The 113,533-nt window shown below is 72.8% G+C and carries 102 protein-coding genes, 4 tRNA genes and 2 pseudogenes (2 of these 108 running past the window's edge); 50 read left to right on the top strand and 58 right to left on the bottom strand.

Annotated features, from left to right (window positions below; translation table 11 throughout):
* Both ABEB06_RS19825 and pknB read left to right on the top strand, forming a co-directional pair.
* On the top strand, positions 1-431 hold the 3' end of the coding sequence (locus ABEB06_RS19825) for a peptidoglycan D,D-transpeptidase FtsI family protein (protein ID WP_345698201.1). The gene continues 1,027 nt to the left of window position 1, outside the view; the window shows 431 of its 1,458 coding nt (coding positions 1,028-1,458); the start codon falls outside the window, past its left edge; its stop codon occupies positions 429-431.
* Positions 432-641: 210 nt separating this feature from the next.
* Entirely contained in the window at positions 642-2,699 is a 2,058-nt protein-coding gene (gene pknB, locus ABEB06_RS19820) for a Stk1 family PASTA domain-containing Ser/Thr kinase (protein ID WP_345698200.1), read from the top strand.
* 71 nt (positions 2,700-2,770) lie between these two features.
* On the opposite strand, the gene ABEB06_RS19815 is transcribed toward pknB, so the two are convergent.
* The 5 genes from ABEB06_RS19815 to ABEB06_RS19795 all read right to left on the bottom strand — a co-directional run bounded on the left by ABEB06_RS19815 (position 2,771) and on the right by ABEB06_RS19795 (position 6,254).
* Positions 2,771-3,508, bottom strand: a complete 738-nt coding sequence (locus ABEB06_RS19815) for a class E sortase (protein WP_345698199.1) — start codon at positions 3,506-3,508, stop codon at positions 2,771-2,773.
* Between the two features lie 33 nt (positions 3,509-3,541).
* Positions 3,542-4,495, bottom strand: a complete 954-nt coding sequence (locus tag ABEB06_RS19810) for a class E sortase (protein ID WP_345698198.1) — start codon at positions 4,493-4,495, stop codon at positions 3,542-3,544.
* A gap of 3 nt (positions 4,496-4,498) precedes the next feature.
* Positions 4,499-5,164, bottom strand: a complete 666-nt coding sequence (locus ABEB06_RS19805) for an aminodeoxychorismate/anthranilate synthase component II (RefSeq protein WP_345698197.1) — start codon at positions 5,162-5,164, stop codon at positions 4,499-4,501.
* Positions 5,165-5,234: 70 nt separating this feature from the next.
* Entirely contained in the window at positions 5,235-5,405 is a 171-nt protein-coding gene (locus tag ABEB06_RS19800; protein ID WP_345698196.1) for a hypothetical protein, read from the bottom strand.
* 75 nt (positions 5,406-5,480) lie between these two features.
* On the bottom strand, positions 5,481-6,254 hold the full coding sequence (locus ABEB06_RS19795) for a DUF881 domain-containing protein (RefSeq protein WP_425559655.1): 774 nt from the start codon (positions 6,252-6,254) through the stop codon (positions 5,481-5,483).
* A 150-nt stretch (positions 6,255-6,404) separates the two neighbouring features.
* On the opposite strand from ABEB06_RS19795, the gene crgA reads away from it, so the two are divergent.
* Both crgA and ABEB06_RS19785 read left to right on the top strand, forming a co-directional pair.
* A complete protein-coding gene (gene crgA / locus ABEB06_RS19790; protein WP_345698195.1) occupies positions 6,405-6,659 on the top strand; it encodes a cell division protein CrgA in 255 nt (84 codons plus the stop codon).
* A gap of 508 nt (positions 6,660-7,167) precedes the next feature.
* Positions 7,168-8,112, top strand: a complete 945-nt coding sequence (locus ABEB06_RS19785) for a DUF5324 family protein (protein ID WP_345701910.1) — start codon at positions 7,168-7,170, stop codon at positions 8,110-8,112.
* Between the two features lie 79 nt (positions 8,113-8,191).
* Here the strand turns inward: ABEB06_RS19785 and ABEB06_RS19780 are convergent.
* The 14 genes from ABEB06_RS19780 to dnaA form a co-directional block, all read right to left on the bottom strand.
* Positions 8,192-8,264 (bottom strand) — tRNA-Ala (locus tag ABEB06_RS19780).
* 111 nt (positions 8,265-8,375) lie between these two features.
* Positions 8,376-8,504 carry a DLW-39 family protein gene (locus tag ABEB06_RS19775; RefSeq protein WP_253802799.1) on the bottom strand — a complete coding sequence of 43 codons (129 nt, stop codon included), beginning with the start codon at positions 8,502-8,504 and terminating at the stop codon, positions 8,376-8,378.
* A gap of 101 nt (positions 8,505-8,605) precedes the next feature.
* Positions 8,606-8,962, bottom strand: a complete 357-nt coding sequence (locus tag ABEB06_RS19770; RefSeq protein WP_345698194.1) for a DUF6191 domain-containing protein — start codon at positions 8,960-8,962, stop codon at positions 8,606-8,608.
* Between the two features lie 124 nt (positions 8,963-9,086).
* Positions 9,087-9,785 carry a hypothetical protein gene (locus tag ABEB06_RS19765; RefSeq protein ID WP_345698193.1) on the bottom strand — a complete coding sequence of 233 codons (699 nt, stop codon included), beginning with the start codon at positions 9,783-9,785 and terminating at the stop codon, positions 9,087-9,089.
* 249 nt (positions 9,786-10,034) lie between these two features.
* Positions 10,035-10,108, bottom strand: a tRNA-Ile gene (locus ABEB06_RS19760).
* Positions 10,109-10,124: 16 nt separating this feature from the next.
* Positions 10,125-11,498: a class I SAM-dependent methyltransferase gene (locus ABEB06_RS19755; protein ID WP_345698192.1), complete on the bottom strand. Its 1,374-nt coding sequence runs from the start codon at positions 11,496-11,498 to the stop codon at positions 10,125-10,127.
* Between the two features lie 414 nt (positions 11,499-11,912).
* Positions 11,913-12,587, bottom strand: a complete 675-nt coding sequence (locus tag ABEB06_RS19750) for a DUF3566 domain-containing protein (protein ID WP_345698191.1) — start codon at positions 12,585-12,587, stop codon at positions 11,913-11,915.
* 248 nt (positions 12,588-12,835) lie between these two features.
* Entirely contained in the window at positions 12,836-15,370 is a 2,535-nt protein-coding gene (gene gyrA / locus ABEB06_RS19745; protein WP_345701909.1) for a DNA gyrase subunit A, read from the bottom strand.
* Positions 15,371-15,474: 104 nt separating this feature from the next.
* Positions 15,475-17,475, bottom strand: a complete 2,001-nt coding sequence (gene gyrB / locus ABEB06_RS19740; RefSeq protein WP_345698190.1) for a DNA topoisomerase (ATP-hydrolyzing) subunit B — start codon at positions 17,473-17,475, stop codon at positions 15,475-15,477.
* Between the two features lie 285 nt (positions 17,476-17,760).
* The gene (locus tag ABEB06_RS19735; RefSeq protein WP_345698189.1) at positions 17,761-18,273 is read right to left on the bottom strand and encodes a DciA family protein; all 513 of its coding nucleotides are present in this window, start codon (positions 18,271-18,273) and stop codon (positions 17,761-17,763) included.
* 62 nt (positions 18,274-18,335) lie between these two features.
* Positions 18,336-19,469 carry a DNA replication/repair protein RecF gene (gene recF, locus ABEB06_RS19730; protein WP_345698188.1) on the bottom strand — a complete coding sequence of 378 codons (1,134 nt, stop codon included), beginning with the start codon at positions 19,467-19,469 and terminating at the stop codon, positions 18,336-18,338.
* Between the two features lie 31 nt (positions 19,470-19,500).
* Positions 19,501-20,376, bottom strand: coding sequence for a phosphogluconate dehydrogenase (NAD(+)-dependent, decarboxylating) (gene gnd, locus ABEB06_RS19725; RefSeq protein ID WP_345698187.1), 876 nt, complete (start codon positions 20,374-20,376; stop codon positions 19,501-19,503).
* A 176-nt stretch (positions 20,377-20,552) separates the two neighbouring features.
* Positions 20,553-21,683, bottom strand: a complete 1,131-nt coding sequence (gene dnaN, locus ABEB06_RS19720) for a DNA polymerase III subunit beta (protein ID WP_345698186.1) — start codon at positions 21,681-21,683, stop codon at positions 20,553-20,555.
* A gap of 979 nt (positions 21,684-22,662) precedes the next feature.
* Positions 22,663-24,495 carry a chromosomal replication initiator protein DnaA gene (gene dnaA / locus ABEB06_RS19715; RefSeq protein ID WP_345698185.1) on the bottom strand — a complete coding sequence of 611 codons (1,833 nt, stop codon included), beginning with the start codon at positions 24,493-24,495 and terminating at the stop codon, positions 22,663-22,665.
* Positions 24,496-24,878: 383 nt separating this feature from the next.
* Between dnaA and rpmH the strand changes: the two genes are divergently transcribed.
* The 9 genes from rpmH to ABEB06_RS19670 all read left to right on the top strand — a co-directional run bounded on the left by rpmH (position 24,879) and on the right by ABEB06_RS19670 (position 31,372).
* Entirely contained in the window at positions 24,879-25,016 is a 138-nt protein-coding gene (rpmH, locus tag ABEB06_RS19710) for a 50S ribosomal protein L34 (protein ID WP_253802779.1), read from the top strand.
* A 19-nt stretch (positions 25,017-25,035) separates the two neighbouring features.
* Positions 25,036-25,464 (top strand): ribonuclease P protein component, encoded by a 429-nt coding sequence (rnpA, locus tag ABEB06_RS19705; RefSeq protein WP_345698184.1) that lies wholly within the window; start codon positions 25,036-25,038, stop codon positions 25,462-25,464.
* Positions 25,461-25,775 carry a membrane protein insertion efficiency factor YidD gene (gene yidD, locus ABEB06_RS19700; RefSeq protein ID WP_345698183.1) on the top strand — a complete coding sequence of 105 codons (315 nt, stop codon included), beginning with the start codon at positions 25,461-25,463 and terminating at the stop codon, positions 25,773-25,775. The genes rnpA and yidD overlap by 4 nt, the downstream gene beginning before the upstream one ends.
* A gap of 3 nt (positions 25,776-25,778) precedes the next feature.
* A complete protein-coding gene (yidC, locus tag ABEB06_RS19695) occupies positions 25,779-26,930 on the top strand; it encodes a membrane protein insertase YidC (protein ID WP_345698182.1) in 1,152 nt (383 codons plus the stop codon).
* Positions 26,931-26,994: 64 nt separating this feature from the next.
* Positions 26,995-27,513: a Jag family protein gene (locus ABEB06_RS19690; protein WP_345698181.1), complete on the top strand. Its 519-nt coding sequence runs from the start codon at positions 26,995-26,997 to the stop codon at positions 27,511-27,513.
* Between the two features lie 132 nt (positions 27,514-27,645).
* Positions 27,646-28,434: a 16S rRNA (guanine(527)-N(7))-methyltransferase RsmG gene (gene rsmG / locus ABEB06_RS19685; RefSeq protein WP_345698180.1), complete on the top strand. Its 789-nt coding sequence runs from the start codon at positions 27,646-27,648 to the stop codon at positions 28,432-28,434.
* Between the two features lie 147 nt (positions 28,435-28,581).
* Positions 28,582-29,562: a ParA family protein gene (locus ABEB06_RS19680; RefSeq protein WP_345698179.1), complete on the top strand. Its 981-nt coding sequence runs from the start codon at positions 28,582-28,584 to the stop codon at positions 29,560-29,562.
* The gene (locus ABEB06_RS19675; protein ID WP_345698178.1) at positions 29,559-30,653 is read left to right on the top strand and encodes a ParB/RepB/Spo0J family partition protein; all 1,095 of its coding nucleotides are present in this window, start codon (positions 29,559-29,561) and stop codon (positions 30,651-30,653) included. Before ABEB06_RS19680 ends, ABEB06_RS19675 begins: the two co-directional genes overlap by 4 nt.
* Before the next feature lie 101 nt (positions 30,654-30,754).
* A complete protein-coding gene (locus tag ABEB06_RS19670) occupies positions 30,755-31,372 on the top strand; it encodes a GNAT family N-acetyltransferase (RefSeq protein ID WP_345698177.1) in 618 nt (205 codons plus the stop codon).
* 87 nt (positions 31,373-31,459) lie between these two features.
* Here ABEB06_RS19670 and trxA read toward each other — a convergent pair whose 3' ends face one another.
* From trxA to ABEB06_RS19635, 7 genes are all read right to left on the bottom strand, one after another.
* Positions 31,460-31,786 carry a thioredoxin gene (gene trxA / locus ABEB06_RS19665; protein ID WP_345698176.1) on the bottom strand — a complete coding sequence of 109 codons (327 nt, stop codon included), beginning with the start codon at positions 31,784-31,786 and terminating at the stop codon, positions 31,460-31,462.
* Positions 31,787-31,879: 93 nt separating this feature from the next.
* The gene (trxB, locus tag ABEB06_RS19660; protein WP_345698175.1) at positions 31,880-32,845 is read right to left on the bottom strand and encodes a thioredoxin-disulfide reductase; all 966 of its coding nucleotides are present in this window, start codon (positions 32,843-32,845) and stop codon (positions 31,880-31,882) included.
* Positions 32,846-33,042: 197 nt separating this feature from the next.
* Positions 33,043-33,948, bottom strand: coding sequence for a zf-HC2 domain-containing protein (locus ABEB06_RS19655; protein WP_345698174.1), 906 nt, complete (start codon positions 33,946-33,948; stop codon positions 33,043-33,045).
* Positions 33,945-34,661, bottom strand: a complete 717-nt coding sequence (gene sigM, locus ABEB06_RS19650) for an RNA polymerase sigma factor SigM (RefSeq protein WP_345698173.1) — start codon at positions 34,659-34,661, stop codon at positions 33,945-33,947. Before sigM ends, ABEB06_RS19655 begins: the two co-directional genes overlap by 4 nt.
* 175 nt (positions 34,662-34,836) lie before the next feature.
* Positions 34,837-36,858: a protein kinase family protein gene (locus tag ABEB06_RS19645; protein ID WP_345698172.1), complete on the bottom strand. Its 2,022-nt coding sequence runs from the start codon at positions 36,856-36,858 to the stop codon at positions 34,837-34,839.
* A gap of 145 nt (positions 36,859-37,003) precedes the next feature.
* Positions 37,004-39,241, bottom strand: a complete 2,238-nt coding sequence (gene murJ, locus ABEB06_RS19640) for a murein biosynthesis integral membrane protein MurJ (RefSeq protein ID WP_345698171.1) — start codon at positions 39,239-39,241, stop codon at positions 37,004-37,006.
* Between the two features lie 47 nt (positions 39,242-39,288).
* On the bottom strand, positions 39,289-41,580 hold the full coding sequence (locus ABEB06_RS19635; protein ID WP_345698170.1) for a DUF6049 family protein: 2,292 nt from the start codon (positions 41,578-41,580) through the stop codon (positions 39,289-39,291).
* Positions 41,581-41,912: 332 nt separating this feature from the next.
* Here ABEB06_RS19635 and ABEB06_RS19630 point away from each other — a divergent pair, with 332 nt between their 5' ends.
* Positions 41,913-43,334 (top strand): CCA tRNA nucleotidyltransferase, encoded by a 1,422-nt coding sequence (locus tag ABEB06_RS19630; protein ID WP_345701908.1) that lies wholly within the window; start codon positions 41,913-41,915, stop codon positions 43,332-43,334.
* A gap of 63 nt (positions 43,335-43,397) precedes the next feature.
* Here ABEB06_RS19630 and ABEB06_RS19625 read toward each other — a convergent pair whose 3' ends face one another.
* The 4 genes from ABEB06_RS19625 to ABEB06_RS19610 form a co-directional block, all read right to left on the bottom strand.
* A complete protein-coding gene (locus ABEB06_RS19625) occupies positions 43,398-44,279 on the bottom strand; it encodes an LppU/SCO3897 family protein (RefSeq protein WP_345698169.1) in 882 nt (293 codons plus the stop codon).
* A 116-nt stretch (positions 44,280-44,395) separates the two neighbouring features.
* Positions 44,396-45,688 (bottom strand): MFS transporter, encoded by a 1,293-nt coding sequence (locus tag ABEB06_RS19620; protein ID WP_345698168.1) that lies wholly within the window; start codon positions 45,686-45,688, stop codon positions 44,396-44,398.
* Between the two features lie 113 nt (positions 45,689-45,801).
* Positions 45,802-46,884, bottom strand: coding sequence for an inositol-3-phosphate synthase (locus tag ABEB06_RS19615; RefSeq protein WP_345698167.1), 1,083 nt, complete (start codon positions 46,882-46,884; stop codon positions 45,802-45,804).
* A 129-nt stretch (positions 46,885-47,013) separates the two neighbouring features.
* The gene (locus ABEB06_RS19610; RefSeq protein WP_345698166.1) at positions 47,014-47,634 is read right to left on the bottom strand and encodes a PadR family transcriptional regulator; all 621 of its coding nucleotides are present in this window, start codon (positions 47,632-47,634) and stop codon (positions 47,014-47,016) included.
* Between the two features lie 271 nt (positions 47,635-47,905).
* On the opposite strand from ABEB06_RS19610, the gene ABEB06_RS19605 reads away from it, so the two are divergent.
* Together ABEB06_RS19605 and ABEB06_RS19600 are read left to right on the top strand one after the other, a co-directional pair.
* Entirely contained in the window at positions 47,906-50,506 is a 2,601-nt protein-coding gene (locus tag ABEB06_RS19605; RefSeq protein ID WP_345698165.1) for a transglycosylase domain-containing protein, read from the top strand.
* Between the two features lie 140 nt (positions 50,507-50,646).
* Positions 50,647-52,200 carry a glycosyltransferase family 87 protein gene (locus ABEB06_RS19600; RefSeq protein ID WP_345698164.1) on the top strand — a complete coding sequence of 518 codons (1,554 nt, stop codon included), beginning with the start codon at positions 50,647-50,649 and terminating at the stop codon, positions 52,198-52,200.
* 15 nt (positions 52,201-52,215) lie between these two features.
* Here the strand turns inward: ABEB06_RS19600 and ABEB06_RS19595 are convergent, their stop codons facing one another.
* From ABEB06_RS19595 to ABEB06_RS19585, 3 genes are all read right to left on the bottom strand, one after another.
* On the bottom strand, positions 52,216-53,253 hold the full coding sequence (locus ABEB06_RS19595) for an alanine racemase (RefSeq protein ID WP_345698163.1): 1,038 nt from the start codon (positions 53,251-53,253) through the stop codon (positions 52,216-52,218).
* 37 nt (positions 53,254-53,290) lie between these two features.
* Positions 53,291-54,409, bottom strand: coding sequence for a lipid II:glycine glycyltransferase FemX (locus tag ABEB06_RS19590; RefSeq protein WP_345698162.1), 1,119 nt, complete (start codon positions 54,407-54,409; stop codon positions 53,291-53,293).
* 184 nt (positions 54,410-54,593) lie between these two features.
* Positions 54,594-54,890, bottom strand: coding sequence for a hypothetical protein (locus ABEB06_RS19585; protein ID WP_345698161.1), 297 nt, complete (start codon positions 54,888-54,890; stop codon positions 54,594-54,596).
* Between the two features lie 230 nt (positions 54,891-55,120).
* On the opposite strand from ABEB06_RS19585, the gene rpsF reads away from it, so the two are divergent.
* The 4 genes from rpsF to rplI all read left to right on the top strand — a co-directional run bounded on the left by rpsF (position 55,121) and on the right by rplI (position 56,868).
* Positions 55,121-55,411, top strand: coding sequence for a 30S ribosomal protein S6 (rpsF, locus tag ABEB06_RS19580; protein WP_345698160.1), 291 nt, complete (start codon positions 55,121-55,123; stop codon positions 55,409-55,411).
* A 106-nt stretch (positions 55,412-55,517) separates the two neighbouring features.
* Positions 55,518-56,105 carry a single-stranded DNA-binding protein gene (locus ABEB06_RS19575; protein WP_345698159.1) on the top strand — a complete coding sequence of 196 codons (588 nt, stop codon included), beginning with the start codon at positions 55,518-55,520 and terminating at the stop codon, positions 56,103-56,105.
* A gap of 62 nt (positions 56,106-56,167) precedes the next feature.
* Positions 56,168-56,404 carry a 30S ribosomal protein S18 gene (rpsR, locus tag ABEB06_RS19570; RefSeq protein WP_030270170.1) on the top strand — a complete coding sequence of 79 codons (237 nt, stop codon included), beginning with the start codon at positions 56,168-56,170 and terminating at the stop codon, positions 56,402-56,404.
* Between the two features lie 17 nt (positions 56,405-56,421).
* Positions 56,422-56,868: a 50S ribosomal protein L9 gene (gene rplI, locus ABEB06_RS19565; protein ID WP_345698158.1), complete on the top strand. Its 447-nt coding sequence runs from the start codon at positions 56,422-56,424 to the stop codon at positions 56,866-56,868.
* Between the two features lie 109 nt (positions 56,869-56,977).
* On the opposite strand, the gene ABEB06_RS19560 is transcribed toward rplI, so the two are convergent.
* Positions 56,978-58,333, bottom strand: coding sequence for an MATE family efflux transporter (locus ABEB06_RS19560; RefSeq protein ID WP_345698157.1), 1,356 nt, complete (start codon positions 58,331-58,333; stop codon positions 56,978-56,980).
* A 563-nt stretch (positions 58,334-58,896) separates the two neighbouring features.
* Between ABEB06_RS19560 and dnaB the strand changes: the two genes are divergently transcribed.
* Positions 58,897-60,381 (top strand): replicative DNA helicase, encoded by a 1,485-nt coding sequence (dnaB, locus tag ABEB06_RS19555; RefSeq protein ID WP_425559786.1) that lies wholly within the window; start codon positions 58,897-58,899, stop codon positions 60,379-60,381.
* Between the two features lie 18 nt (positions 60,382-60,399).
* On the opposite strand, the gene ABEB06_RS19550 is transcribed toward dnaB, so the two are convergent.
* Positions 60,400-60,966, bottom strand: coding sequence for a dihydrofolate reductase family protein (locus tag ABEB06_RS19550; RefSeq protein WP_345698155.1), 567 nt, complete (start codon positions 60,964-60,966; stop codon positions 60,400-60,402).
* Positions 60,967-61,065: 99 nt separating this feature from the next.
* Positions 61,066-61,815: an SDR family NAD(P)-dependent oxidoreductase gene (locus ABEB06_RS19545; protein WP_345698154.1), complete on the bottom strand. Its 750-nt coding sequence runs from the start codon at positions 61,813-61,815 to the stop codon at positions 61,066-61,068.
* Positions 61,816-61,868: 53 nt separating this feature from the next.
* Between ABEB06_RS19545 and ABEB06_RS19540 the strand changes: the two genes are divergently transcribed.
* A complete protein-coding gene (locus ABEB06_RS19540) occupies positions 61,869-62,399 on the top strand; it encodes a MarR family winged helix-turn-helix transcriptional regulator (protein ID WP_345698153.1) in 531 nt (176 codons plus the stop codon).
* Positions 62,400-62,439: 40 nt separating this feature from the next.
* Here the strand turns inward: ABEB06_RS19540 and manA are convergent, their stop codons facing one another.
* On the bottom strand, positions 62,440-63,633 hold the full coding sequence (gene manA / locus ABEB06_RS19535; RefSeq protein ID WP_345698152.1) for a mannose-6-phosphate isomerase, class I: 1,194 nt from the start codon (positions 63,631-63,633) through the stop codon (positions 62,440-62,442).
* A 193-nt stretch (positions 63,634-63,826) separates the two neighbouring features.
* Between manA and ABEB06_RS19530 the strand changes: the two genes are divergently transcribed.
* From ABEB06_RS19530 to ABEB06_RS19520, 4 genes and pseudogenes are all read left to right on the top strand, one after another.
* Positions 63,827-64,762, top strand: coding sequence for an MBL fold metallo-hydrolase (locus ABEB06_RS19530; RefSeq protein ID WP_345698151.1), 936 nt, complete (start codon positions 63,827-63,829; stop codon positions 64,760-64,762).
* 30 nt (positions 64,763-64,792) lie between these two features.
* The gene (gene mobA, locus ABEB06_RS39385; RefSeq protein WP_425559654.1) at positions 64,793-65,407 is read left to right on the top strand and encodes a molybdenum cofactor guanylyltransferase; all 615 of its coding nucleotides are present in this window, start codon (positions 64,793-64,795) and stop codon (positions 65,405-65,407) included.
* A gap of 122 nt (positions 65,408-65,529) precedes the next feature.
* Positions 65,530-65,859: pseudogene (locus tag ABEB06_RS39380) on the top strand (DUF6457 domain-containing protein); the annotation flags it as partial.
* Positions 65,856-67,310 carry a molybdopterin molybdotransferase MoeA gene (locus ABEB06_RS19520; RefSeq protein ID WP_345698150.1) on the top strand — a complete coding sequence of 485 codons (1,455 nt, stop codon included), beginning with the start codon at positions 65,856-65,858 and terminating at the stop codon, positions 67,308-67,310. The pseudogene ABEB06_RS39380 and the gene ABEB06_RS19520, both read left to right, overlap by 4 nt.
* 75 nt (positions 67,311-67,385) lie before the next feature.
* Here ABEB06_RS19520 and ABEB06_RS19515 read toward each other — a convergent pair whose 3' ends face one another.
* Positions 67,386-68,414, bottom strand: a complete 1,029-nt coding sequence (locus ABEB06_RS19515; RefSeq protein WP_345698149.1) for a potassium channel family protein — start codon at positions 68,412-68,414, stop codon at positions 67,386-67,388.
* Between the two features lie 115 nt (positions 68,415-68,529).
* On the opposite strand from ABEB06_RS19515, the gene ABEB06_RS19510 reads away from it, so the two are divergent.
* From ABEB06_RS19510 to ABEB06_RS19485, 6 genes are all read left to right on the top strand, one after another.
* Positions 68,530-69,507 carry an NAD(P)H-quinone oxidoreductase gene (locus ABEB06_RS19510; protein WP_345698148.1) on the top strand — a complete coding sequence of 326 codons (978 nt, stop codon included), beginning with the start codon at positions 68,530-68,532 and terminating at the stop codon, positions 69,505-69,507.
* 476 nt (positions 69,508-69,983) lie between these two features.
* Positions 69,984-70,469, top strand: a complete 486-nt coding sequence (locus ABEB06_RS19505; protein ID WP_345698147.1) for a GNAT family N-acetyltransferase — start codon at positions 69,984-69,986, stop codon at positions 70,467-70,469.
* A gap of 150 nt (positions 70,470-70,619) precedes the next feature.
* Positions 70,620-71,483, top strand: a complete 864-nt coding sequence (locus tag ABEB06_RS19500; RefSeq protein ID WP_345698146.1) for a hypothetical protein — start codon at positions 70,620-70,622, stop codon at positions 71,481-71,483.
* A gap of 131 nt (positions 71,484-71,614) precedes the next feature.
* Positions 71,615-72,205: a bacterial proteasome activator family protein gene (locus tag ABEB06_RS19495; protein WP_345698145.1), complete on the top strand. Its 591-nt coding sequence runs from the start codon at positions 71,615-71,617 to the stop codon at positions 72,203-72,205.
* 121 nt (positions 72,206-72,326) lie between these two features.
* Positions 72,327-73,757 carry a protein kinase domain-containing protein gene (locus ABEB06_RS19490; RefSeq protein WP_345698144.1) on the top strand — a complete coding sequence of 477 codons (1,431 nt, stop codon included), beginning with the start codon at positions 72,327-72,329 and terminating at the stop codon, positions 73,755-73,757.
* A 333-nt stretch (positions 73,758-74,090) separates the two neighbouring features.
* Positions 74,091-75,554 carry a protein kinase domain-containing protein gene (locus ABEB06_RS19485; protein ID WP_425559785.1) on the top strand — a complete coding sequence of 488 codons (1,464 nt, stop codon included), beginning with the start codon at positions 74,091-74,093 and terminating at the stop codon, positions 75,552-75,554.
* Between the two features lie 52 nt (positions 75,555-75,606).
* Here ABEB06_RS19485 and ABEB06_RS19480 read toward each other — a convergent pair whose 3' ends face one another.
* A complete protein-coding gene (locus ABEB06_RS19480) occupies positions 75,607-76,695 on the bottom strand; it encodes a phosphotransferase enzyme family protein (RefSeq protein ID WP_345698142.1) in 1,089 nt (362 codons plus the stop codon).
* A 56-nt stretch (positions 76,696-76,751) separates the two neighbouring features.
* A complete protein-coding gene (locus tag ABEB06_RS19475; protein WP_345698141.1) occupies positions 76,752-77,411 on the bottom strand; it encodes a response regulator in 660 nt (219 codons plus the stop codon).
* A 315-nt stretch (positions 77,412-77,726) separates the two neighbouring features.
* On the opposite strand from ABEB06_RS19475, the gene pdhA reads away from it, so the two are divergent.
* The 3 genes from pdhA to ABEB06_RS19460 are packed head-to-tail and all read left to right on the top strand — an operon-like array spanning position 77,727 to position 81,300.
* Positions 77,727-78,875 carry a pyruvate dehydrogenase (acetyl-transferring) E1 component subunit alpha gene (pdhA, locus tag ABEB06_RS19470; RefSeq protein WP_345698140.1) on the top strand — a complete coding sequence of 383 codons (1,149 nt, stop codon included), beginning with the start codon at positions 77,727-77,729 and terminating at the stop codon, positions 78,873-78,875.
* Complete coding sequence (locus tag ABEB06_RS19465; RefSeq protein WP_425559653.1) at positions 78,875-79,849, top strand: alpha-ketoacid dehydrogenase subunit beta; 975 nt, start codon at positions 78,875-78,877, stop codon at positions 79,847-79,849. The genes pdhA and ABEB06_RS19465 overlap by 1 nt, the downstream gene beginning before the upstream one ends.
* 14 nt (positions 79,850-79,863) lie before the next feature.
* The gene (locus ABEB06_RS19460) at positions 79,864-81,300 is read left to right on the top strand and encodes a dihydrolipoamide acetyltransferase family protein (protein WP_345698139.1); all 1,437 of its coding nucleotides are present in this window, start codon (positions 79,864-79,866) and stop codon (positions 81,298-81,300) included.
* Between the two features lie 56 nt (positions 81,301-81,356).
* Here ABEB06_RS19460 and ABEB06_RS19455 read toward each other — a convergent pair whose 3' ends face one another.
* Positions 81,357-82,253 (bottom strand): hypothetical protein, encoded by an 897-nt coding sequence (locus ABEB06_RS19455; RefSeq protein WP_345698138.1) that lies wholly within the window; start codon positions 82,251-82,253, stop codon positions 81,357-81,359.
* A gap of 154 nt (positions 82,254-82,407) precedes the next feature.
* Here ABEB06_RS19455 and ABEB06_RS19450 point away from each other — a divergent pair, with 154 nt between their 5' ends.
* The 3 genes from ABEB06_RS19450 (at position 82,408) to ABEB06_RS19440 (ending at position 86,417) form a co-directional block, all read left to right on the top strand.
* A complete protein-coding gene (locus tag ABEB06_RS19450; protein ID WP_345698137.1) occupies positions 82,408-83,634 on the top strand; it encodes a benzoate/H(+) symporter BenE family transporter in 1,227 nt (408 codons plus the stop codon).
* A 170-nt stretch (positions 83,635-83,804) separates the two neighbouring features.
* Positions 83,805-85,043 (top strand): M64 family metallopeptidase, encoded by a 1,239-nt coding sequence (locus ABEB06_RS19445; protein WP_345698136.1) that lies wholly within the window; start codon positions 83,805-83,807, stop codon positions 85,041-85,043.
* Between the two features lie 45 nt (positions 85,044-85,088).
* Entirely contained in the window at positions 85,089-86,417 is a 1,329-nt protein-coding gene (locus ABEB06_RS19440) for an MFS transporter (protein ID WP_345698135.1), read from the top strand.
* An 18-nt stretch (positions 86,418-86,435) separates the two neighbouring features.
* Here the strand turns inward: ABEB06_RS19440 and ABEB06_RS19435 are convergent, their stop codons facing one another.
* Positions 86,436-87,257 (bottom strand): BRO-N domain-containing protein, encoded by an 822-nt coding sequence (locus ABEB06_RS19435; protein ID WP_345698134.1) that lies wholly within the window; start codon positions 87,255-87,257, stop codon positions 86,436-86,438.
* Positions 87,258-87,410: 153 nt separating this feature from the next.
* Positions 87,411-88,244, bottom strand: a complete 834-nt coding sequence (locus ABEB06_RS19430) for a maleylpyruvate isomerase family mycothiol-dependent enzyme (protein ID WP_345698133.1) — start codon at positions 88,242-88,244, stop codon at positions 87,411-87,413.
* A gap of 156 nt (positions 88,245-88,400) precedes the next feature.
* Here ABEB06_RS19430 and ABEB06_RS19425 point away from each other — a divergent pair, with 156 nt between their 5' ends.
* The 3 genes from ABEB06_RS19425 (at position 88,401) to ABEB06_RS19415 (ending at position 91,044) form a co-directional block, all read left to right on the top strand.
* Positions 88,401-89,198 carry a carbon-nitrogen family hydrolase gene (locus ABEB06_RS19425; protein WP_345698132.1) on the top strand — a complete coding sequence of 266 codons (798 nt, stop codon included), beginning with the start codon at positions 88,401-88,403 and terminating at the stop codon, positions 89,196-89,198.
* Between the two features lie 185 nt (positions 89,199-89,383).
* Positions 89,384-90,352 carry a GntR family transcriptional regulator gene (locus ABEB06_RS19420; RefSeq protein WP_345701906.1) on the top strand — a complete coding sequence of 323 codons (969 nt, stop codon included), beginning with the start codon at positions 89,384-89,386 and terminating at the stop codon, positions 90,350-90,352.
* A 44-nt stretch (positions 90,353-90,396) separates the two neighbouring features.
* Complete coding sequence (locus ABEB06_RS19415; protein ID WP_345698131.1) at positions 90,397-91,044, top strand: hypothetical protein; 648 nt, start codon at positions 90,397-90,399, stop codon at positions 91,042-91,044.
* Positions 91,045-91,081: 37 nt separating this feature from the next.
* On the opposite strand, the gene ABEB06_RS19410 is transcribed toward ABEB06_RS19415, so the two are convergent.
* The gene (locus ABEB06_RS19410) at positions 91,082-91,867 is read right to left on the bottom strand and encodes an SLATT domain-containing protein (RefSeq protein WP_425559652.1); all 786 of its coding nucleotides are present in this window, start codon (positions 91,865-91,867) and stop codon (positions 91,082-91,084) included.
* A 425-nt stretch (positions 91,868-92,292) separates the two neighbouring features.
* On the opposite strand from ABEB06_RS19410, the gene purD reads away from it, so the two are divergent.
* From purD to ABEB06_RS19390, 4 genes are all read left to right on the top strand, one after another.
* On the top strand, positions 92,293-93,537 hold the full coding sequence (purD, locus tag ABEB06_RS19405; protein WP_345698130.1) for a phosphoribosylamine--glycine ligase: 1,245 nt from the start codon (positions 92,293-92,295) through the stop codon (positions 93,535-93,537).
* A 423-nt stretch (positions 93,538-93,960) separates the two neighbouring features.
* On the top strand, positions 93,961-95,478 hold the full coding sequence (locus tag ABEB06_RS19400) for a hypothetical protein (protein ID WP_345698129.1): 1,518 nt from the start codon (positions 93,961-93,963) through the stop codon (positions 95,476-95,478).
* A 129-nt stretch (positions 95,479-95,607) separates the two neighbouring features.
* Positions 95,608-97,149: a N,N-dimethylformamidase beta subunit family domain-containing protein gene (locus tag ABEB06_RS19395; protein ID WP_425559651.1), complete on the top strand. Its 1,542-nt coding sequence runs from the start codon at positions 95,608-95,610 to the stop codon at positions 97,147-97,149.
* Positions 97,150-97,208: 59 nt separating this feature from the next.
* On the top strand, positions 97,209-98,105 hold the full coding sequence (locus ABEB06_RS19390; RefSeq protein WP_345698127.1) for a phosphoribosylaminoimidazolesuccinocarboxamide synthase: 897 nt from the start codon (positions 97,209-97,211) through the stop codon (positions 98,103-98,105).
* A 4-nt stretch (positions 98,106-98,109) separates the two neighbouring features.
* On the opposite strand, the gene ABEB06_RS19385 is transcribed toward ABEB06_RS19390, so the two are convergent.
* From ABEB06_RS19385 to ABEB06_RS19355, 7 genes are all read right to left on the bottom strand, one after another.
* Entirely contained in the window at positions 98,110-98,727 is a 618-nt protein-coding gene (locus tag ABEB06_RS19385; protein WP_345698126.1) for a response regulator, read from the bottom strand.
* On the bottom strand, positions 98,724-99,983 hold the full coding sequence (locus ABEB06_RS19380; RefSeq protein ID WP_345698125.1) for a sensor histidine kinase: 1,260 nt from the start codon (positions 99,981-99,983) through the stop codon (positions 98,724-98,726). Before ABEB06_RS19380 ends, ABEB06_RS19385 begins: the two co-directional genes overlap by 4 nt.
* A gap of 53 nt (positions 99,984-100,036) precedes the next feature.
* The gene (locus ABEB06_RS19375; protein ID WP_345698124.1) at positions 100,037-100,831 is read right to left on the bottom strand and encodes an ABC transporter permease; all 795 of its coding nucleotides are present in this window, start codon (positions 100,829-100,831) and stop codon (positions 100,037-100,039) included.
* Positions 100,828-101,808, bottom strand: a complete 981-nt coding sequence (locus tag ABEB06_RS19370) for an ABC transporter ATP-binding protein (RefSeq protein ID WP_345698123.1) — start codon at positions 101,806-101,808, stop codon at positions 100,828-100,830. Before ABEB06_RS19370 ends, ABEB06_RS19375 begins: the two co-directional genes overlap by 4 nt.
* Positions 101,809-101,956: 148 nt before the next feature.
* Positions 101,957-102,032: transfer RNA gene (locus ABEB06_RS19365), tRNA-Gly, on the bottom strand.
* A gap of 40 nt (positions 102,033-102,072) precedes the next feature.
* Positions 102,073-102,145 (bottom strand) — tRNA-Gly (locus tag ABEB06_RS19360).
* A 125-nt stretch (positions 102,146-102,270) separates the two neighbouring features.
* Positions 102,271-102,588, bottom strand: a complete 318-nt coding sequence (locus tag ABEB06_RS19355; protein ID WP_345698122.1) for a histone-like nucleoid-structuring protein Lsr2 — start codon at positions 102,586-102,588, stop codon at positions 102,271-102,273.
* Between the two features lie 411 nt (positions 102,589-102,999).
* Between ABEB06_RS19355 and purS the strand changes: the two genes are divergently transcribed.
* From purS to ABEB06_RS19335, 4 genes are all read left to right on the top strand, one after another.
* A complete protein-coding gene (purS, locus tag ABEB06_RS19350) occupies positions 103,000-103,254 on the top strand; it encodes a phosphoribosylformylglycinamidine synthase subunit PurS (RefSeq protein ID WP_033250393.1) in 255 nt (84 codons plus the stop codon).
* Positions 103,251-103,928, top strand: a complete 678-nt coding sequence (gene purQ, locus ABEB06_RS19345) for a phosphoribosylformylglycinamidine synthase subunit PurQ (protein ID WP_345698121.1) — start codon at positions 103,251-103,253, stop codon at positions 103,926-103,928. The genes purS and purQ overlap by 4 nt, the downstream gene beginning before the upstream one ends.
* Positions 103,928-106,183: a phosphoribosylformylglycinamidine synthase subunit PurL gene (gene purL, locus ABEB06_RS19340; RefSeq protein WP_345698120.1), complete on the top strand. Its 2,256-nt coding sequence runs from the start codon at positions 103,928-103,930 to the stop codon at positions 106,181-106,183. The genes purQ and purL overlap by 1 nt, the downstream gene beginning before the upstream one ends.
* A 72-nt stretch (positions 106,184-106,255) precedes the next feature.
* Positions 106,256-107,056, top strand: a complete 801-nt coding sequence (locus ABEB06_RS19335; RefSeq protein ID WP_345698119.1) for a maleylpyruvate isomerase family mycothiol-dependent enzyme — start codon at positions 106,256-106,258, stop codon at positions 107,054-107,056.
* 17 nt (positions 107,057-107,073) lie between these two features.
* Here ABEB06_RS19335 and ABEB06_RS19330 read toward each other — a convergent pair whose 3' ends face one another.
* From ABEB06_RS19330 to ABEB06_RS19300, 7 genes and pseudogenes are all read right to left on the bottom strand, one after another.
* Positions 107,074-107,919, bottom strand: a complete 846-nt coding sequence (locus tag ABEB06_RS19330; RefSeq protein WP_345698118.1) for a DUF3152 domain-containing protein — start codon at positions 107,917-107,919, stop codon at positions 107,074-107,076.
* A 188-nt stretch (positions 107,920-108,107) separates the two neighbouring features.
* A pseudogene (locus ABEB06_RS39375) lies at positions 108,108-108,407 on the bottom strand (SUKH-4 family immunity protein); the annotation flags it as partial.
* An 83-nt stretch (positions 108,408-108,490) separates the two neighbouring features.
* Positions 108,491-108,655, bottom strand: a complete 165-nt coding sequence (locus ABEB06_RS19320; RefSeq protein WP_345698116.1) for an SUKH-4 family immunity protein — start codon at positions 108,653-108,655, stop codon at positions 108,491-108,493.
* Positions 108,648-109,517 (bottom strand): nucleic acid/nucleotide deaminase domain-containing protein, encoded by an 870-nt coding sequence (locus ABEB06_RS19315; protein WP_345698115.1) that lies wholly within the window; start codon positions 109,515-109,517, stop codon positions 108,648-108,650. The genes ABEB06_RS19320 and ABEB06_RS19315 overlap by 8 nt, the downstream gene beginning before the upstream one ends.
* 17 nt (positions 109,518-109,534) lie before the next feature.
* Entirely contained in the window at positions 109,535-110,260 is a 726-nt protein-coding gene (locus ABEB06_RS19310) for an SUKH-4 family immunity protein (protein ID WP_345698114.1), read from the bottom strand.
* Between the two features lie 39 nt (positions 110,261-110,299).
* Positions 110,300-111,238, bottom strand: coding sequence for a nucleic acid/nucleotide deaminase domain-containing protein (locus ABEB06_RS19305; RefSeq protein WP_345698113.1), 939 nt, complete (start codon positions 111,236-111,238; stop codon positions 110,300-110,302).
* Complete coding sequence (locus tag ABEB06_RS19300) at positions 111,235-112,011, bottom strand: WXG100-like domain-containing protein (protein ID WP_345698112.1); 777 nt, start codon at positions 112,009-112,011, stop codon at positions 111,235-111,237. The genes ABEB06_RS19305 and ABEB06_RS19300 overlap by 4 nt, the downstream gene beginning before the upstream one ends.
* Before the next feature lie 134 nt (positions 112,012-112,145).
* Between ABEB06_RS19300 and ABEB06_RS19295 the strand changes: the two genes are divergently transcribed.
* Positions 112,146-113,533, top strand: partial view of a WD40 repeat domain-containing protein gene (locus tag ABEB06_RS19295; protein WP_345698111.1) — the 5' portion only. It continues 385 nt past the right edge of the window; only the first 1,388 of its 1,773 coding nucleotides appear in the window; its start codon is at positions 112,146-112,148; its stop codon lies off the right edge, out of view.

Genomic DNA, 113,533 nt, shown 5'->3' with positions numbered 1-113,533 from the left:
AGATGGCGATGGTCGCCGCCGCGATCGCCAACAACGGCACCCTGATGCAGCCGTACCTGGTGCAGCAGGAGCGCTCGGCCACCGACGTGATCTCCAACCACACCGAGCACCAGCTCGGCCAGGCCGTCTCGCCCGCCACCGCGCAGAAGCTCCAGCAGCTGATGGAGAGCGTGGTGCAGAACGGAACCGGCAAGAAGGCCAAGATCGACGGCGCCACGGTGGGCGGCAAGACCGGTACCGCCCAGCACGGCCAGGACAACGCGGGCCTGCCCTTCGCCTGGTTCATGTCGTACGCCAAGGGCGGCGACGGCGCCCAGGTCGCGGTCGCGGTGGTGGTCGAGGACGGCTCGCAGGAGCGCAACGAGATCAGCGGCGGGGCCCTGGCCGCGCCGATCGCCAAGGCCGTGATGCAGGCCGTGCTGAACAAGTAGGCACTGGTCGTATACGTCACAAAACGGTGGATCCGCTCCGCCCACCGGCCTGAATTGTCACAATGGACCGGTTCCGGTCGGTACCGGTCTGGTCTCAGCTGGCAGCCTGTTCGGGCTCCATCGGACAGGGCCGGTAGCGTATTCGCCAACAGTGCGTGCGGGGAACCTACGTCACATCCTCACCGACCGGTGGGGGAGAGGGTCGGAGATATGGAAGAGCCTCGTCGCCTCGGCGGCAGGTACGAGCTCGGCGGCGTCCTAGGACGCGGCGGCATGGCCGAGGTCTACCTCGGGCATGACACCCGGCTCGGCCGCTCGGTCGCCGTGAAGACCCTCCGCGCCGACATGGCCCGCGACCCCTCCTTCCAGGCCCGCTTCCGCCGCGAGGCCCAGTCCGCGGCGTCCCTCAACCACCCCGCCATCGTCGCCGTGTACGACACCGGCGAGGACTACATCGACGGCATCTCCATCCCGTACATCGTGATGGAGTACGTCGAGGGCTCCACCCTGCGCGAACTGCTGCACTCCGGCCGCCGGCTGCTGCCCGAGCGCGCCCTGGAGATGACCATCGGCATCCTCCAGGCCCTGGAGTACTCGCACCGGGCCGGCATCGTCCACCGCGACATCAAGCCCGCCAACGTCATGCTCACCCGCCAGGGCAACGTCAAGGTCATGGACTTCGGCATCGCCCGCGCCATGGGCGACGCCGGCATGACGATGACCCAGACCTCCGCGGTCATCGGCACCGCCCAGTACCTCTCCCCCGAGCAGGCCAAGGGCGAGACCGTCGACGCCCGCTCCGACCTGTACTCCACCGGCTGCCTGCTCTACGAGCTGCTCACCGTGCGCCCGCCGTTCGTCGGCGACTCCCCGGTGGCGGTGGCCTACCAGCACGTCCGCGAGGAGGCCCAGCCGCCGTCCGCGTACGACCCCGAGGTCCGCCCCGAGGTCGACGCGATCGTGCTCAAGGCCCTCGCCAAGGAGCGCGACTACCGGTACCAGTCCGCCGACGAGATGCGCGACGACATCGAGCGCTTCCTCGACGGCCTCCCGGTCGCCGCCGCCCAGCAGGCCGCCTACGGCATGGGCGCGGCCGGCTACGGCTACGGCTACGACCAGAACGGCGGCCAGTACGACCCGTACGGCCAGACCAACGTGCTGCCCCAGCAGGGCGCGGCCGGCCCGACCACCATGCTCCCGCAGGTCGGCAACCAGCAGCAGGGGTACGGCTACGACACCGCCGACCACGGCTCGGGCGGCTCCGGCGGCGGGTACGACGACAGCTACGGCGGGGGCGGCGGCCGCCGCCGCGACGACCAGCCGAAGAAGAACAACACCTCCTGGATCATCCTGGCAGTCGCCGCCGTCCTGGTCCTGGTCGGCGCCTTCTTCGTGGTCCAGGCGATGGTCAAGAGCGGCGACTCGGCCGGCGACAAGACCACCGTGCCCAACCTGGTCGGCAAGACCCTCACCGAGGCCCAGACCGCCGCCCGCGCGCAGAACGCGAGCCTCAAGGTCGAGGCCGGCGACCCGACCGCCTGCCCCGAAGCCAAGATCCAGAAGGACCAGGTCTGCACCCAGGACCAGGCCGCCGGCACCCAGGTCTCCGCCAGCTCCACCATCAAGGTGCACCTGTCCTCCGGCCCGGCCGAGGCCACCGTCCCGGACGTCACCGGACAGACCAAGGACGCCGCCACCGCCACCCTGCAGAAGGCCGGCTTCACCGTCACCACGACCTACCAGAACGACGACAAGGTCGACCAGGAGAAGGTCGTCTCGCAGAGCCCGACCGGCAAGGCCGCGGCGGGCGCCACCATCAACCTGGTCATCTCCTCCGGCCAGCAGAAGGTCGCCGTCCCCAACGTCGTCGGCCAGCAGCAGGACGCCGCCAGCCAGGCCCTCACCGACGCCGGCTTCACCCCCCAGGTGAAGACCGCCCCGGTCACCGACGCCGCCAAGATCGGCCAGGTCATCGACCAGACGCCGAAGAACGCCACGGCGAAGAAGGGCACCACGGTCACCATCACCGTCGGCAAGCAGGCCGACAAGGTGCAGGTCCCCGACCTCAAGGGCAAGACCGTCAAGGAGGCCACCGCCCAGCTCAAGGCCCTCGGCCTGACCTGGACCTTCGGCGGCGCCGGCGGCAGCGACAACAACGTCGTCATCAACACCGCCCCCGGCCCGAACAACCTGGTCGACGCCAACTCGAGCGTCCAGCTGTTCACCGGCTTCGGGAAGCCCGGCGACGCCACCACGCCGCCGAACTGACCCGGCACCGACGCCCGAGGGGCCCGCACCGCACGGTGCGGGCCCCTCCGCGTTCTCCCCGGCTGCCGGGATCAGCGCAGCTCGGCCGGGAGACTGCGCCGGGCGTCCACCGGCTCCTCCCGGACCAGCTCGCCGAAGACCGCCATCCGGTAGCGCGAGGTGTACACCGGCGTGCAGGTGGTCAGCGTGATGTACCGCCCCGGCCCGGTGAACGGCGACCCCTTCGGCACCGGCGCGACGATCCCGGTGTCGTACTTCGAGGTCTGCTCCAGCGTCCCCGCCACCCGGTACACGAACCAGCGGTCCACCGTCTCCACCGCCACCGCGTCGCCCGGCCTCAGCCGGTCCAGGTCGTGGAACTTCGCGCCGTGCCCGTCCCGATGCGCTGCCAACGCGAAGTTGCCGCTCGCCGCCCAGGGCATCGCCGCCTCGTACGGCTCCTCGTACACCCCGGCCGCGCCCGCGTCGAGGACCTCCGGCCCGGTGCCCATCCGGATCAGCACCTCGAAGTCCCTGCCCAGCGCCGGCACCCGCAGGAAGCCGATCCCCGACCCCGGCGTGAAGCTCCGGGCCTCCGGCACCGGGCGGCCGGACTCCGACGGCCCGGGCGGCGGCTGCGCCGCCCAGCCCTGCCGCAGCCGCTCCCCCGCCTTCCCGGCGGCGCCCTCGGCGACCACGTCGGTCCACCACAGCGAGTACCCGACGAAGAGCGCCAGCACCAGGCCGAAGGTGATCAGCAGCTCGCCGACCACCCCGACCGCCCCGGCGGACCTCCGCCGGCCGACCCGCCCGTCCCCGACCGATTCCATGGCGACACGCCCCTCACCGGCCGGACGGACCGATCACTGACGGCCGGTCAGCGCGTCCGGCTGTCCCTGACTCCTCGGCCGTTCCTCGGTCATACTGCCAAAGACGATCAGCCGACCCCGGGCACTGAACTCCGGCGTGCATGTCGTCAACGTGATGTACCGACCCGGTCGGGTGAACGGCGACCCCTTCGGCACCGGCTGGATCACCCCGACGTTGGTCGGCGGCGTCTCCGGGATCCCGCCCGCCACCTTGTACGTGTAGTACGCCGTCGCGGTCTCCACCACGATCAGGTCCCCCGGCGCCAACTGGCCGATCTTGCGGAACGGCTGACCGTGCGTCGTCCGGTGCGCGGCCACCGCGAAGTTCCCCGCCGCGTCGGCCGGCATCGCGGTACCCGTGTAGTGGCCCACCAGGCCCTTGTCGAGCACCTGCTGCTTCTGGGTGCCCTCCGCGACCGGGTACTTCAGCCCCAGCTTCGGGATGTGGATGATGGCGAAGCCCTGGCCCGGCTCGAACGTCCCGGCCGGCTTGGCGCCGGGCGCGCCCGGCGCCGCGGTCGGCTGCTGCTGGCCGTTCCACTGCTGCTCCAGCTGCTGCCCCGCCGCGTCGGCCTGCTGATCGGCCTGCACGTTGGTCCACCAGAGCTGGTACGAGACGAACAGCAGCATCACCACGCCCAGCGTGATGAACAGCTCGCCCACCAGCCGGGCGGCCACCACCCGCGCGCGCTCCTTGGGACGCACCCGCGCCGCGCCGCCGCGACCGGCGGCCCGGCGGCGGCCCGGGCCCGGGCCCAGCGCCCTGGCCTTCTCCGCCCGGCGCCGCTCCGACCTGCTGTCCGGCGGCTCCTGGGCCGTGGCCGGTGCGGGCAGCCGCAGCCGCATCGTCCGGTCGTCCTGCTCCGGCTCGGCCGGCTCGTACACGCCCCAGCCGTCATGGTCGCCGGTGCCGCCCTGCGCGCCCCCCTCGGGCCGTAGCGCGGTCACCGGTCAGCCCCGCCCGATCACCGGGGCCAGGCCGGCCGACCGGCCCACCGCCTCCGGGAAGCCGCACTCGGCCAGCCAGTTGGCCAGCATCCGGTGCCCGCCCTCGGTCAGCACCGACTCCGGGTGGAACTGCACGCCCTCCACCGGGAGCTCCCGGTGCCGCAGGCCCATGATCACGCCGCTGCCCTCGGTCCGGGCGGTGACCACCAGCTCCTCGGGCACGGTCGCCGGGTCGACGGCCAGCGAGTGGTACCGGGTCGCGGTCATCGGCGCGGGCAGGCCCGCGAACACCCCGCCGTCCTCGTGCTCGACCAGCGAGGTCTTGCCGTGCAGCAGCTCCGGCGCCCGGCCGACCACCGCGCCGTACGCCACCGCGATCGACTGCAGGCCCAGGCACACCCCGAACACCGGCAGCCCGACCGAGGCGCAGTGGTGGACCATGTCCACGCACACCCCGGCCTCCTCCGGCGTCCCCGGGCCGGGGGAGAGCAGCACCCCGTCGAAGCCGGCCCCGCCGTCGCGGGGCACCGCGTGCTCCACCGTCACCTCGTCGTTGCGCACCACCTCGCAGGTGGCGCCCAGCTGGTACAGGTACTGGACGAGGTTGAAGACGAAGCTGTCGTAGTTGTCGACCACGAGGATCCGGGGCTGGCGGCCGGCGGAGGTCATCGGGCTCTCCTGGTGTGCGGGATCGGGCGGGTGCGGATCGGGGCTGGGGCGGCGGGCGCGGCGACCGGGCTCAGCCGGCGCCGCCCTGGTCCACCGTCACGTCGCCGAAGGGCAGCAGCGGCTCGGCCCACGGGAAGACGTACTGGAACAGGACGTAGACCACCCCGAGCACCAGCAGCAGGCAGATCACGGCCCGTACCGCGGTGTTGCCGGGCAGGTGCCGCCAGATCCAGCCGTACATGGAGCTCCTCAGTGGTTCAGGTCCGCACAAGCGTATTGGGTGCGCGGCGGGCAGCACCGCCACTTTGCTGCGGCTTCACTGGACGGGGGTGGCGTACCTGAGGTCGACCGAGCCCGCGTAGCCGGGGACGGTCAGGTCGCCGCTCTCCTGGACCTTCCAGCCCAGCCCGTAGGCCGTGACGTAGCCCAGGTAGTTCCGGATGGTCGGGTCCGCGTCCACCGCGGCCTTCAGCTGGTCGGTCCGCCCGACCGCCTTGATCACGTACGGCGGGGAGTAGACCCGGCCCTGGAGCAGCAGGGTGTTGCCCACGCAGCGGACCGCGCTGGTGGCGATCAGCCGCTGGTCCATCACCTGGATCCCCTCGGCGCCGCCCCGCCACAGCGCGTTGACCACGGCCTGGATGTCCTGCTGGTGGATGACCAGGTCGTTGACGCCGGGCTCGGGCACCCCGGGGATGCGGGCGGTGGCGTTCGGCGGGGCGTCGTTGAGGGTCACGGTCAGACCTGGGCCGCGCAGCGGGTCCATCCCGGCGGCCTGCTCCAGGGCGTCCAGCCGGGCGGCCTCCAACGGGCTCTGCCCCTGCTGCTGGGCCAGCCGGTCGGCCCGCTCCTGGTCCTCGCCGACCTGCTGCTCGAGCTGCTGGTTCTGGGTGGACCGCTGCCGTATCACGTCGCTCAGCTTCAGCAGCGAGTTGTCGGTCCGCAGATCGGTGCCCTTCGCGGTCTGACCGCTGATGTAGAAGAGCAGTCCGGCGAGTGCGAAGACGGCGCAGGTCAGGGCAGGTCCGACAATTCGGATCCTTCGGGGGCGCGGAGGGCCGGGCTGGGGGGGAATCGTGGAATTCGGCACCGTACCCTTATCTCCTTAACACCCGGCGAACCACTACGCTAACGGACGCCGGTGGCATGTGCGGAGTACCTCCCGTACGGACCGGCCCCCACAGCCGCCTCGCCCCGCTGCACACTGCGCGGTCACAGCGCATCGACAGGAGAACCTCTCGTGCCGAAGTCTCGACTCCGCAAGAAGTCCGACTACACCCCGCCGACCGGATCGCCGACGGCGGTGAAGATCAGTTCCGGGCGCGGCTGGGTCGCCCCGCTGATGCTGGCGCTGTTCCTGATCGGCCTGGTCTGGATCGTCACCTACTACGTGACCAGTGGCACCTGGCCGGTCCAGGCCTGGGGCAACTGGAACATCCTGGCCGGGTTCGGCTTCATCGCCGCGGGCTTCGGCGTCTCCACCCAGTGGAAGTAGCGGCTCGCCCGCTCCTCACCGCCACCACACCCGAAGCACCAGTCACAGGCGTTTCACCGGCACCGCTCCGGAACGACCCGGAGCGGTGCTTTCGGCTGCCCTCCACCGAACGTCCCACGGCCTGGCCGAACGTTTATCCACACGGTTATCCACACTGGGGAAAAGTCACTCCAGCCTGTGGATAACTTGGGTCGTCCAGAACCGCTCCCGACCTTCCGAATTCCGGCATTCACGCAGCACAACGCGCGTAGAACGGGTCCTTTCCGCCCTGTCCCCCAACGGCCGAGCACCGGCTGTGCACAGCCGCAAGCGCACTGTGGACAACCGGCGCCGGTGCACAGCATGGCGCCCACCGCCCGACCGGCCGGTGAGGCGCGCCGCCTGCCGCCGCAGACGGCCCAGCCCGGCGTGCCGCGAGAGGGGAGCGGATGCATGATCTCCAATCAGGTGGAAATGTGCATACCGGACACCCGCCGGAATCCGCCGAGGAGGAGAAGCCGTGACCCGTATGGATACAGCGCGCGAGACCGCAGGACGGACGAAGGACGCCATCGCGCCCTACGCCGCCACCGCCAAGGACGCCGCACTGCACTACGCGGACGAGGCCAAGCACCTGATCGGCCCCAAGCTGGAGGCGCTCGGCCCGAAGGCGGCATCCGCCGGCGTCCAGGCCCGCACCGGCGCCTCCAACGCCGCCCAGGCCGCCCGGGTGCAGTACGCCAAGCACGTCGCCCCGCGCCTGGAGAACGCCTTCACCAGCCTGCCCCCGGAGACCCAGAAGGCCACCCTGAAGGCCGTGCACCGGGCCCAGGAGGCCGCGCTCGCCGCCAAGCTCTCCGCCACCCAGGCCGCCGGCCAGGCCCGCTCCACCGTGGTCCCCAAGGTCGCCGACGCCTACAACGGCGCCGTCGAGTCGGTCACCCCCTACGCCCAGGAGGCGCAGGCCCGCGGCGCCGCCGCCCTGACCGCGCTCCAGGGGCACGTCAGCGCCGCCGAGATCAGCGAGCTGGCCGCCAAGAACATCAAGAAGGAGAACCACCACCGCAGCGGCTGGGCCACCGGCCTCGCGGTGGCTGGCACCATCGCCATCGGCACCGGCGTGCTCGCCTGGCAGTGGTACCGCAAGCAGAACAACCCCGAGTGGCTGGTCGAGCCGCCGGTGCCGGCCGCCGACACCGCCACGGGCTCCGGTACCGCCACCGGCTCCGGCTCCGGCTCCGGAGGGCTGAACGGTGGCGGCAGCGGCGCCCACGCCTCCGCCTCGTCCGACGCCCCGGCCGGGAGCGCCACCGGCACACCGGTCGGCGACGCCGTGATGAACGGCTCCGCCCCGCGCCCCACGGCCGAGGAGGGCCCGAAGGACTCTCCCGGCCCCGAGCCCGACGCCGCCAAGCCCGCCGCACCGGCCTCCGACGACCGGCCCAAGCCGCACGACCCGCGCAAGCCGCACTGACCCCGGCCCGGTGCCCGCAACGCGAAAGGGCCGCCGACCCCGTCTACCGGGATCGGCGGCCCTCCGCCGTGTACCGCTGTGGAGCTTAGGAGATTCGAACTCCTGACATCTGCCATGCAAAGACAGCGCTCTACCAACTGAGCTAAAGCCCCGAGTGCCAAGCACCGAGCACTAGAGTACCCGCTCCGGACGGAAATCCTGAGCGGGTTCGGGTCGGTCCCGGACGACGGCCGGGACCGACCCGCCGAAGATCGTCCGGGACCTCAGCGGCCGGCCGGGACCGGGTCGGTGGCCTCGGTCCACAGGTCCTGCTCGGCCTTGTCCGCCTGGACCTGACGGTAGACAAAGAAGCCGCCGAGGGCGACCAGGGCGACCAGGAGAAGCTTCTTCACCGCGGGACCTCGTCCTTCTTGCTTGCGTGTGGTGTACGAGCACGAACCAGCGGTCAGGCTACAGACCGCCCTGCGGCCGATGATACACACCGGTAACCCAATCAAGAGCGGCCACCACTGCGTCCAACCGGCCGATCCGAACCCGGGATTGACGCCGGTGCCGGCACCACCGCCACTCCCCCGTCCAGATCCACCCTGGTCCGCGGCGGCGCCCCCTCGCCCTCCTCGTCCCGGAGCATCAGCGTGGTCTTCCGCTGCTCGAGCTCGGCCTGCTTGCCGGCCGCGAACTGGGCGTGCAACTGTTCGAACCCGGTCGAGGACACCTGCCCCTCCCGGCCCGTCCCGCGCCACGGGATCCACCGGGCCCGGCGAGCCCTCAGCGCGAGCTGGTCGACGAACGCCAGCACCACCAGTGCGCAGACCAGCCCGGGAAGACTCATCGCCCAGAACACCGCCATGCCCCTCCAACGGCGGCGTCCCCAGCGACGTTCCCCAGCCTGTGGAAAACCGAGGGCGTTAGACCGACAGGCTGTCGGTCTAACGCCCGGATTTAGACCGACAGCCTGTCGGTCTAAAATTTGGTTACTTACGGTGACGGATCCGAGAACGGATCAGCTCCTGCCGGAGCGCCCTCAGGTCGTCGCCGTACCGGCAGACCCGCTCGCCCATCGCCGTGATCACCGCGTCCTGCGCGTCCAGCCGGCGCTCGACCGAGCCGATCGGGTCCTCCTCCGGCTCGGCGAACGGGTCCAGCCCGTCGATCTTGCGCTGCCACGCCTGGGCGGCCGGGTCGCGGGTGACCACCTCGTACTCGTCCCACCGCAGCTCGTTCCACCGCTTCCACGGCCGCACCGGCGCGACCCCGGGCTCCCGGGCCGCCTCGACCACGTCCAGGACGTGCTGCCGCACCTGCCGGGCGACGGCGCTCCCCCGCAGCAGCAGTGCCACGTTCAGCACCGCCCTCCGGGTGAACAGGGCCAGCCCGGAACGGGCCTGTGGATAACCCGCAGGAAACACCGACAACATGTCGGTCTTAAATTCCTGCAGCTCAGCGCCGCGCAACACGGCCATGCCGTTGGCGGCCAGCTCGGAACGGTGACGTTCCGTCACCTTCTGGACGACCTTCTCGTCCACCTCGAAGTAGTCGGCGACCATCCGGGTGGTGATGTGCACACCGTCCGGGAGGAGGACGAGCGCCTTGACCTTGTCGAGGGCGTCGGTGCGCCCGGCGAGTTGCCGACGGAAGGTCGGCGATTCGAGGATGACGGCTTCCATGGACATGGGGATGCCTCACACGGTTGAAGTGATCTCTGTGAAGCGCCCTGTATCCCCAGGCGAACGGGACCGGTCTTCCGCCGGCAAGAGCAGAGGTCGCGCTACGTCCACAGATCCCATGACCGGTACTGGCGCCCGGCTATCCCACCCACATGTCACCCCTGCGCACCCGGCACAACGACCACGCCCCGCCCGGGGTTACGCCGAAAACGTCGAAGGGCCCGATCACCAGGTGATCGGGCCCTTCAACTTCGGTGGGGCTAACAGGACTTGAACCTGTGGCCTCTTCCTTATCAGGGAAGCGCTCTAACCGTCTGAGCTATAGCCCCTTGCCGCACTGAAAGATTAGCGGACCGATGGCCGATCTCCCAAATCCGTATCGGCGGGGCCCGCCGAGCGGTGCAGATCAGCGGGGGCGGCGAGCCACTGGGCGCGGGTCGCGGGCAGCCCGCTGGCGCCGTCGGGGCCGGGGTGGACGGCGAGGACCTGGTTGATGCCGATGCGGTTCTGCTCGAAGGCGAGGGCGGAGGCGGCCATGTAGAGGCGCCAGACCCGGGCGCGGCCGCGGCCGGCCAGCCGGACGGCCTCGGGCCAGTGCGCTTCGAGGTTGGCGACCCACTCGCGAAGGGTGAGGCCGTAGTGCTCGCGCAGCGACTCGACGTCGCGGACCTCGAAGCCGGACTCCTCCAGGAGCGAGACGGTGGTGCCGACGGGGGAGAGCTCGCCGTCGGGGAAGACGTAGCGGTCGATGAAGGGGCTGGGCCGGTAGTCCTCGCCGGGCGGGGTGGGGCGGCGGGCGATCTGGTGGTTGAGCAGGCGGCCGCCGGGGGTCAGCAGCTCGTAGAGGTGGGTCGCGTAGGCCAGGTATTGGGCGGCGCCGACGTGCTCGGCCATGCCGACGCTGGAGACGGCGTCGAAGGGGCCGTCGGGGATCTCTCGGTAGTCCTGGAGGCGGATCTCGATCCGGTCGTCCAGACCGGCCTCGGCGACCCGGTGGCGGGCCAGGGCGACCTGCTCGGTGGAGATGGAGACCCCGACGGCGTGGACGCCGTGGTGACGGGCGGCGTGCAGCACCAGCGAGCCCCAGCCGCAGCCGACGTCCAGCAGGCGCATGCCGGGCCGCAGGCCGAGCTTGCGGCAGATCAGGTCGAGCTTGGCCTCCTGGGCGGCCTCCAGGCTCTTGGCCTCGGGGGTCCAGTAGGCGCACGAGTAGACCATCGAGGGGCCGAGGACGAGCCCGTAGTAGTCGTTGCCGACGTCGTAGTGGTGGCTGATCGCGGCGCGGTCGCGCAGCCGGCTGTGCAGCGGGCCGCGGTGGCGGCGGGCCTCCTCGGCCGGGGGAGCGGGCTGCGGGCCGACGAGGCCGGCGCGCAGCGCGGTGCCGAGCAGGGCGCGTCCGCGCGGCCCGAGGACCTCGCGCGGGCCGAGCTTCAGCTGCCGGATCCGCGGGTGCTCGGCGAAGGCCGCGACCGCGTCCAGGACCTCGTACAGGTCGTCGCCGGGGCCGATCTCCAGGTCTCCGGAGACGTACGCGCGGGCCAGGCCGAGTTCGCCGGGCTGCCAGAGCAGGCGGCGGGCGGCCCGCCGGTTGCGCAGCACCACCGTGGGCGCGCCGGCGGGGCCGGCGAGCGAGCCGTCCCAGGCCCGCAGGCGCAGTGGCAGCGGCAGGCCGAGCAGGCCCTCCACCGCGGTGGTCAGTTGCTTCGCGAGCTCAGCCATGGCAAGACCTCCGACCCAGCCGTCCGTCCCAACCGTCCAGCACCGCCCGGCGCCCGGGTGCAGTCCTGTCCAGGCTTCCCCCCGGGTTCCTCCACTAATCCACGGCCGGGTGCGGCAGCGACGCAGGGCGGGCCGCGGCACGCCGCCCGCTCACCCGATCGGAGACCGCACGGGGTCCTCGCACCGCCCCGCGCCTCCCGAAGCCGCACGAAGCCGCACGGAGCCCACCCGGAGCCGCTACGACCGGTGGGGAAGCCCCTGCGGGGCCGCCAGGGCCACCCTGGGGCCCGCGGCCCGCGAGACGCCCGAGAACGCCCGGAGGGCCCGCAGGAGGCCCTGCCCGGAACGGCAGACGGCCCCGAAGTCCGGCAAGGGCCTTCGGGGCCGTCAGGGGCCCGAACCGTGCGGGGAGGGTCAGTCCTCCTCGGCGAGGGTCAGCTCGACGCCGCCGGCGAAGCCCGCGGCGGTGTTGTAGATGAACGCCGACAGGGTGGCCAACGCGGTCATCAGCACCACGTCGACCACGGCGATCAGCGTGGTGAACATGAACACCCGGCCGAAGCCGATGTAGTCCATCAGCTTGAAGCCGCCGCCGCTGTCGTTGCCGGTGACGTCGGTCAGGGTGGAGCTGAGCGAGTCGAAGACGCCGAGGCCGTTGAGGACCATCCACAGGACGGCCGAGGCCACGATGATGATCACGCCGACGGCGAGGGACAGCAGGAAGCTGACCTTCATCACCGACCACGGGTCGACCTTGGTGACCCGCAGCCGGGCCCGGCGGGTGCGCCCGGCGGCGGCCGGGGGAGTGGCGGCGGGGCGGCGGCCGCTGCCCTCGCTGCGGGCACCGTCGGTGCGGGTGCCGCGGGCCGGCGTCGGCTGGCCGTTGGCGCCGTAGGTGGTGGGCTGGGAGAAGCCTCCCGACCCGGCGGCCGGCGGCGTGCTCGGCGGCGCCGGCGGGGTGGCCGGGCTCGGCGGGACGGCGCTGAACCCCGCGCCGTGCGTCCCGCCGCCGCCCTGCTGGGCGGCCGAGGCCACCGGCGGCATCAGCGACGTGGACGCGGCGGGGTGCTCGGCCGGACGCGGGGGCACGCCGCCGCCGTACGACGCTCCACCCTGTGGCGCGCCCGGCAGGCCGCCCGTGGCACCTCCAGCACCCGTGGCTCCACTCACCCTGGTCCTCCCGAACCGTTCTCCAGGCCGGCACCCGCCGTCCTGGTCACCTGTGCTCCGCCGTCCACCGTACGGCCCCGGCGCGGCCGGAACCGGTCAACCGGTCCCGGTCAGCGGTCGGTGCCCGTCCCGGCAGGGGGACGGGCACCGGCCCGCGGGTGGCGCGGTCAGCCCTGCTCGGCCCCGCCGCCCGCCGTTGCCTGCTCGGTGGTCCCGGTCTCCGACGCCTCGGCGGCGTCCTCTCCCGGTACCTCCTCCTCGTCGGCCTCCGCGTTGCGGGCCATGCCCACCACCGCGTCGCGCTTTCCGAGGTTGATCAGTTGGACGCCCATGGTGTCACGTCCGGTTTCACGGACTTCGGAAACCCTGGTCCGGATCACGCCGCCGGAGAGCGTGATGGCCATGATCTCGTCGGTCTCCTCGACGACCAGCGCGCCGACCAGCGAGCCCCGGCCCTCGACGATCTTCGCCGCCTTGATACCGAAACCGCCGCGTCCCTGGACACGGTACTCGTCGACCGACGTCCGCTTGGCGTAACCGCCGTCGGTGGCGGTGAAGACGAAGGTGCCGGCCCGGATCACGTTCATCGACAGCAGCTCGTCGTCCTCGCGGAACGACATGCCCTTCACGCCGGAGGTGGCCCGGCTCATCGGCCGCAGCGCCTCGTCGGTCGCGGTGAACCGGATCGACTGCGCCTTCCGGGAGATCAGCAGCAGGTCGTCCTCGGCGGAGACCAGCTCGGCGCCGATCAGCTCGTCGTCCCGGCCCTCCTCGTCCTGCCGCAGGTTGATCGCGATCAGGCCGCCGGAGCGCGGCGAGTCGTAGTCCTTCAGCAGGGACTTCTTCACCAGGCCGTTGCGGGTGGCCAGCACCAGGTACGGCTTGTCCTCGTAGGTGCGGACCGCCATCACCTGGGCGATGTGCTCCTCCGGCTGGAAGGCCAGCAGGTTGGCCACGTGCTGGCCGCGGGCGTCCCGGCCGGCGTCGGGCAGCTCGTAGCCCTTCGCGCGGTAGACCCGGCCCTTGTTGGTGAAGAACAGGATCCAGTTGTGGGTGGTCGTCACGAAGAAGTGGTCGACGATGTCGTCCTGCTTCAGCTGCGCGCCGCGCACGCCCTTGCCGCCGCGCTTCTGCGAGCGGTACAGGTCGGAACGGGTGCGCTTGACGTAGCCGCCGCGGGTGATGGTGACGACGATGTCCTCCTCGGCGATCAGGTCCTCGATCGAGAGGTCGCCGTCGGAGGGGATCAGGGTGGAGCGCCGCTCGTCGCCGTACTTCTCGACGATCGCGGTGAGCTCCTCGGAGATGATCTCGCGCTGGCGCGAGGGCGAGGCGAGGATCGCGTTGTACTCGTTGATCTTCGCCTGGAGCTCGTCGTGCTCGCTGAGGATGCGGGCGCTCTCCAGGGCGGCCAGGCGGCGCAGCTGCATCTCGAGGATGGCGTTGGCCTGGATCTCGTCGATGGTGAGCAGCTGCATCAGGCCGGTGCGGGCGGCGTCGGCGCTCTCCGAGGCCCGGATCAGCGCGATCACCGCGTCGATCTGGTCGAGCGCCTTGAGCAGCGCGCGCAGGATGTGGGCGCGCTCCTCCGCCTTGCGCAGGCGGAAGGTGGTGCGGCGGACGATGACCTCGACCTGGTGGGTGACCCAGTGCCGGATGAAGGCGTCCAGCGACAGGGTGCGCGGCACGCCGTCGACCAGGGCCAGCATGTTGGCGCCGAAGTTGGTCTGCAGGTCGGTGTGCTTGTAGAGGTTGTTCAGCACGACCTTGGCGACCGCGTCGCGCTTGAGCACGATGACCAGGCGCTGGCCGGTCCGGGACGAGGACTCGTCGCGGACGTCGGCGATGCCGGCGATCTTGCCGTCCTTGACCAGGTCGGCGATCTTCAGCGCGAGGTTGTCCGGGTTCACCTGGTACGGCAGCTCGGTGATCACCAGGCACTGCCGGCCCTGGATCTCCTCGACCTCCACCACCGCGCGCATGGTGATCGAGCCGCGGCCGGTGCGGTACGCGTCCTCGATGCCGCGGCGGCCGACGATCAGGGCGCCGGTCGGGAAGTCCGGGCCCTTGATCCGCTCGATCAGGGCTTCCAGCAGCTCCTCGTTGGAGGCGTCCGGGTGCTCCAGCGCCCAGAGCGCGCCGGAGGCGACCTCGCGCAGGTTGTGCGGCGGGATGTTGGTGGCCATGCCGACCGCGATGCCGGTGGCACCGTTGATCAGCAGGTTGGGGATGCGCGCGGGCAGGACGGTCGGCTCCTGCTGCCGGCCGTCGTAGTTGGCGGCGAAATCGACGGTCTCCTCGTCGATGTCGCGCATCATCTCCATGGCCAGCGGCATCATCTTGCACTCGGTGTAGCGCATGGCCGCGGCCGGGTCGTTGCCCGGGGAGCCGAAGTTGCCGTTGCCGTCCACCAGGGGCATCCGCATCGACCACGTCTGGGCGAGGCGCACCAGGGTGTCGTAGATCGAGGTGTCGCCGTGCGGGTGGTAGTTGCCCATCACGTCGCCGACCACGCGGGCGCACTTGTAGTAGCCCTTCTCGGGCCGGTACCCGCCGTCGTACATCGCGTAGAGCACGCGCCGGTGCACCGGCTTGAGGCCGTCGCGGACCTCCGGCAGGGCACGCGAGACGATGACGCTCATCGCGTAGTCGAGGTAGGAGCGCTGCATCTCGGTCTCGAGCTCGATCGGCTCGACCCGCATGACGCTCTGGGCGGTGCTGGTGTCCTCGGGCTGCTCGGCGCCGTCCGGACGGTTGTCGTCGACCACTGCTGGTCAGTTTCCTTTCAACGATCCTTGACGGTCCGTCAGACGTCGAGGAAGCGGACGTCCTTGGCGTTGCGCTGGATGAAGGACCGGCGGGCCTCGACGTCCTCGCCCATCAGGACGGAGAACAGGTCGTCGGCACGGGCCGCGTCCTCCAGGGTGACCTGGAGCAGCAGGCGGTGCGCGGCGTCCATGGTGGTGACCCGCAGCTCCTCGGCGTTCATCTCGCCCAGACCCTTGAAGCGCTGGATGGCGTCGTCCTTGGGCAGTCGGCGCCCGGCCTCCACGCCGGCCGCGATGAGCGCGTCGCGCTCGCGGTCGGAGTAGGCGTACTCGAAGTCGTCCTTGCCCCACTTGATCTTGTACAGCGGGGGCATCGCCAGGTAGACGTACCCGGCCTCGACCAGCGGCCGCATGAAGCGGAACAGCAGGGTCAGCAGCAGGGTGCGGATGTGCTGGCCGTCGACGTCGGCGTCGGCCATCAGGACGATCTTGTGATAGCGGAGCTTGGACTCGTCGTAGTCCTCCTGGATGCCGCAGCCGAAGGCCGAGATCAGCGCCTGGACCTCGGTGTTCTGCAGGACCTTGTCGATCCGCGCCTTCTCGACGTTCAGGATCTTGCCGCGGATCGGGAGGATCGCCTGGGTGCGCGGGTCGCGGCCCTGCTTGGCCGAACCGCCGGCCGAGTCGCCCTCGACGATGAAGATCTCGCACTCGGCCGCGTCCTTGGACTGGCAGTCCGAGAGCTTGCCGGGCAGCGAGGCCGACTCCAGCAGGCCCTTGCGGCGGGTCAGGTCGCGCGCCTTGCGGGCCGCCACCCGGGCGCTGGCCGCCTGGATGGACTTGCGGACGATGTCCGCGGCCTCGTTGGGGTTGCGGTCCAGCCAGTCCGCCAGGTGCTCGTTGACCACCTTCTGCACGAAGGTCTTGGCCTCGGTGTTGCCGAGCTTGTCCTTGGTCTGGCCCTCGAACTGCGGCTCGCCCAGCTTGATCGAGATGATCGCGGTGAGACCCTCGCGGATGTCCTCGCCGGAGAGGTTGTCGTCCTTCTCCCGGAGCAGCTTCTTGTCGCGCGCGTACCGGTTCATCAGACCGGTCAGCGCGGCGCGGAAGCCCTCCTCGTGGGTGCCGCCGCCGTGGGTGTGGATGGTGTTGGCGAAGGAGTACACGCCCTCGGTGTAGGACGCGTTCCACTGCATCGCGATCTCGACCGAGATCCGCTTGTCCTTGTCCTCCGCCTCGAAGTCGATCACCGAGGGGTGGACCGGCTCGCCCTTGCGGGAGTTCAGGTGCGCGACGTAGTCGGCGATGCCGCCGTCGTACTTGTAGGTGACCGAGAGGGGCTTGCCCTCCTCGTCGAGGTGCTCGACGCGCTCGTCGGTCAGCGAGATGGTCAGGCCCTTGTTGAGGAACGCCATCTCCTGGAAGCGCCGCGACAGCGTCTCGAAGGAGTAGACCGTGGTCTCGAAGATGTCGCCGTCGGCCCAGAAGGTCACGCTGGTGCCGGTGCGCTCGGTGGCCTCGTGCCGGTCCAGCGGGGCGACCGGGGCACCCGACTTGTACTCCTGCGTCCAGCGGGCACCGTCGGTCCAGATCTCCACCGCGAGGCGGGTGGACAGCGCGTTCACCACGGAGATGCCGACGCCGTGCAGACCGCCGGAGACGGCGTAGCCGGCGCCGCCGAACTTGCCGCCGGCGTGCAGGACGGTGAGCACGACCTCGACCGCGGGCTTGTCCTGGCCGGGCATGATGCCGACCGGGATGCCGCGGCCGTTGTCGACCACGCGCACGCCGCCGTCGGCCAGGATGGTCACGTCGATGGTGTCCGCGTGGCCGGCCATCGCCTCGTCGACGGAGTTGTCCACGATTTCCTGCACCAGGTGGTGCAGGCCGCGCTCACCGGTCGAGCCGATGTACATGCCGGGGCGCTTGCGGACGGCGTCGAGGCCTTCCAGCACCTGGATCGCGCTGGCGTCGTAGGCCTTGCTGCCGGACGGGTCGGTGGGGTCTGGGGTCTGGCTGGGGTTGCCGGAATCGGCCACGAAGCGCCCTCTCTGGCACAACGCGGGCCGCCTGCCCACCCCCGATTGGGCAGGCGTGCGACCACGGCGTTTCGACTCGGTTGCTGCAAGCAACAGTGTTTGGCTTCCAGTCTACCGGTACGACTGACAGCGAGGGGCGTTTGGCAGCCCCTGAAGGCAGATGTGCCGCCCTGAAGCCCCACGGGACATGTCCCGATACTCGACCAGGGGGCTCAGAGCCCTCACGCGGGCCGCCAGGCGTTCCGGAAGAGATCACTCCGCGTGAGCCCGGCCCGTCCGGCGGGCTCACCCCCAGGTGTCGCCCGGCCCCTTGCTGCCCGGCGCACGCAGCCGCCCGTACCCGCGCACCGGCGCGTCCGGCCCCAGCACCTTGATCACGCGGACCGTGCCGTGCCCCAGCTCGTGATTCAGGCGCGCCACCAACTGGCGAGCCAGCAAACGCAGTTGAGTCGCCCATGCGGTCGAGTCGCACTGCACCGTGAGGACCGCTTCGGCCTCCACGTACGACTTCGGCACGCAGTGCGCCGCGATGTCCGGACCCACGATCTGCGGCCACCGGCCCATCACCCCGCCGACCGCCGCCGGAGCCTCCCAACCGCGCTCCGTGATCAAACGATTCAGCGCCGCCCCCAACGGGACCGGGTCGCGCCCGTCCGACCGCGCACCGCTGCGCAGCCCGTGCCGCCGCGCCTCGCGCTTCTCCCGCACCTGCTCGCCCCGCAGCCGGGCCTGCTCCTTCGCCGCCCGGAGCGCCACCCGCGCCAGGTCCACGCCCGAAGGCTCCGGGGTCCCGGTCATGGCGCTCCTTTATCCCCAGGCTGTGGACGGTGAAGTACTCAAGAGTACGGAACCCTCGGTGCCTACGGGTCCAGACGGTCCACCGAGCCCTGTGAGACGCCGAACCGCGCCCCCGCCAGCGCCTTCGGAACGTCCTCCGCCACCGCCGCCGTCACCAGCACCTGCTCGCCCCCGGCCACCAGCTCCGCCAACCGGTCCCGCCGCCGCGCGTCCAGCTCCGCGAACACGTCGTCCAGTACCAGCACCGGCTCCCCGCCGTCCGAGCGCAGCAGCTCGTACGAGGCCAGCCGCAGCGCCAGCGCGAACGACCAGGACTCCCCGTGGCTGGCGTACCCCTTCGCCGGCAGCGGCCCCAGCTTCAGCACCAGCTCGTCCCGGTGCGGACCGACCAGGGTCAGCCCGCGGGCGACCTCCTGGCCGCGGACCTCCCGCAGCGCCTCCAGCAGCTGCAGCTCCGCCTGCTCCCGGCTGGTCGGCAGCTCCCCCTCGAACGAGGACCGGTACTCCAGCGCGGTCTCCCCGCCCTCCGGGGCCAGCTGCCGGTACGCCTGCGCCACCAGCGGCTGCAGCGCCGCCACCAGCTGCAGCCGGAAGGCGGTCAGCTCCGCCCCGGCCCGGGCCAGGTGGCCGTCCCACACCTCCAGGGTGGACAGGTCGGCGCCCTTGCCGCCGCCGGCCCGACGGGCCGTCGCCGCGGTCTTCAGCAGCGCGTTGCGCTGCTTCAGCACCCGCTCGTAGTCCGAGCGCACACCCGCCAGCCGGGGGGCCCGGGCGGTCAGCAGTTCGTCCAGGAACCGCCGGCGCTCGCTCGGGTCGCCCTTCACCAGGGCCAGGTCCTCGGGAGCGAACAGGACCGTCCGCAGCACGCCCAGCACGTCGCGCGGGCGCACGTTGTCCGAGCGGTTCAGCCGGGCCCGGTTGGCCCTGCCCGGGGTGATCTCCAGCTCCACCAGGGTGGTCCGGCCGCCCTGCACCACGTTGGTGCGGATCACCGCCCGCTCGGCGCCCAGCCGCACCAGCGGGGCGTCGTTGGCCACCCGGTGGCTGCCCAGCGTCGCCACGTACCCGACGGCCTCCACCAGGTTGGTCTTGCCCTGGCCGTTCGGCCCCACGAACGCGGTGACGCCCGGGTCGAGCGGAACCTCGACCCGGGCGTAGGAGCGGAAATCGGCGAGCGACAGATGCGCGACATGCATGGTGGAGAACTGCGCTCGCCTTCTGGTCCGACTACTTGGACTCGACCGCGTGGCCGCCGAACTGGTTGCGCAGCGCGGCGATCATCTTCATCTGCGGCGAGTCGTCCTGACGGGAGGCGAAGCGCGCGAACAGCGAGGCGGTGATCGCCGGCAGCGGCACCGCGTGGTCGATCGCGGCCTCGACCGTCCAGCGGCCCTCGCCCGAGTCGGCGGCCCAGCCCTTGAGCTTGGCGAGGTGCTCGTCGTCGTCCAGCGCGCGGACCGCCAGGTCCAGCAGCCAGGAACGGATGACCGTGCCCTCCTGCCAGCTGCGGAAGACCTCGCGCACGTCGGTGACCTCGGGCGCCGCCTCCAGCAGCTCCCAGCCCTCGGCGAAGGCCTGCATCATCGCGTACTCGATGCCGTTGTGGACCATCTTGGCGAAGTGGCCGGCGCCGACCTTGCCCGCGTGCACCGAGCCGAACTCGCCCTCCGGCTTCAGCGCGTCGAAGATCGGCTGGACCTTCGCCACGTGCTCGGCGTCGCCGCCGTACATCAGCGCGTAGCCGTTCTCCAGGCCCCAGACACCGCCGGAGACGCCGCAGTCGACGAAGCCGATGCCCTTGGCGGCCAGCGTCTCGGCGTGCGAGATGTCGTCCGTCCAACGGGAGTTTCCGCCGTCCACCACCACGTCGCCGGGGGAGAGCAGCTCGGCGAGCCGGTCCACGGTGTCCTGGGTCGGGCCGCCGGCCGGGACCATCACCCAGACCACCCGCGGGCCCTCCAGCTTGGCGACGAGCGCCTCCAGGGAGTCGACGTCGGCGAGGTCCGGATTGCGGTCGTAGCCGATGACGGTGTGGCCGGCGCGGCGGATGCGCTCGCGCATGTTGCCGCCCATCTTGCCGAGACCGATGAGGCCGAGCTCCATGAGAAGTCCTTAGCTGTGGTGATCTGCCTGGAGGCGGCGCCCTTGCCGCACAGCCTGAGCCTACGCCGGGAAGCGCGCTGGGCCCCTCCCGCCGAGCGGGAGAGGCCCGTACATCCCCAAGTCCGTCCCCAGGCTGTGGACGGCCCTGGGGCGCGGCGCGGGTCGAGCGCGTGCGGTCAGCCGGAGAGGCGCACCGGCATGATCAGGTACTGGTAGGCCTCGTCGGACTCCGCGTCCACCGCCGCCTTGCCGGTCAGCAGGGCCGGCTTGGTCGGGGTGGTGAAGCTCAGCTGGGCGTAGGCGGAGTCGATGGCCTTCAGTCCCTCCTCCAGGTAGCCCGGGTTGAAGGCGATCGAGATGTCGTCGCCCTCGAGGTCGGCCTCGACCCGCTCGGACGCCTGCGCGTCGTCACCGGAACCGGCCTCCAGGGTCAGCACGCCCTGCTCGAAGTTGAGCCGCACCGGGGTGTTGCGCTCGGCCACCAGCGAGACGCGCTTCAGCGCCTCCAGGAAGGGCTGGGTCTGCACCGCGGCGACCGCCGAGAACTCGGTCGGGAAGATCGACCGGAACTTCGGGAACTCGCCCTCCAGCAGACGGGTGGTGGTCCGTCGGCCGGCGCCCTCGAAGCCGATCAGGCCCTCACCGGCACCGCCGGTGGCCAGCGCGATGGAGACCGTGTCGCCGCTGCCCAGGGACTTGGCGATGTCCTGCAGGGTCTTGGCGGGCACCAGGGCGACCGCGTTGATGTCCGACTGCTCCGGCTTCCACAGCAGGTCGCGGACGGCGAAGCGGTACCGGTCGGTGGCGGCCAGGGTGATCTTGTCGCCGTCGATCTCGACCCGCACACCGGTCAGCACCGGCAGGGTGTCGTCGCGCCCGGCGGCCACGGCGGCCTGGCTGACGGCGGCGGCGAACACGTCGCCGGAGACCGTGCCGGTCGCGGTCGGCATCTGGGGCAGCGACGGGTACTCGTCGACCGGGAGGGTCGGCAGGGTGAACCGCGAGCTGCCGCAGACCACGCTGACCCGCATGCCGTCGGTGGAGATCTCCACCGGACGGTTCGGCAGGTTGCGGGAGATGTCGTTGAGCAGACGGCCGGAGACCAGGACCGTGCCCGCCTCCTCGACGTCCGCCTCCAGCTCGACCCGGGCCGAGACCTCGTAGTCGAACCCCGAGAGCGCCAGGGTGCCCTCCTGCGCGGTCAGCAGCAGGCCGGCCAGCACCGGCACCGGCGGCCGCGCCGGGAGGCTGCGAGCAGCCCAGGCCACCGCCTCCGCGAGGACATCACGCTCCACCCGGAACTTCACCGGTAACCGCCTCCTGGCTGTCGATCGTCATCCGGCACCCGTCCTTCCAGGTGCTGGAGAACAGTCTGACGTACTCCGCCGACACTCGGGGCAGACGGGCGCAAGTCACCGAACGGATGTCGGGTCCGCGTTGTCCACAGATTTCGGCCCGCCCCGCTGTTGATCAAGTTCTGAGCTCTCTAGGTTCAGTAGTAGTAGTAGGGCCTGTGGAAACCGTGGATAACCCCGTTTGCGCAGGTCAGGCCCCAGATTTCATCCACAGCGCCTGTGGACCGGGAGTGTGGACAACCAGGGCCTGCTGTGGACAACGGAGAGTTACCCACAGCCCACAGTGAGTATCCACAGGTTATCCCCAGGCTTGTCCCCAGATCATGGGTGGGTTATCCACGGCACCCTGGGCAACATCACGTGACGCCTTTCACACCTGGGAGTGAACGCCCGCACAATGTTGTCGAACTGTGGACAGAGCTGTGGAGAACCTGGGGATAACTGCCTTTTCCCTGGGGACAAGCGGTGGACAACCTGAATGGCCCGCTGACGGGGCGGCAGATTTCCACATCCTGTGGATAACGCTTGTGCACAAGTCCACACGGGTCTGACCTGCACAGACGAGCGTAGCGCTCGACGGCCTGTGGAGGAATTCGGGATAACTCGGAGCTCTGCGGGCTGTGGACGGGGAAGGGGCACCCGTAGCTGTGGACGACGCCGACCGCGGCCCGGACCGTTCGAATTGCCGGTCAGATGTGCGGCGCTGCGGCTCGCCTGGCGGGACGTCGGCTGGCGGCATTCCTCCCCGCTTTCCGCCGCCGGTACACCTGCCGGGCGGCCATCCGGTCGCCGCCGCGCCGACGGGCCGGGGGGCGGGAGGGCCGGGAAGGCGGGAGGGCGGGAGGGGTGGGACGGCGGCGGGCCGAGGAACGCCGAAGGGGAGCCGGGCCGGCGGCCTGACTCCCCTTCACGGACAACTGCACTGCGGAGATTAGCTCTTGATGCGGTTGGTGAGCTCGGTGACCTGGTTGTAGATGGACCGGCGCTCGGCCATCAGGGAACGGATCTTGCGGTCCGCGTGCATCACCGTGGTGTGGTCGCGGCCGCCGAACTGCGCGCCGATCTTCGGCAGCGAGAGGTCGGTCAGCTCGCGGCACAGGTACATCGCGATCTGCCGGGCCGTCACCAGCACCCGGCTGCGTGAGGAGCCGCACAGGTCCTCCACGCCCAGGCCGAAGTAGGCGGCCGTCTGCTGCATGATCACCTGCGCGGTGATCTCCGGGCCGGCGTCCTCGTCGCCGCCGGGGATCAGGTCCTTGAGGACGATCCCGGCCAGCTCCAGGTCGACCGGCGCCCGGTTGAGGTTGGCGAAGGCGGTGACCCGGATCAGCGCGCCCTCCAGCTCGCGGATGTTGCGGGTGATCCGGGAGGCGATGAACTCCAGCACGTCGGCCGGCGCGTTCAGCTGCTCCTGGATCGCCTTCTTCCGCAGGATCGCGATCCGGGTCTCCAGCTCGGGCGGGGTGACGTCCGTGATCAGACCCCACTCGAAGCGGTTGCGCAGCCGGTCCTCCAGGGTGATCAGCTGCTTGGGCGGCCGGTCGGAGGAGAGCACGATCTGCTTGTTCGCGTTGTGCAGGGTGTTGAAGGTGTGGAAGAACTCCTCCTGGGTGGACTCCTTGCTGGCCAGGAACTGCACGTCGTCGACGAGCAGGATGTCCACGTCCCGGTAGCGCTTGCGGAACGCGTCCGCCTTGCCGTCCCGGATGGAGTTGATGAACTCGTTGGTGAACTCCTCGGAGCTCACGTACCGCACCCGGGTGCCCGGGAAGAGGCTGCGCGAGTAGTGGCCGATGGCGTGCAGCAGGTGGGTCTTGCCGAGGCCGGACTCGCCGTAGATGAAGAGCGGGTTGTACGCCTTCGCCGGGGCCTCGGCGACCGCGACCGCGGCGGCGTGCGCGAAGCGGTTGCTGGCGCCGATGACGAAGGTGTCGAAGAGGTACTTGGGGTTCAGCCGGGCGGCCGGCTCGTCCTTGCGCGGACCGCCGGCCGGGGGAGCGCCGGGGGGCGCGGGCACGCCGGGGGCCGGGGCGCGGTCGGTCGGCCCGAGGCCGGGTCCGTGCTGCGCGGGGGGCCGGGCGGGGCTGCGGCGGGCGGGCGAGGAGGAGCGCGGCCGGTCCTCGTCGGGGGAGCCGAGGGCGCCGCCGAAGAGATCGCCCTGGGCGGAGTCGGCGGTGGGCCGGCTGGTGCGCCGCGGCGCGGGTTCGGGGCGGCGCTCCGGGGGAGCGGCCTGGGGCTGCCAGTCGCCGGACTGCTGGTAGCCGCCCTGGCGGTAGTCGGGCGCGGGGGAGCCGTAGGGCTCGGGCTGCTGGTAGCCGCCCTGGTAGGGCTGCTGGTAGTCCTGGGCCGACGGCTGGGGGTAGCTCTCGGAGGTGGGCCAGGAACCGGGCTGCTGCCGGGGGTAGGCGGGCCCCTGGTCGTAGCCGGGGTGCGGGGACCACTCCTCGGCGGGGGCGGGCAGCTCGGGGGCGGCCGGTGCGGCGGGGGTGGGCGGCGTGGCGCCGGCGTCCACCATCACGGCGATCCGCACCGGGCGGCCGAACTCGCGGGAGAGCGCGTCGGTGAGCTGGGGGAGCAGCCGGCCCTCCAGGACCTGCTTGGCCCGCTCGTTGGGCGTGGCGAGCAGCGCGGTGTCGTGCATCATCCACATGGGCTGGGTTCGTCGCAGCCACATCTTGTCGCTGTCCGCCGCCCCGGCGTCGTTGACCAGTTGCTCGACGACCTTTGCCCAGACGAGGACGAGATCGCTGTTGACGTCAGCCACTGGAGCACGCTTTCTCGTTCCCCGGGGAGGGGGTGTCAAGGGACAGAACAAACCAGACAAGTCCTGCAACGGTAGTCAGCGGACAGAGCTGATTCAAGTTGTTGTCCACAGGCTGTGGGCGACCGGCCGCGGGACGGCTGGTTTGACCCTCGCCCCCGCCGCCGCGTACCGTAACCAGGTCGAGTTGTCGATGGCCGCTGCCGCATGTCCGCGGGTCCGCCCGCTTCCATGACGCGCGCAGCACGGGCGCCGTGGATTGCCTCAATCCCAGCAGATCTGGGCTTTTGGGGCCGGATTTCCCATTCGAAGGGGAGATCACGCGGACGCACGGTGACGGCCAAGCGACTTCCCGTCATCCTACGATTCACCCCAGGAGCCCCCGAGTGAGCAAGCGCACCTTCCAGCCGAACAACCGTCGTCGCGCCAAGACCCACGGCTTCCGGCTGCGCATGCGTACCCGCGCCGGCCGCGCCATCCTGTCGGCCCGCCGTGGCAAGGGCCGCGCCGCGCTGTCCGCCTGATCTTCGCCAAGGGTCTGCAGTGCTGCCCACCGAGAATCGGCTGCGGCGGCGCCAGGACTTCGCGACCGCGGTGAAACGCGGTCGCCGGGCCGGTCGGCCCCTGCTGGTGGTCCACCTCCACAGAGGTGGCGAGCCGTCGGGGCCGACCGTTCCGAACAGCGACTCCCGCCCGCACGTCGCCGAGGGGATTCCTTCGGCGCGTGCGGGTTTCGTCGTGAGCAAGGCCGTGGGCCCCGCGGTCGTGCGCAACCTGGTGAAGCGCCGACTGCGGCATCTGGTCCGTGAGCGTCTGTCCGGGCTGCCCGCAGGTAGCCTGATAGTGGTGCGTGCGCTGCCGGCTGCGGCGGACGCCCCCTACCTCGATCTGGAACACGACCTGGACGCGGCGCTGAGGCGTCTGCTCCGGGCGGAGCCGACCGGCAGTGCGCCGACAGGAGCAGGGCGATGAAGTACCTGCTGATGGGGCTGATCAGGCTCTACCAGTGGACCATCAGTCCGCTGCTCGGTCCGGTCTGCCGCTACTACCCCTCGTGCTCGCACTACGGGTACGAGGCGGTGCGCGTCCATGGCGCGATCAAGGGCAGTGGCCTGACCGCATGGCGCATTCTGCGCTGCAATCCCTGGTCCCCCGGTGGGGTCGACCACGTTCCGCCGCGCAGGCATCCGGTGTGGCACCGCCGGCTGCGCAATCTGCTGAGCCCCACGAGCGGGACCGCCGGGCCGGAGCCGGTGGCGAAGCCCGATGTCCAAGGAGTCTGACCGGTGACCTTCGGTTTTCTGAGTCCCCTCTACACGGCGGTGTCCTGGATCATCGTCCAGTTCCACTCGCTGTTCAGCCACGTCTTCGACCCGGACGGCGGCTGGGCCTGGGGCCTGTCCATCGTGATGATGGTGGTCGTCATCCGGATCTGCCTGATCCCGCTCTTCGTGAAGCAGATCAAGGCGACCCGGGCCATGCAGGCGATCCAGCCGAAGATGAAGGCCATCCAGGAGCGCTACAAGAACGACAAGCAGCGCCAGTCCGAAGAGATGATGAAGCTGTACAAGGAGGCGGGTACCAACCCGTTCTCCAGCTGCCTTCCGATTCTCGTCCAGGCGCCGTTCTTCACCGCGCTCTACGGTGTGCTGGCCTCGGTCGCCAATGACAAGCCGATCGGCGTAATCAACGAGCAGCTGCTGGACAGCGCCAAGCAGGCGCACATCTTCGGTGCTCCGCTGTCGGCGACCTTCCTGGGGTCGGACGACCTCCAGGTCAAGGTCGTCGTCGCGATCATGATCATCCTGATGTCGCTGTCGCAGTTCATCACCCAGCGCCAGCTGATGACCAAGAATGTCGACCTGACGGTGAAGACGCCGTTCATGCAGCAGCAGAAGATGCTGATGTACGTCTTCCCGATCATGTTCGCCGTGATGGGCATCAACTTCCCGGTCGGTGTGCTCGTCTACTGGCTGACCACCAACGTGTGGTCGATGGGCCAGCAGCTGATCGTCATCCGCAACAACCCGACGCCGGGCAGCAAGGCCTTCGCCGAGCGCCAGGAGCGGCTGCGCAAGGCGGGCCGGATCAACCCCGACGGTTCGGTCCAGAAGGTCGGCCTGGCGGCGATGTTCTCCCGCGGTTCCTCCTCGTCGGCCTCCGCGGAAGCCGTGGTCGAGGAGAGCGTGCACGTCCGCCGGCAGCAGCCGCGCAAGCAGAGCAAGGCGCAGCGGCAGGCGACCGGTGGCCACCAGCCGACCTCGCTGACCAAGGCCGAGCCGCAGGACGCGGCGCCCGAGGAGCACGAGGACGCCGCCGAGCCGGCCGGGCAGGCGAGCGGTGGCTCGGGTCCGTCCGGTGCGGCGAAGCCGGCCGCCCGGCAGGGGCAGCGGCAGCAGCCCAAGCGCGGCGGCCAGCGGCCGAAGAAGAAGTCCTGACCGGGCCTCTCCAGGTCCTTGTACCCGGCCCCACCCGAGGGCCCATCCCTGAAGGAGTCCCCCTGTGACGGAAGGCACCACCTCCGCCGTCGACGCGCCCTCCGCGGAGGGCACCCTGGCGCGTCTGGAGCGCGAGGGTGACATCGCCGCCGACTACCTGGAGGGTCTGCTGGACATCGCGGACCTCGACGGTGACATCGACATGGACGTCGAGGGCGACCGCGCCCTGGTGTCCATCGTCAGTGAAGGAAACGACCGGACGCTGCAGCGTCTGGTGGGGCACGACGGCGAGGTGCTGGAGGCTCTGCAGGAGCTGACCCGGTTGGCTGTGCACCGGGAGACCGGTGAGCGCAGCCGCCTCATGCTGGACGTGGCGGGCTTCCGTGCGCGCAAGCGGGCCGAGCTGGCCTCGCTGGGCGCCGAGGCGGCCGAGCAGGTCCGCAAGAGCGGCGAGCAGGTCAAGCTGCGGCCGATGACCCCGTTCGAGCGCAAGGTGGTGCACGACGCCGTGGCGGCGGCGGGGCTGCGGAGCGAGTCGGAGGGCGAGGAGCCCCAGCGTTGCGTGGTCGTGCTTCCGGCCTGATGCCGGTGGCGGTCTGGTGACCGACCCCGTCCGCTTTGCGCGGGCGGGGTCGTCTCCTTTGCGCGGTGGGACGTTTCACGTGAAACAGTGCTGGTACTGCGGGTGGATACGACGGTGAGCGGAGAGGCAGAGATGGACAGGGACGGCGTGGCGGCCGGGGTTCCGGCCGAGGGTGGGCCGGTGGAGGGCCTGGCCGAGGCTCCGGCGGTGGCTGGGGAGATCTTCGGGGATCGCCTGCCGATGGCCGTGCGCTACACCGAGTTGCTGGCGACGGCGGGTGTGCAGCGGGGGCTGATCGGTCCGCGCGAGGTGCCCCGGCTGTGGGACCGGCACGTGCTGAACTGTGCGGTCCTCGCCGAGCTGCTGCCACCGAACGTCTCGCTGTGCGACGTGGGCTCGGGTGCGGGTCTGCCGGGCATCCCGGTGGCGCTGGCCCGGCCGGACGTGTCGGTGACTCTGCTGGAGCCGCTGCTGCGGCGGACCACCTTCCTGGAGGAGGTGGTCCGGGAGCTGGGCCTGGACAACGTGACGGTGCTGCGCGGGCGGGCCGAGGAGACGGTCGGCAAGCTGGCGGTGGACGTGGTGACCGCGCGGGCGGTGGCTCCGCTGGACCGGCTGGCGGGCTGGGGGATGCCGCTGCTGCGTCCGTATGGGCAGATGCTGGCGCTCAAGGGGGACACCGCGGAGCAGGAGCTGGCGGAGTCGCGGGCGGCGCTGACCCGGCTGGGTGCGGTGAATTCTTCGGTGCTGTCGGTGGGCGAGGGCGTGCTGGAGACCTCGACCCGGGTGGTACGGGTGGAGGCCGGGGAGAGCCCCGGCGGTGTGAAGGCCGCCACTCGGCGGGCCAGGGCGGCCCGGGCCGGGCGGGGCGGCAAGGGTGGCGAAGGTGCTGCTCGGAGTGGGGGACGGCGCCGCCGTTGAGCCTTTCCCGGTGTGTCGGTCCGTCAGATTTGCGACATTCCGGGCATCGTGTTTCACGTGAAACGTCCCTCTCTGCTCACGGGAATCCTCGGCCGCGCCCGGACGGCGACTGTTGACCCTCCGGTTTCACGTGAAACACTGACCCCCATGCAGGACTCGGAGATCGTCGCTCAGGTCGATGACACGCCCATCGCCCGCGCCGCCCAGGCGGCGGTGCAGGTCGCGGGACGGACGGGTGAGGCGCTGCCCAGGCCCGCCTCGACCCGGGTGATGGTGGTCGCCAACCAGAAGGGCGGGGTGGGCAAGACCACCACCACCGTCAACATGGCCGCCTCGCTGGCCATGCACGGGTTGCGGGTGCTGGTGATCGACCTGGACCCGCAGGGCAATGCCTCCACCGCGCTCGGCATCGACCACCACGCGGAGGTGCCGTCGATCTACGACGTGCTGGTGGAGGGCAAGCCGCTGGCCGACGTGGTGCAGCCGGTGGTCGACGTGGAGGGGCTGTTCTGCTGCCCGGCCACCATCGACCTGGCGGGCGCCGAGATCGAGCTGGTCTCCCTGGTGGCCCGGGAGAGCCGGCTGCAGCGCGCGATCGCCGCGTACGAGCAGCCGCTGGACTACATCCTGATCGACTGCCCGCCCTCGCTCGGCCTGCTGACCGTCAACGCGCTGGTGGCCGGCGCCGAGGTGCTGATCCCGATCCAGTGCGAGTACTACGCGCTGGAGGGCCTGGGGCAGCTGCTGCGCAACGTGGAACTGGTGCGCGCGCACCTCAACCCGGTGCTGCACGTCTCCACCATCCTGCTCACCATGTACGACGCCCGGACCCGGCTGGCCGCCCAGGTCGCCGAGGAGGTCCGCACCCACTTCGAGGACGAGGTGCTGCGGACCGCGATCCCGCGTTCGGTCCGGATCTCGGAGGCCCCCAGCTACGGGCAGACCGTGCTGACGTACGATCCGGGTTCCAGCGGTGCGCTGTCCTACCTGGAGGCGGCCCGGGAGCTGGCGCTGCGTGGCGCCGAGGGCGCCCCGGCCGGCACGGTCGGGCCGCAGCGCAGTGGCGGCCGGCACGCGGCGCCGCCGAAGGCAGAGCAGGGCAGCACGACGATGGAGGGCAACCGGTGAGTGCACCGCGCAGAGGTCTGGGACGTGGGCTGGGGGCGCTGATCCCGGCCGTCCCGCCGGCCCAGGGGGCGCCCGCTACGGCGGCCACGCAGACCCGGCCCGCCGGTCCGGTCCCGTCGCCCGCGGTGCCGGTGCTGCCGGCCGACCGGGGCACGGTGGCGGCCAAGGCGGCCGCCGAGAGCCTGCGGGAGCTGGCGGGGGAGAGCACCCCGCGCAGCGTGCTGGAGGAGACCCTGGCGCCGGTCGACGGTGCCCGGTTCGCCGAGCTGCCGCTGGACTCGATCTCGCCGAACCCGCGCCAGCCGCGCGAGGTGTTCGACGGGGACAAGCTGGCCGAGCTGGTCGCCTCCATCAAGGAGGTGGGCCTGCTGCAGCCGGTGGTGGTCCGGCAGACCGGCGCCGACCGGTACGAGCTGATCATGGGCGAGCGGCGCTGGCGGGCCTCCCGGGAGGCCGGCCTGGGCCTGATCCCCGCGATCGTCCGGGCGACCGAGGACGACAAGCTGCTGCTGGACGCGCTGCTGGAGAACCTGCACCGCGCCGAGCTGAACCCGCTGGAGGAGGCGGCCGCGTACGACCAGCTGCTGCGCGACTTCTCCTGCACCCACGACGAGCTGGCCGACCGGATCGGCCGCTCCCGGTCGCACGTGTCCAACACGCTGCGGCTGCTGAAGCTCTCGCCGGCGGTGCAGCGCCGGGTGGCCGCCTCGATCCTGAGCGCGGGCCACGCCCGGGCGCTGCTCGGCATCGCGGACCCGGAGAAGCAGGACGCGCTGGCGCTGCGGATCGTCGCGGAGGGCCTCTCGGTGCGCACCACCGAGGAGATCGTCCAGCTGATGAACCGTGAGGACGACCAGCCGCGGAAGGCCGCCACGCCGAAGGCCGGGAAGATCGTGTCTCCGGCCTTCAACGAGCTGGCGGGCCGGCTCTCGGACCGGTTCGACACCCGGGTCAAGGTCGAGGTGTCGCAGCGCGGCGGGAAGCTCGGCAAGGGCAAGGTGGTCCTGGAGTTCGCCTCCGTGGACGACCTGAACCGGATCCTGGACAGCCTCGCGCCGGGGGAGGAAGGGCTGCGGCTCTCCCAGGGCTGAGGCCGATCACGTCAGGACGGGTGCATGTTTCACGTGAAACGTGCACCCGTTCTGCTGTCCGGCGCAGACTGGAGTCCGACGCGGAGGAGGAGGTGCGGGGCGTGGGGCGGAAGATCGTTCCGTTGACGCTGGACAACCTCGCGGACCTTCCGAACACCTGCCGATCGTGCGTGTTCTGGGAGTTGGACCCGGTGAGCGGCCGGGCCGCGGTGGAGTCCGGCAAGGCCGAGCTGGAGAAGGAGGGCTGGGTCTCGGCGGTGCTGCTGGACTGGGGGTCCTGCGGGCGGGTGGCGTACGTGGACGGCAGGCCGGCGGGGTTCGTGCTGTACGCCCCGCCGGCGTACGTGCCGAGGTCGCAGTCCTTCCCGACCAGTCCGATCGCGCCGGACGCGGTGCAGCTGATGGTCAGCAGGCTGCTGCCGGACTTCCAGGGGCAGGGGCTGGGCCGGGTGCTGGTGCAGTCGGTGGCCAAGGACCTGATCGGGCGGGGCTTCCGGGCGATCGAGGCGTTCGGCGCGGTCGGGCGGGAGGTCCCGAGCTGCGTGCTGCCGGCCGACCACCTGCTGGCGGTGGGCTTCAAGACGGTGCGTCCGCACCACCGTTACCCGCGGCTGCGGCTGGAGGCGCGGACCACGCTCAGCTGGCGCGGCGACGTGGAGGGCGCGCTGGAGCGGCTGCTCGGCGGGCGGCGGAAGGAGCCGGCGCTGCGGCCGTTCTGAGCGGCGTCCGCGGTACGTGTTCCACGTGGAACGGCGGCGGCCCCCGGTGAGGTCCGGGGGCCGCCGCCGTCTGTCGGTGCGGTGCGACTAGATGTACTCGGCGAGCTCGCGCAGCAGCGCGGCCTTCGGGCGGGCGCCGGTGATGGTCTTCACCAGCTCGCCGTTCTGGTACACGTTCAGCGTCGGGATGGAGATGACGTTGTACGCCGCGGCGGTCTGCTGGTTGGCGTCCACGTCGAGCTTGGCGATGGTCAGCTTGTCGCCGTGCTCGGCCGCGATCTCCTCCAGGATCGGGGCGACCTGGCGGCACGGGCCGCACCAGGTGGCCCAGAAGTCGACCAGCACGGGCTTGTCGCTCTTGAGCACCTCGGCGTCGAAGGTCGCGTCGGTCACTTCTTTGGTGGCGCCGGCCACGGGAACTCCTTGGGATCGAGGGGTGGTTCGTCAGGAACAACAACCGGATGCGCGGTTATGTTTCTGACCTTGCCGGGGGTGGGCTGTCGGGGGTCAGACCGCGACGACGGCGGCCTGGGACTCCAGGTCGGCCAGCGAGGCGAGGTAGCGCTCGGCGTCCAGCGCGGCGGCGCAGCCGGTGCCGGAGGCGGTGATCGCCTGGCGGTAGGTGTGGTCGACCACGTCACCGGCGCCGAAGACGCCGGGGATGTTGGTCCGGGTGGAGGGGGCGTCGACCTTGAGGTAGCCCTCGGCGTCCAGCTCCAGCTGGCCCTTGAAGAGCTCGGTGCGCGGGTCGTGGCCGATCGCGATGAACAGGCCGGTGACCGGCAGCTCGCGCTTCTCGCCGGTGGTGGTGTCGCGCAGGGTCACGCCGGTCAGCTTCGGGTCGCCGTGGATGGCGTCGACCGCGCTGTCCCACGCGAAGGAGATCTTCGGGTCGGCGAAGGCGCGCTCCTGCATCGCCTTGGAGGCGCGCAGCGAGTCGCGGCGGTGGACGACCGTCACCGAGCGGGCGAAGCGGGAGAGGAAGGTCGCCTCCTCCAGGGCGGTGTCGCCGCCGCCGACGACCGCGATGTCCTGGTCGCGGAAGAAGAAGCCGTCGCAGGTGGCGCACCAGGAGACGCCGCGGCCGGACAGCTCGTCCTCGCGGGGCAGGTCGAGCTTGCGGTGCTGCGAGCCGGTGGTGACGATCACGGCGCGGGCGCGGTGCACGGTGCCCTCGGAGTCGGTGACGGTCTTGATGTCACCGGTGAGGTCGACGGCGACGATGTCGTCCGGCACCAGCTCGGCGCCGAAGCGCTCGGCCTGGGCCCGCATGTTGTCCATCAGCTCGGGGCCCATGATGCCGTCGCGGAAGCCCGGGAAGTTCTCGACCTCGGTGGTGTTCATCAGCGCACCGCCGGCGGTGACGGCGCCCTCGAAGACCAGCGGCTTCAGGGAGGCGCGCGCCGTGTAGAGAGCGGCGGTGTAGCCGGCCGGGCCGGACCCGATGATGATCACGTTACGGACGTCGCTCACTGAATCTCCTGGTTCGCATCGCGACCCGCTCGGTGGCGGGGAGGGCGGTCTGCTCCGCCGCCCGGGACAACGACTGACCAGTGTCCCGCATTCCCAGGCCGCGGCGCACCCGTCGCTCGGAGTGTGGGCGTGCGACGCCCGCGCGGCGGACGATTCAGCGGGTGAGTGTCAGGTCGGACGCGGGGTCGTCAGGTCGGTCAGGGCGCCGGGACGGTGTCCCGCAGCAGCACGGTGGCGCCCGGGCAGTCCGGGGTGACCAGGTAGACGTCCAGCCGGTCGGCCCGGTCGGCGGCCGGGAAGAGCAGCACGGTGACGGTCTGCCCCGCGTACCGGCCGGAGGCGGTCGCCAGGGGCGTGTCGGTGGGGTGGCCGGTGGCGGCGGTGACGCAGCCCGGTGCGGTGACGGTGCCGGCGCCGCTGCCGGAGCTCTCGGTGCCGAGCCTGGGCGAGGATCCGTGGGCGGCGAGCAGCTCGCGGACCCGGTCGGGGAGGTTGTCGGCGCGGTACTCGGGCAGGCCCTTGGTCGCGCCGTCGCCGTTGCCGCCGGCGCTGGGCCGGCCCGCGACGGCGGGTTCGTGGGCGCCGGTGTCGGAGGCGGCGGTGCCCGCGGTGGTGTCCTGACGGGCGAGCAGGAGGCCGCCGAGGGTGAGCACCCCGGCCAGCGCGGTGGCGGTGCCCAGCAGCAGGGCGGCCGTGCGGCGTCGCCGGGGGCGGCCGGTGCGGCCCGGGCCGGTGGCGGCGGGCGGCCGGGCCGGGCGCGGCGGGGGAGCCCCCTGGGCGCCGCCGGGGGCGCCGTGGGGGCCGGCCGGGGCGGGGAGGCGGGGGGCGCCGGGGGTGACGGCGGAGCGGGCGGCGGACTCGGCGGCCAGGGCGGCGTCGATCCGGGCCGCGACGGTGTCGGGCAGCGACGGTGCCTCGACCCCGCCGAGCAGCTCGGAGACCTCGGCGAGCGCGGCGGAGGTGTCGGCGCACTCCGGGCACCCGGCGAGGTGGGCGCGCAGTTCGTCGGCGCTCGCGGCGGGGAGCAGGCCCTCGGCGAGGTCGGCGATCAGGTCCAGGTCGGGGTGGTCGTGGGGGCCGGGGGAAGGCGGGTGCGGCGTCATCGCGGGGTCGCATCTCCTTCCAGGTCGGCGGTGGGCCGGGGGCGGCCCGTGGATGGGACGGACGCGGGCCGCTCCGGGTTCCCCGGCGGGGGCGGTGTTTCACGTGAAACACCGCCCGGGCCGTGCGGGTCGGTGCCGTCCGACGGAGCCTGGGTGCGCAGGTGCCGGAGCAGGGGCAGCAGCCGGGCCCGGCCGCGGGCGCAGCGGCTCTTCACCGTGCCGACCGGGACGCCGAGGATCGCCGACGCCTCGGCGACCGGGTAGCCCTGCATGTCGACCAGGACCAGGGCGGCCCGCTGGTCCTCGGGGAGGGCGCCGAGCGCGGCGGTCACCTCGGCGCGGAGCTCGGCGCGGACGACGGGCGCGTCGGCGGGTTCGGCGCTGCCGAGGGCGCCTTCGAGCGGGCGGGGGTCCTGGTCGAGCGAGCCGGTGCGGCGGACGGCGGTGCGCCGGGCCCGGTCGAGGCAGGCGTTGACGACGATCCGGTGCAGCCAGGTCGTGACGGCCGATCGGCCCTGGAAGGTGTGGGCGCCCCGGAACGCGGAGACGAGGGCGTCCTGGAGGGCGTCGGCGGCCTCCTCGGGGTCGCCGAGGGTGCGTAGGGCCACCGCCCAGAGGCGGTCCCGGTGACGGTGGACCAGCCGGCCGAAGGCGTCCGGGTCGCCGGCCACGTGCCGGGCGAGCAGCTCGGCGTCGCCGACCTCCTCCGCCATGCCCCGCCTCCTCCGGTCCAGCCGTGCCGTCGTGCGGTCCCGCCGTGCCGCCGCTCGGTGCGGCGCGGTGCCGCTGTCACATCGTTGGGGATGGCGCGGTCCGGATCAAGAGGCCGGACCGGCCGTTCGGGCCGGCGCGGTGGTGCGGGACGCGCCGCACCGGCCCTGCCGCGGGTCAGCTCCTGACCTGGATCTCGGCGACCTTGCCGCGGTAGCCGCCCTCGGAGTCGGTGGGGACGCCGGTGAGCCAGATCAGCAGGTACCGGGTGGAGACCGGGGCGGAGGGCTTGAGGGTCACCGCGGCGCCGGAGCCGGTGGCGACGGCGGGGCCGAAGCTGCGGAAGCCGGCGTCGTCGGCGGTGGGCGCCGCGGTGGTGCCGGCGGGGGCGGCGCGCAGTTCGACCTTGTGGTCGCCGATGAACTGGAGGTCGACCGAGTCGACCGGCCGCTCGCTGCCCAGGTCGACCAGCAGGCCGGTGCCGGGCCGGTAGCCGGCGCCGAACGGGTCGATGTAGCTCTGGGTGCTCCAGGCGGTGGTCGGGTTGCCGTCGGTGGCGAGCGGGAGCTCGGAGACGTGCTCGGCCTTGGTCTCGCCGTAGGCGTTGAACGGGGCGAGGGAGGCGATGGCGAGCTTGGCGCCGACCGGCCCGGGCAGCGGGCTGTGCGAGGCGGTCGGGCCGGTGGTGACGTGGTCGCCGGTCGAGGCGTCGGTGTGGTTCAGACGGTCGACCAGCTGCCAGGAGCCGACCGCGATGGCGGCCAGGGCGAGGACCGAGGCGGTCCACTTGCCGGCGGTCCGCAGACCGCGGCGGCGCCGCGGGGACGGCACCGGCAGGGTCGGCTCGACGACGGGCGGCAGCACCTGGGTGGGCCGGCCGGCCGCGTACCGGGGCGGGGCGGTGGCGGGCAGCGGACGCAGCGCGGGCGGGGCGGGCGGCTCGGGCTGGCGGATCTTCGGCATCAGGGCGATCGCCTTGGCCAGCTGCCCGGGGGTGGTGATGGGCTCCTTGTGGCCGGGCGGGTTGTCGCACAGGATCCGGGCGGTCAGCTCGGAGAGGCCCTTGTGGACGCCGGCCTTGACCTGGTCCGGCGGGACGCAGCCGAGGTCCTTGGGCAGGCCCTTGAGGTCGTAGCGGTCCTCGGGGAAGGGCCACCGGTGGGTGAGCGCGGCGTACAGCAGGGCGCCGATCGCCCGGACGTCGGTGCGTTCGGCGTCGTCGGCGGACAGGCCGCGCAGGGCGGCGTCGACCGCGATGCCGTTGATCCGGTACTGGCCGCTCTCGGTGCGCAGCACGCACTTGGGGGTGAGCCGCAGGTGCGCCTGGCCGCGCTGGTGGGCGGCGGTGATCGCGTCGGTGACCTGGCGGACCATCTGGTACGCGTCGTGGGGCTCCATCGGGCCGCCGGCGAGGAGGCCGGCGAGGTCCTGGGCGCCGGGCAGCCACTCGCGGATGACGTAGACCAGGTCGCCCTCCTGGACGGCGTCGAGGACCTGGACGAAGCGGGGGTCGTTCAGCAGCGCGGCGGAGCGGGCGGCGGTCAGGACGGCCTTGGCCCGGCGGTGCCCGGCGGCCAGCAGGTGGATGCCGACGGCGCGGCGGAGCTTCTCGTCGACGGCGCGCCAGCTGCTGAAGGACTCGGACTGCGAGATGCACTCCTCCAGCCGGTAGCGGCCGGAGATCACGTCGCCGCTGTGCCGCAGCGGCGCGGGACGCACCACGGGGAGGGTGTGGGTGTCGGCGTCCAGCGTCTCGGTGCTGACGGCCGGGGTACGGTCCTGCTCCGGGCCGGCGGTGCGCCCGGCCTTCGCCGCGGTCGCGGCCTTGGCCTTGGCCTTCCGGCCGGCGGCGCCGGCGGCGAGTTCGGCGGCGATCTCCGCGGCGGACAGCGGGGCGGTGGACTCCTCCTCCGCGGGCTCCTCCTCCGCCGGCTCCTCCTCCGCCGGCTCCTCCTCTGCCGGCTCGCCCGCGGCGTCGTCCCGGCTGTCGTCGGCCGGCCGGTCGTCCGCTCCGGCACCGGCTTCGGCGTCCGGTCCGTCGCCGGTCGCGTCGGCCGGGTCGGTGCCCGGCCCGTCGGCGGGTGCGGCGACGTCGTCCGCCTCGCGGCCGAGGTCGTCCGACGGTTCGTCGACCGCCATGGCCGGCGCCGCCTCGTCCGCCGCCGACGTGTCGACGACCGCCTTGGTGCCATCAGCCACCGTGGTCCAGCCTCCCCTTGGATCGCCCCGAAGTGTGCCAGGTCAATTGTGCCCACTTCTCGTCCCCTGGTACGACCGATGAGGGGGCCGGGTGGTTGCGTGATCACGCACATTCGGGGGATCCGGGCGAACGGTTGACGTCCGGTCAGCGTCCGAGGCGCCGGCGGACCATCGAGGTGAGGGCGCCGAGCTCCTCGATCCGCATCCGGCGGGCCAGCAGGAGGAAGACGCCGAGCTGGGCGCCGCCCGCGACCAGCAGGGTGAGGACGCTGCCCGACCAGCCGTCGAGCAGGTTCCACAGCAGCAGTTCGACGACCACGCCGACCGCGGCGGCGGGCAGCGAGGCGATGGCCAGGCGGACGTAGGTCTTGGCGATCCGGGCGGTGTCCAGTCCGCCGATCCTGACCTTCAGCTTGGGGACGGCGACGGCCACGCCGACCGCGTAGGAGAGTCCGTAGCCCAGGGCCATTCCGGTGACGGCCCACTGCGGGGGGAGCACCAGCCAGCACAGCACCGCGGTGCCGGCCTGGCTGGCGGCGACCCAGACGGTGTTGGAGAACGGGGTCCGGGTGTCCTCGTAGGCGTAGAAGCCGCGCAGCAGCACGTACTGGACGGAGTACGGGATCAGGCCGAGGGCGAAGGCGGAGAGCATGAAGCCGACCGCGGTGGTGCCGTGGGCGACCGCGCCGCCGTTGCCGAGGCCGTAGATGGCCGAGCCGATCACCGGGCCGAGCGCGAGGAACAGGAAGGCGGCCGGGACGATCGCCACCGCGGAGGTGCGCAGCCCGTACGACAGGTCGTCACGGACGGCGCCGGAGTCGTGGTCGGCGGCGGCGCGGGAGAGCCGGGGCAGGACGGCGCTCATCACCGAGACGGTGATCACCGCCATCGGCAGCTGCCAGATCAGCAGGGCGTTGGAGTAGGCGGCGAGGCCGACGCCCAGGTAGCCCTTGTCCTCGGCGGCCTGGCCGGAGGCGGTGGCGAGCTGGGTGACCACCAGGTACCCGGCCTGGTTGGCGAGGACGAACAGGAAGGTCCACTTGGCCAGCCGGGCGGCCTTGCCGAGGCCGTGGCCGCGCCAGTCGAAGCGCGGCCGGAAGCGGAACCCGGAGGCGCGCAGGTACGGGATCATCGACAGGGCCTGGACGGCGAGGCCGAGCAGGGTGCCGATGCCGAGCAGCCGGACGCCCTCGGGGGTGACGGTCGCCGGGGTGACCTGGCTGGTCTCGAAGGTGCCGTAGACGGCGATGTACATCGCGAAGGTGAAGATCACCACGATGTTGTTGAGGACCGGCGTCCACATCATCGCGCCGAACCGGCCGCGGGCGTTGAGGATCTGGCCCATCACCACGTGCACGCCCATGAAGAAGATGGTGGGCAGGCAGTAGCGGGCGAGGGCGACCGTGGTGTCGGCGCTGGCCTGGTCGCGCATCAGCGAGTGCGAGATCAGCTGGACCAGCACCGGCGCGGCCAGCACCGAGACGAAGACCACGCCGGCCAGGCCCGTCATCACCAGGGTGAGCAGCCGGTTGGCGTAGGCGGTGCCGCCGTCCTCGTCGCTCTTCATGGCGCGCACCAGCTGCGGCACGAAGACCGCGTTCAGCGCGCCGCCGCCGATCAGGATGTAGAGCAGGGTGGGCAGCGTGTTGGCGGCGTTGTACGAGTCGCCCATGGTGCCGACGCCGATCGCGGCGGCGATCACCATGGTGCGCAGGAAGCCGGTGCCGCGGGAGACCAGGGTGCCGGCGGCCATCACGGCGCTGGAGTTGAGCAGGCCCGCGACCCGGCCGCCGCCACCGCCGCCGGTGGGCTCGGCGGGCGGCCGCGGGGTGCCGTCGTCGGTGGCGTTGGCCTCGGCCACCGCGGCGGTGGCCTGGATCAACGCCTCCTCCTCGGACAGCGGCGGGTCGAACTCGATCGGCGGGACGTACGGGTGGCCGTCGGCGGGCGGCTCGGCCCCGGTCCCGGATCCGTCCTCGGCTCCGGCGGCCGGGCCGGGAGCGGTGGCCGGACCGCCGCTGAGCAGGGTGTCGACGCCGACGTACTCGACCGGCTCCTCGGGCACCGACCAGCGGGCGTCGGGATGCTCCGCGGGGTGCTCCGGCGCGGTCGCCGGGGCCGGGGCGGCGGGCTCGGCGGGAGAGGTGGCGCCGGCCCAGCGGGCGGCGGGGGCGGTCAGGTGGAGCGTGGCGTCCGGGGCTCGGTCCGCCTGGCCCGGGACCGCGGCGGCGGGCTCCTCCGTGACGTCGGTGACGGCGGCGGCCCTGCCGTACGGGTCGGGCCCGGTGCTGTCCTCGAACACCTCGTCGGCGTACGGGTCGCGGGCGTAGGTGTCGGCCACGTACCAGTCGTCCTGAGCCGGTCGCTCACTCCGCTCGTTCATGCCACCAATCCAGGGCTAGAAGGTGGGGCGCCCGGGCTGGGGCAGCCTCAGTGATCCACCTTCTCATCACCGGCGACCCGATCGGGGTCAACCGACGCCTGCGGGTCGGCGGCCGGTCCGTCGCCGTCCTCCGCGGCCGGGGCGTCCGCCGGGCGCTCGGGGTCCTCGTCCGCCTCGCCGTTCGCGGCGCGCTTGCGGCGCTGCAGGGTGAACCGCAGGCCGGCCAGCACCATCAGCACCAGGCCGCCGCCGATCACGTACCAGACGCCGCTGGACACCGAGGTGACCTCGACGGTGAAGGTGACCGGGGCGCCGTACTTCTGCGCGTCGGGGCCGGTGGTCCACAGCTGGGCGGTCACCTGGACCGGACCGTTGACCTGGGCCTCGGCGGGGAAGCGGAAGGTGCGGCTGGTCATGGCGTCGAGCACCACGGGCTGCTTGTCGCCGACGTTGAGGCGGTTGAGCTGGCTGGAGGTGAGCCGCAGCTCCAGGTTGCCGACCGCCTGGGTGAGGTCGTTCTTCACACTGACCAGCAGGGTCGCGTTGTCACCTGGGAGCGTGACGGTTGCCTTGCTCGGCACCTTGACCGCGGCCCTCAGCCCGTCCAGGTAGTTGTGCACGCCGACCCGGTACTGCGAGCCGGCCTTCGGCTGGTCGCGCCACTGGGTGGACATCGAGCGGACCATCGCCGCGCTGAACGGGCCGCGCACCCGCTGCGGCTGGGTGAGGATCACCATCAGCTGGTCCAGGCCGTCCTGGACGGCCATGGTGTCGGCCAGCTCGCCGGCGGACAGCTCGGAGCCGGCCAGCTCGCGCGAGTAGCCGTCCGGCACGGCGGTGTTGGCCGACGGGTCGGCGGCGGCGGTGGCGACCGTCTCCAGGTTCACGGGGGCGATCCAGCCGCCGCTCCTGGCGCCCAGCACGGCGTCGTGCAGGGCGGTGGCGGTGCCGGTGGTCAGCGAGCGCGGCGGCAGCACCAGCAGGGTGCGCTGGTGCTCCGGCTCCTGCCCGGTGATCATCATGGTCTCGGCGAGGAAGCGCTGCACCGCGCCGGTGCGGGCGGTGTCGGTGGCCAGGTCTCCCTGGAACAGCGCGGAGACGGTCGGGTCGGCGACCACCGCGGTCTGCCCGTTGCCGACCGGACGGGCGGCGGAGGGGGTGTAGGTGAGGTCCCGGGACTCGGGCATGCTGTCGCCGTTCACCAGCAGCAGCTGCCCGCCGGCGGTGCCGGCGGTGGCCGCGGTCGCCTTGTCCAGCCAGCCCTGGTACGGCCAGGCCACGTTCGACTTCACGTCGACCGCGAGCCGGCCCTCGGCGGTGACCTGGCCGGCGGTCGACGCCTTGCGCAGCGCGGTGTCCATGCCGTTCAGCCCGGCGCCGTTGTGCGCGATCGAGGCCAGGTCGGGGTCGGCGTAGGGCAGCGAGACGACCTGGTCGCCGGCCTTGGCGACGGCGGTGCGGAGCTTGGCCAGCCACGCGGTGGCGGCGTCCTTGCCGGTGCCGGGGACGGTGTTGTCCTCACGCGCGGACTCGCCGCCGGTGCCCGGCTTCTGCACCCGGTAGGGCTTGGTCATCGCGTACACGGTGTCCAGCAGGTCCGGGTCGATCACCCAGGTCAGGCCGGGCAGGTCGGCGCCGATGGTGACCAGCTGGTCCAGCCGGCCGCCGACGAGCTCGCCGACCAGGCTGTCGTCGCGCAGCACCGGCATCTGGTCGTTGTCGGGCATGGTCTGGGCGACCAGGTCCGGGCTGTGGGTGATCGGCCAGACCACCGAGAGCTGGGTCGGCTTGGCGGTGGAGCCGTTCTGGTGGGGCAGGAAGGTCCGGCCGATGCCGACCGAGTGGGCCTTCTGCCCGTCGGTGGTGCCGCGGACGTCCACCGCGAGCTCGTACACGCCCGCGGACTTGATCTCCAGGTCGGCCACCGCGACGGAGGGGAGCGTGAAGGTCGCGCTCCGGCCGGGTTCGAGGTCGCCGAGGTCCTGGGTCGGGTGCGGCAGGTCGGCGCCGTCCTGGGTGACCGGCGCGGTGCGGGTGGCGACCAGGTTGAGGTCGCTGCGGGTCTTCAGCGGGCGCGACTGGTACGGGGCGCGGACCGCGACCGACGGCGACTTCAGAGTGGACCGGCCGGAGTTGGTGATCTTCCCGGTGATGGTGACGCTGCCGCCGTCGGCGGTCCGCGGGGTGACCGAGGTGATCTCCACCTGGGCCGGGAAGTCGGGGGAGGCGGTGACCACCAGGTCGGGGAGGGCCAGCGCCGGGGTGGCGGCGGCCGTGATCAGCCCGCCCGCCAGCAGTGCGGCGGCGGCCCTGGCCGCCGTGCGCCGTCCGCGAAGCACGCGCCCCGCAACGCTCCGCCCGGTCCGCTCGTCCACGCGTCCTCGCCGTTCTCGATCGTGTTCGATCACTTCACGCACCGCCGCGGGTCGCCCGCGGCGCACACCGGGCCCCCGAGGGAGCGTCCCCCGGCATGGTAACGAGGTTGCCGGGCCCGCAGTGTTGCGGGCCCGGAGCTGACCGGGTGGCCCGGGTGGTGCGGCCGGGCACCCGCGGGGAGGGAAACACGAAAGCGGCGGGGGAGGCCGGGCACGTACCCTTGTGAGCCGTGTCCACTGCCAACGCGTCCAGCGCCAATCATTCCACCGCCGCCGGCCCGGCGGCCCTCCCGGGGCTGACCGAGGCGCAGACCCTCGGCCTCCAGGAGCTGCTGCGGGTCTCCCCGGTCGCCGACGAGATCGCGAGCCGCTTCCAGGCCGCGGGCCACCGCCTGGCGCTGGTCGGCGGCTCGGTCCGGGACGCCCTGCTGGGCCGGCTCGGCAACGACCTCGACTTCACCACCGACGCCCGGCCGGAGCAGGTCCTCAAGCTGGTCAAGGGCTGGGCGGACGCGGTCTGGGACGTGGGCATCGCCTTCGGCACCGTCGGCGCGCGCAAGGACACCGGCGACGGCTCCTTCCTGATCGAGATCACCACGTACCGCTGCGAGGCGTACGACCGCACCTCGCGCAAGCCCGAGGTGACCTACGGCGACACCATCGAGCAGGACCTGGTGCGCCGGGACTTCACCGTCAACGCGATGGCCGTCGACCTGCCGGGGCGCGGCTTCGTCGACCCGCACCGCGGCCTGGAGGACCTGGAGGCGCGGGTGCTGCGCACGCCCGCCACTCCGGAGGAGTCCTTCTCGGACGACCCGCTGCGGATGATGCGCGCCGCCCGCTTCGCCGCCCAGCTGGACTTCGACCCGGCGCCGGACGTGGTCGAGGCGATGACCGCGATGGCCGAGCGGATCACCATCGTCTCCGCCGAGCGGGTCCAGGCCGAGCTCAACAAGCTGCTGCTGGCCGCCCACCCGGTGAAGGGCCTGCGGCTGCTGGTGGACACCGGCCTCGCCGACCACGTGCTGCCCGAGCTGCCCGCGCTGAAGCTGGAGACCGACGAGCACCACCGGCACAAGGACGTCTACGAGCACTCGCTCACCGTCCTGGAGCAGGCGATCGCCCTGGAGACCGACGGGCCCGACCTGGTGCTGCGGCTGGCCGCGCTGCTCCACGACATCGGCAAGCCGCGGACCCGCCGCTTCGAGGCCGACGGCCGGGTCTCCTTCCACCACCACGAGGTGGTCGGCGCCAAGATGACCCGCAAGCGGATGCGCGACCTCAAGTACTCCAAGGAGATGGTCGAGGAGGTCTCCCGGCTGGTCGAGCTCCACCTGCGCTTCCACGGCTACGGCGGCGGCGAGTGGACCGACTCCGCGGTCCGCCGCTACGTGACCGACGCCGGCCCGCTGCTGGAGCGCCTGCACAGGCTGACCCGCTCCGACTGCACCACGCGTAACAAGAAGAAGGCGGCGGCGCTCGCCCGCACCTACGACTCGCTCGAGGACCGGATCGAGAAGCTCAAGGCGCAGGAGGAGCTCGACTCGATCCGCCCCGCGCTCGACGGCAACGAGATCATGGGGATCCTCGGCCTCAAGCCGGGCCCGCAGGTCGGCAAGGCCTACAAGCACCTGCTGGAACTCCGTCTGGAGCACGGCCCGATGGACCACGACGCGGCCGTCGCCGCCCTGCGGGAGTGGTGGGCGCAGCAGCAGTGAGCGAACGCCGCGGGCCCGCCGCGTCCCCGTGGGGGAGCGGCGGGCCCGGGCGGTGCCGCGGGGTTACTTGGTGAAGTGCAGGCAGAGGGTGTACTTCCGGGAGCCCCGCTCCTCGGTGTAGTAGCCGTCCGCGTCGGCGAACTTCTTGCAGGCCGTCTCGGCGTTGGCGGTGCCGTCGACCTTGCCGACGATCCGCGCCTCGGCCTTGGGGTCGCTGCAGGGCAGGACCACCACGTCCGGGTGGTCGTCGCCACTGTCGGACGCCGCGACGTGACGGTTGTGGACGCAGTCGCCGACGGCGGCGGAGCGCGGCGTGGTGGGCGCGTTGACGGCGGCGACGATGATCAGGACCAGCGCGATGATCGGGAGCAGGAAGCCGAGCGCGGCCGGGCGCTGGAGCAGCGGCTTGCCGGGGTTCATCGGCATGCCGGGGGCGCCCGGGGCGGGCTCCGGCAGCTTGTTGATCTTCGCGCGCTGCGGCAGGTTGATCAGCATGGTGATCGGGTTGATGATCGCCGAGCCGATGCCCCACCAGCCCTGGAGCAGGCTCTTGGCGGTCATGTCGCGGTGCGCGGCGATGCCGCAGGTGCGACAGAACGGGCCCTGGAGCTTCAGGAACTTCATGATCACGATCAGGCCCTGGTGGCCGCGGATCGTGGCGTCCACCGCCGGCATGCCGCCGCAGAAGCGGCAGGAGGGGCCGTACCCGGGCTGCGGCATCCCGCCGAAGCCGGGCGCCGGCTGGCCGAAGGCCTGGCCGGGCATCGCGCCGTAGGCCTGCTGCTGCGGGTCGGCCTGGCCGGGCACGCCGTACGCGAGCGGCGGCGGTGCCTGCGGCGGGGTCGCGCCGTAGCCGGGCTGCGGCGGGACCGGGGCGCCGGTGGCGTACGGGTTGGGCGCGGGCGGCGGGGTGGCGCCGTAGGGCGACTGGGGCGGCGTGGACATGAGACTTCCCCCGATTGAGGCGTTTGGTGAGGCGCAGATGCTATCGGTAGCCGAAGACGGCGCGGCACCAGGTTCCCTTCCCCGCGGCCTTCCGGCCGGTCAGCCCTGGTGACGCCTCACTTGCGGCGCGCCGAACGGAAGTAGAGCAGCGCCCCGAGCGCGTACACCCCGGCGACACCGAGGACGACCGCCGCGGAGCGCCCGTCGAGCGGCAGGACGACGGCGGTGACACCGGCCGCGGCCACGAAGGAGACGTTGAACAGCACGTCGTAGAGGGCGAAGACGCGGCCCCGGTACTCGTCCTCGACGGACTCCTGGACCAGGGTATCGGCGCAGATCTTGGTGCCCTGGGTGACCACCCCGAGCAGCAGCGCGGCGAGCATGGTCGGGACCTCGGCGAAGGCCAGTCCGAGCGCGGGGACGAAGAGCGCGGCGGAGGCCAGACAGGTCGTCATCCAGCCCGCCAGGCCGAGCCGTCGGGTGCACCAGGGGCTGATCACGGCGGCGAGGAAGAAGCCGACGGCCGAGCAGACGACGGCCCGGCCGAAGCTGGCGAGTCCGCCGTCGACGTCGGCGCCGCTGTTGAAGGTGTACCGCGAGAGCAGCAGCACCATGACGATCAGGACGCCGTAGCAGAACCGGGCGACGGTGACGGCGGCCAGCGCGTGCACCGCGGGCCGGCAGTCCCTGACCAGGTGGCGCACGCCGGCGAGCAGTCCGCGCCAGGCAGTGGCGAGCGCCTCGCGCAGCGCCGGCCGGTCGGGGTGGAGTTCCGGTCCCAGCAGCTCTCGGTCGATCCGCTGGGCGGCGAGCGCGGCGGAGAGGTAGAGCAGGGCGGCCACGGTGACCAGCAGGGCGTCGGTCCCCCGGCCGGTGGGCAGCACCTGGTGGACCAGGAAGCCGATGCCGGCGCCGCCGGCGGCCGCGACGGTGCCCAGGGTGGGGGAGACCGCGTTGGCGGTGACCAGTTCGACCGGGCGGACGACCAGGGGGAGGGCGGCGGAGAGACCCGCCAGGATGAACCGGTTGAGCGCGGTGACCAGCAGTGCGGCGGTGAGGAACAGCCACTCGGGTGTCTTGCCCAGCAGCAGGGCGGCGGTGGCCAGGCCCAGTCCGAACCGGGCCAGGTTGCCGAAGAGCAGCACCTGGCGGCGGCGCCAGCGGTCGAGCATCACGCCGGCGAACGGGCCGATCACCGAGAACGGCAGCAGCATCACGGCCAGGACGGCGGCGATGTCGGCGGGGGAGGACTGCTTCTCCGGGGAGAAGATCGCGAAGACCGCCAGCGAGACCTGGAAGACGCCGTCGGAGAGTTGGGAGAGCATCCGGACGGCCAGCAGCCGGCGGAAGTCCTGGCCGCGCAGCAGCGCGCGCAGGCCGGTCCCTTCAGGTGCCCGTTCGGTGATCACCCGCCAAGGGTGCCACGCCCGGTGCATGTTTCACGTGAAACATCGGCCAACGGACGGGGGCCCCGACCTGACGGTCGGGGCCCCGGTCACAACGAGAGCGTGAGGCTCAGCGCTCAGCGCTCGACCTCGCCGCGGATGAACTTCTCGACGTTCTCCTTGGCCTCGTCGTCGAAGTACTGCACCGGCGGGGACTTCATGAAGTACGAGGACGCCGACAGGATCGGGCCACCGATGCCGCGGTCCTTGGCGATCTTCGCGGCGCGCACGGCGTCGATGATGACACCGGCCGAGTTCGGGGAGTCCCAGACCTCGAGCTTGTACTCGAGGTTCAGCGGGACGTCGCCGAACGCGCGGCCCTCGAGGCGGACGTACGCCCACTTGCGGTCGTCGAGCCACGCGACGTAGTCGGACGGGCCGATGTGGACGTTCTTGGAGCCCAGCTCGCGGTCGCGGATCTGCGAGGTGACGGCCTGGGTCTTGGAGATCTTCTTGGACTCCAGGCGCTCGCGCTCGAGCATGTTCTTGAAGTCCATGTTGCCGCCGACGTTCAGCTGCATGGTGCGCTCGAGGATGACGCCGCGGTCCTCGAAGAGCTTCGCCATCACGCGGTGCGTGATGGTGGCGCCGACCTGGGACTTGATGTCGTCACCGACGATCGGCACGCCGGCCTCGGTGAACTTGTCCGCCCACTCCTTGGTGCCGGCGATGAACACCGGGAGGGCGTTCACGAAGGCGACCTTGGCGTCGATGGCGCACTGGGCGTAGAACTTGGCGGCGGCCTCGGAGCCCACCGGCAGGTAGCAGACCAGGACGTCGACCTGCTGGTCCTTCAGGACCTGGACGACGTCGACCGGGGCCTCGTCGGACTCCTCGATGGTCTCCAGGTAGTACTTGCCCAGGCCGTCGAGGGTGTGGCCGCGCTGCACGGTGACGCCGGTCGGCGGCACGTCGCAGATCTTGATGGTGTTGTTCTCGCTGTTGCCGATGGCGTCGGCCAGGTCGAAGCCGACCTTCTTGGCGTCGACGTCGAAGGCGGCGACGAACTCCACGTCGCTGACGTGGTAGTCGCCGAACTGCACGTGCATCAGGCCCGGGACCTTACCGGCCGGGTCGGCGTCCTTGTAGTACTCGACACCCTGCACCAGCGAGGCGGCGCAGTTGCCCACGCCGACGATGGCTACGCGAACCGAACCCATTCCGGTTGCTCCCTGAATCTCATGAGGTCCACCGTGGTGCGGTGGTTCCTCGTTCAACATCTGTTCTGACTGTCTGACGGGCGCGCGGAGCGCCCTCGCCTGCTGCGGGCACGGGGCCGACGCGCAGGTTCAGTGCTCCGTGCCGGAGCGCCCCGGTTGGTCGTGCCCCGGCGGATCCGAGGCGCGCGCCGTCCGGGTGGCCCGCTCGGTCTCGATCAGCTCGTTGAGCCAGCGGACCTCGCGCTCCACCGATTCCAGACCATGGCGCTGGAGCTCCAGCGTGTAGTCGTCGAACCGTTCGCGGGTACGGGCGATCGAGCTGCGCATCCGCTCCAGCCGCTCCTCCAGCCGGCTGCGGCGTCCTTCCAGGACGCGCATCCGGACGGCCCGGTCGGTCTGACCGAAGAAGGCGAAGCGGACACCGAAGTGCTCGTCCTCCCAGGCCTCCGGACCCGACTCGGCCAGCAGCTCCTCGAAGCGCTCCTTGCCCTCCGGGGAGAGCCGGTAGACGATCTTCGACCGCTTGCCGTTGAGCGCGGTGGCCGGGACGTACTCGACATCCGGGTTGTCCTCGACCAGGAAACCCTGGGCGACCAGGCTCTTCAGGCAGGGGTAGAGCGTGCCGTAGGAGAAGGCCCGGAACGAGCCCAGCAGGACGTTGAGCCGCTTGCGCAGCTCGTATCCGTGCATCGGCGCGTCGTGGAGCAGGCCGAGGACGGCGAATTCCAGAACGCCGGAGCGTCTGCTCATGCCGTCCGCCTCCCTTCTCCCCAGTATGCCGAAGCGATGTGTCGCGCCGATGTATCGGCTCGATATATCGAGAACAGTAAACCCGGGTAACGGAACGGGCAAGGGGGGCACGCGTGAAGGTGATCACAAGGTGTTCGGCAACGGGCGTGTAATGATCGGGCATCGGTTTGTGGGTCTTGGTCTCGGATGTCCGATTGGTGTGGTTTCAGGGGTGCGTACGCTGTCGCGTGTGCACGAGGACCACCTGCGGGTACCGAGGAGTGGCTGAGAGATGAGCGGACAGCGGCGGAGGCCGAACAACCCGGGCGGCGAGCAGCCCCCGGGCCACGGGCCTGACAGCGGGCGTCCGTACGCCTACGGCACCCCGGTGGAGGGCGCTCCCAGCTACGGCCGCGGCCAGAACCGCGACGAGCTGCGCTCGGAGGGCATCCGGCGCGGTGCGCGGGAGACCGCCCAGCAGCCCCGGATGACCCGGGCCGAGATGCGCAGGCAGGGCCGCAGGGGCGGTGGCGCCGGTGACGGTTCGGGTGCCGGCGGCGGACGCCGCGGCGCGGGCACCGCTCCGGCCGGCCGCGGCGGCCGACCCGGCAAGAAGCGCCTCGTCGACTACCCGCGGTTCGGCAAGACCGGCTTCCGGCGCTGGGTGCCCTCGTGGAAGCAGGTCCTCAGCCTGTTCCTGATCTTCTTCGGCGGCGGCGTGGCCGCGGTCGGCGCGGCGTACGCGATGACGCCGGTGCCGGACCCGAAGGACTTCATCCACGACCAGAACAACATCTACTACTGGGCCGACGGTTCGGAGATGACCCGCAAGGGCGACACCAACCGCCAGCTGGTCGAGCTCTCGGCGATCAGCCGGGAGGCCCAGGACGCGGTGATCGCGGCGGAGAACGAGACCTTCCGCAGCGACAGCGGCATCGACCCGAAGGGCATCGCCCGCGCCGTCTACAACATGGCGACCGGTGGCGAGACCCAGGGCGGCTCGACCATCACCCAGCAGTACGTGAAGAACGCCTACCTGAGCCAGGACCAGACCCTCACCCGCAAGATGAAGGAATTCTTCATCACCCTGAAGCTCAACGGCGACAAGACCAAGGACGAGATCCTCACCGGGTACCTGAACACCGCCTGGTACGGCCGCGGCGCCACCGGCATCCAGGCCGCGGCCCAGGCCTACTACGGCGTGGACGCCAAGGACCTGAACGCCTGTCAGGGCGCCATGCTGGCCGGCCTGCTCAAGGGCGCGGCCCTCTACGACCCGTCGATCCCGGCCAACCACCAGCGCGCCGTGGACCGCTGGAAGTGGATCCTGGACCGGATGGTGATCACCAAGGCGCTCACCGCCGACCAGCGCGCCAAGTGCGCCGACTTCCCGGAGCCGATCAAGCAGAAGGCCTCGGCGAACATGAACGGCGAGGTCTACTACCTCGTCGAGACCGCCAACAAGTACCTGGCGGCCAAGGGCATCCCGCAGGCCTCCATCGACCGCGGCGGCTACAGCATCTACACCACCTTCCAGAAGGACAAGGTGGAGTCGCTGAAGAAGGCCGTGGACGACTTCCAGGCGCAGACGCTGAAGCCGGACAAGCGCAACGAGGACAAGTTCGTCCAGATCGGCGCCGCCTCGGTGGTCCCGAACGACGGCGCGATCGTGGCGATCTACGGCGGCGCCGGCATCGAGAACGGGCACTACACCAACAACGCCGACGGCACCGGCATCCCGGTCGGCTCGACCTTCAAGCCGCTGGTCCTGGCGACCGCCATGCAGACCGGCGTGCTCACCAAGCAGGGCGAGGACGGCAAGCCGGCCCGGATCAGCCCCGAGTCGCTGTACCTGGCCGACGACATGGCGCAGATCTACAAGAAGGACGGCACGCCCGTCATGGGCGACGACGGCAAGCCGTACAAGCAGCGCAACAGCAGCCCGGGCAAGAAGGGCTACGTCTCGCTGAAGACGGCCATGCAGTACTCGTACAACGTGCCGTTCGTGCAGCTCGGCCAGGACGTCGGCGGCAAGAACGTCGAGGACATGGTGATCAAGCTGGGTCTGCGCAAGGAGAGCCTGGCGCCGTCCTCGACCCTCACCTTCCCGCTCGGCACCTCGACCCCGAGCGCGATCCGGATGGCCTCGGCCTACTCGGTGTTCGCCGCCCGCGGCCAGCAGACCGACCCGTACTCGGTGGCCAAGGTGATCGAGAAGGGCAAGGAGCTGCCGCAGTTCACCAAGGCCCCGGCGAAGACCGCGCTGGACCAGCCGGTCGCCGACACCATCACCGACGTGCTGCAGAACGTGGCGAAGAACGGTACCGGCAGCAAGACCCGGGAGCTCGGCTTCCCGGTGGCGGGCAAGACCGGTACCACCGACGCCGGCACCTCGGCCTGGTGGGTCGGCTACACGCCGAGCCTGGCCACCTCGGTCGGCATGTGGCGCGAGGAGCCGGGCAAGCCCGGTCTGCTCTCGCTGGACGGCACCGCGGGCAAGAGCGAGATCCACGGTGGTGACTTCCCCGCCGACATCTTCACCCGCTACATGAAGGTGGTCGGTCCGGGCCAGCCGAAGGACTTCCCGGTCTCCGAGCCGTTCGGCGAGAAGGTCGACTCCTCCGGAGCCCCGGTCAGCGCGTCGGCCTCGCCGTCCGACTCGGCCTCGCCGACCGCCACGCCGACCGCCACGGCCGAGGCGAGCCCGAGTGCCAGCAGCGGACCGAGCCCGAGCACCAGCCCCAGCCCCAGCTCCTCGCCGAGCTGCCTGCTCGGACTCTGCCCGCCCAGCCGGTCCCCCGGCGGTGGCGGCGGAAAGCCCACCCCCACCAAGACACCCAGCCCGACCGACACCACCACCGCCCCACCGGCGGCCGGCGGAGCCGGACAGTAGCGGTGCCACCGAGGGCGGTTCCTCCCGGAAGGGAGGGGCCGCCCTCGGCCGTTCCCGTCTCCGCGCGCGGTCGAGTGGTCTGTGCCACTCGGGGCCGACTCGGGTCAGGGGCTCGCTCGGCGGGGGAGCGGTGCGGCAGGATGTGCGCCATGACGTCGAGCACGCGTGACGAGACCCCCGGGCCCGCCGACGGGCCGACCGAGGGGCCGAGCGAGGGACCGCTGCCCAACACCGTGGTCGTCCCCGCGGACGAGGACCCGGTCTCCGCCGCAGGCAGCGAGCTGTTCGGCGGCCCGCCCGGACGGCGCGCCCTGCTCGGCGTGAGCTGGTGGACGCCGGCCAAGTTCCTGGTCCTGGTCGTCATCGTGACCTTCGTGCTGGGCCTCGCCCAGAAGGCGCCCTGCTACGAGGACGGCTGGTTCCACGGCGCCACCACCCAGTACACGCACGCCTGCTACAGCGACATCCCGCACCTGTTCTCGGGCCGCGGCTTCGCCAGCGGGCTGCACCCGTACCTGGACCAGCTGCCGCAGCCCTCGCCGGACATGCAGTACCTCGAGTACCCGGTGCTCACCGGCCTCTTCATGCAGGTGGCCGCCTGGCTCACCACGCCCAACGGCACCGTGCAGGACCGCGAGCAGTGGTTCTGGATGGTCAACGCCGGGATGCTGATGATCTGCGCGGTGGTCACCGTGGTGGCGCTCTCCCGGATCCACCGCCGCCGCCCCTGGGACGCGCTGCTGTTCGCCCTGGCCCCCTGCCTGGCGCTGGACTCCACCATCAACTGGGACCTGCTGGCGGTCGCGCTGTGCGCCGTCGCGATGGCCTACTGGTCCGGCTCCCGCCCGGTCTGGGCCGGCGTGTTCATCGGCCTGGCCACCGCCGCGAAGCTCTACCCCGTCCTGCTGCTCGGCCCGCTCCTGGTGCTGTGCTGGCGCGCCGGCAAGTGGCGGGCCTTCTTCCAGGCGGCCGGCGGCGCGGTCGGCGCCTGGCTGCTGGTCGACCTGCCGATCATGATGGCCAACTGGAAGGGCTGGGCGACCTTCTACACCTTCAGCCAGACCCGCAAGGAGGACTTCGGCTCCTTCTGGCTGATCCTGATGCAGGACCGCGGCAAGCAGCTGGAGACCCTCAACACCTGGATCGGCGCCCTGCTGGTGCTGTGCTGCCTGGGCGTCGGCTGGCTGGCCGTCAGCGCCCCGCGCCGGCCGCGCTTCGCCCAGCTGGCCTTCCTGGTGGTCGCCGCCTTCGTGCTCACCAACAAGGTCTACTCGCCGCAGTACGTGCTCTGGCTGATCCCGCTCGCCGCGCTGGCCCGGCCGCGCTGGCGGGACTTCCTGATCTGGCAGGCCTGCGAGGTGCTGTACTTCCTCGGCGTCTGGTCGTACCTGGCCTACTCCGGCGACTCCAAGCAGCACGGCATCGGCCAGGACTGGTACCACCTGGCGATCGTCGTCCACCTGGTCGGCACGCTGTACCTCTGCTACCTGGTGGTCCGCGACATCCTCCAGCCGGAGCGCGACCCGGTCCGCTGGGACGGCAGCGACGACCCGTCCGGGGGCGTCCTCGACCACGCCCCGGACGCCTTCGTCCTCGGCTCCGCCCGCCGCCTGCGCGAGGAGGAGACCTACGCCGCGTACGCCCCCGTGGGCGAACCCGACTGGCTCGCCGAGGCGGAGCCCAGCAAGCGCTAGGCCCTCACCCCGGGATCACGCCGGGCGGTCCTCGACCCGGTCGAAGTGGGTGGTGGTGTGACGGACGACCAGCGGCAGTTCGTCACCCACCGCCGGGGGCTTGGAGTCGCCCGGCAGGAAGAGGATCGACACCTGCATGTGCGGCGGCTCGGCGAACCACAGCTGTCGGCCCTGCCAGGAGTAGGGCGAGAGCGTCCGGTTGACGGTGGCGAGGCCGGCCCGGGCCAGGCCCTTGGCCCGGGGCACCATCCCGTGCACGTACTTGGGCGCCTCCAGCCCGACGCCGTGCGCGGTGCCGCCGGTGACCACCAGCAGGTGGCCGTCGGACGGCGCCTTGTGCTGGCGGTAGCCGTACCGGTCGCCGCGCGCCACCGGGGTCACGTCCAGCACGGTCGCCCGGGAGCTCAGCGCCTCGACGTCGCCCAGCCACAGCCGGGTGCCGATCCGGGAGCGGAAGACGGTGTCCGGGAAGAGCCCGGCGAGCCGGGCGACGTCCCGGGCGCCGAGGTGGCTGAGGTAGACCGTGGCGGTGGGCAGGCCGGCGGCGGCGATCGCCCGCACCCACTCGGACACCTCCGCCACCGGGTCGGACCCGTCCGGCCGGTCCAGCGGCAGGTGCAGCGCGAAGCCCTCCAGCACGGCCCGCCCGACCGGCAGCCGGCCCAGGTCGGCGCGGGAGACGCCGTGCCGGCGCATCGAGGTCATGCACTCCACCACGACCCGGGTGCCCGGCGCGACCGAGGCCAGCGCCTCGGAGTGCGCCACCGTCCGCACCACCCGGCCGGCCGGCAGCCCGGACTCCTCCTCGCCGACCCGGTACGGGGTCAGCACCAGCAGGTCGCCGGGGAAGGCCCCGGCCACCTCGACGGCCTCCCGGACGGTGCCGACCGCCAGCACCGGGCTGCCCAGCCCGGCCGCCTCGGCGGCCAGCCGCACGTTGCCGAACCCGTACCCGTTGCCCTTGGCGACCGGCACCAGCCCGGGGAACTCGGCGAGCATCGCCCGCTGGTGGGCCCGCCAGCGGGCGGCGTCCACGTACATCGACAGGGTCATCGGTGACTCTCCCCGGGAGTTCGGATCCGACGGCGGATCAGCGCCGCGACATGTAGAGGTCAAGCGCCTTGTGCAGCAGCTTGTTCAGCGGGAAGTCCCACTCGCCGAGGTACTCGGCGGCCTGCCCGCCGGTCCCGACCTTGAACTGGATCAGGCCGAAGAGGTGGTCGTCCTCGTCGAGCGTGTCGCTGATCCCGCGCAGGTCGTACAGCCCGGCGCCGAGCGCGTACGAGTCGCGGATCATCCGCCACTGGACCGCGTTGGAGGGCTTGACCTCGCGCTTGTGGTTGGCGGAGGCGCCGTAGGAGTACCAGACGTGCTCGCCCACGACGAGCATGGTGGTCGCGGCCAGCGGTTCGCCCTCGTGGTACGCGATGTACAGCCGCATCCGGTTGGGGTCCTCGTCGGTCAGCGCCTTCCACATCCGCTGGAAGTAGGCCAGCGGACGCGGGGTGAAGTGGTCGCGCTCGGCGGTGACCACGTACAGCTGGTGGAAGACCGCGAGGTCGTCGTAGCCGCCCTGGACCACCTCGACGCCGCTCTTCTCGGCCTTCTTGATGTTGCGCCGCCAGAGCTGGTTGAAGCCCTTCTGGATGTCGTCCAGCGAGCGGCCGGCCAGCGGCACCTGGAAGACGTACCGGGGCTGGACGTCGCCGAAGCCGGCCCCGCCGTCCTCGCCCTGCAGCCAGCCGGCCTTGCGCAGCCGGTCGGCCACCTCGAAGGCGCGCGGCTCGTACCAGTCCGGCTCCACGTCGCGCAGCCGCTTGGCCTCCTTGGAGGCGATCGCCTCCTTGATGGTGGAGGCCTCCCAGCGTCGGACCACCACCGGCGGGCCCATCTTCACCGAGAAGGCGCCCTGCGACTTCAGGTGCGCCAGCATCGGCTCCAGCCACTGCTCGAGGTCGCGGTCGAACCAGTCGATCACAGGCCCCTCGGGCAGGTAGGCGAGGTAGCGCTTCACCTTGGGCAGCTGGCGGTAGAGCACCAGCCCGGCGCCGACGAGCTCGCCCGCCGGGTCGAACCAGCCCAGGCTCTCGGAGCGCCACTCGGCCTTCACATCCGCCCAGGACGGGACCTGCATGTGGCTGGCCGACGGCCGGCTCTCGATGAACGCCAGGTGTTCCTTGCGGGAAATCGTCCGCAGACGCAGGCTCATGCTGTCCTCGCTCCTCCTCGGTCGGCCGATCCAGGGGTGACCCTATCGCCCGAATGGTCCGTTTCGGCATGGCCTGGCCACGTGGCGACGCCCTCTCCGCCTAGGTACTACGCGGAGAGGGCGTCCGAGGTTACGTGTCGTGCGGTTCGGTCGCCGGATGCGGCACCGGCGGGCCGTCGTGCGCCTAGATCAGGCCGCCGTGGGCGATTCCGAGATAGAAACCGACCGAAGCCGCACCGAGCGCGATCACCGTGACGAACCGCTCGGCCGTGGTGACCGAGCTCCACAGCGCGGCCACCGCCAGGACGATGCCGATCAGCCCGGTCCACGAGCTGAGGATGTGCAGGCTGTAGAAGAACGTGGTGACGAAGGACAGCAGCCCGAGGACGGCGGCCAGCACCACCAGGGTGTTCTCCCGCGGGTGCGGGTGGCCGTCGGTGTTGAGGGTGAGCGGGGGCATCCCGCGGATGACCTGTGACATGGACCCACCTCCTGAGGGAGGACGCTTGCCGTTCCGTCCAGATTGCGTCGGATATGTCCCTGATCACAACCCCGGAAGTGTTTTGTTCGCTGTGGGTGCCACCCGGTAGGCTGAGTTCTCTGCACTGGTGTAGGGGTGGCTTCTCATGCCCTCTCGCCGGTGCCGACGCTGCACAACCCTCCTGCCACGGAGAGACCGTGGCCGCTGAGTCCAAAGGAGGTGGGTTCCACATGCGTCACTACGAGCTGATGGTCATCCTCGACCCGTCGGTCGAGGAGCGCGCTGTCGCCCCGCTGATCGAGAACTTCCTCAACGTTGTCCGCACCGGTGGCGGCAAGGTCGAGAAGGTCGACACCTGGGGTCGTCGCCGTCTGGCGTACGAGATCAACAAGCAGTCCGAGGGCATCTACTCGGTCATCGACCTGAAGGCCACGCCTGAGGTCGTCAAGGAGCTCGACCGCCAGCTCAGCCTGAGCGAGTCGGTTCTGCGGACCAAGGTCCTGCGCCCGGACACCCACTGAGCCCTTCCCTGACGCCCTAGGGCGCCAGGTGGCTCACGTCCGATGTTTCACGTGAAACATCGCTGACGAGCACCGCAGAACTCCTTTTCCGAGAGGTCATCACCACATGGCAGGCGAGACCGTCATCACCCTCGTCGGCAACCTCGTCGACGACCCCGAGCTGCGCTTCACCCCGTCGGGTGCCGCGGTGGCGAAGTTCCGTATCGCTTCGACCCCGCGCACCTTCGACCGTCAGACGAACGAGTGGAAGGACGGCGAGAGCCTCTTCCTCACGTGCAACGTCTGGCGTCAGCCGGCGGAGAACGTGGCCGAGTCGCTGCAGCGCGGCATGCGCGTCATCGTGCAGGGCCGACTGCGCCAGCGGTCTTACGAGACCAAGGAAGGCGAGAAGCGGACGGTCTTCGAGGTCGAGGTCGACGAGGTCGGCCCGAGCCTGCGCTCGGCGACCGCCAAGGTCACCCGCGCCAACCGCTCCGGCGGTCCCGGCGGCGGCGGTGGCTTCGGCGGCGGTCAGCAGGGCGGCGGCGGTTACGGCGGCGGCCAGCAGGGCGGCGGCTGGGGTGGAAACTCCGGCGGTCAGTCCGGCCCCTCCGACGACCCCTGGGCGTCCAGCGCTCCCTCTGGTGGCAACCAGGGTGGCGGCGGCTGGGGTGCCCCGTCCGGCGGCGGCTACTCGGAAGAGCCCCCGTTCTAAACGGTGCGGGCCGGGCCCACGCCCGGTATCGCTGACAGATTTCGTACCCACTGGAGCACATGATGGCGAAGCCGCCTGCTCGCAAGCCGAAGAAGAAGGTTTGCGTCTTCTGCAAGGACAAGGTCAACTACGTTGACTACAAGGACACGAACCTGCTGCGGAAGTTCATCTCCGACCGCGGCAAGATCCGTGCCCGCCGGGTCACCGGCAACTGCACCCAGCACCAGCGTGACGTCGCCACGGCCGTGAAGAACAGCCGTGAGATGGCCCTGCTGCCCTACACCTCCACCACGCGCTAAGAGAGGGTGACCGAAGAATGAAGATCATCCTCACTCACGAGGTCCCCGGTCTCGGCAGCGCCGGCGAGGTCGTCGAGGTCAAGGACGGCTACGCCCGCAACTACCTGGTCCCGCGTGGCTTCGCCATCCGCTGGACCAAGGGCGGTCAGAAGGACGTCGACGCCATCCGTCGCGCCCGGAAGATCCACGCCATCCAGACCCTCGAGGCCGCCAACGAGGTCAAGGCCAAGCTGGAGGCCCTCCAGGTCAAGCTGGCCGTCCGCTCCGGCGACGCCGGCCGCCTGTTCGGCTCGGTGACCCAGGCCGACGTCGTCGAGGCCATCAAGGCCGCCGACGGCCCGGCCGTGGACAAGCGCGCCGTCGCGATCGCCTCGCCGATCAAGACCGTGGGCAGCCACAAGGTCTCGGTCAAGCTGCACGCCGACGTCAAGGCCGACCTCAACGTCAACGTTGTGGCCGGCTGAGCCACCCGGTAGCCAGTGCTGAGGGCCGGACTCCTTCGGGAGTCCGGCCCTCGGTCGTTCGCGGTGGCGGACAGGCCCGCCGGGCCGTGACCGCTCGGGTCCGGACGGCTCAGGCCCGGACCGCGCCGGTGACCAGCCACTTGCCGCCGCGCGCCCGCCAGGCCATCAGCGCCGCGCGGACCAGCATGAAGAGGTTCATCGCCCACCACAGGCCGACCACGCCGGCGCCCAGCGCCGGGACGGCGAGCGCCGCCGGGGCGAAGACCACCAGGGTGGCCAGCATCGCCCAGGCCAGGTAGGTGCCGTCCCCGGCGCCCATCAGCACCCCGTCCAGCACGAAGACCAGGCCGCCCAGCGGCTGGGTGAGCGCGGCCAGCAGCAGCACCGCCGACAGCTGGTGCTGCACCGCCGGGTCCGAGGTGAAGAGCGGCACGTACAGCGGCCGGGCCAGCACCATCAGCAGGCCGAGCAGCACGCCGGAGCCGACGCCCCACTCGACCATCCGCCGGGTGGCCGCCCGGGTGCCAGGTACGTCACCGGCGCCCAGGTGGCGGCCGATGATGGCCTGCCCGGCGATCGCGATGGCGTCCAGCGCGAAGGCCACGAAGCTCCACACCGTCATGGTGATCTGGTGGGCCGCCATCTCGGCGTCGCCGAGCCCGGCGGCCACGGCGGTGGCCAGCAGCAGCACCGCCCGCAGGCTGAGGGTGCGCAGCATCAGCGGGCCGCCGGCCCTGGCGCAGGCCCGGATGCCGGCCCGGTCCGGCCGCAGGCTCGCGCCCTCCCGGCGGGCGCCGCGGACGACCACCCACAGGTAGGCGCCGGCCATGCCGGTCTGGGCCAGCACGGTGCCCCAGGCGGAGCCGGCCACGCCGAGCCCGGCGCCGTGCACCAGGGTCAGGTTGAGCAGGATGTTGGCGGTGAATCCGGAGACCGCGACGACCAGCGGCGTCCGGGTGTTCTGCAGGCCGCGGAGCACGCCGGTGGCGGCCAGCACCATCAGCATCGCGGGCACGCCCAGGGCGCTGATCCGCAGGTAGGTGACCGCGTGCGGGGCGGCGGTGGGGGAGGCGCCGAGCAGGGCGGCGGCCTGCGGGGCGAGGGCCAGGGTGAGCACCACCATGCCGGCGCCGAGGGCCAGGGCCAGCCAGATGCCGTCGACGCCCTGCTGGATGGCGGCCCGGCGGTCGCCGGCGCCGACCCGGCGGGCCACCGCGCCGGTGGTGGCGTACGCCAGGAACACGAAGATCCCGGCCACGGCGGCGAGCGCGGTGGCGGCGATGCCGAAGCCGGCCAGCTCGGCCGTGCCGAGGTGGCCGACGATCGCGGCGTCCGCCATCAGGAAGAGCGGCTCGGCGACCAGCGCGCCGAAGGCCGGCACCGCCAGGGCGAGGATCTCGCGGTCGTACCGGCGGCGGTCCTGGCGTGGGGCGCGCTCGGGGCGGCGGTCGGTGGCGGTCGTCATGGAGGCCAGCGTACTCATCCACAGGTAAGTGGCGCAACGGAGCTTCGTCCATTACTCGAAATCTTGATCGAACGTACCGGCGGATGGTGTGGCGAGCGCCTCCCCGCACGTGTGAAGAAATTCTCATGCACAGCCGAATGGGGGAAGTCATTGCTGGTCAGCGGGTTGACGCTGGGCTGATGGTGTGGTTATCCACAGAGGTATCCACAGGGTTGTTCACAGCTTTGGGCCAGTTCTCCACAGCGGCGGCGAACTTATCCACACAGCCTGTGGATAACCATCTTGGTGGAACCCGCCCAACGGCCGTAGCGTGGGCCGCGACAAGACCTGGGGTGGCTGCGCGACACCGCCCACCGGGGGCCGGAGTTGTCCGCCCGGTGGCGTAAGAAAGAGGGTGCGCCAGGACAGGCCCGCACCACAACCGCACCACTGCTGATCGGGGATTTCGCGTGACCGGCCCCCAGTTCGACGACCACGACGTCCCCCCGCCGCCGGAGGACGACTGGCAGCCGTCCGACGACGCCTTCTCCCCGGACGGCTTCCCCGACGGCCCCGGCGACCGGCTGCCCGTCCGACGGCGCGAGGGCGGCTTCTCCAAGCGCGACGGGCAGGGCCAGGGCGGCCAGGGCTTCGGCGGCAAGGGCGGGTACGGCGGCAAGGGCGACCGGCGCGACCGGGACGGCGACCGCGACCAGGACCGCGGCGGCTCCGGCGAGGGCTTCGAACGCGTCCCCCCGCAGGACCTCGCGGCCGAGCAGTCGGTGCTCGGCGGCATGCTGCTCTCCAAGGACGCCATCGCCGACGTGGTCGAGGTGCTCAAGCCCGCCGACTACTACCGGCCGGCCCACGAACTCATCCACGGCGCGATCCTCGACCTGTACGCGCGCGGCGAGCCCGCCGACCCGATCACCGTCGCCGGCGAGCTGACCAAGCGCGGCGAGCTGGCCCGCGTCGGCGGCGCCTCCTACCTGCACACCCTGGTCAACTCCGTCCCGACCGCGGCCAACGCCGAGTACTACGCCGAGATCGTCCACGAGCGTGCCGTGCTGCGCCGCCTGGTCGAGGCCGGCACCCGGATCGCCGGCATGGGCTACGCCGCCGAGGGCGACGTGGACGAGATCGTCAACGCCGCCCAGGCCGAGATCTACGCGGTCACCGAGCAGCGCACCAACGAGGACTACGCCCCGCTCGCGGACATCATGGAGGGCGCCCTCGACGAGATCGAGGCGATCGGCTCCCGCAACGGAGAGATGTCCGGGGTGCCGACCGGCTTCGCCGACTTCGACCAGCTCACCAACGGCCTCCACCCCGGCCAGATGATCGTCATCGCGGCCCGTCCCGCCATGGGCAAGTCGACGCTGGCGCTGGACTTCGCGCGGGCCTGCTCGATCCACAACAACCTGCCGAGCGTGATCTTCTCGCTCGAAATGGGGCGCAACGAGATCGCCATGCGCCTGCTCTCCGCCGAGGCCCGGGTGGCCCTGCACCACATGCGCTCCGGCAACATGACGGACGACGACTGGACCCGGGTCGCCCGGCGGATGCCGGACGTCACCAACGCGCCGCTGTTCATCGACGACTCGCCCAACCTGTCGATGATGGAGATCCGGGCCAAGTGCCGCCGGCTCAAGCAGCGCAACGACATCCGCCTGGTCGTCATCGACTACCTCCAGCTGATGCAGTCCGGCGGCTCCCGACGGGCCGAGAACCGTCAGCAGGAGGTCTCGGACATGTCCCGTAACCTCAAGCTGCTCGCCAAGGAGCTGGAGCTCCCGGTCATCGCGCTCTCGCAGCTGAACCGTGGCCCCGAGCAGCGCACCGACAAGCGGCCGATGGTCTCCGACCTCCGCGAGTCCGGCTCGATCGAGCAGGACGCCGACATGGTCATCCTGCTGCACCGCGAGGACGCGTACGAGAAGGAGTCCCCGCGGGCGGGCGAGGCCGACCTGATCGTCGCCAAGCACCGCAACGGCCCCACCGCGACGATCACGGTCGCCTTCCAGGGCCACTACTCGCGCTTCGTCGACATGACCCGGGACGTCACCTGATCCGTCCGGGACGGCCGCTCAGCGCCTCGTCCCGTACCTGGTCACGACCACGCCGCCGGGAAGCGTCCGGGTCTCCAGCAGGTCCAGCCTCACCCAGCCGTCCAGCGCGCTGAAGAACGGCGTGCCGCCGCCCACCAGGACCGGATGGGTGGCGATCACGTACTCGTCGATCAGCCCGGCGCGCATGGCCGCCCCGGCGAGCGTCGCGCCGCCGACGGTCATCGGGCCGCCGCCCCCGGCCTTGAGCCGGGTGATCTCGGCGATCGCGTCGCCGCCGACCAGGCGGGCGTTCCAGCCGACTCCGTCGAGCGTCGAGGAGAACACCACCTTCGGCGTGTCCCGCCAGTTCCGGGCGAACTCGATCTCCGCCGGGGTGGCGCCGGGCCGCTGGTCGCCGGTCGGCCAGTAGGAGCTCATCGTCTCCCACAGCTTGCGCCCGTACAGCGTCAGGCCGCTCGCCCGCTCGTGGTCGAGCCAGTACTGGAACAGCTCCGGGCTCGGCGGTCCGCCCCAGCCGATGTCGTCGCCGGCCGCGGCGACGTAGCCGTCCAGGGTCAGGTTCATGCCGTAGATCAGTTTCCGCATGGCCAGCCTTCCGCGCGTGGGTGTTTTGGCGTACGGACCAGCGTGGCGCGGGAAACCCGTCGGTGCCCGGCGAACGGCTCGACCGTGCCTGATCCCGGATCAGCGGGTGGTGTGGGCGCCGCCGTTGACGTGCAGGGTCTGGCCGGTGATGTGGCGGGCGCCGGGGGAGGCGAGGAAGTGCGCGGTCGCGGCGATGTCCTCGGGGGCACCGGCCCGGCCGTTGTGGGTCTCGGCGAGCAGCGCGGTGCGGCGGGCCTCGGGCAGCGCGCCGCCGAAGAAGGCGGTGTCGGCGACGTAGCCGGCGGCGATCACGTTGGCGGTGATGCCGTGCGGGGCCGCCTCGGCGGAGAAGAAGGCGTTCCAGGCGGCGAGTGCGGCCTTGGCGGCGCCGTACGAGCCGCCGCGCCGTTCGGCGCCGATCGAGCCGATGCTGATCACCGCCGAGCCGGGGCGGAGCCGCTCGCGCAGGGCGGTGGTGGTGAGCACCGCTCCGAGCAGGTTCTGGGCGAGGTCGGCCCGCCAGCGGGCGAGCAGGGCGTCCAGCGGGGGGCCGTCGGGGGTGGCGGCGAGACCGCCGGCGGCGTTCACCAGGACGTCCAGCCGGTCGATCCGCTCGGCGAGGGCGGCCGTCCGGCCGGGGTCGGTGGCGTCGCAGGGGAAGGCTTCGACGCCGAGGTCGGCGGCGGTCTCGGCGAGGGCGTCGGGTCGGCGGCCGGTGATGATGACACGCGAGCCGTCGGCGGCGAAGCGGGCGGCCACGGCGCGGCCGATGCCGCTGCCGCCGCCGGTGACGAGGACGGTCCGGGCGGCGGCTCCGGCGGCTCCGGTGGCTTCGGCGGCTTCGGTCACGGGTTCCCTCCCGACTGATACGTTTAGATCTAAACATAGCGGGAGGAACGCACATGGTCGAGGACGGCGCGGGATACCGGGCACCCTACTCGGCGGCCGAGATCGCGGCGGCCTGGCACCGGGAGCGGCCCGGCACCCCCACCGGGTCGATCGAGGTGGTCACGCCGATCTGGCGGCTCGCCAAGCTGTTCGCGGACGACCGCGGCCGCGTGCTGCGCGAGGCGGACATCGACGCGGCCACCCTCGACCTGCTCTCCACGCTGCGCCGCTCCGGGCCGCCGTACGTGCTGACCACCCGCGAGCTGGCCCGGCGGACGCTGGTGACGGCCGGGGCGATCTCGCAGCGGGTGGCCCGGGCGGAGCGGGAGGGGCTGGTGCGCAGGGCGCCGTCCGCCGCCGGCCGCCGTTCGGTGGAGGTGTCGCTGACCGAGGAGGGGCACGCGGTGATCGAGCGTTCGGTGGACGCGGTGCTCGGCCGGGAGGCGGAGCTGGTGGCCGGTCTGACGGCGGACGAGCGGACCGTCCTGGTCGGCCTGCTGGACCGGCTGCTGGGCCAGGTCGCGGCCCGCACCACCCGCGGGTAGGCCGTACTTCCCGGCGCGGGAGGTGCGGCCCGAGCGGGTGTCAGAGGGTGACGGTGGCCCGGAAGACCGTGGCGCCGGCGCCACGCAGCCCGACGGGGCCGCCCCCGGCGGGCAGGAAGGCGGACTCGCCGCGCGCCAGCGTCAGCCCGGTGCCGTCGGCGGCGGACAGGAAGGCCGTGCCCTCGGTGCAGAGCAGGATCTGCGGGGCACCGCCGGGCAGCTCGACGGGCCGGTCGGCCGGCTCGTACCGGCTGATCCGGAACTCGTCGATCGGCACCGGGTAGAGCCGCTCGCCGGCGGCGTCCGCCTCCGGGCGAAGCACCTGCGGTGCGGCGGCCTCGAAGTCGACCACCCGGAGCAGCTCCGGGACGTCCACGTGCTTGGGGGTGAGCCCGCAGCGCAGCACGTTGTCGGAGTTGGCCATGATCTCCACGCCGGTGCCGCGCAGGTAGGCGTGCGGGACGCCGGCGCCGAGGTAGAGGGCCTCGCCGGGCCGCAGCACGACGTGGTTGAGCAGCAGTGCGGCGAGCAGCCCGGTGTCGCCGGGGTGCTCGGCGGCGGCGAAGGCGTAGCCGGCCAGGGCGCCGGTCGGGTCGCCGGGTGCGGCCGCGGTCAGGGCGCGGGCGACCTCGCTGACGGTGTGCTCGGCCTCGGGGCCGGTCATCGACAGGACGGTGGCGAGGACCTCGCGCAGCGCCTCGGACTCGGGCTTGGCCCGCAGCACGTCGATCAGCGGGTCGAGCGCGGGCACGCCGAGCGAGGCCATCAGGTCGGCGGTGGCGGCGGGTGCGCGGAAGCCGCACAGGCCCTCGAACTCGTCCAGCGCGCAGATCAGCTCGGGCTTGTGGTTCGCGTCCCGGTAGTTGCGGTGCGGGGCGTCCAGCGGGACGCCGCGGGCCTCCTCGTCGGCGAAGCCGGCCCTGGCCTGGTCGAGGGTGGGGTGCGCCTGCAGGGAGAGCGGGAGTCCGGCGGCCAGCACCTTGAACAGGAAGGGCAGTTCGGTGCCGAACTTGGCGACCGCGGCGGCACCGAGCTCGGCCCGCGGGTCGGCGGCGATCACGTCGGCGAGCGAGCGGGGGCCGTCGCCCCGGTCGATCCACGAAGGGTCGCCGGGGTGCGCGCCCATCCACAGTTCGGCCTGCGGTTCGCCGGTGGGGGCCTGCCCGAGCAGTGCCGGGATGGCCGTGACCGATCCCCAGGCGTAGGGGCGGACGGCGTTGCGGAGCCTGTCCATGGCGTGCTCCCTGCTCTCTGTACCGGTGGGCCGCCTCGTGAAGGATCAGACTCTAGCCGACGTCCGTGACCGGCCTGATTCGGCCACGGATGATCACCCTCCTGGGCGCGCCTACCCGGCATCGGCCCGGGCTTCCTCCCAAGCTGGTGGGGACGGGGCCGGTGCGGCCCACCGCCTCGACCAGGGAGCAGACGTGACGGCGTTCCCGCCCGACGAGACCGGCGGAGTGGACCGGGCGGTCCCCGGCGGTGCCGGTCCGCAGCCGTTGCCGCCGCCCCTGGAGGTGGACGTCTTCACCGGCCCCGAGACCGCGTTCTTCGCGACGTCCGCGTTGATCATGGGCGAGCGCACGGCGGTCCTGGTCGACGCCCAGCTGACCCGCAGCGCGGGCCGGGAGCTCGCCGAGTGGATCGCCGGGAAGGACCGGCAGCTGCTCGCCATCCTGGTCACCCACCAGCACCCCGACCACTACTTCGGTGCCGAGGAGGTGCTGCGGCTGTTCCCCGCCGCGCAGCTGCTCGCCGCCCCCTCGGTGGTCGACGGGATCATGCGGACCGCCGCCGCCAAGGTCGAGCAGTGGAAGCCGGTGTACGGCGACGACATCCCCGACCAGCCGCTGGTGCCCAGCCCGCTGCTGCCGCAGCCGCTGGTGCTCGACCGGCAGTTCATCCGGGTGCTGGAGCTCGGCCAGGGCGACTGCGGGGGCTCCACGGTGGCGCACCTACCGAGCATCCGCACGGTGGTGGCCGGCGACTTCGTCTACAACGGCACCCACGTGTGGACGGCCGACACCGGCCCGGGCGAGCGCGCCGAGTGGGCCGCGAACCTGGCCCGGATCGCCGAACTCGGGGTGGAACGGGTGATCGCCGGACACCGGGCGCCCGGCTCCGACGACGACGCGATGCGGGTGCTCACCTTCACCGACGGCTACCTGCGCGACTTCGACCACGCCCTCGCCGAGCACCCGCACGACGCGGAGGCGCTGGCCGCGGCGGTCAACGAGCGCTACGGCGGGCTGACCCTGCCGGCCATCCTGGAGCTGGGCGCCGCCGCCAACGTCACCGAGCCGCCGGCGCCGGAGGACAACGGCATCGTGGACGCGGAGATCGTCGAGGACGACGAGCCGTAGCCGGCCCGGCGCCCGGCGGATACTGGCCGCATGACGGCGACGGAGTACGACGTGGTGGTGCTGGCCGGCGGCGCGGGCAGCCGACTGGGCGGGGCCGACAAGCCCGGCCTCGCGGTGGGGGGCCGCACCCTGCTCGACCGGGTGCTGGACGCCTGCGCGGGCGCGCGGACCGTCGTGGTGGTCGGGCCGGAACGGGCCACCCGGCACCCGCAGGTGCGCTGGACCCGCGAGCAGCCCCCGGGCGGCGGGCCGGTCGCCGCGGTCGCCGCCGGACTGGCGGAGGTCACCGCCGAGCGGGTGCTGCTGCTCGCCGCCGACCTGCCGTTCCTGGACCCGGCGACGGTGCGGCGGCTGCTCGCCGCACTCGACGGACCGGCCCCGGGCACGGAGGACGCCGCGGACGGGGCGCTGCTGGTCGACGCGGACGGGCGGGACCAGCCGCTCGCGGCCGGCTACCGGACCGGGCCGCTGCGGACCGCGCTCGACGGGCTCGGCGATCCGGCGGGGAAGCCGGTGCGGCGGCTCACCGCGGGGCTGCGACTGGTCCGGCTGGCCGACCCCCGGGGCGCCGCGTACGACTGCGACACCTGGGAGGAACTGGAGCGGGCCCGCGAGCGGGAGCGGGCGCAGCGGGGCGGGCGCTGACCGGCGGGACGCCGCCGCGCCGCCCGCCGGGATCCCGCCGGGACGCCGTCTCACCGCCGTGCGGACGACGCCGTGAGCGAAACGACCCGCGATGCTCACCGGGCGAGCGGCCCCGGCGGCCCCGGATCGGGCAGCATGGGGCTATGGAGCGCACGCTGGACGACTGGATCGCCGAGGTCAGCACCGAGTTGGGCATCGAACTGGACGTCGACGTCCGGGGGCTGCTCGACCTCACCCGGGTGGTCGCGCACGGGGTCGACCGCCCGGCCGCGCCACTGACCGCCTTCCTGGTCGGGTACGCGGCCGCGCAGCGCGGCGGCGGGGCGGCGGCGGTCGCGGAGGCGAGCGCGAAGGCCGGGGCGCTGGCCGAGCGGTGGGTCGAGGCGGCCCGGCCGCCCGCCGCACCGCCGACCGGGCAGGGCGCGGGCGGCGCGGGGCCGGCGGGGGCATGAACCCGGTGGAGTCGCTGCACCCGGTGGACCCCTTCGACGGGCCGGTCCTGCCGGACGTCCCGCCCACCCTGCGGCACTGCCCCTGGCCGCAGGCCCGGCAGGCGGCCGAGCGGGCCGCCGCCGGGCCGCTGGCGGCGCGGGAGGAAACGCTCGCCGAGTCGCTCGGCCGGACGCTGGCCGAGCCGCTCACGGCGCTCACCGACCTGCCCGCGTTCGATACCTCGGCGATGGACGGATGGGCGGTGGCCGGCCCCGGGCCGTGGCGGCTCGCCGGACGGGTGCTGGCCGGGCAGCCGGCCGGGCCGCTCGCCGACGGCGAGGCGGTGGAGATCGCCACCGGGGCGCAGCTGCCGTCCGGCGCGACCGGCGTCCTGCGCCGGGAGCACGGCCGCGTGGAACCGCCGGCGGGCCCGAACGGCCCCGGTGGGGCGGCCGCTGAGGGTACCGCTCCGGGCTTCCCGGCCGAGCAGGAGCACGGGTCGGCGAAAACCGGCGGCCGGGCGGGGGCGGGGCCCGGGGCCCGGGGCTCCGTCGGACGGGGCACGGCGGGTGCGGGGCGCCGGTCCGACGGGTCGGCGGGGGCGAGTGGTGGCGAACCTGCGGCCGCGGTACGGCCGGGCGGCGGCGGGCTGCTGCACGGGTCCGTGGGGCCCGGGCAGGACGTACGGCCTCGCGGGCAGGAGTGCCGGAGGGGCGAGGCCCTGCTGCCGGCCGGGACCGAGGTGACGGCGGTGGTGCTGGGGCTGGCCGCGGCCGCCGGGCACGACACGCTGCTGGTCCGGCGCCGGCCGACGGTGGAACTGCTGGTCCTCGGGGACGAACTGCAGGAGAACGGGGTGCCCGGGCCCGGGCGGGTCCGGGACGCGCTCGGGCCGCTGCTGCCGCCGATGCTCGCCGCCGCCGGTGCGGAGGTGATCGGACGGCGCTGCGTCCGGGACGACTTCGGGCTGCTGCGCGACGCGATCCGGCACTCGCCCGCCGACGTGGTGCTGACCACCGGCGGTACCGCCGCCGGGCCGGTGGACTTCCTGCACGCCGCGCTGGAGGCGACCGGCGGGCACCTGCTGGTGGACGGGGTGGCCGTCCGGCCCGGGCACCCGATGCTGCTCGCCCGGCTGCCCGGCGGCCGGCACCTGGTCGGCCTGCCCGGCAACCCGCTGGCGGCGGTGGCCGGCACGGTGACCCTCGCCCTGCCGCTGTTGCGCGCGCTCAGGGGTCGCCCGGCACCGGGGGACGGGCGTGGGCGGACCGAACGGGTCGCCGCCGAGCTGCCGGGCCACCCGCGGGACACCCGGCTGGTCCCGGTGGTCCGCCGGACCGACGGCGCGGTGCCGCTGCCGTTCGACGGCCCGGCGATGCTGCGCGGCCTGGCCCTGGCCGAGGCGCTGGCCGTGGTCCCCCCGGGCGGCGTCCCGGCCGGCGGCCGGGCCGAACTCCTCCCGCTGCACTGACCGGACCCCGCCGACCCGGTTCCGCCGTCGCGCCGTGCTGCCGGCGGATCGGTGCTGTCCGGGGGCGGGGGCCGGTCACTGCGGGGTCGGGGCGGTGGCCGGCTTGATGACGATCAGACGGTCGGTGAGCTGGAGGGTGGCGGCTTCCGGCTCGGTGTAGTTGAGCACCCGTCGGCCGCGGACCACCGCGACGACCAGCTCCTCGACCTCGCGCGGGCTGCGCCCGGCCTCGGCCCGGTTGACCGGGCGCTCGACCACGTCCAGGCCGTTGCCGTAGGTGAGCAGGTCCTCCATCACCGAGCCGGCGTGCGGGCTGAGCATCGACATGCCGAGCAGCCGGCCGGCCGAGCTGGAGCTGGTGACCACGACGTCGGCGCCGCTCTGGCGCAGCAGCGGGGCGTTCTCGTCCTCGCGGACGGCGGCGACCACGGTGGCGCTCTTGTTGAGCTGGCGGGCGGTGAGGGTGATCAGCGCGGCGGTGTCGTCGCGTTCGGGGGCGACGACCACCTGCGCGGCGCGGGGGAGTTCGGCGCGGAGCAGGGTCTCGGTGCGGGTGGCGTCGCCGACCACGCCGGTGAGGCCGTGGTGGGTGGCCTGTTCGACGGCCCGGGGGTGCGGGTCGACGACCACGATGGAGGTTTTGGGCACGCCCTGGCCGATCAGGGTGTCCACCGCGCTGCGGCCCTTGGTGCCGTAGCCGATCACGACGGTGTGCTCGCGCACGGTGGACCTCCAGCGTCCGATGCGCCATTGCTGGCGGGTGCGTTCGGTGAGCACCTCGAGGGTGGTGCCGACCAGGATGATCAGGAAGACCACGCGCAGCGGGGTGATCACCAGGATGTTGATCAGCCGGGCGCTGTCGCTGACCGGGGTGATGTCGCCGTAGCCGGTGGTCGAGAGGGTGACGGTGGCGTAGTACGCGGCGTCCAGGAAGTCGACGCTGCCGTCGGAGTTGTCGTTGTACCCGGCGTGGTCGGCCCAGACGACCAGCGCGGTGAGGACGAGGACGCCCAGGGCCAGCAGCAGCCGCTTGAGGACCTGCCGGATCGGCGGCGTGGTGGGCCGGGCCGGCAGGGAGACGATCGGCGGGTTCGAGTACGGCACACGGTCAAGGATGGGGGGCGTACCGCCCTTCGGGACACCCTTTCGCGGAGTGTCGCCACCCCGACATCCGGACGCCACGTCACTTGACGCCGGGCCCACTTGTAGCGTGGGCCGCATGCGAGCCATCACGATTTCCCGGCCGGGCGGACCCGAGGTGCTGACCTGGGCCGAGGTGCCCGATCCCGTGCCCGGTGCGGGCGAGGTCCTGGTCGAGGTCGCGGCCGGTGCGGTCAACCGGGCCGACCTGTTGCAGCGTCAGGGCTTCTACGACCCGCCGCCCGGCACCTCGCCGTACCCGGGGCTGGAGTGCGCCGGGCGGATCGTCGCGCTCGGTCCGGGCGTCGCGGGCTGGGGCGTCGGGGACGAGGTGTGCGCGCTGCTGACCGGCGGCGGGTACGCGGAGCGGGTGGCGGTGCCGGCCGGCCAGCTGCTGCCGGTCCCGGCGGGTCTGGACGCGGAGCGGGCGGCGGCGCTGCCCGAGGTGGTCTGCACGGTCTGGTCGAACCTCTTCATGACGGCGCACCTGCGGCCCGCCGAGACGGTGCTGGTCCACGGCGGGGCGAGCGGGATCGGCACGATGGCGATCCAGCTGGCGAAGGCGGTCGGGGCGCGGGTGCTGGTCACCGCCGGCAGCGCGGCGAAGCTGGAGCGCTGTGCGGAGCTGGGCGCGGACGTCCTGATCGACTACCGCGAGCAGGACTTCGTGGCGGAGGTCCGGAAGGCGACGGACGGCGCCGGGGCGGACGTGGTCCTGGACATCATCGGCGCCAAGTACCTGCAGCGGAACGTGGAGGCGCTGGCGGTCAACGGCCGGCTGGTGATCATCGGCCTGCAGGGCGGGGTCAAGGGCGAGCTCGACCTGAACGCGCTGTTGCGCAAGCGGGCCGCGGTGATCGCCACCAACCTGCGCGGCCGCCCGCTGGCGGAGAAGGCGGCGATCGTCGCCGCCGTCCGCGAGCACGTCTGGCCGCTGGTCGAGGCGGGTGTGGTGCGGCCGGTGGTGGACCGGGTGCTGCCGATGGCGGACGCCGCCGAGGCGCACCGCGTGGTCGAGGCGGGCGAGCAGGTCGGCAAGGTCGTCCTCACGGTCTGACGGCCCGACGGGGAACGGCCGGCCGGGGCGGGTTCCCCTGCCCCGGCCGGATCGGCCGCTCTGCCGAGGTCGGTGAAGTTCCGGGCGCCGATGTGCACCGGTACCGGGCCGACGTGCTGGAACGTACGGCGCAGCTGTCGCAGCGGCGATCAGCCGCTTCCGGACGAGTTTCCGGGTGGTGCTTTCCAGGGATCGAATGTGCTCGAACTGTTCGTCCGGGTCGGCCGGCCGTGAGCCGTGCCGCACGGCGGCGGCCGGGTCGAGTTCCGCCTCGGCTTCTTCGGCGCAGCGCCGCACGAGGCCGACGAAACGCCCGGTGCGCAGGATTGCCACGTTCATTTCCCCGGTGGCCCAAGGGGGCCGCAGGGAAACGGCGGGCCTCTGAAACACCAGGTGCAACGGGTGGAGTGTGGGAATCCGGAAAAGGTTGATCACACTGTCCGGCCCGCCGCCATCTGTCGTGGTATTCGAGGTCCATGCAGATTCGAGAGTTCACCGAGGCCGACTGGCCGCAGGTGTGGGAGATCGTCCGCGAGGTCGTCCGGGCGCAGGAGACCTTCGTCTACGACCCCGGGCTGGACGAGGCGGACGCCCGTGCCACCTGGATCGAGTCCGCGCCGGGCCGGACCGTGGTGGCGGTCGACGGCGACCGGGTCCTCGGTACCGCCAAGATGGGCCCCAACCGGCCCGGGCCGGGTGCCCACGTGTCGACCGCGAGCTTCATGGTCGCCGCCGGCGCCCGGGGGAAGGGCGTGGGCCGCGCGCTCTGCGAGACGGCGCTGGACTGGGCGCGCCGCGAGGGGTACGCGGGCATGCAGTTCAACGCCGTGGTGGAGAGCAATGCCCCGGCGGTCGAGCTGTACCGGCGGCTCGGCTTCGAGGTGCTCGGCACGGTGCCCGGCGCGTTCGCCCACCCCGGGCTCGGCCGGGTCGGGCTGCACCTGATGTACCGGGAGCTGTGACGGCATGCACCGGAAGCTGTGACCGCCGGATCGGGGACGACTGCTCCGCACCCGAAATGCCCGGAATGTCGGAATGTGTGACGCTGGTCCGGAGCTGTTCCGCCTCCGACCGCCCCCCGGCGCGGTCGGCCGTCGGAAGGACCTGTTCCCATGGCCGCGCCTCGGTACCCGCGCTCAGCGTTCCTCTCGCCCCGCCTCACCGCCGCCCGCCGCTGGGCGGCGGTGACCGGCGCCGGCCTGGCCCTGCCGCTGCTGGTCGCGGGCACCGCGGCGGCGACCGGCCCGGACACCCCGCCGGGGGAGGGGCGGACGGTGGAGCCGGCCGTCCAGCAGGTGCCGGCCCGGATATCCGCGGCCCTGCCGGCCGTCCCCGTGACACCGGTGCTCCCCGGGCTGCCGCAGCTGCCCCAGGTCCCCGTGGCGTCCGCGGTGACGGTGCAGCCCTCGACTCCGGTGCCGACCGATCCCGGCGAGACCTGCCCGCCGAGCGGCGAGCCCACCCGCGCCACCCCGGTGCCCTCGCCGTCCGCCGAGCCGAGCGACGCGGCCGAGCCGAGCCCCTCCGTCCCCGCCTCCCCCTCCGTCTCGCCCACCTCCTCGGCGTCCGCAACGGCCACCGCGTCCCCGTCGGCCTCGCCGGTCCCGACCGCCGCGGCCGGCCGGATCCCGCCGGCGCACGGCGGCGAGCGCGGGACCCGGCACCAGCCCGCCCCGGCGGCCGCGCTGCCCGAGGAGCCCGAGCTCGTCGTCCCCGCCGAACCGGCCGACGGCTGGGACGAGGAGGCCGGCGACGCGCTGCCCCCGATGGCCGGCCCGGACGGCCCCTCGCCCTCCGCCCCGGTCACCGCGGCCACCGGTGCGACCCGGCCGCAGGCCGCCGCGCAGGCCCAGGCGGACGCCGCGCTGCCGCTGCACTGGACCGACCCCTCCACCCTGCAGCTCCCGCTGGGCGCCGGCCTGACCCTGATCGGCTTCGGCCTGGCGCTGGTCGGCTTCCGGCTGCGCCACCGCTGAACCGCGCCCTCCACCCCCCGGGCATCTGCCCTGGAATCAGCGGGTGTTGGCTGAGAACCGCGGACGGCTGTGGGACGATCGCCGGACCCGGTTCGTTGACCAGCTCGGTGGACGAAGCATATGAAGGAGCTATGACCAACCCGATGAACGAACGGTCGCAGCAGGACCCCTCGGAGGACAGCCCCAAGGTGCTGATCGTCGGGCCCGACGGGATGCCCGTCGGCATGGTGCCGGGCACCGGGTTCGGCCGGGGCGGCGACGAGTCCGGTGAGCCGCGCGAGCTGCCGGTGACCGAGATGGTCGAGCAGCCGGCCAAGGTGATGCGGATCGGCAGCATGATCAAGCAGCTGCTGGAGGAGGTCCGCCAGGCGCCGCTGGACGAGGCGAGCCGGGTGCGGCTCAAGGAGATCCACGCCAGCTCGATCAAGGAGCTGGAGCTGGGCCTGGCCCCCGAGCTGGTCGAGGAGCTGGAGCGGCTGTCGCTGCCCTTCACCGACGACTCGGTGCCGACCGAGGCCGAGCTGCGGATCGCCCAGGCCCAGCTGGTCGGCTGGCTGGAGGGCCTGTTCCACGGCATCCAGACCGCGCTGTTCGCCCAGCAGATGGCGGCCCGCGCCCAGCTGGAGCAGATGCGCCGCGCGCTGCCGCCCGGACTGCACGGCCCGGAGGACCCCGAGGAGCCGGCCCCCGGCCGCGGCATCCGCTCCGGCCCGTACCTGTAGGCCGCTCCGTAGGCGGAGTTCCGGACCCGTAACCATCGGCGGGGGCCGCGTATCGGCGCGGCCCCGAGCCGATACCCTGGCCCCCTGTCCGGACGTACCGCGCCGAGGGGGAACACCGACGATGAGTGACGGCACCACGGCCGAGGGCCACTCGCTGGGCAACGGCCGCTACGTGCTCCAGCGGCTGCTCGGCCAGGGCGGCATGGCGTCGGTGCACCTGGCGTACGACTCCGTGCTCGACCGCCAGGTCGCGGTGAAGACCCTCCACACCGAACTGGGCCGCGAGGCCTCGTTCAAGGAGCGGTTCCGGCGCGAGGCGCAGGCGGTGGCCCGGCTGCAGCACACCAACATCGTCTCGGTCTTCGACTCCGGCGAGGACGTCGCAGCCGACGGCGCCACCACCCCGTACATCGTCATGGAGTACGTCGAGGGCCAGTCGCTCAAGGACGTGCTGGACGACGCGATCGCCCGGTACGGCGCGATGCCGACCGAGCAGGCGCTGAAGATCACCGCCGCGGTGCTGTCGGCGCTGGAGGCCTCGCACGACCAGGGCCTGGTGCACCGCGACATCAAGCCCGGCAACGTGATGGTCAGCTCCAAGGGCACCGTCAAGGTGATGGACTTCGGCATCGCGCGGGCGCTGCAGTCCGGGGTCACCTCGATGACCCAGACCGGCATGGTGGTCGGCACCCCGCAGTACCTGTCGCCGGAGCAGGCGCTCGGCAAGAGCGTGGACGCCCGGTCCGACCTGTACTCGGTGGGCTGCATGCTGTTCGAACTGCTCAGCGGACAGCTGCCGTTCGACGGCGACTCGGCCTTCTCGATCGCGTACAAGCACGTCCAGGAGGAGCCCTCGGCGCCGTCCGCGCTGAACCGGGCGGTCACCCCGGCGGTGGACGCGCTGGTGGCCCGTGCCCTGCGCAAGGACCCGGCGCACCGCTTCCCGACCGCGGCGGCGATGCGCGAGGAGGTGGAGCGCGTCTCGTCCGGCGAGCAGGCCGCCACCCCGCTGCAGGCCTCCACGCCGCTGGTGATCAGCGAGGGCCCGCGCTCCGTGCACGCCGCGCCGTCGCTCACCAACTTCCCGCAGGTGAACGCCGATCTGCGGACCCCGGCGCCGCAGGTCCAGCAGCCGTACCAGCCCGCGCCCGGTCCGCACACCCCGCCGCCGTACGCGCAGACGCCGCAGCCCTTCCCGCAGGCGGCGCAGACCCCGCAGCCGTTCCCGCAGGCGGCACAGACGCCGCCGCCGTTCGGCCAGCCGGTCTTCCCGCAGCCGTACTCGACGCCGCAGCCGTTCCCGCAGCAGCAGATGAACACGCCGCGGCCGATGCCCGCCCCGCAGTTCGCACCCAACCCGGCGGCGAACAACAACAGCGGTTGCTCGACCGCGCTGATCGTGGTCGGCGTGATCGTCGGCGTGATCGTGCTGGCCGTCGTCATCGTGATGATCGCGGCGACCGCGAACAGCAACAACGACACCTACGGTGCGCCGCGCACCGCCACCGTGCTCGACCTCGGCGGCACCTCCGCCGCGGACGGCCGGATCTGACCGGGCCCGCGGCCGCCGCCGTCAACGGCTGACGGCCAAAGGCGGTAGCGTTCCTGAGGACGGAACCGACAGGGCGACCGCGCGCCGAGCGAGTGCCCGGGGCGAGGAGCGATGGGCCAGACTGAGCAGCCGGGCGACGGCGCGGACGAGCAGGACGTTCCCGCGGCCGGTGACGGGACGGCGGAGGCCGAACAACCCGCCGAGGCCGACGGAACGGCGGAGACCACGGTGCTGCCCGCCGGCGCGGCCACGCCCGCGCGCGGCACGGCGGCCCCGTACGGCACCGTCGGGGAGGGGCGCTACCGGCTGACCAAGCGGCTCGGCCGGGGCGGCATGGCGGAGGTCTTCGCGGCCCAGGACATCCGGCTGGGCCGCACCGTCGCGGTCAAGCTGCTCCGCCCGGAGCTGTCCCAGGACGACACCGCGCGGCTGCGGTTCACCCGGGAGGCGCAATCTGTCGCCTCGCTCAACCACCACTCGATCGTCGCGGTCTACGACACCGGCGAGGAGCACGACGACGCGGGGGACACCACCCCGTACATCGTGATGGAGCTGGTCGAGGGCCGGACCGTGCGCGAGCTGCTGGTGGACGAGGCGGCGCCGCCGGTCGACCAGGCGCTGATCATCACCGCCGGGGTGCTGGAGGCGCTGTCGTACAGCCACCGGCACGGCATCGTGCACCGCGACATCAAGCCCGCCAACGTCATCATCACCGTCAGCGGCGCGGTGAAGGTGATGGACTTCGGCATCGCGCGGGCGCTGACCGGCGCCGCCTCCACCATGACCCAGACCGGCATGGTGATGGGCACCCCGCAGTACCTGTCGCCGGAGCAGGCGCTCGGCAAGTCGGTCGACCACCGCTCCGACCTCTACGCGGCGGGCTGCATGCTCTACGAGCTGCTCGCGCTGCGGCCGCCGTTCACCGGCGACACCCCGCTCTCGGTGGTCTACCAGCACGTCCAGGACGCGCCGGTTGCGCCCTCCCGGGCCAACGACCGGGTGCCGCCGCAGCTGGACGCGCTGGTGCTGCGGGCGTTGGAGAAGAACCCGGAGGACCGCTTCCAGAGCGCCGACGAGTTCCGCGCCCACGTCCAGCACGCGCTGCGCGAGATGCACGGCGCGGGCGGCGCCGGGTACGCGGCCGGTGCGGCCGCCGCTGCCGCCGCCGCGGCCGGGCTGGCCGCGGCCGCCTCCGGGAACACCGGCAACTACCCGGGCTACGAGGGCGTGCCCAGCGGCGGCACGGCGCTCACCGAGCCGCTCGGCAAGGCCGCCGCGACCGGCCCGACCGAGGCGATGTCGTACCAGACGCCCGCCCAGCCCTACGGCGGTGCCGGCGGAAGCGCCGAGGACGGCTACGGCGGGGGCGGCAACGGCGGCAACGGGCACGGCTCGCGCAAGTGGGGCTGGGTGCTCGCCGGGCTCGGACTGCTGGCGGCCGTCGGGGCCGGGATCGGCTTCGCGCTGTCCGGCGGCCAGGGCAACACCCCCGCGCCGCAGCCGAGCGTCACCACGGTCACCTCCACGCCGAGCACGCCGACCGAGGAGAAGCCGACCACCCAGGCGCCCACCAGGCCGCAGACCACCACCCGGGCGCCGGAGAGTCCGAGCTACAGCCCCTCGGCGTCGCCGTCGAAGTCGGCCTCGCCGTCGGCCTCGGCCAGCGCCTCGGCCAGCGGCAGCGCCTCCGCCTCGCCCTCCCGCTCGGCGTCGCCCTCGGCCAGCGCGGGGTCGCCCAGCGCCGCCAGCAGCGCGCCGCCGCCGGTGAAGTCCCCCACGCCCGGGCCCGAGCAGTAGCGCGTCCCGGCCGTCGGACCGGGCCGGCCGAGCGGGCCGGCCCGCTCGGCGGTCAGTTGGTGAAGGCGTCCAGCACCTGCTCGTACTCCTCGCACCACCAGGTCAACTGGCCCGCGGAGGCCGGGAAGAGCGGGTCGGCGCGGTGGTCGCGGCGCTGGTAGCGCCACTGCAGCATCCACAGGTCGTTCAGCCGCTCCCACCACACCCGGTGGGCGGCGGCGGCCAGCTGTGCCGCGTCGGCGGCGCCGGTGGCGCGGTAGGCGCGGGCGTAGTGCCGGACCCGGACCAGGTCGAGCACCCCGGTGGCACGGTCGTTGAACAGCAGGGTGGCGGCGCGCACCGCCTCCTCGGCGACCGGGTGCAGCCCGAGCTTGTCCCAGTCCAGCACGGCCGTCACCCGGCCGCCCCGGTGGAGCAGGTTGAGGCCGTGGAAGTCGCCGTGCGTCCAGCCGGTCGGCGGGGCGTCGGCCGGGCCCGGCCGACGGTGCCGGTGAGTGTCGAGCAGCTCCAGCCGCTCCGCCAGCCGCCGTTCGACCAGCGCGTCGAGCTCCCCGTACGGGCGGTGCTCGCGGGCGTGCACCCGCAGCTCCGCGACGATCCGGGCGGTCTCCTCGGGATCGGCGGAGAGCACCCCGGCGGGCTGCCGGACGGGGGCGCAGACCTCGACCAGCGCGCCGTGCAGTCGGCCGAGCAGCGCACCGAGCCCGGCGCACCCCGGTTGGTCGAGGTCGGTGCCGTGCCGGTGCTCGCCCTCCACCCAGGGGTACAGGGCGAACAGCCGGCCGCCGCGCGCGGTGACCGTCCGGCCGTCCCGGGCGGGCAGCGGCGGGACCACCGGCAGGCCGAGCGCGGCGAGGCCCGCACTGGCCCGGTGCTGCGCGGTGATCGCGGCGCGACCGGCGGTGGCCCGGTCGACGTAGCACTTGAGGAAGTAGGCGCCGCCGGACCGGGTGGTGACCCGGTACCCGCGGTTGAGCAGGCCCTCGGCGACCGGGTCGACCGAGAGCGGTGGTGAGGTCGGATAGGCGCTCAGCACCCCGGCCACGGCGGCGTGCGCGACCGGGGGGCTGAGGGTTCCGACGGGGGGTGCGGCCACGTCCGGGCGGGCGGGCGCGAGGGCGATGATCTGACCGTCCGTCACGGGGTCGAGCGTAATACTCGGCCGGTTGGCGACTTGACAGAACGTCAATGATATGATCAGTGCTGGTGATCGGCCTGGTGGCGGGCGACATAGGCCGCCGCCTGGGTCCGCCGCTCCATCCCCATCTTGGCGAGCAGGCTGCTGACGTAGTTCTTCACCGTCTTCTCGGCCAGGTGCAGTTCGTTGCCGATCTGCCGGTTGGTCATGCCCTCGCCGATCAGGTCGAGGATCCGGCGCTCCTGCTTCGTCAACTGGGCGAGCCGCTCGTCCTCCTTCTCGCCCCCGTCGCGCAGCCGCTCCAGCACCCGGCTGGTCGCGATCGGGTCGAGCAGCGACTTGCCCGCCGCGACGTCGCGCACGGCCGAGAGCAGGTCGGTGCCGCGGATCGCTTTCAGGACATATCCCGAAGCCCCGGCCATGATCGCGTCGAACAGCGCCTCGTCGTCGGAGAAGGAGGTGAGCATCAGGCAGCGGATCGAGGGGTCCATGGAGCGGACCTCGCGGCAGACCTCCACCCCGTTGCCGTCCGGCAGCCGGACGTCCAGCACCGCCACGTCCGGGTGGACCGCCGGGATGCGGGTCAGCGCCTCGGCGGCCGTTCCGGCCTCGCCGACCACCGCGATGTCGCCCTCCATGGACAGAAGGTCGTGGACGCCCCGTCGCACCACCTCGTGATCATCGAGTAGAAACACCCGGATTTGTCCGTTATCAGTCATTTGCAAAGCCTCGCACAAATCGATGCCTGTTACCCCCTTACGTTCGGGCCGCTGCCCGGATACCGTGCGCTGGTGTCCCGACGGCACCGGAAATGGGAGCCGCACCACACCTGCGGCGATCGAGAGAGAACAACTAGGACGTCCTAGCTCAAGCGCGCCTAAGGGCGGCGCTGGGTAACGTTCTCGTGAGGGACGCCGTCGGAATCGGAACACCACCTGCCCCGCAGTCGGTGCGTACACCCACGCATTCGTACGGGGCGGTGACCGGACCGGTCACCGGCGACCCCGGGCGGCCGGACAGACCGAGGAGTGAACGTGACTGTCAAAAGCACGGCGAGGGCGCGCAAGAAGGCGGCCCCCTCCGTCCCTGACAAGCAGGCCGGCTCGGGCGCCGCGCCGGAGCTCGTACAGCTGCTCACGCCGGAAGGCGAGCGCGTCGAGCACCCGGACTTCCCGCTGACGACCACCCCGGAGGAGCTCCGCGGGCTCTACCGGGACCTGGTGCTGGTCCGGCGCTTCGACGCCGAGGCGACCTCGCTGCAGCGCCAGGGCGAGCTGGGCCTGTGGGCCTCGCTGCTCGGCCAGGAGGCGGCCCAGGTCGGTTCGGGGCGCGCGATGCGTCCCGGCGACTACGCCTTCCCGACCTACCGCGAGCACGGTGTGGCCTGGTGCCGCGACGTCGACCCGCTGAACCTGCTCGGCATGTTCCGCGGCGTGAACCACGGCGGCTGGGACCCGAACGAGAAGAACTTCCACCTGTACACCATCGTGATCGGCGCGCAGACCCTGCACGCGACCGGCTACGCGATGGGCATCACCAAGGACGGCGCGGACGACGCGGTGATCGCCTACTTCGGCGACGGCGCCTCCAGCCAGGGCGACGTCAACGAGGCCTTCACCTTCGCCTCGGTCTACAACAGCCCGGTGGTCTTCTTCTGCCAGAACAACCAGTGGGCGATCTCCGAGCCCACCACCATGCAGACCCGCGTCCCGCTCTACCGCCGCGCCTCCGGCTTCGGCTTCCCGGGCGTCCGGGTGGACGGCAACGACGTGCTCGCCTGCCTCGCGGTCACCCGCTGGGCGCTCGACCACGCCCGCAGCGGCCAGGGCCCGGTGCTGGTGGAGGCCTTCACCTACCGGATGGGCGCGCACACCACCTCCGACGACCCGACCCGCTACCGGCTCTCCGAGGAGACCGAGGCGTGGAAGGCCAAGGACCCGATCCTGCGCCTGAAGGCCTACCTGGACAAGGAGGGCCTGGCCGACGAGGCGTTCTTCGCCGAGGTCGAGGCCGAGAGCGAGAAGCTGGGCCTGCGGGTGCGCGAGGGCGTGCGCTCGATGCCGGACCCGGACCCGACCCTGATCTTCGACCACGTGTACAGCGAGCCGCACACGCTGGTGGACGAGGAACGCGCGGAGTTCGTCGAGTACGCGGCCTCCTTCGAGGGTGGGGAGCACCACTGATGACCGGTCAGCTCAGCATCGCCAAGGCGCTCAACGAGGCGCTGCGCAAGTCGCTCGAGAGCGACCCGAAGACCGTCCTGATGGGCGAGGACATCGGCAAGCTCGGTGGCGTCTTCCGGATCACCGACGGCCTGCAGAAGGACTTCGGCGACGACCGGGTGATCGACACCCCGCTCGCCGAGGCCGGCATCATGGGCACCGCGATCGGCCTCGCGCTGCGCGGCTACCGCCCGGTGGTGGAGATCCAGTTCGACGGCTTCGTCTACCCGGCCTTCGACCAGATCGTCTGCCAGCTGGCCAAGATGCACGCCCGCGCGCTCGGCCACGTCAAGCTCCCGATCACCGTCCGCATCCCGTACGGCGGCGGCATCGGCGCGGTCGAGCACCACAGCGAGTCGCACGAGTCGTACTTCGCGCACACCGCCGGTCTGCGGGTGGTCACCCCGTCCAACGCGCACGACGCGCACTGGATGCTCCGCCAGTCCATCGAGTCGGACGACCCGGTGATCTTCCTGGAGCCCAAGCGCCGCTACTGGGACAAGGGCGAGGTCGGCGACGATCCGATGATCCCGCTGCACTCGGCCAAGGTGGTGCGCCCCGGCACCGACGCGACCCTGATCGCGTACGGCCCGATGGTCAAGGTCTGCCAGGAGGCCGCCGCGGCCGCCGAGGAGGACGGCCGCCGGCTCGAGGTCGTCGACCTGCGCTCGCTGTCGCCGATCGACTTCGCGACCCTGGAGGAGTCGGTCAAGCGGACCGGCCGCGGCATCGTGGTGCACGAGGCGCCGGTCTTCATGGGCATCGGGGCCGAGCTCGCCGCCCGCCTGACCGAGAAGTGCTTCTTCCACCTGGAGGCGCCGATCCTGCGGGTCGGCGGCTACTTCGCCCCGTACCCGCCGTCCCGGGTGGAGGAGACCTTCCTGCCCGACCTGGACCGCGTGCTCGACGCCGTCGACCGCGCGCTGGCCTTCTGAACCGGAGAGCGAGAATGACCAACGCTGTTCGCTCGCTCCGCGAGTTCAAGATGCCCGACGTGGGCGAGGGCCTCACCGAGGCCGAGATCCTCACCTGGTACGTCAAGCCGGGCGACACCGTCACCGACGGGCAGGTGGTCTGCGAGGTCGAGACCGCCAAGGCCGCCGTCGAGCTGCCGATCCCGTTCACCGGCGTGGTCGAGGCGCTGCACTTCCCGGCGGGCGCCACCGTCGACGTCGGTACCTCGATCATCGCGGTCGCCGTCGAGGGCGCCGCCCCGGCCGAGGCCGCCGCGCCCGTGGCTGCGGCTCCCGCCGCTGCCGCTCCGGCCGCCGAGACCGAGCCGGAGCGCCGCGAGGTGCTGGTCGGCTACGGCCCGCGCACCGGCACCGCCCAGCGCCGGGCCCGCCGGACCACCGCCGCGCCGGTCGCGCCCGTCACCCCGCCGGTGGCCGCCCCGGTCGCGCCTGCCGCCGTCCCGGTCCCGGCGCCCGTCCCGGTGCTGCCGGCCCAGTCGGCGGGCGACGACCGCCCGCTGGCCAAGCCGCCGGTGCGCAAGCTCGCCAAGGACCTCGGCATCGACCTGCGGGCGGTCACCCCGACCGGCCCGGGCGGTGTGATCACCCGCGAGGACGTGCACGCCGCCGCCGCTCCGGCGCCGGCTCCGGTCGCCGTCGCCGCGGTCGAGCAGCCGGCGGTCGTCGCGGCCCCGGCCGTCGAGCAGCCGGTCCCGGTGGCCTCCGCCGCCGGGGACGTGCGGATCCCGGTCAAGGGCGTGCGCAAGGCGACCGCCGCGGCCATGGTCTCCTCGGCCTTCACCGCGCCGCACGTCACCGAGTTCGTCCAGGTCGACGTGACCCGCACGATGAAGCTGGTCCGCAAGCTCAAGGAGAGCGGCGAACTGGGCGCGGGCGTGCGGGTCAGCCCGCTGCTGCTGGTCGCCAAGGCGCTGCTGACCGCGGTCAAGCGCCACCCGGAGATCAACGCCAGCTGGGACGAGGCGGCCCAGGAGATCGTCCTCAAGGGTGCGGTCAACCTCGGCATCGCCGCGGCCACCCCGCGCGGCCTGATCGTCCCGAATATCAAGGACGCCGGGTCGAAGACGCTCTCGCAGCTGGCGATCTCGCTGGGCGAGCTGGTCGAGACCGCCCGCCAGGGCAAGACCTCGCCCGGCGACATGACCGGCGGCTCGATCACCATCACCAACGTCGGCGTCTTCGGCGTCGACACCGGCACCCCGATCCTCAACCCGGGCGAGGCGGCCATCCTCGCCTTCGGCGCGGTCCGGGACATGCCGTGGGTGCACAAGGGCAAGGTGGTGCCGCGCCAGGTCACCACCCTCGCGCTCTCCTTCGACCACCGCCTGGTCGACGGCGAGCTCGGCTCCAAGGTCCTCGCCGACGTGGCGGCGATCCTGGAGTACCCGAAGCGCCTGATCACCTGGGGCTGACACCCCGCGAACGGCGAAGGGCCCCGCTCCCCAGGGAGCGGGGCCCTTCCGCGTGCTCAGCGCTCGGCGAACCGCTTGACGCCGTACAGCACCGCACCACCGAGCAGCAGCATCGCGCCGGCCGACCACACCAGGAACCCGGTGGCCTTCGACGGCCCGGTGGACGCCAGCTCCTGCGGAGCGGTGGTCGCGGGGGTGGCGGGGGTGGCGGGCGCAGCCGTGGTCGGCGTCGCGGCGGGGGCGGTCGCGGGGGCAGAGGTGGCCGCGGCGGGCACCGCGGTCGGCTTCGCCGGGGCGGGAGCGGTCGGGGCGGGGGCCGGCTTCGGGCGGTCGACCTTGATGTCGAGGTTCGTGAAGTCCGAGATCTTGTCGTCCTCGGCCAGGGCGCCGAGCCCGATGACGACGGCCGTGACGTTCTTCGGCAGCTTCGCCGAGACGCCGAAGCGGTAGCGCATGTGGGCGGTCTCGCCCTTGCCGAGGCCGAAGGTGGGCATGGCGTCGTCGCGCACCCAGACCGTCGGGTCGCAGCTGTGCCGCAGCGCCATCGGCCGCCAGGCGCCGCGGTTCCACCACTCCACGGTGAGGTCGGGGATCTCCAGTCCGCCGCGCGGGTTGTTCATCGCGAAGGACGGGCGGACGGCCGAGTAGGCGCCGTCGGTGTTGTTGGTGATGTCGACCGAGACCTCCTGCGGCTCCGCGCCGACCGCCACGGTGGTGGGGGCCTTGAGGACCGAGACGGACAGCACGCCCTTGTGCTCCACCTTCTCGGCCGGGGCCGCGCCGGCTCCGTCCGCCTGCGCCAGGCCGCCCGGGGCCGGGGCGGAGACGGCGGTGGTGTCCGGCTGGTCGCCGCAGGCGGAGGCCGGGGTGGAGGCCAGCAGCGGGAGGGCGACGCCGAGGGTGAGGGTGGCGGCGGAGGTGGCGACAAATCGGGAGATAGCGGACGTACGCATGACAGGGGTCCCCCCGGACGGTGAGCTGGGTGATTTTCGGAGCCGGGCGCTTCCCGCGCCTTCACCCTGATAGACGTGCATCCCCCGAGGGGGTTGCAGGTGGTTCCGGAGAAATTTTCCGGGCCCCCGGCAAGGGCTCCGGAATACTGCCGGGGTGACGGAACAGGGAACGGTGACGCGGGTCGGGGCGGCGCTCGGGGAGCAGGGGCCGCGGCCCTCGCTGCGGCGGGACGCGTCGCTGCCGGCGCTTCTGGCGGGGCTGGTGTGCATCGCGGTGTCGTTCTCCGGCCCGCTGGTGGTGGTGCTGGCGGCAGCGGCCGCCGGGCGGCTGGACCAGGCGCACACGGCGTCCTGGATCTGGGCGGTGTCCATCGGCAGCGGCCTGACCTGCCTGCTGCTCAGCTGGTGGACCCGCACCCCGGTGATCACCGCCTGGTCCACCCCGGGGGCGGCGCTGCTGGTGGCGAGCCTCGGTGCCTTCCCGTACCGGGAGGCGGTCGGCGCCTTCCTGGTGAGCAGCGTGGCGGTGGCGGTCTTCGGGGTGACCGGGCTGTTCGGGCGGCTGATCCGGGCGATACCGGTGGGGATCGTCAACGCGATGCTGGCGGGCATCCTGTTCACCTTCGGCGCGGGCATCTTCGCCGAGCTCAAGGCGGCCCCGGTGCTGGTGCTCGGCAGCTTCGCCGCGTTCCTGGTCGCCAAGCGGCTGCTGCCCCGGTACGCGGTGCCGGTGGCACTGCTGGTCGGCGCGGGGCTGGCGGCGGCCACGGTGGGGCTGCCGGTGCACCTGGGCGACGGCGGGCCGGTCCGGCCGGTGCTCACCGTGCCGGCGTTCTCCTGGGCCTCGCTGGTCGGCCTGGCGCTGCCGCTCACCATCGTGGCGCTGGCCTCGCAGAACGCGCCGGGCCTGGCCATCATGCGGGCCTCCGGCTACCGGCCGGACGACCGGCTGCTGATCGGCGCGACCGGTGGCCTGTCGGTGCTGCTGGCGCCGTTCGGCTCGCCGGGCGTCAACCTGGCCGCGATCACCGCCGCGATCTGCACCAGCCCGGAGAGCCACCCGGACCCGCGCCGCCGGTACGTCGCCGGGATGTCGGCCGGCGTGCTGTACCTGGTGGTGGGCAGTTTCGGCGGGATGCTGGTCAGCCTGTTCACCGGTCTGCCGCACGCGCTGATCGCGGTGATCGCCGGCGTCGCCCTGCTGGCCGCCTTCCAGGGCAGCCTGGCCGCCGCGGTGGCCGACGAGGGCGGCCGCGACGGCGCGGTGGTGACCTTCCTGGCGACCGCCTCGGGGATGAGCGTCCTCGGCATCGGCGCGCCGTTCTGGGGCCTCCTGCTGGGCGTGGCCACCCACGTGGTGCTGACCGCGCGCCGCCGCTAGCGGCCGCGCCCCCCGGGCGCCTCCCGGGAGGGCCGGGCGGGTCGTCCGGTTGGGCCGCGCGGGGGAGCCGGGGGCACGCGGCGAGCCGTGTGCGCCGTCCATGGGTACGTCTGTGCGACCACCCACCCGCGCGTCCCGCCGGGTGGCCGTCGTACGGAGGGCGCCCGCGTATGACGCCTGGCAATCCCGGCCCCGTGATGCGGACCGCCGCCGCCCTGGTGCTCGCCGCCGCGGCGGTGCTGCCCGCGGTTCTGGAGCTGGCGTCGCCCGCCCCGTCCGCGGTGATAGGACCCCCGGTCGGCCCGGTGACCGACCGCGCCGTCCCGCCGAACCGGCCCCGCGCCGCCGACCTGCGCGCCCCCGGCGCGGCGCCCACCGTCGACCTGAAGCTCTCCGGCGACCCGGGCAACCGGATCACCCTGGTGCTGCTGGGCGACGGGTACACCGACGCCCAGCAGCCGCTCTTCCGGGATCAGGCCGACCGGACCTGGCGGGCGCTGCTGGAGATCGAGCCGTTCCGCTCGTACCAGTCGTTCTTCAACATAAGGCGGGTGGACGTGGTCTCCACCGTCTCGGGCATCGCCGAGAGCGAGAGCGCCGGCCGCTCCACCAGCACCCCGCTGGGCATGCACTTCTGGTGCGAGGGCACCGCCCGGCTGCTCTGCGCCGACGAGAACGCCACCGCCCGGTACGCAGGCGAGGGCGAGGGGCCGCAGTACCTGATCGCGCTGGCCAACTCCACCGAGTACGGCGGCGCCGGCGGCACCGGGGTGACCACGCTGGCCGGCGGCAGCCCGGACGCCGGGCGGATCATCCAGCACGAGATAGGCCACACCATCGGCGACCTGGGCGACGAGTACGACAGCGCCCCGACCGACCCGGACTACCCCAACCTGTCCACCGCGGACGCGGACGAGATGCGCCGGACCCACACCAAGTGGTGGCGCTGGCTGGACGCCCCCTCGCCGGACGGCGGCGGCCCGGTCGGTGCGTACCGCAGCGCCAACGGCCTGTACCGGCCCACCCCGGACTCGGTGATGCGCACCCTGGGCGGCACGTACAACCTGCCCTCGCGGGAGGCGATCCTGGAGCAGATCTACCGCCGGGTCCGCCCGGTGGACGCGCCCGAACCCGCCGCCGGACCGGTCGACGGCCGCCCCCGGCTGGCCGTCCACCCGCTCCCGCTGACCGGCCCGCGCCAGCTCCGGGTCGACTGGACGGTCGACGGGCAGCCGGTCGAACCGACCGCCGCCGACCGGACCTGGCTGGACACCTCGACGCTGGCCCTGGCCCCCGGTCGGAAGACCGTCGTCACGGCGACCGTCCGGGACACCACCGACTGGGTGCGCGACGAGGCCTTCCGCGACCAGTTCATGACCCGCACGGCGAGCTGGACGCTCACCGGGTGACCCGGACAATTGATCATTTGATGGGATGACTAGCCTGGTTCCACTATGACCGTGGACCCAGCAGGCACCGCACAGTCCGCACCCTCCGTATCCGTGCCCCGCCCCCGCCGCGCCGCCGAGGCCGTCCTGCCGCCCGGTGGCCGGGCCGCCTGGGCCGCCTGGGCGATCGGGTGCTCCGTCTACGTCCTCGCCGTGGTGCACCGCACCAGCCTCGGCGTCGCCGGACTGGACGCCACCGCCCGCTTCGGCATCGGCGCGTCCGCGCTCGCCACCTTCTCGATCCTCCAGGTGCTGGTCTACGCGGCCATGCAGATCCCGGTCGGGCTGCTGGTCGACCGCTTCGGACCGCGCCGGGTGCTGCTGCTCGGCGTCCTGCTGATGAGCGGCGGACAGCTCGCCTTCGCGCTCTCCACCGGGTACGGGCCCGCGCTGGTCTCCCGGGCGGTGCTCGGCTGCGGCGACGCGATGACCTTCATCAGCGTCCTGCGGGTCGCCGCCCGCTGGTTCCCGCCCGCCCGCAACCCGCTGGTCGCCCAGCTCACCGGCCTGGTCGGCACCGGCGGCAACCTGGTCACCACGGTCGTCCTCGCCCAGGCCCTGCACAGCCAGGGCTGGACCCGCACCTTCGGCACCATCGCGGTGGCCGGCACGGCCGTCTTCGCCCTGGTCGCCCTGCTGCTGCGGGAAGGCCCGCCCGGGACGTCGGTGCTCCCGGTCGAGCCGGTGCGCCGGCTGTCGGTCCGGCGGCAGATCCGCGACTCCTGGCGCGAGCCCGGAACCCGGCTCGGCATGTGGGTGCACTTCACCACCGCCTTCCCCGCCGCCGCGTTCGGCCTGCTCTGGGGCCTGCCCTACCTGGTCGAGGGCCAGGGCATGACCCGCGCCGGGGCGGGCGGCATGCTCAGCCTGCTGGTGCTCAGCAGCATGGCGTTCGGCCTGCTCTTCGGACGGCTGGTCTCGCGCTCCGCCGCGCTGCGGATGCCGATCACGCTGACCGTGCTCGGCGTCACCGCGCTCGGCTGGGCCGTCACCCTGGCCTGGTCGGGCGGGCATCCGCCGCCGTGGCTGCTGGTGCTGCTGCTGGTGGTGATGGGCAGCAACGGACCCGCCTCGCTGATCGGCCTCGACTACGCCCGCTCGTCCAACCCCGCCGAACGGATGGGCACCGCCTCCGGCATCGCCAACATGGGCGGCTTCATCGGGGCGATGGTGACCCTGCTCGGGATCGGCGTCCTGCTCGACCTGCTCTCGGACGGGGACGGCTACTCGGCCCACGCGTACCGGCTGGCCTTCTGCTTCCAGTTCCTGCCGCTGGCGGCCGGCACCGGCATGATCCTGCGCCTGCGCCGGAAGACCGCGGCGGTCCCGGGCTGAGCCCGGAACCGCCGCTTCCTACAGCTCGCCCATCTCCCTGAGCAGCGCCGCGATGTCCGGCGCCTCGCCGTGGATCCGGGCCCTGCCGTACTCGAACAGCAGCGGGCCGCCGTCCGGCTGGCGGCGGGGCTCCTGGAGCCGCGCGTGCGCCAGGTGCGTGGTCAGGTCCACCAGCTTCAGCTTGGCGCACCGGGGGAGCGCCCGGCCGCCGCGGATCCCCACCCGCTCCACGCTCGGGCAGCGGAAGTACCCGCCGTACGGCGGCCCGCTGTCCTCCTCGGGCGCGGGCACCACGAACTCCATCTCGCCGTGCCGGCAGTGCACCGTCCCGTCCGAGCGAACGTTGATCGCGAACGCGGTGTCGTGGTCGAACTCGGCGAGCACGTCCACCCGCTGCCCGATCGCCTCGGCGAGGGTCTCGGCCATCCGCTCCCGGTGCCACGGGACGTCCGCGTCGCCCCGTCGGATCGACGGCAGGAGGTCACCGGTCACCCATTCCTGGAACGGCCGCGCGGCGTGCTTGTTCGATCGCATCAGGAGCGTGTACAGCCCCGCCTCGCTGATCACGCCGAGGACCGGGTTTCCGCGCCTGCGGGGCAGCTGACCTGCGGGTTCGGTATTACCGTCGGTTTCGGCGACGGTAATGCCGACGGTATTCACGGTCTGCCGGTGCTCCGGCCGGAGACCGCCGGCGGCGTCGCGCGGGTTGGCGATGCCGAGGATCCTGCAGACGTCCGCGGTCGCGAACCACGGGTCGCCGTCGATGACCACGACCCGGATCGGTTGACCCGTGACGGGGAAGCTGGAGTGCACCAGCACCATGTCGGCCTCGTTCTTCAAGGCAGCCCCTCCTTCACTCTCGGTGATGGGCTGCCCGGTCAAACGAGGCCGAACGGGTGAGGGCGACGGCCAGCCGTCGCCGTGCGGAGGTGCGAAGTGCGGCACCGGAGTGTTCTAACGACCAATGCCACTAGTCACATGTAACCCGTCTGATTAGGGCGTCAGTGAGAAGTTGGCCAGGACCCTCGTCGACAGTTCGTGGTCGCCCTGGATGTGGACACGGTCCGTGACTGCCTCGGGGCGGACGCGGCCGCAGGCGAGGCGGAGGTAGGTCTCCCAGTCGAGGGTGAGCCGGGCGTCCGGGGCGAGGGTCACCGACTCGTCGGCGGTGCCGCGCCCGTCCGCGTCGACGCGGACGGTGCGCAGGAACTCCACCGGGCCGGTGACCTCGACGGCGAGGGTGGTGCCGGCCGGGGCGCCGGCCTGCTTGGCGACGACCAGCGGGAGGCCGGAGAGCAGCAGGTCGCGGGTGACCAGGGCACCGGGGGAGGCCAGGTTGCCGGGCTCGCGCAGGGCGCGGCGGAGGTCCTGCTCGTGCACCCAGACGTCGAAGACGCGCTTGCGCAGCAGCTCGACGTACGGGACCTCCTCGCCCTGCGGGCCGAGCGGCAGGCGGACCAGGTCGGTGGGCTGGTGGCGGGCGTTCCGCAGGGCGCGCGAGCGCCGGATGATCGTGTACTCGAGCTCGCTGGTGATCTCGACGGGGGTGTGGCAGCGCCGCTTGTCGACCGGCAGCTCCAGGTAGCGGGCGGTCTCGGTGGTGACGTGCCGCAGGTCGCTCGGGAGGGCGTGGATCGGCCGGGGGTCGCCGAGCAGCTCGGACTCGAAGCCGATGATGTGCGAGACGACGTCGCGGACCGACCAGCCGGGGCACTCGGTGGGGCGGTTCCACGCGTCGGTGGGGAGCGGGGCGAGCAGCTCGGATATCGCTTCGATGGAGTGGGTCCACGCGTCGATGTGCGCCTGCACGGTCTGGTTGTCCGTCACGGGAATCTCCGGCCCTCCGTCAGCTTCCGTCCGGCGCCGCCCCGGGCCGTCGGGACCTCCGGGCGGACGCGCTACCGGCACGTTACGCTGCCCGGTGAGCGCAGGGCAGCGCTTTCGGGTGACGATCGTAGGACTCTTGCCGTGGACGGTGGTACTGTGCGCGCTTCATTGATCCAACTCGCGGTCTCCGACGCCGAGCCGGCCGCCGAGCGGCGGGCCCGGGCGGCGGCCGTGGTCCGTGCCCAGGCGGGCGCCGACCTGGTCGTGCTGCCCGAGCTGTGGCCGCTGGGCGGCTTCGCGTACGAGCTGTGGTCCGACGGCGCCGAGCCGCTGGACGGGCCGACCGCGGAGGCGATGTCGGCGGCGGCGAAGTCGATCGGGGCCTGGCTGCACGCCGGGTCGATCGTCGAACGGGATCCGGACGGGCCGATCTACAACACCTCGCTGCTGTTCGCCCCGGACGGCGAGCTGGTGCACACCTACCGCAAGATCCACCGCTTCGGCTTCGACAGCGGCGAGGCCGTGGTGATGGGCGCCGGGCAGGAGATCGTCACGGCCGCCGCCGACTTCGCCACGCTGGGCCTGGCGACCTGCTACGACCTGCGCTTCCCGGAGCTGTTCCGGGCGCTGCTGGACGCCGGTGCGGAGCTGCTGGTGGTCCCGGCGGCGTGGCCGGCCCGGCGGGTGGAGCACTGGACGCTGCTGGCCCGGGCCCGCGCGGTGGAGGAGCAGGCGTACGTGCTGGCCTGCAACACCGCGGGGACGCACGGCGGCGTCGAGCAGGGCGGGCACAGCATCGTGGTGGACCCGTGGGGCCGGGTGCTGGCCGAGGCGGGCGCGGACGAGCAGGTGCTGACGGTGGAGTTCGACCCGGCGGAGGTGGCCAAGGCCCGCGCCGAGTTCCCGGTGCACCGGGACCGCCTGCTCGGCATCCCGGCCCCCGTCCAGCGCTAGCACGCGCACCACCGGCCCGCGCGTCGCCGGGCTCGCCGCCGAGGGCCCGCCCGGGGCCCGGCCCGGGGCCCGCTCCGGCGGCGCGCGAGCGGGGGGCTTGGTCCGGATTGGGGCCGTTGGGTACCCTGTGCGCGATTTTGCGAGCACGACCGGGGTCGGGCAGGCGGGGCGGGAGGGGGTGGGTGATGGTCGGCAGCGGCCTGTTCGGGAGTTCGGCGAGCCGTTCCGGCGACGGTCGGTCGGCGATCCGCCGCAACAGCCTCCGGGAGCAGATCGCCGACGCCCTGCGCGAGGAGCTGATGGCGGGCCGTTTCCCGGCCGGCCGGAACTTCACCGTGAAGGAGATCGCCGACCTGTACGGCGTCTCCGCCACCCCGGCGCGCGAGGCGCTGGTGGACCTGGCCGCCCAGGGGCTGCTCACCGCCGAGCACCACCGCGGCTTCACCGTCCCGTCCTTCGACTGGGACGACTTCCTGGAGATCTTCGAGGCCCGCACGCTGCTGACCGACAACGCGCTGCGCCACCTGTCCGGCCGGATCGGCCGGTACGACTGGGCGCGGCTGTCCTCGCTGCGCCGCCGGGCGGACGCCGCGGTGCGCGCCTCGCGCTCCGGCCAGCTGGACGTGCTGGTCGGCTGCGACCTGCGGTTCTGGCAGGAGGCGGCGGCGCTGCTGTGCAACGACCGGATCGCCGGGTACCTGGGCTGGCTGCGGGTGCAGTCCTGGATGTTCGCCGCCCCGCACCTGCGGGCGGCCGGCGACCTGAGCGGGGTCTGCTGGGACCGGCACGGCGAGCTGGTCGACCGGATCGAGGACCGGGACCAGGCCGGCGCGCACCGGATCATCAACGACTACAACCTGTTCACCGTCCGGCTGCTGGCCCGGCTGCTCGGCAGGACGCTGGAGTCGGTGGCGGTGCTGCCCCTGCTGCGCGACCCGGAGACGCCGCCGCTGGTGCCGGAGCAGCCCCTCGGGGGTCCGGCGGAGCAGGCGTCGGGCGAGGTGGTCGCGGAGGTGGTCGCCGAGACGGTGACCGAGGTCGGGCTGGGCCGGGTGCCGATGCCCAGGCATCTGCCGCCGGGCCGGCTGGAGGGGCCGCCGCATCCGCTGGGCCGGTTCGGAGGGGGGAGCGGGGAGCCCGCGCCCGGCCGGTAGGGTGAGCCGTCGTTGCCCGCCTCTCGGAGGAGGATGAGCCGGCCATGGCCTGCGACCTCTGGCTCGTCCCGCTCGTGGACGTCCTGACCCACAGCCCGGAGAACCCCTTCCGGGACGACCTCGACCGCTACAACGGCGTGCTGGCCTCGAACGGCCTGCCGGCCGTCCCGGTCCACCAGTACGTGCCGGGGTTCAGCGGCGAGGTGGAGCCGATAGCCGCCTTCGACTACGACTCGCTCCACTTCCTGCGCCGGGCCTACCTGTTGGGCATCACCGGCTTCGAGATCACCCCGGTGGACGCGCTCGGCGGCGACTACGAGCAGCTGCTGGAGATGTTCGAGTCCACGGCCGAGCAGTCGCACCTGGTCTGGCACTTCGACCACGCCGGCGCCTACGTCCCGGTCGACTTCCAGCTGCCGCTGGTGGACGACGGCCTGCTGGCGGCCGGTGGCCCGCTCGGCTCCTCGTTCGGGCTGCTGCGGGAACTGCAGGCGGTGGCACCGGTGTTGGGTATCGACGTGCTCAACCCGCCCGTGCCGACCCGGCCGTTGGGGCCGACCGAGCTGGAGCAGCCGTTCGGGCCGCCGATCGACGACCTCCACCCCTACGCGCGCGAGCGGCACGCCTGGGCCGGCCTCTACGCGGCGGCCACCCGCAGCGTCACGCAGGGGTCGATGGTCGTCTTCGCCTAGCGGCCGGCCCGGCAGATCCGGCCGGGTCCGGTCCCGCTCAGCGCAGCGGGCCCTCCGGCGGCCGCTGGCGCGGCATGGTGGGCCGGGTGCCGGGCGGCGGCAGGACGCGGACCTGGGCGCCCGGGCCGCCCTCGCTGCGGCCGGCCCAGGCGCCGGGCACCTGGGTGGGCAGCCGGCTCATCCCGGCACGGAACTCCAGCATCCACTCCGAGGTCTCGGAGCGGACCATGTCGGAGACGTCCTCGCAGAAGCGCCGCAGCACCCCGAGGCAGCGCTCGGCGGCCTCGCCCGCGGTGCCCTCGGTGGGGCCGAGCACCTCGCGCACGCACTCCGAGGCCCAGTCGAACTGGAAGGCCTCCAGCCGCCGCTGCAGGGCCTGCGCGGTGGAGACGTCCCGCATCCAGCCGGAGGTCAGGCCGAAGGCGCGGTCGGCGAGCAGGCAGGCGCCGGAGAGCGCGAGGCCGAGGTACCCCCACTCGGCGGCGTGGTGGATCACCCCGGTGAGCGCGACCAGCGGTGCGGCCACCCCGGCCGCACCGAAGACCGCCGCGTCGAAGCGCAGGAACCGGGCCCAGCGGCGCTTCCAGATCCGGTCCCGGCGGTACCAGTCGATCGCCTCGACGGCGCGCTCCTCGGACCAGCGGTAGAGCTCCTCCAGGCGCTCGGCCGGCTCCCCCCAGTCGCCCAGGGGGAACTGGCGGGCACTCAGGTCGGTGCGGCGGCCGGTCGGCGTCCGGCCCTGGGCGGGCACGGTCGGCTGGTCCTCCTCACCGATCTCCTTGCCCCAGGGGCTCTCCTCGGGCTGCATTTCCGGCTGGCTCACCTGTGGCGCTCCCTGTGGCGGGGTGACTGCGGAGGCCCGGCGGGTACCGGGACTGGCGGTGCGTGCATCTGACTGCGCGTCCGGCTGACGGAAGTCGAACGCGTCGGTCGTCGGGCCCGCGGCGCCGAGTGCGGGTGTGGGCCGCCCATGGTGCCGTGTCCGGGGGTGGGGCCGGATCGGGTCCAACAGCACTTCTTACCGCCAAATGGCTGACCGTGGGGCCGCTTCGCCAGTGATCGTTATCGGATTTCACCTCCGGAACACGAGGTGAGCGGGTTTCGGGGCCCGGACGGATTTCACTCGTCCGAGCGAGGTGAAGAACGGTTGCCGGCCTGACCCTCCGGGCAGACTGGAGGATCGTCCAAGTGTCCACGCCCTGGATCGCCTGCTATTGGAGCTTCCACCAGCGACTACGCTTTCCAGGCGTGAAGGTCCTCGTCATCGGCGGCGGCGCCCGCGAACACGCCCTGTGCCGCTCTCTGTCCCAAGATCCCGCTGTCACCGCGCTGCACTGCGCCCCGGGCAACGCCGGGATCGCGCAGGTGGCGACGGTCCACCCGGTCGACCAGCTGGACGGCACCGCCGTCACCGCGCTGGCCCGGGAGCTGTCCGCCGACCTGGTGGTGGTCGGCCCGGAGGCCCCGCTGGTGGCCGGCGTCGCCGACCCGCTGCGCGCCGCCGGGATCCCGGTCTTCGGCCCGTCCGCCGAGGCCGCCCAGCTGGAGGGCTCCAAGGCCTTCGCCAAGGACGTGATGGCCGGCGCCGGCGTGCCCACCGCCCGCTCCTACGTCTGCACCACCGTCGAGGAGGCCGCCGCGGCGCTGGACGCCTTCGGCGCCCCCTACGTGGTCAAGGACGACGGCCTGGCCGCCGGCAAGGGCGTCGTGGTCACCTCCGACCGCGAGGCCGCGCTGGCCCACGCCGCCTCCTGCGAGCGCGTGGTGATCGAGGAGTACCTGGACGGCCCCGAGGTCTCGCTCTTCGCGATCACCGACGGCACCACCGTGCTGCCGCTCGTCCCGGCCCAGGACTTCAAGCGCGCCCTGGACGGCGACGAGGGCCCGAACACCGGCGGCATGGGCGCCTACTCCCCGCTGCCCTGGGCCCCCGAGGGCCTGGTCCAGGAGGTGCTGGACACCGTCCTGCAGCCGACCGTGGACGAGCTGCGCCGCCGCGGCACCCCGTTCTCCGGCCTGCTCTACGCCGGGCTCGCGCTCACCTCGCGCGGCACCCGGGTGATCGAGTTCAACGCCCGCTTCGGCGACCCGGAGACCCAGGTCGTGCTGGCCCGCCTGGAGACCCCGCTGGCCGGCGTGCTGCTGGCGGCCGCCAACGGCACCCTGGCCGAGCTGGAGCCGCTGCGCTGGAGCGACGGCGCCGCGGTGACCGTGGTGCTCGCCTCCGAGGGCTACCCGGCCGCGCCGCGCACCGGCGACCCGATCGAGGGCCTGGCCGAGGCGGAGGCCGACGGCACCGCCTTCGTGCTGCACGCCGGCACCAGGCTCGGCGAGGACGGCGCGGTGCTCACCGCCGGCGGCCGCGTCCTGTCGGTCACCGCCACCGGCGGCGACCTGGCCGAGGCCCGCGCCAAGGCCTACCGCGGCGTGGAGCGGATCGCCTTCAAGGGCGCCCAGCACCGCACCGACATCGCGCTCAAGGCCGCCCGCTGACGGACGGCCCCACCGGGGCGCTGTGCACGGACTACCCGTCCGGACGCAGCGCCCCGCAGTCTTTTCCGAGCCGGTCGGGTACCGGCCGGCAGCCCGGAATTCCAGTCCTTCGGGTGATGTTCCGGGCATCCGGCTGACGGAGCCCCGGCGGCGGTCGTAGGGTGCGCTGGATCGCGATGGGCCGGGCCGTGCCGGCGCGGCCGCCACTCGTGGCGGGGCGGCGCCGGGGGGATGCTGGGGGAGCGTGCGCACGCCCCGTCACCAGGACGGGTGGAATCCATGGCGATCCGGAACACCCGTCTGCACGCGGGCGTCAAAACTGTCGGAAGTGCCACGCAGGATGCACGGGCGGGGGCCGTGAAGGCCGCTCTCCACCCGGATGTTGATCGTTTCTAGTCGGCTGCGAAGGGGGTGCCGCGTCGAATGGTCGCTGTCGATGCCGCACGCACACACGCCCAGGCCGTCCTGCGGGTCCGCGGACGGGCCCTGGCGGCCGCCGCGCTGCCCGCCGCCCTCGCCGCGGTGCTGACCGCCGGGCGCCTCACCGGCCGGATCGGCGCACCCGGCTCGCCGGACGCCGCAGCGTGGGACGCGGTGCGCCTGGTGGTGGCCGCCGTCGCCGCGCTCGGCCTGCTGCTCGCCGCGCTGGTCACCCGCTCGCACCGGCGTGCCGTCCCACCGGTCACCCCGGCGGTCCGGCTCGACCCCGCCGAGGCCCCCGAGCTGTACCGCCTGATCGGCGACCTCGCCGAGCGGCTGGAGGTGCCCGTCCCCTCCGCCGTCGAACTCACCCCGGACTGCGACAGCTGGCTGGAGGAGGCCCCCGGCCCGCTCCACCGGCACCACGAGCCGCCCGCGCCCGTCCTGGTCATCGGCTCCCCCTTCCTGTGGTGGATGCGGGCCGGCGAGCTGCGCGCCCTGCTCGCCCCGGTGGTGGCCGGCACCGCCGCCTCGGCCGACCCCGAGATCGCCGCCGCCCGCCGCTTCGTCCGCAGCCTGGACGCGGCCCTCGGCGACCGCCACCGCGGCCCCGCCGCCCTGGTCGACCGGATCAACCGCGCCCTGCTGCGCTCCTGCCGCGAGCACTCCGCCGCGCTGGAGCACGCGGTCGCGGCCGCCGCCTCCGAGCAGGCCAAGGCCGTCGACTACGGCCTGCGGATCGCCGCGCAGGAGCAGGTCGGCCTCGCCTACGCGGGGTGGGACCGCCTCCTCACCCGCGTGGCGGAGCCCGCCTGGCGGCTCGGCCGCCACCCCACCCACCTCAACGCCGGCGTGGTCGCCGCGCTGACCGAGCTGTCCCGCCGCGACCGGCTGGCCGACGGCTACGGGACGCGGCTGGGCGACCGCCCCGCCTGCGACCTGCTGGAGGAGCCGGGCCGGATCGACGCCGAGGTCTCCCGGGTCGCCGCCGCCCTGCTGCACGAGGAGCCCGCCACCGGCTGGTGCGAGCTCGACTGGGCCGACTACCCCTGCGCCGTGGTCGACCTCGGCTGGCGGACCCAGGCCGCCGCCCTGCACGCCGCGCTCGACCGGCCCGGAACGCCCGGCGACCGCCCGTCGGCCGGCCCGGCCGACGGCCCCAGCCTGGCCCGGCTGCTGGCCCGGCTGAAGGCGGGCGAGAGCGAGCAGCTCGCCGCCGCCCTGGCCGGCCAGGTGGCGCGCGCCGCCCGGGTCACGCCCCCGACCGCACCCGTGCGCAGCGGCCGTGAGCTGCTCGTCGAGCACATCACCGCGACGGTCTGCTGCGCCGCGGCGGACGCCGGTGCGGCCACCCCGGGGCTGGACTGGCTGGACGGGCCGGTGCTGCTGCCGGCCGGTCGGCGGGCCGACCTGGGCCCGGCGGTCTGCGCCGCGGTGGAGCAGGGCGACGACGCTCCGCTGCGCGCCTGGCTGGAGTCGGCGGGGGTGCGGTTGGAGCGGCCGGTGCGGCTGTCCGGCTGACCCGGATTCACGAGTACTACTTGCTACGGTGGGGTGACGGAGCGCCAGCGGTCGTGGTGTGCTAGACCGCACGCACATCCGTATGGCAATTGCCACCCGCGACGGATGGGCCAGGGGTGGGGAGGGCGTGTGGGGACGGAACCCAACGGGAGATGGGAGTCCGCCACGCTGGCACACGGCGTCTCGGACCCCTTCGGGCAGGGCCCGCTGCCCTGGCTGCGCAGCCCCGACCACTACCTCGCCGACGGCGAGGCCGCCGTGCCCTGGTACGTCAGCGTGGACGCCCCCGGCCAGCGCCCGCTGACCGCCGGCGCCCGCCCCCGGCCGCCCGTCGGCACCCCGCGCAACGCGGACGACGTGGACCAGCAGATCAAGGGCTTCGCCTCGGCCGGGGTGATCCGCCCCGGCGGCTCGGTGGACTTCCGGGTCACCGTCAACCCGCCGCGCGAGTTCCAGGTGGACGTCTACCGGATCGGCCACGACGGCGGCGACGGCGCCCGGCAGGTCCACTCCAGCCCGCTGATCGCCGGTATGGCGCAGGCGGCGCCGCTGGTGGTCGGCCGCACCGTCTCCTGCCACCACTGGTGGCAGTCCTGGCGGCTGCAGGTCCCGACCGACTGGCGGCCCGGCGCCTACGTCGCGGTACTGACCACCGCCGACGGCGGCCACCGCAGCCACATCCCGTTCACCGTACGGGACTTCAGCCCCACCACGCACGCCGCCGAACTGCTCCTGGTGATCCCGGACGTCACCTGGCAGGCCTACAACCTCTTCCCCGAGGACGGCCACCGGGGGGCCAGCCTCTACCACGCCTGGGACGGGGACGGCCGGCTGGTCGGCGAGCGGGAGGCGGCGGTCACCGTCTCCTTCGACCGCCCGCACGCCGGGGCCGGGCTGCCGCTGCACGTCGGCCACGCCTACGACTTCATCCGCTGGGCCGAGCGCTACGGCTACGACCTCGCCTACGCCACCGCGACCGACCTGCACGCCGGGCTGGTCGACCCGTCCCGGCACAAGGCGCTGGTCTTCCCCGGGCACGACGAGTACTGGTCCGAGCAGATGCGGCGGGCCGTCGAGCGGGCCCGGGACGGCGGCACCTCGCTGGTCTTCCTCTCCGCCAACAGCATGTACTGGCGCGTCGAGCTGACCGCCGGCGCCTCCGGCGAGCCGAACCGGCTGCTGAACTGCCGCAAGCGGCAGCGGGTCGACGCGGACAGCCCGGCGGCCGGCGTCCCCGGGGCCGCCAGCGCGCTGTGGCGGGACGCCGGCGAGCCGGAGCAGCACCTGCTCGGCGTGCAGTACGCGGGCAGCGTGCCCGCGCCCGTCCCGCTGGTCGCCCGGAACACCGAGCACTGGCTGTGGGAGGGCACCGGCCTGCGCGACGGCGACCAGCTGCCCGGCCTGGTGGCCGGCGAGGCCGACCGGTACTTCCCGAAGGTCGCGCTGCCCGAGCACACCGAGCGGATCCTGCTCGCCCACTCGCCGTACCGGGACGCCGCCGGGCGGGTCACCCACCAGGAGACCTCGCTGTACCGTGCGGCCAGCGGCGCCTACGTCTTCGCGTCCGGCACCTTCGCCTGGTCGCCCGCGCTGGACCGGCCGGGGCACACCGACGAGCGGATCCAGCGGGCCACCGCGAACCTGCTGGACCACCTCTGCAAGGAGGGGTGAGCCGACCCGTGAAAGACTCGGTGGCGAATCTCCCCTTCCTTTCGCCCTGAGGACTGATCTTGAGCGGATTCGTCACCAAGCCCGAGCCGGTCCAGGTGCCCGGCCTGGTCCACCTGCACACCGGAAAGGTGCGCGACCTGTACCGGGCCGAGAACGGCGACCTGGTGATGGTGGCCAGCGACCGGACGTCGGCGTTCGACTGGGTGCTGCCCAACGAGATCCCCGACAAGGGCCGGATCCTCACCCAGCTGTCCCTGTGGTGGTTCGAGCGGATCGCCGACCTGGTGCCCAACCACGTGGTCTCCACCGAGGTCCCGGTCGGCGCCCCCGCCGACTGGGCCGGGCGGACGATGATCTGCCGCAACCTGGAGATGGTCCCGGTCGAGTGCGTCGCCCGCGGCTACCTCACCGGCTCCGGCCTGAAGGAGTACCTGGCCGACCGGACGGTCTGCGGCATCGCCCTGCCGGAGGGCCTGGAGGACGGCTCGGAGCTCCCCGCGCCGATCTACACCCCGGCGCTCAAGGCCGAGGTCGGCGAGCACGACGAGAACGTCCCGTACGAGGAGACCGCGCGGCGGATCGGCGCGGAGCTGGCCGCCACCCTCCGCCAGACCACCCTCGCGGTCTACTCCCGGGCCCAGGACGTCGCCCGGGAGCGCGGGCTGATCCTGGCGGACACCAAGTTCGAGTTCGGCCTGCTGGACGGCGAGCTGGTGATCGGCGACGAGGTGCTCACCCCGGACTCCTCGCGCTACTGGCCGGCCGACGAGTGGAAGCCCGGGCAGAGCCAGCCGTCCTTCGACAAGCAGATCATCCGCAACTGGCTGGCCTCGCCGGCCTCCGGCTGGGACCCGTCCGGCGAGCTCCCGCCGCCGGCCCTCCCGCTGGAGGTCGTCGAGCACACCCGGGCCCGCTACATCGAGGCCTACGAGCGGCTCACCGGCCTGTCCTGGTAGGCGCTCAGATCCAGCCGTGCTCCCGGGCGATCCGCACGGCCGCGTGGCGGTTCTCGGCACCGAGCTTGGTGGCCGCCGAGGACAGGTAGTTGCGGACCGTCCCGGGGGAGAGGGCCGCGCGCTCGGCGATCTCGGCGACCGAGGTGCCGTGCGCGGCCAGCTCCAGGACGTCCGTCTCACGGGGCGTCAGGGGGCTGTCGCCGGAGCTGATCGCGTCGGCGGCCAGCTCCGGGTCGACGTACCGCCCGCCGCCCTGCACGGTGCGGATGATCCTGGCCAGGTCGGACGCGGAGACGGTCTTCGGCAGGAAGCCGCGCACCCCGACCTCCAGCGCCCGCTTGAGGTAGCCGGGCCGCCCGTGCCCGGTGACGATCATCGTCCGGCACTCCGGCAGGCGGTGCCGCAGCTCGGCGGCCACCTCGATGCCGTCCAGACCGGGCATCTGCAGGTCGAGCACGGCGACGTCCGGCCGGTGCGCGGTGGCCATGGCCAGCGCCTCCCCGCCGGACGCGGCCTCGGCGACGACCGTGATGTCGTCCTCCAGGGCGAGCAGCGCGGCCAGTGCGCCGCGGATCAGGTGCTCGTCGTCGGCGAGCAGCACGCGGACGGGTGTCCGGTTCATCGGGTCGGTGCCTCCGGTGCGGGATCGGTCAGCGGCAGGGTCGCGGTGAGCCGGAAGCTGCCGGCCGCGACGGCGGGCAGGTCCAGGACGCCGCCGTGCGGGGCGAGCCGCTCGCGCAGGCCGCTCAGCCCGTGCCCGCCCGCGCCGTCGGCCGGGCGGGGGGAGGGGACCAGCGGCACCCCGTCGTTCTCCACCTCCAGGACGGCCGCTCCGCCGCGCACCCGCAGCCGGATCGCGCAGTGCCCGGCCTCGCTGTGCCGCAGCACGTTGGTGGTCGCCTCGCGGACCACCCAGCCGAGCACCGACTGCACCCGCGGCGGCAGCGTGCCGGGTTCCATCGCGAAGTCGGTCTCGCACTCCACGTCGGCGGCGCGCAGCACCGAGCGGGCACCGGCCACCTCGGCCGGCAGGTCGGCCTCCCGGTAGCCGCGGACCAGTTCGCGGACCTCGCGGTGCGACTCCTGGGCGATCCGCTGCACCTCGGTCATCTGGTCGACCGCCTCCGGGCGGCCGCGTTTGGACAGCTGCACGGCCAGCTCGCTCTTGAGCGCCATGGTGGTGAGGTTGCGGCCGAGCACGTCGTGCAGGTCGCGGGAGAAGCGCAGCCGCTCCTCGGCGACCGCGAGCCGGGCCTGCGCCTCCCGGGCGGAGTCCAGCTCCCACACCACCGCCGCCGTCCACGCCGAGCAGCGGCAGGTGGTGGCGGCGGCCAGCGCGCCGATCGCGGCACCGGTCAGCGCCCCGGCGGTGCTCGACCCCGGCAGGCCGGCGAGCACCAGCGGGACACCGGTGAGCGCGATCGCGGCCACCCCGACGACCGCGGCCTCGCGGATCCTCAGGGCGAGCGAGGCCGCCGCGACCCAGAAGGTCGTGGTGATCACCGCGATGCCCACGCCGAAGGACGGCTGCCCCTGCCGGTCGAGGGCCGGGGCGAGCAGCAGCACCGCGAAGGCGATGCCGTAGGTGATCAGGCCGCTGACCACGAGCCAGCCGGTCGGGCGGGGCCGCCGGCCCAGGTAGGCGGGCAGCGCGACCTTGAACAGCGCGGCGTTGAGCGCCGCGGCCACCACCGTCCCGACGGCGGCGATCCGCAGCACCGCGGGGTCGGCCTCGTTCCGGGCGGCGCCGCCGAGCATGCCGAGGGTGGCCAGCGGCTGCACCAGCGAGACGGCGTAGAGCGACCACCGGACGTACAGCTCGGTGCGCTGCGGCTTCCCGGTGGCCCGCCAGCGGCGGACCGGCATCGCCACGTCCATGTGGTCGCCCCCCTTCGGTTCGGCCTTCTTCATACCAGCCGGGCCCGGGGCCGTCAGCGACGCGGCTCCCACCGGAAGTACCGGCGGGCGGCCCAGGCGGCCGCGACCGTCCACACGACGCCCAGCAGCAGGTGCGGCCAGGCCTCGCCCCAGGTGCCGAGGAACCCGGTGGGCGGGGCGGAACCGTCGGTGCCGAACCAGCCGAGCCGGATCAGCTGGAAGCCGGGCGTGGTCGGCAGCGACTGGCAGATCCGGGCGAGCCCGTCCGGCATGACCTCCAGCGGGAACATCAGGCCCGAGCCGAGCTGGGAGACCAGCAGCAGCGGCAGGGTGGTCAGCCCGGCGCTCTCCACCGTCCTGGTGAAGGCGCTGGAGAGCGCCGCCAGGGCGATCAGCACGGCGAGCGACAGCAGCACGCCGGCCAGCAGCAGCACCGGGTTGGCCGGCACCGGCAGGTCGAACACCACCCCGCCGATCCCGCCGAGCAGCACGACCTCCAGCAGCGCCAGGGCGACCGCGGGCACCGAGGTGCCGAGCAGGATCTCGGCGTCCCGGGCCTCGCCGGTGCGCAGCCGCTTGAGGACCAGCTCGCCGCGGCGGGCCACGTACGAGGCGGTCAGCGTGTAGTAGACGACGAACAGCAGGATGACTCCGGCCAGGCCGCTGATCACACTGGCATGGACGTCCAGCCCGGGGTTGTCCTCGGCCTGCTGCTCCAGGGCGCTGGACAGCCCGACGACCATGGCCGGCGGCAGCAGCAGCGCGGTGAACAGCGCCGTGCGGTTGCGCAGCAGCAGGGTGGCCTCGGCGCGGCCGAGGGCGAGCATGCGGCCGGTGGCGGTGGTCACAGCGAGGCTCCGATCGGGGACGGGACGCGGGGGCCGGACGCCTCGGCGCCGGCGGCGATGGCGAGGAAGGCCTCCTCCAGCGAGGCGCTGCGGGCGTCCAGACCGCCGAGCGCGACCCCGTGGTGGGCGGCCCAGCCGAGCAGGTCGGTCAGGGTGGCCTGCAGGGTGGTGGTGCGGACGGTGATCCGGCGGCCCTCGGCGGTCACCTCGGCCCCGGCGAGCGGCGGCAGCACCAGGTCCCCGTGCGGGCCGCTGCGCTCCGGCAGCTCGAAGCCGATCCGGGACGGGCGGTCGGCGATCACCTCGGCGACGGTGCCGGCGACGACCACCCGGCCGCGGTGCATGATGGCCAGCCGGTCGGCGAGCTCCTCCGCCTCCTCCAGGTAGTGCGTGGTGAGCAGCACGGTGGTGCCCCCCGCGCGCAGCTCGCGGACCAGCTGCCAGACCGAGGCCCGGGCCTCCGGGTCGAGGCCGGTGCTCGGCTCGTCCAGGAACAGCACCTCGGGCCGGCCGAGCAGGGCCACCGCCAGGTCGAGCCGGCGGCGCTCGCCGCCGGAGAGCTGCTTGACCCGCACCGAGCGGCGGTCCAGCAGGCCGACCAGGTCCAGCGCCTCGTCCACCGGGCGGGCGTCGCTGGTCAGCCCGGCCCAGCAGCGGCCGGCCTCGGCGACGGTCAGCTCGCCCGGGAAGCCGCCCTCCTGCAGCATGATGCCGATCCGCGGCCGGACCGCGGCGCGCTCCCGGTACGGGTCGTGGCCGAGCACCCGGATCTGCCCCGCGGTGGGTTCGGCGAGCCCTTCGAGCAGCTCCATGGTGGAGGTCTTGCCCGCGCCGTTGGTGCCGAGCAGGGCGAACAGCTCGCCCCGGTGGACGGTGAGGTCGAGGCCGCGGACGGCGTCGAATCCGGCGCCCTCGGCAGGCCCGTAGCGGCGGTGCAGGCCCACGGCCTCGACGGCGGGGCGACTGGTGTCGGTCATGGCTCCAGCCTCCCGTCGCCCCGGCCTCGCGGGCAGTGCGGGCCGTCACCGGTCGCCGGTGCGGATCCACGGGTCGGCGGTGACAAATGTCATGGGGGAGGGGCGGGGCAACGCAGAAGGCCCCCTCGATCGAGGGGGCCTTCCGTCATGGAGCGGACGACGAGATTCGAACTCGCGACCCTCACCTTGGCAAGGTGATGCTCTACCAACTGAGCCACGTCCGCAGGTCTATTCACTTGTGCTGCTGCGCCTTTCGGCACTGCGAGCGGACGACGAGATTCGAACTCGCGACCCTCACCTTGGCAAGGTGATGCTCTACCAACTGAGCCACGTCCGCACGGCACCTGGGGCGCCGGCCGCTCCCGGGGTGTTCCCCTTGGCGACGAGAAATACTCTACAACATCCGTGAGAGTGCTCGCCCCACCCTTCCTCTCCGGGTCGGGTGGGGCGGACCGCAGGCGGTCAGTTCGCGTCGGCGAACGCCTCGTACACGTGCTTCGGGATGCGGCCGCGGGCGGGCAGCTCCATGCCGTTGGACTGGGCCCAGGCGCGCACCGCGGCCGGGTCCGGGGTCAGCGCGGTGCGGCGGAAGGACTTTCCGCTGCGGCTCTGGCGGCGGCCGGCCGCGACGAACGGGGCGAGGGCCTCCCGGAGCTTTTCCGCGTTGTCGGCGGACAGGTCGATCTCGTACGACTTCCCGTCAACGCCGAAGTGGACGGTTTCCGCGGCGGCGCCGCCGTCCAGGTCGTCGGAGAGCGTGACGACTACACGCTGAGCCATGGGTGTCAATCCTCTCGGGCAATTAGGCCGCCGGGTGTCTCGGGTGCCCCGTCGGCCCGGTGTGCCGCTGCGCGGGCGCATACGGAGGGCGTGGGGGCCCGAACCGGATACGCAGCGCGCCCGGCTGCCGGTCGCCCTATTCTGCACCCAAAGGCGGGGGAAATCGAAGGGTCTCGATTCCTTTTTTCCGGATATTCACGTGCTTCCCCGATGCGTCGATACACGGGCGTTACGGAAGGGATTAAACCTCCGAAATCGGATGCCCCCCTGGGGCGCCGGAGGGGCCCGGAACCCTTGCGGCGTAAGGGGCGGGTGTCTACGCGCGTCACCCTCCCGGGCCAGCAATCCGGCCCCGAACCCCAGGTAGGCTGAAGGTCCCCCGCCTTCACGCAATCACCACCGGGAGTGCCAGTGGCACGCGTCGTAGTCGACGTCATGCTCAAGCCGGAGATCCTCGACCCCCAGGGACAGGCGGTGCAGCGTGCACTGCCGCGTCTCGGATTCGCCGGGATCGCCGACGTCCGCCAGGGAAAGCGCTTCGAGCTGGAGCTGGAGGGCCCGGTCGACGACGCCGCCCTCGCCCGCATCCGCGAAGCCGCCGAGACCTTCCTCGCCAACACCGTGATCGAGGACTTCACCGTCCGCGTCGAGGAGGAGGGCAAGTGACCACCCGAGTCGGCGTCGTCACTTTCCCCGGTTCCCTCGACGACCGCGACGCGCAGCGCGCGGTCCGCCTGGCCGGCGCCGAGCCGGTCGCCCTCTGGCACCGTGACAAGGATCTCCACCAGGTCGACGCCGTCGTCCTGCCGGGCGGATTCTCCTACGGCGACTATCTGCGCTGCGGGGCCATCTCCCGCTTCTCGCCGGTGATGGACACCGTCATCGAGCAGGCCAAGCTCGGAATGCCGGTCCTCGGTATCTGCAACGGCTTCCAGGTCCTCTGCGAATCGCACCTGCTGCCCGGCGCGCTCACCCGCAACGACTCGCTGCACTTCATCTGCCGCGACCAGAAGCTGCGCATCGAGAACGCCGGCACCGCCTGGACCCGGGATTACTCGGCCGGCCAGGAAATCGTCGTTCCGCTGAAGAACGGCGAGGGCCGCTTCGTCGCCGACGCCCACGTCCTCGACGAGCTCGAGGCCGAAGGCCGCGTCGTCGCCCGGTACCTGGACGTGAACCCCAACGGTTCGTACCGCGACATCGCCGGCATCACCAACGCCGCGGGCAATGTCGTCGGCCTGATGCCGCACCCGGAGCACGCCGTCGAGCCGCTCACCGGCCCGACCACCGAGGGCCTGGGCTTCTTCACTTCCGTCCTCAAGCAGCTGGTGAACGCCTGATGACCCTGGACACCGTCAAGAACGCCGAGCAGACCCCGGACGCCGCCCAGCCCTGGGCCGAGCTGGGTCTCAAGGAAGACGAGTACGCGCGGATCCGCGAGATCCTCGGCCGCCGTCCCACCGGCGCCGAGCTCGCCATGTACTCCGTCATGTGGTCGGAGCACTGCTCGTACAAGAGCTCCAAGGTGCACCTCAAGCAGTTCGGCGAGAAGGCGCCCGAGAACGACGCCATGCTCGTCGGCATCGGCGAGAACGCCGGTGTGGTCGACGTCGGCCAGGGCTACGCGGTCACCTTCAAGGTCGAGTCGCACAACCACCCGTCGTACATCGAGCCCTACCAGGGCGCGGCCACCGGCATCGGCGGCATCGTCCGCGACATCCTCGCGATGGGCGCCCGCCCGGTCGCCGTGATGGACCCGCTGCGCTTCGGCGCCGCGGACCACCCGGACACCCGGCGCGTGCTGCCCGGCATCGTCGCGGGCATCGGCGGCTACGGCAACTGCCTGGGCCTGCCCAACATCGGCGGCGAGGTCGTCTTCGACTCCTGCTACCAGGGCAACCCGCTGGTCAACGCGCTGTGCGTCGGCGTGATGAAGCACGAGGACATCCACCTCGCCAAGGCCTCCGGCCCCGGCAACAAGGTCATCCTCTACGGCGCCCGCACCGGCGGCGACGGCATCGGCGGCGTCTCCGTGCTCGCCTCGGAGACCTTCGACGCCACCGGCCCGGCCAAGCGCCCCGCCGTCCAGGTCGGCGACCCCTTCCAGGAGAAGCTCCTCATCGAGTGCACCCTGGAGATCTTCAAGGAGGACCTGGTCGCCGGTATCCAGGACCTCGGTGGCGCGGGCCTGTCCTGCGCGACCTCCGAGCTCGCCTCCGCCGGCACCGGCGGCATGCGGGTCGAGCTGGACACCGTGCCGCTGCGCGACAACACGCTCTCGCCCGAGGAGATCCTCATGAGCGAGTCGCAGGAGCGCATGTGCGCCATCGTCGAGCCGGCCAAGGTCGAGCGCTTCCTGGAGATCTGCGAGAAGTGGGACGTCATCGCCACCGTCATCGGTGAGGTGACCGACGGCGAGCGCCTGGAGATCTTCTGGCACGGTGAGCAGGTCGTCGACGTGCCGCCGCGCACCGTCGCCCACGAGGGGCCGACCTACCAGCGCCCGTACGCCCGCCCGAGCTGGCAGGACGCGCTGCAGGCCGACGCCCCGACCGCCGAGCGGCTGGCCCGCCCGGCGAACGGCGCCGAGCTCAAGGACGCGCTGCTCAAGGTCGCCGCCTCGCCGAACCAGGCCTCCAAGGCGTGGATCACCGACCAGTACGACCGCTACGTGCTCGGCAACACCGTGCTCTCGCACGGCGAGGACTCCGGCATGATCCGGATCGACGACGAGACCAACCTCGGCGTCTCGGTCGCCACCGACGGCAACGGCCGCTACGCCAAGCTGGACCCGTACACCGGTGCCCAGCTGGCCCTGGCCGAGGCGTACCGCAACGTCGCGGCCGGCGGCGCCAAGCCGCTCGCGGTCTCCGACTGCCTCAACTTCGGCTCCCCCGAGGACCCGGACGTGATGTGGCAGTTCGCCGAGGCCACCCGCGGCCTGGCCGACGCCTGCCTGGTGCTCGGCACCCCGGTCACCGGCGGTAACGTCTCGCTGTACAACCAGACCGGCGAGGTCGCCATCCACCCGACCCCCGTGGTCGCGGTGCTCGGCGTCATCGACGACGTCACCCGCCGCACCCCGATCGGCTTCGGCGAGGAGGGGCAGCTGCTCTACCTCCTCGGCGACACCGAGGACGAGCTGGGCGGCTCCGCCTGGACCCAGGTCGTCCACGGCCACCTGGGCGGCCTGCCGCCCAAGGTCGACCTGGAGCGCGAGCGGCTGCTCGGCGAGATCCTGATCGCGGGCTCCCGCGACGGCATGATCGACGCCGCGCACGACCTCTCCGACGGCGGCCTCGGCATGGCGCTGGTGGAGAGCTCGCTCAAGGGCGGCCGCGGCGCTCGCGTCGTCGTCCCGGAGGGCCTGGACCCGTTCGTGTTCCTGTTCTCCGAGTCGGCCGGCCGCGCGGTGGTCTCGGTCCCGCGCAGCGAGGAGCTCCGCTTCAACGACATGTGCGGCGCGCGTGGCCTGCCGGCCACCCGCATCGGTGTCGTGGACGGCGACGTCCTGGACGTCCAGGGCCAGTTCACCGTCTCGCTGGCCGAGCTGAAGGACGCCAACACCGGCGTCATCGAGGCCCTGCTGGCCTGATCCGGCCCCTGCGTCCGAAGGGCGGTCCGCACATTCTGCGCGGACCGCCCTTCGGCGCGTACGCTGCCGTCCATGGCGACCAAGACCCGCACCTACGACCCGGCCAGGGTGCGCGCTGCGCTGGCCGGGCAGATCGAGGCCCTGCGCTCCACCGTCCGTGGCCTGGACGAGGCGCAGTTGAGCCTCCCGACCCGGCTCGGGGACTGGCGGGTACGGGAGTTGGTGTCCCACCTGGGCATGGTGGTCAGCTGGGTGCCGGCCCATCTGGACGACCCGATCCCGGACGTGCGGCCGATCACCCCGCTGTACTGGGCGCGGCAGACCAGGACGGCCGCCGCCACCATCAACGACATCGCCGAGGAGCTGGCCGCCGGGGCGTTCGCCGGACCGGCCGCCGCGGTCGCCGCCGAGTTCGACCGGTGCTGCGACGCGCTGCTGGCGGCGTTGCCGGCCGCCGAGGAGCCCGGCCGGCTGATCGCGATGCGCTTCGGGCCGATGCCGCTGGCCGACTTCCTGGTGACCCGGCTGGTGGAGACCGTGGTCCACGCGGACGACCTGGCGCAGGCGCTGGGCACCGACTTCGCGCACGAGAAGCAGGCGGTGGCCGCCGCGACCCGGCTGCTCGCCGACGCCTTCGCCGACCAGGTGCCGGGCGGTGCGGTCGAGTTGAGGGTGCCGCCGTACGCCGTGGTGCAGGCCGTGGAGGGCCCGAAGCACACCCGGGGGACGCCGCCGAACGTGGTGGAGGCCGAACCGCTGACCTGGATCCGGCTGGCCACCGGGCGGGTGGCCTGGGCGGAGGTGCTGGACGTGTCGCTCTCGGCGAGCGGCGAGCGCAGCGACCTCAGCACCCTTCTGCCGGTGCTGGGCTGACCGCCGGGCGCCTCCCGCTACGGCACCGACGGGCCGCTGATGTACTCGCCGTCGGCGGTGTACGGCCAGGCGTTGGGGGTGCAGCCGTCCAGGCCGTAGATCTGCTGCATCATGGCGGGCGCCGGCTTGCCCGGGCCCGGGCACCCCTCATGGCCGCGGCCGATCCGGTGGCCCACCTCGTGGTTGACGATCAGCGCCCGGTAGTCGGCCAGCGGACCGTTGAACTGCGGTGAACCGGTCAGCCAGCGCTTGGAGTTGACCATCACCTGGCTGCCGGCGTCGCAGTTCACCTCGCCCTTGGTGTTCAGCCCGACGGTGGCGCAGATCTTGTCGACGGTGGCCGGCGAGGCTATCCGCACGGTGAAGTCGTAGCTGCCGGAGGCGACCAGCTGGAAGCCGTTCGTGCCGCTCGCGGTCCAGCCGCGCCGGTCGGCGAGGACGGCCTGGACGATGCCCGCGGCCGCCTGTGGATCGATGCCGATGCCGTCCTCCACCTCGACCTTGTAGCGGCGGACGGTGCCCTTGCCGACCGCCTTGCCGTCCGCCCGGGCGGAGGTGAAGGTGCCCTCGCCGCGGGCGACCACGGTCGGTGCGGGCGAGGGGGGCGGCGTCGGGGTCGGTGTGGGGCTGGGCGTCGGGCTCGGACTCGGCTTCGCCGTCGCCTCGGCGGGCGGGACCGGACGGGCCTGCGCGGTCGGCCCCGGCTCCGGGCCGCCCCCGCCGTGCAGCAGCACCGCCACCCCGGCCGCCACCAGCACCACGGCCACCAGGACCGTCCGCCGCAGCCGCCGCAGGCGCTCGCGCCGACGGCGCAGGGCGTTGCGGGCACGGCGGGACACGGCGGCACTGCGGGTCGTGGGCACGGGTTGATGCTTCCTGGTCGGCTACCGACTGGGACGGCCCGCCCGGCCGCTGCGGTTGCAGCCGGTGCCGGAGGTGCCGGAGGGGAGGGCTGGAAGCCGTGGCGGAGCGTGTGGACGGCGCCCTGCCGGCCGGGGTTGGTGAGGATACCGGGTTCGGCCGCTTCGAGGCGCGCGGTGAAGCGGGCCACGACCTCCTCGTGGTCCGCGTCCTCGACCTCGTTCCAGTGTGGGAGGTGCTCGGCGCACCAGGCGAGCTGCTCCTCGTCGAGGAAGTCGGCGAGGAGCAGCCTCATCACCTCGGCGTCGTAGGCCATCAGGCAGCGCGCCAGTGAGTGGAGGTCGCGGTGGGCGGGACGGGCGTACGCCGCGTCCGGGTCGCCCGCGACGGTGTGGACGGCGCCCGAGCCGCCGTCCGGGGCGAACGGCACCTCGCCGTGGGTGCCGAGGACCAGCCAGTCGCCGGCCCCGGCGGGCAGGCCCCGGTGCATCTCGAACAGCCGGTGGTGCGGCAGGTACAGCTCGGCCAGCCGGATCATGCCGTGCTCGACGCGGCTGTGGGGTTCCAGCGGCGTCACCGGGTCCGGGGAAGGCCGATGCCGGTGAGGAAGGCCCGGGCACCGGGATCGGTCAGGCTCGCGGGGAGCCGCTCGGCGGGGACGCGGAGCAGCCCGTCCGCGCCGAAGAAGCCCTCCAGGGCTCCGCGGGTGACCGGCCCGGTGGTCCGGGGGTCAGCCACGCGGCTCTTCCGCGAGCGCGGTCGCGAGTTCGCGGATGCCGGCCTCCCGTTCGGCCGCGGTGTCGCCGTAGTCGTAGCTGTGGCTGAACTCGGCGTTCGGGAAGGTCCGGGCCAGCCAGACGCTGCAGTAGTGGCCGGGCATGAAGCAGGCCTGCAGCTCGGTGTAGACCTCCAGGACGTCCTCGGGGTCGACGCCGGAGCCGCCGAGGCGGCTCCAGAGCGCCTCCTCGGGGTGCAGCGCGAGCGAGCCGTCGGCCGTGACGATCTCCGGCTCGCCCTTGGGGCCGCGGTACTTGAACGCGGCGTAGCCGGGCACGCCGCGGGTGTGCCGGACGTCCTCCAGGACCCGGGGCCACCACAGTTCGTCGTCCTCGAACGCGCGCAGGTCGGTGGCCCGCATCCGGCTCTCCACGGCGGAGAACAGGCGGAAGACCTCGTCCGGGACGTCGGTGGCGGCCAGCGCCCGGAGGGTCTCGTCGAGCTCGCAGAGGTTGTCGAGGAAGGCCGCGAGCGAGGTGTCGACCAGGACGGGGGGCTCGGGAAAGGCGAGGTAGACCGCCCAGACCCGGCCCTGTCCGTCGACGCACAGCTCCGCGCCGCGGTCGGTGCCGAGCCGTGCCCAGTCCGCCTCCGGCCGGTCGGCGGGGTCCAGCCCGATCTGCTCGGCGTAGGCGGCGAGGGTCACTGGATCGTCGGCGGCGGTGGTGAAGTATGGCCCCACCTGGACCGGGAGGCCCGCGGCGGCGAGCAGGGCGGCGGTCTCGCCGGGTACGGCGGTCGCCGCGAGTTCCTCGGCGTCCGGTCGGCGCAGGCCGGCGGGGCCGAAACGGTCGAGCAGGCGCTGGGAGAGTTCTGCGGTCATGGCTCCGTCGTTCAGGGTCAGTAGCCGTGGCGGAAGTCGTGCAGGATCTGCTGCCAGACCGGCTGGTCGGTGATGTCCGGCTCCACCTGGCGGAGCTTCGCGGTCAGCCCGGCCAGGACCTCGTCCACGTCGGGCATCCGGGCGAGGAGCTCCTGCTCCTCGTCCTCCTCGAGGAAGAAGTCGTCGTCGTCCTCGTCGCGGGCCGGGCAGAGCTCGGCGAACTCCGGGAAGTGGCCGCGGCACCAGTCCGCGGTGTCCGGGTCCATCAGGTCGGAGAGCAGCCAGAGCTCCCGCCCGCCGAAGGCGAGCAGGCAGCGGACGTACGCGTGCAGATCGCGGTGGGCGGGGCGGCCGTTGACCGCCGGGTCCTGGTGCGGGGCGAGCGCGTGGACCGCGCCGGAGGCGCCGTCGAGCACGAACAGGCCCGCGCCGTAGTGCCCGACGACCAGCAGGGCGGCGCCGTCGCCGGGCAGCCCCGGGTACGCCTCGTCGACCTTCTCCGGCAGGCAGGACTCGGCCAGGCCGGGCAGGCCGTCGGCGCGCGCGGCCGGGTCGGCCCGGACCACCGCACCGGGGGCGACCGGCAGGCCGACGTCGGTGAGGAAGGCCCGTGCGGCCGGATCGGTGACCGCGGCGGGCAGCCGGTCGGCGGGCACCCGGACGAGCCCGTCGGCGCCGTAGACCTCTTCCAGGGCGGCGCGGGTGACGGGCCGGCTCTGCGGGTTCGGTTCGTCGGGCGTCATGGGCACAGCCTATCCGTGGGCGGGAGGGCGATCCCGGCGTCACCGTCGTCGGCGGAAGATCTGGAAATGGCGTTCCTTGAGGTCCTTGAGGTACTTCGAGTGGTCCTCGGTTCCCGGGTAGTCGATGCTGTGGCTGACGTCGGTCAGGTGCGGGAACTTGGCGTGCAGCCAGCTCCCGCAGTTGGAGAGCTTGGAGTCGCAGGGCGCCCGTTCGCTGTACAGCGACCGCACGTTGGGACCCTGCATCCTGTCCAGGATCGGGTGGCCGATGCGCCGTTCGGAGTGGGCGTTGTTCAGGAAGTCGCTGCGGGCGACGAGGATGAAGTTCCGCTCGCCGTCCTGGTAGTGCAGCGCGGCGTAGTTGGCGCGCGCCTGGCTGTCCGGTCCGTAGCTGCCGTAGTCGCGCTGGGCGAGGCGGGCGCGCTGGGTGGCCCGGGCCAGCTCGGAGCCGCCGGGTCGGACCTTGCGCGAGCCGGTGCGCTTCGCGTCCTGGGGCGGGACGTCGGCCTTGGTCACCCGGAAGAGCTCCGACCGGCCGTTCTTGAAGAAGTGCTTGATGCCGGAGTCGTTCTCGTCGTCGATCTTCGTCTTGCTGCCGTCGGGGTGGACGCGGTGCACGTCCCCCTTGTGGTCGAGCAGGTAGACCGGCGTGGTGTCGTGCTTGTTGACGATCCGCTTGTAGTGGTCGGCGAGCTTGGCTTCCAGGTCCTTGTGGTTCTGGCTCATCCTCCGGATGCCGGCGCCGGTGTCCTTGGCGTGCTGGGCGAGGCCGCTGAGCGCGGTCTCGATCGCGCCGAGGGCCCGGTCGGCCATGTCGGAGACGATCTTGCCCATCGGGTCGTTGGTGTGTCGGCCGCTGACCGAGCGGGTGCGGTTGCGCGTGGTGCGGGTGTGGTGCTCGCGCATCCGGTCGAAGTGGGTGTCGAAGTTCCGGGCGAGGGTCTCGGCCGCGTCGAAGTCGTGTTTGATGTCGGTCATCGCGCACCTCGGTGGGACGGCGCCTGCTGCTGGGTGCCCTGCGCGGCGCCGGTGACGGTGTTCTGGGCGAAGTTCCGGGCGCTGCCCAGCGGATCGTCGGCGTAGCCCTTGACCTGGTCGACCGACTGCTGGACGCCTTCCTTGAGGCCCTGCTTGCCGGCGTCGGCGGCCTCGCCCCAGTCGATGCCGTCCTGGGCGCCGAGGGCGTTGCGGGCGAGCTGGACCACCAGGTCCTGGGCGATGTTGCCGAGGGCGGCGAAGACCGGCCCCTCGACCAGCGACACCAGCTCGGACAGCAGCTGCTGCTCGGCCTCCTTGAGGAGGCGTTTGACGATGATCCGGGTGGCCTGGGTGGCGCCGAGCGCGCCCGCCTCCGAGAGGCCGAAGGTGAACGGTGCGGCGGCCTGGGCGGCGATCACCTCGGCCGCCATGATGCCGAGTTGGACGATCGCGGCGATCTTCGCGCCGCTGATCACCAGTGCCGCGCCGTCCAGCCCCATCGCGAACACGTCCAGAGCCTGGGCGACTTGGGGCATGTGGGTGCCGGCCACCTTGTCCCAGTGCGCCTGGAAGGCGTCCGCGCCGGCGCCCTGGCTGATGCCCAGGAATTCCTGCGCGGCGCCGGCGATCAGGTCCTTGTCGGCGTTCAACGTCGATGCGAGGTCCCGGAGTTCGTCCGCCATCTCGCGGTACTCGTCCTCGTCGACATTGGGCCAGTTGATCCCGATCAGGTCGAGCACCCAGGCGAGTTCGTCGGGCAGCACGACGCCCATCTGTTCCCCTTCCCCCGAGAGTGGTCATATGACTATCAGTCTGCTGTGGGCGGGGGTCAACTCTCCGGCCCCCTCGACAGGGGTCCGGTGAGTAGGCTCGGATCGTAGGACTGTTCGGAACGGGGGCAAGGAACATGGGAACCGACCGTCGAATACCGCCACTGCGCGCCGGCCGCAGGGCAGCCGGAGCCGCCCTGCTCGGCTGGCTGGACGACGAGCGCGCACCCCGGCTGTGCCGGGTCTCCGGCTCGCCGGGATCCGGCAGGACCCACCTGCTGGCCTGGCTGGTCACCGGCTGCACCACACCCGAGACCCCGCCGGCGCAGCGCCTCAACGCCGTCGTCCCGGCCGACGGACTCAGCCTGCGCGGACTGGTCTGGCAACTCGCCCGGCAACTGGAGGTCCCGGCCCGCACCCCGGACGACCTGATCGCCGCGCTGGCCGCCGACCCGCGTCGGACGGTCATCTGCGTACCCGAGCTCGACCGGGCCGTGGCGCCGATCCGCATCGTCTACGAGTTCCTCAACCCCCTCCTGGAGCTGGAGCACGTCCGGCTGTTGGTCGAGGCTTCCACCGACTCGCTGGAGGCCGGCGCCTTCACCGTGGTGCCCACCCCCGCGGTGTTGGAACTGGACGACCCGCAGTGGACCGACCGGGACCGCTTCGCCCAGTGGTGCGCCCAGCAGGACGCCGACCCCGACGCCTACCCGAGCCCCGGCCGGGCCCTCGGCGTCGAGCCGACCGCTCCCCGCCCGTTCGCCGAGATCCTCGCCACAGCGCCGCCCGGCGCGGACGGCACCCCCGACCTGGCGACCGCCGGCGAGCCCCTGCTCACCGAGCTGTGGACGGCCGCCGCGCACGAGCGCGACCCGGGCCCGCTCACCGCCGACCCGCTGCTGGCCGTGCTCGCCCACCCCGTGGCCGTCACCGCCGGGCTGGAGACCGCCGACGGCACCCTCGCCACCGCCTGGGACGCCGCCGGACCCGGCCTCGTCGAGACCCCCGACGCCGCCCAGCGCGCCCACCTGCTGCGCACCCGCCTGCTGGGCGTGGACGACGCCGCCGCGGCCCGGCTCGGTTCCGCGCCCAGCGCCTGGAGCGCCCGCTGGGCGCACTGGGAGCCCGGCACGATCACCGTCTCCACCGCCGGCGCCGGACCCCACCGGGACCAGTGGCTGCTCGCCGACGGCACCGGATCCGTCCGCACGCTCGCCCCGCTCACCGGTGCCACCCTCGGCCGGATCCCCGTGCCCGGCCCCAAACCGCTCCGCGGGCTCGCCGCGACCGCGGGCGGCAGCCTGGTGCTGCTCGACGCCTGGGGCGGCATCGAGCCGGTCGCCCCGGCCGAGCCCGCCCCGGGCCTCGACCCGTACGCCCTGGACGCGGTGCTGGCCCGGCTGCGCACCGCCCTCGGCGGCGAGGCGACCGCCCTGGCCGGGATCCCCGGCCTGCCGGACGCCGCCCCGGCCCTCGGCGACACCTCCGGCGCGGTGCACTGGTACGAACGCGGTGACGTGCACAG

Origin of the sequence: Kitasatospora terrestris (genome assembly GCF_039542905.1) — a bacterium.
Taxonomy (GTDB): domain Bacteria; phylum Actinomycetota; class Actinomycetes; order Streptomycetales; family Streptomycetaceae; genus Kitasatospora; species Kitasatospora terrestris.
The sequence above is the reverse complement of the archived record's forward strand: the minus strand, read 5'-3'. Positions and strand labels throughout refer to the sequence as shown.

What these genes read in the sequence shown, in the direction of transcription:
- pknB (WP_345698200.1), top strand. Translation starts at nt 642, where the DNA reads ATGGAAGAGCCTCGTCGCCTCGGCGGCAGGTACGAGCTCGGCGGCGTC.
- ABEB06_RS19815 (WP_345698199.1), bottom strand. Translation starts at nt 3,508, where the DNA reads ATGGAATCGGTCGGGGACGGGCGGGTCGGCCGGCGGAGGTCCGCCGGG.
- ABEB06_RS19805 (WP_345698197.1), bottom strand. Translation starts at nt 5,164, where the DNA reads ATGACCTCCGCCGGCCGCCAGCCCCGGATCCTCGTGGTCGACAACTAC.
- ABEB06_RS19800 (WP_345698196.1), bottom strand. Translation starts at nt 5,405, where the DNA reads ATGTACGGCTGGATCTGGCGGCACCTGCCCGGCAACACCGCGGTACGG.
- ABEB06_RS19785 (WP_345701910.1), top strand. Translation starts at nt 7,168, where the DNA reads ATGGATACAGCGCGCGAGACCGCAGGACGGACGAAGGACGCCATCGCG.
- ABEB06_RS19770 (WP_345698194.1), bottom strand. Translation starts at nt 8,962, where the DNA reads ATGGCGGTGTTCTGGGCGATGAGTCTTCCCGGGCTGGTCTGCGCACTG.
- ABEB06_RS19765 (WP_345698193.1), bottom strand. Translation starts at nt 9,785, where the DNA reads ATGTCCATGGAAGCCGTCATCCTCGAATCGCCGACCTTCCGTCGGCAA.
- ABEB06_RS19755 (WP_345698192.1), bottom strand. Translation starts at nt 11,498, where the DNA reads ATGGCTGAGCTCGCGAAGCAACTGACCACCGCGGTGGAGGGCCTGCTC.
- gyrA (WP_345701909.1), bottom strand. Translation starts at nt 15,370, where the DNA reads ATGCGGGTCGAGCCGATCGAGCTCGAGACCGAGATGCAGCGCTCCTAC.
- ABEB06_RS19735 (WP_345698189.1), bottom strand. Translation starts at nt 18,273, where the DNA reads ATGACCGGGACCCCGGAGCCTTCGGGCGTGGACCTGGCGCGGGTGGCG.
- recF (WP_345698188.1), bottom strand. Translation starts at nt 19,469, where the DNA reads ATGCATGTCGCGCATCTGTCGCTCGCCGATTTCCGCTCCTACGCCCGG.
- gnd (WP_345698187.1), bottom strand. Translation starts at nt 20,376, where the DNA reads ATGGAGCTCGGCCTCATCGGTCTCGGCAAGATGGGCGGCAACATGCGC.
- yidD (WP_345698183.1), top strand. Translation starts at nt 25,461, where the DNA reads ATGAAGTACCTGCTGATGGGGCTGATCAGGCTCTACCAGTGGACCATC.
- rsmG (WP_345698180.1), top strand. Translation starts at nt 27,646, where the DNA reads ATGGACAGGGACGGCGTGGCGGCCGGGGTTCCGGCCGAGGGTGGGCCG.
- ABEB06_RS19680 (WP_345698179.1), top strand. Translation starts at nt 28,582, where the DNA reads ATGCAGGACTCGGAGATCGTCGCTCAGGTCGATGACACGCCCATCGCC.
- ABEB06_RS19655 (WP_345698174.1), bottom strand. Translation starts at nt 33,948, where the DNA reads ATGACGCCGCACCCGCCTTCCCCCGGCCCCCACGACCACCCCGACCTG.
- sigM (WP_345698173.1), bottom strand. Translation starts at nt 34,661, where the DNA reads ATGGCGGAGGAGGTCGGCGACGCCGAGCTGCTCGCCCGGCACGTGGCC.
- murJ (WP_345698171.1), bottom strand. Translation starts at nt 39,241, where the DNA reads ATGAACGAGCGGAGTGAGCGACCGGCTCAGGACGACTGGTACGTGGCC.
- ABEB06_RS19625 (WP_345698169.1), bottom strand. Translation starts at nt 44,279, where the DNA reads ATGTCCACGCCGCCCCAGTCGCCCTACGGCGCCACCCCGCCGCCCGCG.
- ABEB06_RS19615 (WP_345698167.1), bottom strand. Translation starts at nt 46,884, where the DNA reads ATGGGTTCGGTTCGCGTAGCCATCGTCGGCGTGGGCAACTGCGCCGCC.
- ABEB06_RS19610 (WP_345698166.1), bottom strand. Translation starts at nt 47,634, where the DNA reads ATGAGCAGACGCTCCGGCGTTCTGGAATTCGCCGTCCTCGGCCTGCTC.
- ABEB06_RS19605 (WP_345698165.1), top strand. Translation starts at nt 47,906, where the DNA reads ATGAGCGGACAGCGGCGGAGGCCGAACAACCCGGGCGGCGAGCAGCCC.
- ABEB06_RS19600 (WP_345698164.1), top strand. Translation starts at nt 50,647, where the DNA reads ATGTGCGCCATGACGTCGAGCACGCGTGACGAGACCCCCGGGCCCGCC.
- ABEB06_RS19595 (WP_345698163.1), bottom strand. Translation starts at nt 53,253, where the DNA reads ATGACCCTGTCGATGTACGTGGACGCCGCCCGCTGGCGGGCCCACCAG.
- ABEB06_RS19590 (WP_345698162.1), bottom strand. Translation starts at nt 54,409, where the DNA reads ATGAGCCTGCGTCTGCGGACGATTTCCCGCAAGGAACACCTGGCGTTC.
- ABEB06_RS19585 (WP_345698161.1), bottom strand. Translation starts at nt 54,890, where the DNA reads ATGTCACAGGTCATCCGCGGGATGCCCCCGCTCACCCTCAACACCGAC.
- rpsF (WP_345698160.1), top strand. Translation starts at nt 55,121, where the DNA reads ATGCGTCACTACGAGCTGATGGTCATCCTCGACCCGTCGGTCGAGGAG.
- ABEB06_RS19575 (WP_345698159.1), top strand. Translation starts at nt 55,518, where the DNA reads ATGGCAGGCGAGACCGTCATCACCCTCGTCGGCAACCTCGTCGACGAC.
- rpsR (WP_030270170.1), top strand. Translation starts at nt 56,168, where the DNA reads ATGGCGAAGCCGCCTGCTCGCAAGCCGAAGAAGAAGGTTTGCGTCTTC.
- rplI (WP_345698158.1), top strand. Translation starts at nt 56,422, where the DNA reads ATGAAGATCATCCTCACTCACGAGGTCCCCGGTCTCGGCAGCGCCGGC.
- ABEB06_RS19560 (WP_345698157.1), bottom strand. Translation starts at nt 58,333, where the DNA reads ATGACGACCGCCACCGACCGCCGCCCCGAGCGCGCCCCACGCCAGGAC.
- ABEB06_RS19550 (WP_345698155.1), bottom strand. Translation starts at nt 60,966, where the DNA reads ATGCGGAAACTGATCTACGGCATGAACCTGACCCTGGACGGCTACGTC.
- ABEB06_RS19540 (WP_345698153.1), top strand. Translation starts at nt 61,869, where the DNA reads ATGGTCGAGGACGGCGCGGGATACCGGGCACCCTACTCGGCGGCCGAG.
- manA (WP_345698152.1), bottom strand. Translation starts at nt 63,633, where the DNA reads ATGGACAGGCTCCGCAACGCCGTCCGCCCCTACGCCTGGGGATCGGTC.
- mobA (WP_425559654.1), top strand. Translation starts at nt 64,793, where the DNA reads ATGACGGCGACGGAGTACGACGTGGTGGTGCTGGCCGGCGGCGCGGGC.
- ABEB06_RS19520 (WP_345698150.1), top strand. Translation starts at nt 65,856, where the DNA reads ATGAACCCGGTGGAGTCGCTGCACCCGGTGGACCCCTTCGACGGGCCG.
- ABEB06_RS19510 (WP_345698148.1), top strand. Translation starts at nt 68,530, where the DNA reads ATGCGAGCCATCACGATTTCCCGGCCGGGCGGACCCGAGGTGCTGACC.
- ABEB06_RS19505 (WP_345698147.1), top strand. Translation starts at nt 69,984, where the DNA reads ATGCAGATTCGAGAGTTCACCGAGGCCGACTGGCCGCAGGTGTGGGAG.
- ABEB06_RS19500 (WP_345698146.1), top strand. Translation starts at nt 70,620, where the DNA reads ATGGCCGCGCCTCGGTACCCGCGCTCAGCGTTCCTCTCGCCCCGCCTC.
- ABEB06_RS19495 (WP_345698145.1), top strand. Translation starts at nt 71,615, where the DNA reads ATGACCAACCCGATGAACGAACGGTCGCAGCAGGACCCCTCGGAGGAC.
- ABEB06_RS19490 (WP_345698144.1), top strand. Translation starts at nt 72,327, where the DNA reads ATGAGTGACGGCACCACGGCCGAGGGCCACTCGCTGGGCAACGGCCGC.
- ABEB06_RS19485 (WP_425559785.1), top strand. Translation starts at nt 74,091, where the DNA reads ATGGCGGAGGTCTTCGCGGCCCAGGACATCCGGCTGGGCCGCACCGTC.
- ABEB06_RS19475 (WP_345698141.1), bottom strand. Translation starts at nt 77,411, where the DNA reads ATGACTGATAACGGACAAATCCGGGTGTTTCTACTCGATGATCACGAG.
- ABEB06_RS19465 (WP_425559653.1), top strand. Translation starts at nt 78,875, where the DNA reads ATGACCGGTCAGCTCAGCATCGCCAAGGCGCTCAACGAGGCGCTGCGC.
- ABEB06_RS19460 (WP_345698139.1), top strand. Translation starts at nt 79,864, where the DNA reads ATGACCAACGCTGTTCGCTCGCTCCGCGAGTTCAAGATGCCCGACGTG.
- ABEB06_RS19455 (WP_345698138.1), bottom strand. Translation starts at nt 82,253, where the DNA reads ATGCGTACGTCCGCTATCTCCCGATTTGTCGCCACCTCCGCCGCCACC.
- ABEB06_RS19445 (WP_345698136.1), top strand. Translation starts at nt 83,805, where the DNA reads ATGACGCCTGGCAATCCCGGCCCCGTGATGCGGACCGCCGCCGCCCTG.
- ABEB06_RS19440 (WP_345698135.1), top strand. Translation starts at nt 85,089, where the DNA reads ATGACCGTGGACCCAGCAGGCACCGCACAGTCCGCACCCTCCGTATCC.
- ABEB06_RS19420 (WP_345701906.1), top strand. Translation starts at nt 89,384, where the DNA reads ATGGTCGGCAGCGGCCTGTTCGGGAGTTCGGCGAGCCGTTCCGGCGAC.
- ABEB06_RS19415 (WP_345698131.1), top strand. Translation starts at nt 90,397, where the DNA reads ATGGCCTGCGACCTCTGGCTCGTCCCGCTCGTGGACGTCCTGACCCAC.
- ABEB06_RS19400 (WP_345698129.1), top strand. Translation starts at nt 93,961, where the DNA reads ATGGTCGCTGTCGATGCCGCACGCACACACGCCCAGGCCGTCCTGCGG.
- ABEB06_RS19385 (WP_345698126.1), bottom strand. Translation starts at nt 98,727, where the DNA reads ATGAACCGGACACCCGTCCGCGTGCTGCTCGCCGACGACGAGCACCTG.
- ABEB06_RS19380 (WP_345698125.1), bottom strand. Translation starts at nt 99,983, where the DNA reads ATGGACGTGGCGATGCCGGTCCGCCGCTGGCGGGCCACCGGGAAGCCG.
- ABEB06_RS19370 (WP_345698123.1), bottom strand. Translation starts at nt 101,808, where the DNA reads ATGACCGACACCAGTCGCCCCGCCGTCGAGGCCGTGGGCCTGCACCGC.
- ABEB06_RS19355 (WP_345698122.1), bottom strand. Translation starts at nt 102,588, where the DNA reads ATGGCTCAGCGTGTAGTCGTCACGCTCTCCGACGACCTGGACGGCGGC.
- purL (WP_345698120.1), top strand. Translation starts at nt 103,928, where the DNA reads ATGACCCTGGACACCGTCAAGAACGCCGAGCAGACCCCGGACGCCGCC.
- ABEB06_RS19335 (WP_345698119.1), top strand. Translation starts at nt 106,256, where the DNA reads ATGGCGACCAAGACCCGCACCTACGACCCGGCCAGGGTGCGCGCTGCG.
- ABEB06_RS19315 (WP_345698115.1), bottom strand. Translation starts at nt 109,517, where the DNA reads ATGACCGCAGAACTCTCCCAGCGCCTGCTCGACCGTTTCGGCCCCGCC.
- ABEB06_RS19310 (WP_345698114.1), bottom strand. Translation starts at nt 110,260, where the DNA reads ATGACGCCCGACGAACCGAACCCGCAGAGCCGGCCCGTCACCCGCGCC.
- ABEB06_RS19305 (WP_345698113.1), bottom strand. Translation starts at nt 111,238, where the DNA reads ATGACCGACATCAAACACGACTTCGACGCGGCCGAGACCCTCGCCCGG.
- ABEB06_RS19300 (WP_345698112.1), bottom strand. Translation starts at nt 112,011, where the DNA reads ATGGGCGTCGTGCTGCCCGACGAACTCGCCTGGGTGCTCGACCTGATC.